Below are 115,343 nucleotides of genomic sequence, written 5' to 3'. Positions count from 1 at the left end.
TGTTGATGGCATTCCGATTCCTGAAGATAAAATAGAAGTAGTTTTTGTACCGTTATTGGCATTTGACGAAGATGGAAACCGGGTAGGTTATGGTAAAGGTTTTTATGATAAATTTTTGTCTAAGTGTAACCCGGGAACTATAAAAATCGGATTATCTTTCTTTACGGCCGAAGAAAAAATTATGGGGATTTTTTCTACAGATATTAACTTGGATTATTGTGTAACTCCATCAAAATTTTATACATTTAGCTTAGAATAAATAGTTTTTATTTAGCAAACTGTTAAACTGTAATAAGATTTAAATTTTTACTCAAAATGCCCCAAAACCCCAAAAGTGTTTGCATCATAGATGATGATAGCATGTACGTAAATTTAGTGAGTAAAGTTATTGAGTTAAAGAAATTATCAGAGAAGATAATTGTTTTTAATAACGGTAAAGAAGCTCTGGATTATTTTGTTAAATCAGCACAAAAGGAGGAAGATAAAACTGTACCGCAGGTTATATTTCTGGATTTAAATATGCCTGTTATGGATGGTTGGCAGTTTCTTCAAGAGTTTGAAAGAATTAAAGATAATCTAAGTAAGAAAATTGACGTGTATGTAGTTAGTTCTTCGATAGATATCAGAGATATCAACAGAGCCAAATCTATAGCGTTGGTATCTGACTACTTAACGAAGCCGATTCAAATCGATGATTTTAAAAAGATACTAGTCTAAATATTATGCTTCCTTTTTTGGAAAAGCTCTTTTATTAAAGATCAATAGTAAGAAAACCCCAATACTAATTGCAGAGTCGGCAATATTAAATACAGGATCAAAGAACGAAAAATGTTTACCTCCCCAGAAAGGAATCCACTCCGGTAAAATATCATCATAAAAAGTAAACTGGATCATATCGACAACCTTACCATAAAAAATGCTTTCATAGCCACCACCTTCAGGTAGAAACTGAGCTATTTGTGTAGTAGTACTTTCATTAAATAATATTCCATACAATATAGAATCGATAATATTACCGAATGCACCGGCAAAAATTAGCGCAATACAAAACGTAAGGATTTTTGAACTGTTTTTTTTGACAGAGTCATACAACCAATATCCAATTCCGGTAATGGCAACCAATCTAAATAATGTTAAGATTAGTTTACCGTAATTTCCTGGAAGTTCAAATCCCCAGGCCATTCCTTTATTTTCTACAAATACGATTCTAAACCAACTAAAAACAGGAACTTCTTCGTGTAACGTGAAATTAGTTTTGATATATATTTTGGAAATCTGATCTATTAGTAAAACTACTGTGATAACTAAAATAGACTTCTTTAGGGACATAAATTTCTCTTATTTCATACAATGACGGACAAAAATAGTGTTTTATTTTGTTTTGAAGACACTAATGTTCCCACTTATAGATTTTAAAGCTATTAGATGTTGACCATAGATTTTCTCTTCATAAAGAACTCCAGATTTTGCGGTGGCGTTGATAACTGCATTTTTAGTATAAACGGTGATATCCCCATCTAAGGTGTTTACGGTAGCATTACCTATGAAATTTTCGAATAGACAATCTCCCGAATTTAATTCAACAAATAATGACTTGATCTCACCGTCAAATTTTAATGATGCAATTTTTGATTGTACAGTAACGTTGAGATGACGCGGCACATAAATTTTAACCTTTACTGCAATTACCTTGTGAGCACTGAGTTTATCATTGTGGTTTATAGAAAAAGGTTGAATATCATCTGTTATCTTAATCACATTTTCTTTTCGTTTTGCGTTAATTAATATATCATTTTGATACTCTCCTTCGGAAAGTGCACTTATTATAATTTTATTTTCTGACGTATTTTTGATCTCAATCTGAAAAGTATTATCAAGCAGAATAAATACTTCCGAAAGATCAGATGCATCAATACTTTTATCAAAAGTGGATTGAGCTGATACAGAAATGCATAGGATGCAACAGATATAAATAAAAAAAAGCTCCCTCATGTTTTCTAAGGTAGCTTTTTTCTAATTATTTATGTAAGTGTATGTAGGATATTTTGATCAATTCATACAGCTACTGTTTTCTCAAAAAGATATCCCCACTAATTGTTTTGAGATACAAATTACTTTTCACGTTGCCAAAAGTACCGGTTACCTTACTACCAACCATTTGGTTTTTGCCACTGTCAAACTCCATCTCCTTGTCAGAATATATCAAACCGGTAAGAGTTTCTGCTAATAATTTGGATTGCGCAACATTGATATCTATATCCCCGCTAATTGTTTTTAGTGTTAGCGCTCCATCATATTTTTTAATATCAATATTTCCACTAATAATATCTATTTCTAGTTCTCCCTGATAGTTTTCTGACACTACGTTTCCTGATATACTCTTTATTCTCAAACTAACATTTTTAGGGATGAATAATGTGTAATTTGATTCCATATCTAAATTATTGCAAGGTCCCCAATTATTTTTTTTGTAAGATCCACGGTCTTTATTCCACTTTTTGAATAAGTCCCCATAACTGGATTCGATATCCAAAACAGATGAGGAGTTATTTATTTTTAGATCAAAATAGTCATCAAATTCTCCATCGTTTATACTTACTTCTGCCTTAAGATAGACGAAACTTTTGTCCCAGGTTTTGATGGTAATATCTTCTGCAAATTTGAATTCAATATTAATTCGATTTGCTGAGGTATTAATTTCTTTTTCGATTACTTTTTGTGCGTTTAGCTGAAAAACTATGAAGCAGCTTGCGATTAGATTTACTAAAATTTTCATGAGTTGATTGTTTTTGATTGATGAATGACCTTGTTCACCTGTTATTTATTTAGGATTTTGAATTAGAAAAACGATTCTCGATAAATTTTTTCTTCATTTTATTATGAAAAATCACTCCAATTGATGCTTTTCTTTAACATTTCACTCTAAATATACAACAGGTCTTTATTATTGTTTTCTAAGATATACATTGCCGGTTGCGGATTTTAGGCTAATTTCTACTCCACCGTCGTTAAGTTTCGTTTTTATAGTTTTTTTACCTCCAACTACTTTTAAACCATTTTCTGGAACTGGAAGTTTTAGATCAAAATCGGTAAAAATTTCTCCCATAGTCGCTTTCATCTCCAAGTCTGCATCCGTATTTGATGGAATACTCACATCAATAGCACCTGTTGCAGACATCAAAGAGATTGGAGAACTTTGACTTACTTTTGTGAAAAGTACATTAATCTCCCCAGTGGATGTTGTAGCAACAATAGGGCCGGTTACATTTTTTAATGTGATATGACCTACATTGGTGGTGGCTTCAATTTCTGAAGAGAATCCTTCGGCAAAAACTTTTCCAAGGTTGCTTCTTTCAATTTTGATACTGATACTTTTTGGAAGAAAAATTTCTAATGTTTTGGTATAAGCATTTTTTAAGTTTCTAATAGTTAGTGTTCCTCCTTCCTTTTGCACGTATACTCCAAATCCCGTATTGTCGCTTCCGCCTGCATACACAGCTTTTAGCCCTTTTGCTTTTTCCGGCATCTTACGATCTTCTCCGGTGATGAATAATTCATTTTTGTTGTGTGCTGTTAACTTCACCCCGGATTCTGAGCTAATGATAACATGCTTAATCCCTTGTAGGGATTGTGTATAATCTTCCTGTGCCTGTATATGCCCGATAGTTATCAAGAATATTATTGCTATTGCTATATTTTTCATCTGTTCTTTTTTACTATTTTTTGATTGAATTTTAAATTAAATTTGGTAGACCCATGATTACCTGGTCTTTTACATAATTAGGAGTCTCTTCATTCTGAAGTAATTTTTCCATAGAAGGAACTGCGCGTTTTTCCTGTATAGAAACTAATATTTGAATTAATTCAATTTGCATGCCCGGATCTTGTTCCATCTCCAGAGCATCTATTAATGATTTACGTACCATTTCTATCTTAGAAAACTTAGAAAGTGCTTCTGCTGCAGCTAGTCGCACATTGATTTGATCATCGTAAAACATTTTATTTATCAAAGCTTTTAGTATTTCGTTTCCTGGCTTTTCTAATTCCTCTGCATAGCTTACTGCTTGTAAACGTTTGCTGGCAGATTCATTTTCTATAAGAGAAATAGTAACTTCTTGTTTCAATTGCACCTTTTCTTTCTCTAGAACGGCCATTTCTCGAGAAAATGAGGCGGTATTTTGTTGTTTTCCGAAAAAGTATGCGGAAAAAACTAAAGCAATAGTTACTGCAATTTGTAATGCCCTTTTCCAATTCTTTTTAATTGGTTGATGTAAAGAAACCACTTTTGATGTATCGAAAATTTCTTTTTCCTTTTGAAGCATTTCTTCAAAATTTCTTTTCAAGCTTGCATCCGGTAATTCTCCCTGATATTGACCTATTCCATCAAAAACGAGCTGAAATTCTTGTAATGACTGTTGACAGCTATTACAGGTGGTAAGATGAGCTGTAATAACTTGATGCTCTTTCTGATCTAAATTTCCATCTAGATAGTCGATCAGGTGTCCTCTTACTTGGTTACAGTTCATAGTGTTATATGTTTTGTAGATAATAATCTTTTAGTTTGTGAATAGCCCGATGTACTTTGGTTTTTATGGCTCCCGTTGTTGATCCGGTTATTGCTGCGATTTCTGCGTATTTAATACCTTGATATCGATTCATAATGACTAATTCCCTATCCGAGTGATTTAATTTTTCTAATGCTTTATTTAATTGTTCATTGATTTCGTCTTTCTCTAAAAGATTATTATCTTCTAGTTCTATTTTATATTCAACTTCATTTAATCGTTGCTCTTTATTTTTCTGACGTTGGTAATGATCAGAAAATATATTTCGAGCAATGGTATAGATCCAAGATGAAAACTTTCCGTTTTTATAAGAGGTTCTATATTTAATAGCCTTATAAAAAACTTCTTGAGTAATATCTTGACTAACATTTCTATCTTGCGTCATTTTTAGCAAAAAATTAAATATTCTGATATGATATCTTTCAAAAAGGATACTCATCATATCTAAATCTCCATTAGATACCAGAATCATTAATTCTTCATCAGTTAAGTTTTTCAAGACGTCACTCTTTTTGGTTCGTTTCTATTAGTAATACCTTAGTTTTTTAAAAAGGTTACAGCTCTATTAAAATTATTTCTTTAAATTTTCTATTTCGTATAATGAAAGTATCAAAAGATCCTGCTTTTTAACAAGATCAGTTTAATTATTTAAAATAGAGTTTTACTAAAAAAAAAGTGCTTCCCAATCTGGAAAGCACTTTAAATCTACAATATTTTGTTGTATGTTAACTCTGCATATTCTTAGCTTCGATACTAAGGGTAGCATGTGGTACTAATTTTAATCGCTCTGGATTAATAAGTTTTCCTGTCACACGACAAATTCCGTATGTTTTATTTTCTATTCGTAATAATGCATTTTTTAGATCACGCACAAACTTCTCTTGTCTAATTGCTAATTGCGTATTAGCTTCTTTAGACATGGTTTCACTACCTTCTTCGAATGCTTTAAATGTTGGCGAGGTATCATCAGTACCATTATTACCATCATTTTTGTATGCACTCTGAAGTAATTCTAAATCTTTCTTAGCTTTTTCCATTTTTTCAACGATGATTTCCTTGAACATCGCTAAATCGGCATCGCTATACCTTACTTTTACATCTGCTGCCATACTCTTATTGTTTTTTAATTACCAATTGGGTTGCAATGTCGTCAAACGCAATTTCTGTACCATTTATTACATCTGTTGCAAATTCAATTGTTTCGGTTAAGGTTTCATTCTTGATGTATGCTTCATTAGTAGCAACGGCTTCTTGAATAGATTTGTTTTCCTTTATTACAATTTCTATGCGATCAGTTACCTCTAATCCACTATCCTTTCGGATATTTTGAATTCGGTTTACAAGCTCTCTTGCGATCCCTTCTTTTTTAAGCTCTGGGGTTATGGTTATATCCAGTGCTACTGTAAGTGGGCCTGAGTTTGCAACTAACCAACCTTCAATATCCTGAGAACTGATTTCTACATCATCGGTTCCTAAAGTAATAATTTTATTATTAATTTCTATGTCAAAACTTCCAGTTTGTTCAAGAATTTTGATTGTTTCTTGATCAAATGATTGTATCTTATTGGCTATCAGTTTCATGTCTTTTCCGAAACGAGGACCTAAATTTTTAAAGTTCGGCTTTATTTGCTTCACTAATATACCAGAGGCATCGTCAATCAGCTCTATTTCTTTAACATTTACCTCACTTTTGATAAGGGCTGCTACATCATTTATTTCGGCCTTTTCTGCGTCATTTAGCACCGGAATCATAATCCTTTGCAATGGTTGGCGTACTTTGATTTTTTCTTTCTGACGTAAAGAAAGTACCAGAGAACATACTGATTGTGCTTTCTGCATCTTATGTTCTAAAGTTTTATCCACAAATGCCCTATCATATTCAGGGAAATGTGCCAAATGCACACTTTCATGAGATTCTTTAGATGTGTTAGAGACAAGGTCTTTATATAAACGATCCATAAAGAACGGTGCTACCGGAGCTCCAAGTTTTGCAACAGTAAGCATACAAGTATACAAAGTTTGATAAGCAGAGATCTTGTCTTTTTGATAATCACCCTTCCAGTATCTCCTTCTGCTTAATCGAACAAACCAGTTACTTAAATTTTCCTGAACAAAATCAGAAATCGCTCTGGTTGCTTTTGTAGGTTCATATTCGTTATAATACTCGTCTACGTTTTTAATCAACGTATGCAATTCACTCAAAATCCATCGATCTATCTCTGGACGTTCTGCTAATGGAATATCAGCTTCAGCATAGCTGAAATTATCAATATTGGCATATAGTGTAAAGAACGAATAGGTGTTATATAGCGTGCCGAAAAACTTACGACGTACTTCTGCAATTCCTTCAGAATCAAATTTTAGATTATCCCAAGGATTTGCATTACTGATCATATACCATCTTGTCGCATCTGGACCATAAGTCTTTAGTGTGTCAAAAGGATCTACTGCATTTCCTAATCGTTTAGACATTTTCTGACCATTTTTGTCTAATACCAAACCATTAGAGACTACATTTTTATAGGCAACATCATCAAAAATCATGGTTCCTATGGCGTGTAACGTATAGAACCATCCACGTGTTTGATCTACACCTTCTGCGATAAAGTCTGCTTTTCTCTCACCAGATTCTACTTTTTCTTTATTCTCAAAAGGATAATGCCATTGCGCATACGGCATGGATCCGGAATCAAACCAAACATCAATCAGATCGCTTTCACGTTTCATCGGCTTTCCTGATGGAGAGACTAAGACAATCTTATCCACAACATTTTTATGAAGATCAATTTTATCATAGTTTTCCTCACTCATATCACCCACGACAAAATCCGCAAAAATATCCGCTTTCATAACTCCGGCTTCTACCGCTTTTTGCATTTGGATTTTTAGTTCTTCTACAGAACCAACTATCATTTCTTCTTTACCATCATCTGTCCGCCAGATTGGTAGTGGGATTCCCCAGAAACGAGATCTGGATAGGTTCCAGTCGTTGGCATTTGCTAACCAATTTCCAAAACGGCCTTCACCTGTTGCTTTTGGTTTCCAGTTGATGCCTAAGTTCAATTCGTGCATGCGATCTTTGAAATCGGTCACTTTTATGAACCAAGAATCTAATGGGTAATATAAAATAGGTTTGTCTGTACGCCAGCAGTTAGGATAACTATGTACATATTTCTCAACCTTAAAAGCTTTATTTTCTATTTTTAATTTGATAGCAATTTCTACATCAACAGATTTCTCTGGAGCTTCACCATCATTATAGTATTCATTTTTTACATATTTTTCACCAAACTCACCTACATGTTTTGTGAATTTACCTTGTAAGTCAACCAATGGAACAAGGTTGTCATTATCATCCTTTACCAATAAGGGTGGTACTTCTGGAGTAGCTTGCTTTGCTACAAAAGCATCGTCTGCACCAAAAGTAGGAGCAGTATGAACAATACCGGTTCCATCTTCTGTAGTTACAAAATCACCAGAAATTACTCTAAACGCATTTTCTGGATTGTTATACGGCTGAGCATAGTCTAGCAGTTGTTCATAACGGATTTCTACAAGATCAGCTCCTTTAAATTGTTTAATTGCTAAATGAGGAATTTTACTTACTATAGATTTAAGAAGATCAATTTGTTTCTTAATTAAACTGGGATGTGAATTTCCTTCAATTAAAGATTCAATTTTTAATATTTCCTCTTTTATGTTATTTTGATACTCTTCAAATGTATTTGATTCAATCAAATTATCGACCAAAAATGTATCCTGGATTGGAGTTAAATCTATAAATTTTCCGCCAAACTGTTTTCCAACCAGGTTTTTAGCCAGAATCACATTAATGGGTTCGAACGTATACTGATTGAAAGTTTTTACTAATACATACTCAATTTTTGGTCCCACGGTTAATGCTGTATTAGAAGGTAATGTCCATGGAGTAGTTGTCCAGGCTAAGAAATAAATATCACCTTCAATATCTGTTAAGAATGAAGGCAGTGTTTCTTTTTTAGCTTTAAATTGTGCAACTACAGTTGTATCCGTAACATCCTGATAGGTTCCGGGTTGATTCAATTCGTGAGAACTTAATCCGGTTCCTGCTTTTGGGGAATAAGGTTGTATGGTATATCCTTTATACAGTAATCCTTTCTTATAGATTTCTGAAAGTAACCACCATACGGTTTCCATATATTTGGATTTGTAGGTGATGTACGGATCTTCCATATCCACCCAATAGCCAATCTTTTCGGTAAGATCATTCCAGATATCGGTATAACGCATTACCGCTTTTTTACAAGCCTCATTGTACTCTTCTACCGTAATTTTTTTACCAATATCTTCTTTGGTGATCCCTAGTTCTTTCTCGACACCTAATTCTACAGGAAGTCCATGCGTATCCCAACCGGCTTTACGTTTAACCTGATATCCTTTTTGAGTTTTATATCGACAAAAAATATCTTTAATTGCACGAGCCATTACGTGGTGAATTCCCGGTAATCCATTTGCAGATGGTGGTCCTTCAAAAAAGACAAAAGGAGTCGCATCTTCTCGCTCAGAAATGCTCTTCTCGAAAATATTATTCTGTTGCCAGAATTCTAGTATATCATCTGCCACTTTTGGCAAGTCAAGTCCTTTATATTCAGGAAACTTCGTGCTCATTTGATCGTTCTTTCTATTAAGTGTGCGAAAATAAGGATTTTCTTTAAAATTGACGAGTGTAAATGATGCAAATCCTTGATGATTCTTGTGATAGAAAATTTTAACGTTTGAAGCCTCTTTTATGTGTAGCAGATTTTAGTAATTTTAACCTATGAATACTACTTTACATATTGCCTTAATTCAATCTCATTTGGCATGGGAAAATGCCATTCAAAACAGAGCGGTTTTCGAAGATAAAATCAAATCGATATCTACAAAAACCGATTTGATCATATTACCAGAAATGTTTACCACAGGATTCACCATGAATGCTGCAGAAGTTGCCGAAACTATGGACGGTGAAACTGTTAGTTGGCTAAGAAAGCTGGCTGAGCAGAAGGATTGTGCAATTGCAGGAAGTATTATTATAAGAGATGCAGACAGATATTTTAATCGATTTCTTTTTGTTAAACCGGATGGAAGTATACAGAAATATGATAAACATCAGTTGTTTACATTGGCGAAAGAAGAAGAAGTTTTTACAGCCGGAAATGAAGAGGTTATTATCCTTTACAAAGGCTGGAAAATCAAACCACAAATCTGTTATGATCTCAGGTTTCCGGTTTGGGCAAGAAACACATCTGGATATGATTTGTTAATTTATGTAGCTAGTTGGCCAAAACCACGAGTGAATGCTTGGGATATCTTATTAAGAGCTAGAGCTATAGAAAATATGACCTATTGCGTTGGCGTAAATCGAATAGGTCTGGATGGAAAAGGGTATGAATATAATGGTCACTCTGCTGTCTACGATATACTTGGAAATTCTGTTTTAGAAGAAAAACCAATCGAAAGAGAAGGAATCTTTTATGCAACTTTAGATAAATCTCTTGTTGAAGACACTCGTAAAAAGTTACCTTTTCTCGCGGATGCAGATCGTTTTAAGATTATTCCAAAATAAAGGTCTGTTTTAATTCCCAATTTGCTCTCACTTCTATAGCTTCAGGATAGTAGACCACTTTTTCTGGTTGAATTCCTTTAAGGAAATTACCAGTATCCCATTTTCCATTTTTATTAGTATCGAAAATTACTCGAATATTATACTTTCCGGGATCCAAATTGTCAAAAACTGTTGCTTCTTCTTTTCTAACTATTTTTTCTGCTATAAATTTTCCCTGTTCATCAGTAGCTTGTACCAAAAGAGGATATTCTTTAACATTTTGAATGGTAAAAAATATAGTACCATAATCTGCTAATTTTTTGGTTCTAAAATTGATGTTGATGGTATCGTTTACATTACCAATAAAATCAGTAATTGCTTCTGGTAAAAATTGTAATTTATATGCATTAGATTCTGTCCTTTCGAAAGTAAATACTGCTTCGTTTTGGATTTTGTCCAGCTTTACTGAAAAAGGCACTACAACTGTATCTTTATCAGTTAATGAAATTAAATTTTCATCTATAGATTCCAAGGGTGTATTTGAGAAAATTGTAAAATCTTTATCAAAACCTAAACTTCCTTTTACGTTGTTACTAAGCTTTATAGAATCTTTGTACTGGTCTTTATATCTTGCGACCAGTGTATCTCTAAAATTTTTCGAGTTTGTTACTTCAAAAATTAGCGAATCAGCTTCAAAAAAGGGTTTGAACCAATAGTGTAGCGTATCTTTTGTTTTATCCCGAAAAATTCTAGTATCTACTTTTACAGGAGTTTTACTAAGTAAATTCACCTTCATAGAATCAGCTTCACCTTCGTATCCAAAAACAAATGAGTTTTTGGACACTTGTTTTGGTTTTAATGCCTTGAAATCTAATACTTCTTTGAACAAAGTGACGTTAAAAACTTTTGCTGTATCTGCAGGAAGCGTTATGATTTCTTCTAGAAAACCAATTTTATCTTGCTTTGGTTGATAGGTGTAGTTGGAAGCTGCATCTTTTAAAGCGATTAGTTTATATTTTCCTTCTTTGAGGTTATCTAAATCAAAAGTAATACTGTCTAAAGTGCTGGTGACATATCTGGGGACTTCTTCAAAGACCAAAGAATCCGAATATTTTTCATCAACCTGATATAATGCAACATTAATAAAAGGATCTGCTTTTTTCTCTAATGCATCGCTAACCACACCTCGTATTCTTAATGAATCCAAAGAGTCTCCTGTAGAGAAAACATACCTAAAAAACGGATTGGGATTTCCTTCATTATTATCCACTACACTCTGGCCAAAATTAATACTGTATGTAGTGTTTTCTAATAAAGTATCCAAGAACTTCACCTTTATATATTTACTTGCACCACCTAAAGGTGTTATTTCTGGCTTTGGATCCATTGGAGGAGAAATTATTATTTGTTTCTGCGGATCTTTTAATTTGACATACTCATTAAAATAAATTTTGATTTCCTTTTTGTCAAAGTTTGTTGAAAAATTAGGAGGTGTTGCCTTCACAAATTTTGGAGGGATTTCATCTTTTTCACCACCTGTAATGGTACCTTTTTTGGCACAATTCACTACAATGAATAGAGAAAAAACACTTAGTAATAGCGTATAAGATCTTTTATACATAGCTCCGTTACAATTTTTAAAGACACAAAGAAACGACTATTTATAACAAACAAAAAATCTATGCTGTTATGGCCATGGTTGCGATACTTATTTTGATACCGGGAATTCCTTTAAGAACTTCGATACAAGCTTCGAGTGTAGCACCTGTGGTGACAATATCATCAACGATTAAAATATGTTTGTTCATTAATAAGGACTCATTTTGCGCACCAAATGTTTCAGAAGTGTTTATCCAGCGAGTTAAACGACTATTTTTTGATTGTTTTTGATTGTAGGAATTTTTTTTCAAAACAAAATCAATGTATTTTGCTTGAAGTCTTTCAGCAATTTCTTTCCCAAATTTCTCAACCTGATTGTATCCTCTTTCTCTTAATCTTCTGGGGTGAAGAGGCACCGGTATTATAACATCAATATTTTGATAATCAGTTATTTGACTAAGCTCATGTCCAAGCCAGATCCCTAGCTCTTTTCCTATTTCTTCTCTCCCTCTGTACTTAAGATTATGTATTAAATTCTGTACTAATCCACCTTTCTCAAAGACCAATAAAGAGGTGGCATTTTCTATTTTGGCACGCCCATAAAATACTTTTTCGATCTTTTTAGCGTTTACCTTATGAAAATTACCTAATGGGAGCTTGTGTCTACAAGAAGTACACAGGATCCTTTCGTTTTTATATAGAGGGTTGTCACAAGCAGCACAATATATAGGATAAAATAAATAAGCTAAGTCGCTTAACATATTAGGTCAATTAACATTAATTATTATATTTAACTAAATTTACTATTTAACGTAACCATCAAAAATTAGAAATTTATTATGACAACTCAAAACAATAACTTGACCCTTAAGATACTAATTGGTGTTCTGGGAGCTCTTTTATTAATTCTGGGGATCTTCACGTATAAGTTTTACAACGAAGAAAAGAGAGAAAAAGCAATTTTGCAACAAGAAAAGGATTTAATTGAAAGTGAATTAGGAGAATTAATAACAAAATATGATAATGCTATCGCTCTAAATGAAGTAATGGATGATCATTTGTTAAAAGAAAAGCAGCGTGTAGTTGTTTTATTAGATAGTTTAAAAGACTATGACGCTAATGTAGCCTTAATTGCTCGATATAGAAGAGAAGTAAGCAAACTAAAAAAAGAACGTGAAAGATTATTTAAACTAGCAGACAGTTTAACTACAGCAAACGCTCAATTAGCTACTGATCTAGATAGTACTTCGACTGCTTTATCAGAAAGAATTGTATTCTCTGATTCTCTAGCGAATCAGAATAGTAAGTTGGCAGAAATAGTAGAAAGAGGATCTGCTCTACAAGCATCGGGTATCAAAGCAGAAGGTGTAAGAGTACGTAATAGTGGTAAAATTTCTACCACTTCAAGATCTAGTAGAGCAGAGAAAGTAAGAGTTTGTTTTACACTTTCTCCAAATAAATTAACCGAAAAAGGAGACAAAGACCTTTATGTACAAGTTATCAATCCTGAAAATAATCTTATCGGAGATAAACTGGCTGTAAACTTTGATGATGCGGTACTAACCTACAGTGGTAAAAACAAAGTATTCTATGAAAATGATGCATTAGATGTTTGTGTATTGGTAGACGCAGAAGATGGAGAACTTACTAAAGGTAATTATATAGTTAATTTATTCTCTGGACCTAGAATGATTTCTAATACGCAGTTTGAATTGAAATAAAAAGAGTTTTTAAACATATACTAAAAACCACCATATTGTCTTTAAATATGGTGGTTTTTTATGTTTTTGTCAGAAATTTCGCTGTCAGGACATTAATTAAATAAATTCGTTTTCAATTCTTGTAAATTCAACTATTTTTGCGCCATGGCAAATCAAGAAGATAAATTTAAGAAGGTAATTGCCCACGCCAAAGAGTATGGGTATATATTTGGTTCTAGTGAAATCTATGATGGATTGAGTGCTGTATATGATTACGGACAAAATGGAGCCGAACTTAAAAAGAACATCAGAGAGTATTGGTGGAAGAGTATGGTGTATATGCATCAAAATATTGTGGGGCTGGATGCTGCAATTTTTATGCACCCAACTACCTGGAAAGCATCAGGCCACGTAGACGCTTTTAATGATCCATTGATTGACAATAAAGATTCTAAGAAACGATATAGAGCGGATGTTTTAGTTGAGGATTTCAGAGAAAAAATTAATCAGAAAATCGAAAAGGATATTACCAAAGCTAAAAAACGTTTTGGAGATGCTTTTAATGAAGATGAATTTCGAAGCACTAATCCAAATGTCGTTCGTCGTCAAAAAGAAATTGACAGAATTACTGCTGAACTCACTAGAGTTCAGGAAGAGAATGATCTTGCAGGCTTTAAACAATTGATAGAAGATCTTGGAATAGGTTGTCCTGAGAGCGGATCTAAAAATTGGACAGATGTAAGACAGTTTAATCTTATGTTTGGAACAAAACTAGGAGCTTCTGCAGAGTCTGCAACAGATTTGTTTTTAAGACCAGAAACAGCACAAGGGATATTTGTGAATTTCCTAAATGTTCAGAAAACCGGAAGAATGAAAATTCCTTTTGGTATTGCACAAACCGGTAAAGCCTTTAGAAACGAAATTGTAGCCAGACAGTTTATTTTCAGAATGCGCGAGTTTGAACAAATGGAAATGCAATTTTTTGTACGTCCGGGAGAAGAAATGAAATGGTACGAATACTGGAAAGAAACAAGATTAAATTGGCATTTATCATTAGGGTTAGGAAGGGAAAATTATCGTTTCCACAATCATGATAAATTAGCACATTATGCTAATGCTGCTGCGGATATAGAATTTAATTTTCCGTTTGGATTTAAAGAACTAGAAGGAATTCATTCCAGAACGGATTTTGATCTTAAAGCTCATGAAGAATATTCAGGTAAAAAACTACAATTTTTTGATCCTGAATTAAAAGAAAGTTATGTTCCTTACGTTGTAGAAACTTCTGTGGGATTGGATAGAATGTTTTTAGCGGTATTCTCTACTGCATTACAAGATGAAGAATTAGAAGATGGATCTAGTAGAGTAGTTTTAAAATTGCCCGCAGTAGTTGCACCAGTTAAGGCAGCCATCTTACCGCTGGTTAAAAAAGATGGTCTACCTGAGGTTGCAGAAAAAATTGTAGAGGATCTAAAGTGGACATTTAATGTAGCTTATGATGAGAAGGATGCTATTGGGCGTCGCTACAGAAGACAAGATGCAGCAGGAACTCCAATATGTATAACGGTAGATCACGATACATTAAATGATGAAACAGTGACAATAAGAGATAGAGATACTATGGAGCAGAAACGTGTTTCAATTTCAGAATTGAAAACTATTATATCGGATAAGGTAGATGCAGAAAATTGGCTGAAATAATACTCCCAATTCAATAAGTATAAAAAGAGGTCTAAAAATTCAATTTTTAGACCTCTTTTGGTTACGATATATAAGAATTATCTAACTACGAATCTTTTAATCTTGAACCTGTTTTCTTTATCTTTAATACGCACAAGATATATCCCTGAAGAAGCATAAGACATATCTAGATCATACAAATAACCTATATTATTAATTTTGTTTAGTCTATAACTTAATAATTGTTGACCACTTAGATTAAAAATATCCATTTCTAATTGGTCAGTAATGGTATCCGATTCAAATCTTATTTCGAATTGATTATTCTCTTTGTAAATAATCTCTAAATCATTACTTGGATCAAGATTTTCATTTACACCGAGTACAATATCTTCTACCTCACAGAATTCAATATCCCAATTTAGTAATTGTCCACCATCTTCATCAGCACCGTCATTAATAGTTAGCGTCCAGGTACCCAAAGAAGATAGTCCGTTAAAATCTGCCAGATTTCCTTCTGGTTGAAAAGTTCCTGTAAATGGTCCTGTTCCTTCGGTAATTGGATTGGTAGCTTGATCATCAAAAATTGTATTGGTATAGTTGTCACTATTTCCACCATTAACACTTGTTAATTCAACTAAGGTTACATTATCAGGAGCAGTTAATGTAATAGTAAGATCATCATTCCAGGTGTGTTCTATATTTAGAGATACATTAAGGTCTGAAATTATAAGATCGTCTGTAATTTCTATATTAGAAGTTACTGTAGGTGTACCAACGTCGCTTATAGTTACCGGAGTTGTATTGCTGACTGTATTACAAGTAAAATTTTCTACGGTAGCGGTGAAGTTATTATAACTTGTATTTTCATCATTAGGTAACATCGTAGAAGTTACTATTTCGTATCTACCGGATTCAGATAAATCTACAGTCTGTGTAAATGTATAATCTAATGTACTGTTTGTTGCAAGTGGTCCTACCACTGTTTCAGTAACTGCAGTCCCTCCGTTAACACTATAAGATACTTCAAAATTGGATTGTTCTTGTGTGCCAAAGTTTTCAATTGTAATTGCTACCGTTTCTACTCCTAAACCTTCATTGGACATAGGTGATGTTAATGCAACTACTCCTATGTCGTTTTGGGCTAAGTGATTAACGGTAATAGAGGTTCCATCATTTGTGTCCAATTCATCATTGATTAGATTAGTGGTCGCATTAATGAGATAGGTTTGCCCGGATACTGATAAGTCGGCGTTTTGAGTAAAAGTATACGTAGCGGTTTTTGTTGACTCAATAGTAGCGGTAAACGTTTCGGTAACAATGGTGCCGCCATTGATTTGATAGCTTATATCAAAATTAGAAACCGGAGCACTTCCAAAATTAAAAATCTCTACTGTAATTTCTTCCATATTAGTAAAAGTCCCTTCTTCTGGAATGTCAATTGATATTACTCCAACATCATTTGTGAAACTAGGAGCTATTTGAAAAACACCAGCCACGTTTGCTCTATTACCTGCAGCATTTACATATTCATTGACAAACCAAAATTTTTCTCCATTAGATGGATCTATATCAATTTTACTATAATCCCCATATCTTTCAGAACCTGGTATATTTCCACTTCCTGCGGCAATTAATGTTTCATCTATAGACATGGTTCCTAGAGGATCGTCTGCATATCTACCAGTATAAAAAGAGCTTACAAAAGTATCTGTAGTACCTCCCATTCCGGTATAGCCCATTCCTATATTTCCATTATCATCCATGATTAAACTTGCATTCCAGGCGTGTTTTCCATCTTTAGCAGTATAAGTACCCTCCTGATAAATAGTCCAAGGCTGACCATCACCTGATTGACGTAATTCGAACCATCTGATTCCGGCTATTTCTCCATCTCCCCCATCAGTGTCTACTACAAAATTGAAAACAGCTGAATTGTGTGTTGGGAATTTTCGGAATTGAGCTTGGTTCATAATAGTTGCTTGTAAAGCATCGATGTCCTGACCACCTGGTTGTGTTAGATTAGCAAAATTACCTCCATCAAATACTCCAATGAAAGGAGTAGTGGTTAATTCTGTTGGTTGTGAAATTGTAGAGCTAGCAGGTGTTGTAAAATCTACATTAACCGTCCAAATCTTTATATGATCTTCATTGATTCCTTCAAAAGCATCATCCTGCATATATACAATAGGAGCATTACCCGTAGCAGGTAAGTTGTTGTTTGAAATATTAAAAGCTTGAGGGCTAAAAAAACCTCCTGAAGTACCTCCCGGGAATGGGGGAGTAGAGATTCCAGGTAAAGGAAAACCGATAATTTGCGCACTGGCTGCTCCTGCTAACATAGCGTCTCTTTCTAAAGCAAAAACTACGTTTGAAGTATCTGCAGAACCTGAATCTACATTTGCTGTCATATAATATCCATCGGACCACACCGATACCTTTTGATAATCATCAATATCCGCAAATGAATATACAGACCAGGCATCATTTATAGGATCTGGTCCTTGCGATACGGCAACTTCTACTGCTCCTGTAAAAAATAGTATAGACATTACCCATCGGTCAGCAGCGTTATCATAGGATACGGTAAGGTCACAGCAAACATTAGCAGCCGTAAAAATGTTATTAGAAGATAGGTCACCTGTTAAAGCATTTCCACTTTTGTCAAAAATGCGATAACCTGTATTAAAAACGGCAATTACGTGGTTTGGTCCAACAGCAATTGATGGATCTGTAGGCTGACCACTTTGTTCAGTAGTATCAAAAACGATCTCAGGACCTGTTCCTGGAATACGTTTATTATTAGATTCTTGAACTTTGGATAGAACATCATCTCCTTTAGATCCTTTTCCAATAATAATTTTTCCTTTGGTACGTCGATTGTCTTTTGAATATCTTCCGTCTCTTATTTCACCATCAATTTTTTCGGCAGGAATAAGCGTAGATTTTGTGGCGAATGGAGATACTATTCTCATCGAGGTAGATTTCGAATAAAAGTTAGGCTTCACCCCTTGTTTTTCTTGGGCAAAAATACTAATGCTAATAAAAAATAGCAATTGAAGTACGAAAAGTGAGTTTTTAAACATAATTATTTCTTTGTATGATTTTACTGTTATCATAGTATAAACAGCTTACTTAAGTTTAGCCCTAAATAATTACTGTTTTTTTGCGTTTTAATAACTTATTTAATGAATACGTTAAAAGATTCTACAAATGATCATATGGTAATTAGGGATTGTTTGGTATTCTTCTAGATATGGTAGTAGGTCGAATTTTAATGTATTAGTTGTATTTTATGATAAAAATTGAGATATTACTCAATTCTAATCCAGACTAAGCTATGAGAAGGATCTTTTTCCTTTCTTTTTTATTTTTGTGCGCTATTGGTTTTTCTCAGGAAAAGAAAACCTCTTTTGCTACTATGATTACTTCTTCTACTTATATGAAGGAAGTAGAGCCTTTGATTGGTAAAAAATTAATTCCAGAAGAACCGAGAGAAGGAGAAGTAAATCCAAAGAGAACTAGCGCCAATAAAATTGTTCCAAACAAAGGACTACCAAAAGGGCAGGATGCCTTACTGCGTAAACAAAAAAACGCCGTTAATAGCCGAATCAGCAGAGCTCCTTCGTTAGTTTTTGAAACGAATTCTAGTACAGTTGCACCTACAGATCCAACGGGAGCCATTGGCCCTAATCATTATATTAGCGCAAAAAACTCCGCATTTTCCATACACGATAGAAACGGAAATGTTTTAGTGCCATCTACTTCATTAACCAATATTTTTCCTGGAGAATCATTAGGAGATCCGATCGTTTTTTATGATAATTTTGCCGATAGGTTTGTGATAACACAATTTAGTGACACACCTAATGGTTTTTTAGTGGCGGTCTCAAGAGGGTCAGACCCTGTAAATGATGGTTGGTTTACCTACCGTTTTAATACAGGTAGCTTTCCGGACTACACTAAATTTTCAATTTGGTCTGACGGATATTATGTGACTGCTAATAAGGATCAGGGACAACAAAACACAAGTGAAGTGGTGTATGTTATTGATCGAGAACAAATGTTAGCAGGTGTTGACACTGCTCAAATGGTAGGATTTCCGTTACCAGGGGCTAGGATAGGTGGGTTTTATAGCCCCGCTTCATTTAATGCAACGGGAAGCACGCTTCCTCCAAAAGGAGATGCTAGGATTATTTATTTTCAGGATGATGATTGGGAAGGAGTTAGTCAGGATGCGCTAAAGTTATGGAGAATTAGTGTCGACTGGATCAATCCTGAACTATCTACAATCACTGAATCTGAAGAGCTTACAGTAAGTAATGGAAATATCACTCCTTTTGATTCTACGTTTGATGGAGGCTCATTTGCTAATCTTCCACAACCAGGAACAGATGGACAGGATATTGATGTCTTACAAGGAGCTGTAATGTTTGCCACAAATTACAGAAGATTTTGTAACTATAATTCTGTAGTGTTAAACTTTGCAGTGGATATTGATACACGACAAGATTCAGACGATGTATCTGCCATTAGGTGGTATGAGCTTCGTCAAAATGGGGATAACCAGCCGTGGTCAGTATATCAAGAAGGGACTTATACATCCCCAGGAGGTAAGAGTGCCTGGTGCGGTAGTATGGCCATGGATATTTTTGGAAATATTGGAATGGGGTATACTACCATGGGTACCATAAGTGATGGAGCGAATCAGGATTCTTTTGCTTCCATAAGATATACCGGTCGGCTAGCAAATGATCCTTTGGGGACTATGACTTTTTCAGAGCAGACAATTGCAATAGGAACCGATGTGGATCGAACAACCAGGAACCGTTATGGAGATTATGCCCAGATAACTATAGACCCAAATGATGATCAAACATTTTGGCACATAGCAGAATATTTTGAAAGCTCAGGAAACAATGCAAGGAATGTTGTTGGAGTATTTAAAATTGCAGAGAATGTGGCAAGTGATGTAGGTGTTATAAGTATTGATGCACCAGAGGATGCTACCTTTACCACTTCTGAAGAAATTACTGTTACTATCAAAAATTTTGGGTCAACAACTCAGAGCAATATTCCTGTTAGCTATGCTATTAACGGAGGCACTGCTATTGATGAAATTTTTACGGGATCCATTGCTGCTGGCCAAACAGCCTCTTTTACATTTAATACTACTGCCGATCTAACAGGTGGGATGGTTTCATTGATTGAAGCAGAAACTAATCTATCTGGTGATGTTACACCAGAAAATGATTGTGCTTCTAAAAAAGTCGTTAACCTGCTACCAAATGATGTAGGAGTCATAAGCTTGGTTTCTCCAATCTCTGGAGGCGGTCTTACTGCTACAGAGTCTATAACTATAACGATTAGAAATTATGGTGGAGCCCCACAATCCAATATTCCGGTTTTTTATACGCTGGATGGAAGTACTCCAGTGAATGAAACCTTTACGGGAACTATAGCAGTTGGAGAGTCAGCTCAATATACCTTTGTGACAACAGCAGATTTATCAGTGTTTGCTAGCTATACGTTTCAGATAGGAACTGTCCTAACTACAGATGAGGATACTAATAATGATGTTATTACTAGAGTAATTGAACACAGACTATGTTCGCCAACCTCGGATTGCCAGAGATTCGGAGATGGTTTATCATCTTTTGTGTTGTCAAATGTTTCAAACCGAAACATTGAATGTGGAGATGGGTATGCTGATTTTACCAATATGGTAATTAACCTTGATAGATCTATAGGGGTATATGCACTAACCGTTCAGGCAGGTTTTGCAGAAGGTGATGCTGAGCGACTATCCTTATGGATAGACTATGATGATGATACAATTTATGAAGATGAAGAGTTGATTATTGACAATCAAGTAATTTCAGAAGAAAATGTAGATCAAACTTTTCTTTTTTCATTAGGAGATGAAGTTCCTCTAGGTACTCATTTGCTTAGAGTAAGAGCAGGAGATACCAATACGAATAATGGAGCAGATCTAAACGAGCCCTGCGGATCTATGCAGTTTGGTACAACACACGATTATACGGTAGAAATTGGTGAGAATACAAATCCAAATGCTGATCTAACAGTGATTAGTCAGGGAAATAAACAGTTTTTGATTACGATGAGCGATACCAATGCAGATGATATTCTCAGATTAAGCGTTTTCACCATTACTGGACAAACTATCGTATCTAATCTAGTGGAAAAAGATGCGAACAGCCGATTTACCTATCTGTTAGATATGTCTTACGTAAGTTCCGGAATTTATTTTGTAAGATTAGGAGGCAACAAGACGGGTAAATCTGTAAAGTTTTCTGTAAATTAATCAGTGCGTTTACTGATTTCTTGTATAGAAATAGGTCTTGCTTCACTACATCTATTTTGCATTCTCAAATTGCTGTATTTTACCCAGACTTTTTCCGGCATCTCATGTTTAAAAAAGTCTTGAATATTAATAGGATCTAGTTTGTCCTCATATTTTTCTACAGAAAGTATATAAGGGCAACCTTCTGACTTGCTGGTGGATAATGTTCCTTTAATAAATCCTTTTTCTTTCATGTTTATGATGTCTTCGGTGGTAGAGAGATCTTTACCTTCGGTTGTGTCTTTTCCTTTTGTAGTGATACAAGCTTGAAACGAAATAAATAAGACAAGTACGGTAAATTTTATAGAGTTTTTCATTTTAGTGTACATAGGAATTAAGAGATTTGATTATAAAGATCAGAAAAAATATTAAAAATATGCTCTAAGTTGGATACTTCCGGTATGAATCGTATTGGCAGTTTCACTTTTTCTACCTAAATATGATACATTGAGATCAAGATACTTGGTCAATTTTTTTTGCCCCAAAAGAGACCATGTATAATTATCACCTGGTTGTAATCCATTCAATAATTGATAACCTACAGGCGAGAAAGCATTTCCTGTAAAATCGTTGTTAAAATAATTAAATTCACCAGTTATAGATACTTGTTGTTTGTTGGCATATGCAAAAGAAACTCCTAACTTTTGTTGAGCAAGTCTTTCTTCTCCTGAAAGGTTTTCCTGATCATTAAGGAGATAAAAAATACTGAATTGCGTCTGTGGTGAAAGCAAATACGATAATTTTGGTTCAATTTTATAACCGTCCAGCTGATAATTTCTATTACTAAAATTTTCAGAAATACTTTCGGTTGCGATAAGTTCGTTTTTTAGATCAAAAAGCCAGGTTTTAGCCATTTTATGTACAAATGTGAGTTGATGACTATTGATAATACTCTCTTGCAGTCCTGTGACTTGTAGATTTGTGTTTTTGGTAGAAAGAAAGGTATAAGAAGTCGTATAGCGCTGTTTACCTCGATTAAAAAACAAGGTGTTTCTAAAACTTAGATTTAGTGCCAACTCATTTTCATCTTTTTTGAATGGATTAAGATCAAAAGAATTATCATCACGTAGATTTTTTCTGTCTACTATGTAAGAAGTTTGGTTATAAAAATGTGACAGTAATTTTTTGGTTTTGCTTTTAGAACCCGACCAAGAAATAGGGTTTAATGTAATGATTTGGCTTAATCTGTTTTGATGAGTTTTAACAAATAATTGATTTGGTAATAATACTCTCAAGTATATAGCTTCATCTGTAAATTGAGCAATTTCAAACTCTTCTAATTCTTGGATACCGTTATTGTTATAATCATTCCAAGTGTAGGTTCCCTGTCCGGGATCAACTTGTACATATGTAAATTCTTGCTGAGGTAATGTTCCACTATTTGTTTCAAAAACTGTATTCCAATTAATTTTGCCGGCAAAAAACTTTTGATTGTACAACAGTCTAGAGTTTAATGATTGTTCATCTTCACGATTTTGCTCTTCGTTATTTAGTTTACGATAGTTCACAAATAATGATAGTTGCGTATTCGTAGTGTTGAGTAGATTGGATTTTAAAAAATACGTATTGGAAGTACTCACTTTATCCAAAAGATTATTCCGTACACTATCATTAACACGATGTCTGTATCCGATTTCGGCATAAATTTTTGTACTGTCTCCTACTCCGCTATAGATTTCGTAAGATTTAAATCGTTGTGTGTTATTGGTAAACGTTTGGTCACTGAGATTGATTTCTTTATTTTCTTCTGTTGAAATTTTAGTGCCAATCCAGTTTTTAGGGAAACTATACGTGAGAATACTATACATTCTGAAAAACCGCGCATCTAATGCTGCATTTTTACTATTCAATAAACTCGAATACAAAGAAACTCCCAGTTTATTAAATCTTAGCTCTGTGCTAAAAAAATGTCGATTACCATTATAATTTTCAGAAAAGTTGAGGTGTTGAAAAGAATATCTGGTAAGTCCCTTTTCAGGATGAAGAAGTTCTAGACCCGATGTATAAAACTGTTGATCTCCCAATGGATTGTTCAAGTTCCAGTCTCTATTGAATTCTACATTATAAATTCTTTCGATACTCCTAAATTCTTTCTGAATATAATCTCCATTGGCAAATGCATTCATCGTCCAACTACTATCTCTAGAAAATATACGCTGTTTTAACTGAAGTCTTCCTGCTACTCCATCATTGTTGTTATCATCGAGATCAGAAAAAAGATTTAGGTCATTTTTACTGCCGGAAATTTCGAAATCAACTAATGTTTTTTCATTAGGGGTATAAGAACCCTGTACCACGGCTGTTTGCAATTTGGTGGGTGCCACTAACTGAATCACAGGCGCATAATTTCCTTGCGGAATACCGTTAACGGGAGCTACATATTCAAAAATTCGATTTATTGTAGTGACATCGCCAACGATGTAATCACCCTGGTTATCACCTACTAATGTAAAACGAACATTAAATAATTCATCTTCCGGATTATTAGAAAACACAAATACTTCCTGGCCATCAATGATAGCTCTTCGGTACAAAATTTTATTTTCACTAAAAATATCGGGGACCGCTGATGGAGAAATCATTTGGCTCATATCATCACCGGCATTGGAGAGAATTTCTTTTTGTGTATCGCTTAAGTTTTGTTGTAACGGTTGGTTTTTTGCATCATTTTCTGAGTATACAAAGGCACCGATCTTTAGCTTATCGCTTGTATGTTCACCTCCCCCATAAACGATAATTCTAGAATAATTACGTTCTGTTGTTTGATATTCTATAGAGATCCTCATATCTGAAGTTATCGGATAGGTAGGATTAAAACGCACTTCTCCAGCGTTGTAATCTATAATGTAATCTTTATTTTCACCTCTTTCCAGCAGTAAACCATTGACATAAACCCGTTCGCTACCTGAAACGATGAGAATAAACAATTCTCCATTAGGACCGGTTAGTTTATAAGGACCTTGATTTCCTTCTTGTCCTGTAAACTGGCTTCTCGTAAAAACACCTCTTACCAATGCTCCCGAAGCAAACAATCCGGTTTTTGATTCAGGATGATTTAGAGTTCCGTTGATAGAGATTCCCTGTACATTTTTGGTAAACCTACTAAAATAGCTTGTGTTATTTTGTAATTGAACATCACCAGCCCTCACATTCCAGTTTTTACTATACAATTCGATAAAAACCTGATCAAATTCATCTAAGTTCTGTGAATACCCACTTTGCTGCACAGGTAAATTGGCATCTTGGATGGAGGCTCGCAAGGAAATGTTATCACTTATTTTTCCTGAAATCTGCAGATCCAGTTCAGAATTTAAGACTGAATTTTGGTTACTACCTACAGTGACTCCTCTGGATATACTTCCGTTGGTCGTAAGTCCGTCAAAAGGTTTGAATTCTTTTTTGTTATTTGCTTCAGAAAGACTATACAATTTCTGTAGATCACCACTTTCTTGTACGATAATAGATGGATCAAATTCAAAATACTTTTTGGTTAAAAAATCAGGGTAGCGATAATATTGTATGGTTATAGAATCATTTTCTGATTCTATTTGCGGGGATAGCATCATCAATGCATTTTCAAAATTAACTTTGTATAAACTGCTATCTATAACAACTCCTTGTTTTGAAATTACTTTAAAATCATAAGAATTGATGCTTACCGAATCTATCTGGATGGTATCAGTCACTCGCATTTTTTTACTTCTAAAGTTGATAGAAGTATCCTGCCCCAAAAGTGTTTGGGTACTCAATAATAGTAAAAAACCTAAAACCCTAAAAATGCGCATCGATACAAAACTAAAGTTTTTCACGTATTGTGGTATGGTAAGCCCTTTAAATTACTTTGATTTGTGCAACAACTCTTGATTGGAAAGGTTTTTATAGTAAAACAAACGCTAAAAGTAGCATTAAGTTTTATAGAGGGAAAAAAATAATGATTTTTTGAAGGAAATAGGATACTTAGTTTTTATGGAGCTAAAAGCGACCAATCATTTAAAAATTAAAGGAAAAATATGACTGATTATATTAATAAAAAAAGTTGGTGGCGTAAGAACCGAGGATGGATTTTAGGATTTTTTACGCTTACTAGCGGGTTTGTGATGACCGTTTTGATACTATTAGGCAAACCCATTGGTGACTTTACCAGAGCTATGTTCGATCCATCAGTGTACAATAATGCCTTTGATACAGTAAACAACGATGAGCGCGTAATCGATTTATTAGGAGAATTAAAACCTATAACTGTCTTTGAAGTTTTAGAAGGCGAAGTTAAATATGATGAAGATGGAAAAGCTATAATCACAGTTGGAATTAGAGGATCGATACAAAAAGGGAAAATGGATATTGTGGCTACTAAACATAACAATAGCTGGCAATACGAAGTCATTAGAATCCGAACTAAAAAGCCAAAGAAAATTATAGAGGTTTTAGATAGTAAATAGCAATGCTTTTTTTGCCATTGCAGACTGTCACACTGAGCTTGTCGAAGTGTAGGCTGGAATCCATATTTGTTCAGGTATCATTACCATAAAAAGTAATTTTAAAATATCTTAGCAACTGCTTTTTAAAAAATACTATGAAAATAATATCATATAACGTAAACGGAATACGGGCAGCACTCAAAAAAGGATTTATTGAATGGTTACAACAAGCAGATCCCGATGTGATCTGTTTACAGGAAACCAAAGCCCAGAAAGAACAGTTAGAGCTGGATATTTTTGCAGAAGCTGGATATGCGTATAATTACTGGTATAGTGCTCAGAAAAAAGGATATAGTGGTGTAGCAATTTTGTCTAAAACAGAACCTCAGCATATCGAATACGGAACAGGAATTGATTATATGGATCATGAAGGTCGTAATCTAAGAGCCGATTTTAATGGAGTTTCTGTGATGAGCTTATACCTGCCCAGTGGTACTAATTTGGATCGATTAGAACATAAATTACAGTATATGGCAGATTTCCAGGAGTACGTAAATGACCTGAAGAAATCGTATCCTAATTTGGTCATTCTGGGAGATTATAATATATGTCATCAGGCAATTGACATTCACGATCCTGTACGTAATAAAAATGTATCCGGATTTTTACCCGTCGAGCGAGAATGGATAGGTAATTTTATTGATAGCGGATTTATAGATTCTTTTAGACATTTTAATTCAGAGCCTCATAATTATTCTTGGTGGAGTTATAGAGCCAATGCCAGAGCCAATAATAAGGGATGGCGTTTGGATTATGGTATGGTAGCGCAACCACTACAAGATAAATTAGAAAGAGCCGTTATTTTATCAGAGGCAAAACATAGTGATCATTGCCCGATTATGGTAGAATTAAATATGTAGAAAAAATTGAAAAAATTTGTTAATTAGAGTAGTGTGAGAAACGAAACGGTGTTCTTTTATATTGAAAAACTATTCTCGATACATGTTATCTTCATTTCATTACGATAAAAACTCGAATTGACATTTTGCTTAATTGGTTAAAAATTAAAAATTATGATAAAAAGAATTTTGATAATATTATGCATGGGCATATTTGCTACATCCTGTGTTTCCTCGAAAGTCCATAAAGAACTAGAGGGGAAATATGCGAAATTAAAACGTGATAATCGTAAACTTCAGGATCAATTTAGAGCGTTGCAAAAGACTAGTGAAGCAGATAAGTTGGCTATGGATCAGCTAAATGATGCGTATGAAAACACCCGAGCAGAAAGAGATGAGTTGCGTACCAAATACGATGCATTATCTGCAAACTATGAAAACCTGAAAAATTCATACGACGCTTTAGGAAAAAACAGTGCAGCAGCGCTTAATGCTAATAACAAAAGAAACAGGGAGCTATTATCGCAGTTAGAAGAAAAAGAAAGAACCTTGGCGGCAGAACGAAATCGTCTGGATAAACTACAGAGAGATTTAGCATCACGTTCTAAAAGAGTGGATGAACTAGAAGGTTTAATTGCTGCAAAAGATGCTAAAATGCAAGCTTTAAAAACGGCTATTTCTAAAGCCTTAAGAAATTTTGAAGGTAAAGGACTCACCGTAGAAGAAAGAAACGGTAAGGTGTATATTTCTATGGAGAATAAGTTGTTATTTGATTCCGGGAGCTGGGCAGTAGGAACGCAGGGAAGACAAGCTGTAAAGCAGTTAGCTTCAGTATTAGGAGAAAACCCGGATATTGCCGTGTTGATAGAAGGACATACGGATAATGTACCCTATACAGGCAATGGACAGTTAAAAGGAAACTGGGATTTATCAACCAAAAGAGCTACAGCCATCGTAAATCTGTTGTTAGAGAATGATCAGATCGATGCACAAAATTTAACAGCTGCCGGTAGAGGAGAATACTCACCCGTGGCATCCAATGAAACATCAGAAGGTAAAGCAAAAAACAGAAGGATAGAAGTAATTTTAACCCCAAAGTTGGACGAAATTACAAAGTTATTGAATGATATATAATAGTTGATTATAGCTCGAAAAAAAGCGGTCAATTGACCGCTTTTTTTATTTAAGTTTATTCTAGGAGGGTTAATACCCCGAGGCTTGCCTCGCCAGTAAAACGTAAACAAGTTTGAAAACGAGAAACCCTTTGAATGCTCCGTGAGCTCGCTCTGGAGATTTTTATTAATTACTAAATAATTCAGATAAAATACTGTCTACTTCTTTACCATTATTAGCTTTCAGCTGTTCCTTTAAAATTAGAAGCTTACTTCTAAAGCTATCAATTACATCACTAGCTGTTTCTTTAGTCAATTGAATTTGTTTTCCAGAACTGGTCAATAAAGTGTATTTGTAAAATTCTTTAGCTTTAGAATTATCTTTTTTTGTTTCTAAGGAAATAGTACCAGACTTTAATACAAAAGAAATTATATTATCTTGAGCGGTTACTTTATCTGTTATTTCCGAAATGTCAGAAGCGAGAGCATATAACTCTTTTTGTTCTTCATATAGTTGAGACCAATCAGTATCCTTGCCATTTGGTACCTGTGCGGTTGCGGTTAATCCCGCGCCTACCATAAATAAAAGTAGAAATAGTTTTTTCATAATATTTGGGTGTTATAAAAATTTAGTATCAAAACTACGTATTTGATTTCACGTATTCCTTAACGGAATAAATATTAATTTAGTATTAAAGTTATCTTAAAAACTGGTTTAAAATAACCATTTTAATCTGAAGTTTCCAAAAAGTATGCCACGAATTTAGTTAACAAAAATAAAATCCTTAATTATGCATATAGTAAAACCTGTAAAAATCAGGGAGACAGATAACAAAAGAAGAGTATCAGACGTTTATAATACCCAAATCAATATAAAAAATGAAACAAATGAAGCGGTTGCCGATTTTTATAATGCTACTAATATCTGTAGTTAAAGGAGTGAGTCAGGAAAGTGAAGAAGAGTACTACGAGGAAGAAGAAATACAAGATGAAGGAGAAGTACAAGAAGAAGAAAGTCAAAGCAACTACTTTGATTACTATCAGTATTTTGAGTTTACCAATGATGAGTATGCTAACCTGTTGGATAAAGTGAATGATATGGATCCGGATCAGGAAGCTATGCTAAATACATTTGTCGTTGAGGTCCAGCAAGATAGAGTTCTTAAACGACGTTTGTTTAATGAAATGGTTACAAAACCTAAGAAAAAGAGTCGTTATAAAGGGAAGGACAGCCCAGGTTTTGTTTGCATTATAAAAGGACTTATAGAACATAAATCGGTGTATGATGCGATCATTAAAGATGGCCGATCTGAGAGTCAAGCCAGAAACGCCGCAACACTTTCAGAAAGAATCACCCGCAGAAAATGTGGCATTATCAAAAAGGCAAATAAAGAAGAAGAACAATAAGATATTATTTTAGATCAGATTCTTTAGAAAGTTGATAGGTCGTCATACTGAGCTTTTCGAAGCATATCAAAAACGAGCGTATTTGTCGGTAAGTAGGCAATAAATTTTTGCTTGAATATACAGAACACTATAATTATCTAAAAAACATCTATCTTTGTACTGTACAAAAGTACTTGTTCTTTGTAAAAACCATACTCCATAGTTTTTGAATTAATGTTTAATTTTTAAAAACTATGATTATGAATTGGAAAATTCAAAAGCTATTGAATGGTGAGACAATTGTCTCCAAAGAACCCGGTAATTCTATGTTGCCTATTTTAAAATCAAAACAACCTGTAGTTCTGAAACCCATAAATTGGGAAGATTGCCAGGCAGGAGATATTGTTTTTTGCAAAGTAAAAGGAAACTGTTTTACGCATTTGGTCAAAGGAAAAAATGCAAAACGAGGATTGCTGATCGGTAATAATCGAGGTCGTATCAATGGATGGACCAAAAATGTGTATGGCAAAGTAATCGAGATATTACCGATGTCATAAGAGTAGCGCGATAAGCGCTTTTTTTATGTTTTGATTTTGGTAAAAGAAAAGTTATCATCAAGTAACCTGTACAAAAGTAAGTTTGCAATATTACAGAATCATAGAAATGACTAAATCTCCTGTTTGATTAATAATGACTTCACGTAACCGAGGAAAAGAAACAAGTGATGATCGTTTGTTTGGTGATCATAAGATGCAAGAAAATCTGAAAGAAGCTGCCAAGGATATGCATTACTTACTTAGCAAAGGATTTGCAGAAAAATCATCATTACAATTAGTCGGAAACAGATATAGATTGAATGCCAGACAACAAAGAGCATTGCAGGGTATGAGCGCAAGTGATCGACAAATACAACTTCGGTTAGAGAAAAGTGTGTTTTCTGAAAACTTGAAAGGTAAGACTGTGGCAATTGATGGATTTAATCTTTTGATCATTTTAGAAAGCGCGATGTCTGGAGCTTATATATTTCAGGGATTGGATGGATATTATCGGGATGTTTCGGGAGTACACGGCTCCTACAAAAGAGCACAAAAAACAGAAGAAGCTTTGCTACTAGTAGGTAAAATTCTTCAAAAACTAGAGGTGCATAGCGTAGATTGGTTTTTTGATGCACCGGTATCAAATAGCGGAAGATTAAAGACAATACTTCGTGAATTGGCTGAGCAGTATCAATTTCCTTGGAATATATATTTAGAAAACAACCCTGATGTAATATTGGCAGATTCTAAAGATATCGTAGTAAGCTCGGATGCTTGGATATTGGACAGAGCCGGACAAAATTTCAATATGGTCTCATATTTTATAAAAGAGCATCTTTTAAAATCAACTATTGTAACCGCAAAATAATGAAAGTTACTATTTCCCTCATTCAAGATCTTGTTTCCCTCATTATCATTTTGGTGGCAGATAGAACTGCTATACTTTTATATCGATCTAAAATATAATAAGGTTGGATGAGTGAGGAATTAATTTTTAGGTTGGTTAGTTGTGAGACGGATGTAGTAATGGGGTAACTGCATCCGTTTTTTAGGGATACGGATTGACAGTTGAGATGTTGAAAACAACGAATTTAAAATAAATAGTTGAACCTGTCTATCTGACGGTTGGGGAGCAGGCTAATTTCAATTTTTCAGAGGGATTTTGTGTTTAATAACTCGAAGCTTGTCTGACGGATGTAGGGCGGTTTGTTTTGAAGCTTTTAAATGATATTTGACGAGATTACCCATGTATTTTACTTAGATAAAACGTTTTCTTTTTGTATTTCACGAATTAATTTTTGATACGAGTTACGATTGACAACAATTCTGTTTTCTTGTATTTCCATTAGTGGATTGTATCGTTGTAATACTTTTTTAACTATTTCTTCGGTAATATTAGTTTTAGAAGCTATTCTCTTTATAGCAAATTCCTTCTTCTCTGTAGTTAATTGTTTGTAGTATGTATTTAGCATAACTTCTTTTCAAGAATTTAATATGAAGTCAAATATACACTAAAGATATAAAATTATATATAAAATTGAGCATTACATATAAAATAGTAAACAAAATTTCACTTTTAATTAGATTCAAGTTACTAGTCTAATCAATATCTAAAAAAAAGAGCTTCTACCCTTAGAAGCTCTTTTTCCGGTTAAAAAAGTAAAGGGTTCGGGGAAAACAAACCCTTATAATGAGGTTTATGAATACACCTCTTTTTGGTTGGTGAACTATTCGGTAAACTATTTAGTCTTATGTTCATCACCTAAAACGATTTTGATGTTTTATGCGTATTAAGAGTATAGAAAGAATTGTTCCATAAAGACAACAATTCATAAAGTACTGATATTTAGTTTCTTAAAAATAAAATGACATCTTTTACTTTTCTTTAATATGTAGATTTAGCACCAATACTGTGGATTAGTTTCTCACTCTTAAAAGTCAGAAGGCTGAAATCTAAGTAAAAACTACCTTCTCATTTATTATGATAATTTTTAGATATACTAAGTAAGAGAGTTTTTACTTTTGAAATTTCATGTGTTTAAATACATAACTACGCAAATCATGAAGTATACGACATTACCAGGCACCGATATAAAAGTTAGTAAAATGTGTTTAGGGTCAATGACCTGGGGGCAACAGAATACAGAAGCAGAAGGCCACGAACAAATCGAATATGCGATTGACCAGGGTGTTAATTTTATAGATACAGCAGAGTTGTATTCGGTGCCTGCAAAAAAAGAAACACAGGGCAGCACCGAACGAATTATAGGGAGCTGGTTAAAAAAATCAGGAAAGAGGGATGAAGTCGTAATTGCATCAAAGATTGTGGGTCCTGCAGAATTTTCCAGTCATATAAGAAAAGGAGAATTTAGTAAATCAGAGATTGCCGATGCGATTCATAAAAGTTTAGAAAGACTACAAACAGATTATATAGACCTTTACCAATTACATTGGCCCGAAAGGCAAACTAACTATTTTGGTAAATTAGGATATACTCACGATGAAAATGATGAATGGCAGGATAATTTTGCTGAAGTCTTAGATAATTTACAAGGGTTTGTAAAAGAAGGTAAGATTAGGCACGTTGGCGTTTCTAACGAAACTGCTTACGGGTTGATGCGTTATACTGAAGAAGCTAGAAAAGGAGCGCCTAAAATGATAACAGTCCAAAATCCCTACAATTTGTTGAACCGAAAAGATGAAGTGGGGCTAGTAGAGGTATTACATCGTGAAAATATAGGCCATTTACCCTACTCTCCCTTAGGATTTGGAATGCTTACAGGTAAATATTTGGAGGAAATTCCTAAAAATTCTAGAGTTGATCTTTTTCCGAATTATAATCGGTATATGAATGAAAATAGTTATAAAGCTACAAGACTATATAACGAGATTGCAAAAAAGCATGCTATGAGTTTAACGCAGTTGTCATTGGCCTTTGTTAATCATCAACCGTTTGTAACTAGCAATATTATTGGAGCAACGAGTATTGAGCAGCTCACAGAAAATATAAATAGTATCCAAGTGAATTTATCTGATGAAATTATAGATGAAATCAATGAAGTTCATTCGCAGATTCCTAATCCGGCACCTTAGAAATTATCCAAATAAATACTCAACTACGTCTTCAATTTTGGCAACAAGCTGAATGTTGATATTCGTGTTTTGTTTAGAAATTTTATTGTATTTAGATACAAAAATAGTTGAGAAACCAAGTTTTTCGGCTTCCTGAATTCTTTGTTCAACTTTATTGATAGGTCTTATTTCACCGGCAAGTCCAACTTCTGCAGCAAAACAATAATCTTTGGCAATTGGTATATCCTCATTAGAAGATAAAATAGCAGCTACTACTGCAAGATCAATCGCCGGATCGTCTACAGAAATTCCCCCCGTAATGTTTAGAAATACGTCTTTAGCTCCTAGTCTAAAACCTGCACGTTTTTCTAACACGGCCAGGATCATATTTAAACGTTTTAGATTGTATCCGGTGGCGCTTCGTTGTGGGGTTCCATAGACAGCTGTACTTACTAATGCTTGTATTTCGATCATTAGTGGTCGCATACCCTCTACGGTTGCTGCAATTGCTGTACCGCTTAACTCTTCCTCTTTTTTGGAAATAAGAATTTCACTAGGATTACTAACTTCTCTCAATCCACTGCCTAACATTTCATAAATCCCTAACTCCGAGGTAGATCCAAAACGGTTTTTTAGTGCTCGTAAAATCCTGTACACGTGATTACGGTCTCCTTCGAATTGAAGCACAGTATCTACCATATGCTCGAGAATTTTGGGACCAGCAATGTTTCCATCCTTAGTAATGTGTCCAATAAGTATGACAGGAGTAGCCGTTTCTTTAGCAAATTTTATAAGTTCTGTAGTGCATTCCCTAATTTGAGAAATACTTCCGGCACTACTTTCTATGTAGTCACTGTGTAGGGTTTGAATAGAATCAATAATCACAATATCCGGTTCTGTAGCTTCTATTTGCCTAAAAATATTCTGAGTTTTTGTTTCGGTAAGGATTAGACAATTATCAGTTTTGGATTGGATACGTTCTGCACGCATTTTAATTTGTTTCTGACTTTCTTCTCCAGAAACATATAATGTTTTATAAGGTAGTTGTAAGCTAATCTGTAATAACAATGTACTTTTTCCTATACCGGGTTCTCCTCCTAATAAGGTAAGAGATCCTGGAACAAGCCCTCCGCCTAGAACCCGATTTAGTTCAGCATTATCCGTATTATATCTTGCTTCTTGACTGGTATCAATTTCAGAGATTTTTAGAGGTTTAGCTACTCTATTGGCTTTAGAACCTGAACCGGCTTCTTTCCAATCATTTTTTGAAGCTTTTTGGACTACTTCTTCAGCAATTGTATTCCATTCTTTACAAGAAGTACATTGCCCTTGCCACTTCGCATATTGAGCACCACAGTTCTGACAGAAAAAAACAGTTTTGGTTTTGGCCATAGCTTATTGATTGAGTGTAAAAATACTATTTATTTATGTTGATTGTATAGAAGTATAAAAACAAAAAGACCCCTTTTTGGAGTCTTTTTAAAATTTATTATTTCTTGAGTATTCGGAAATTAAAAACCGAAATCTTCTTTTATTTTATTGACTTTTTCTAACATATAATCTTTAGTTAGAAAAGCTACCTCATTTAAAAGGAATCCATTCTCATAAGCTCTCATTGCTTTCTTAGGTTCTCCTAATTGCTCATATCCTAAACCAAGATAATAGTATCCAAGCATGGTTTCAGGATGTTCTTTAATTGCAAGTTTACCAAGGGGTTCTAGTTCTTCCCATAATTCTTTCTTTTCAATTGCAGTAGATATCGCGATAAAATCATTTATTCGTATTTGTCTTTTAAATCCATATAATTTTTCGGTAGTATCATAAATGTCTACAAGATGATCATATAAAGATGTTTCAAGGGTAAGAATATCTTCCTTATATGTTTTTTTACTAATCGGGCGATACATTTCAAAGATAGTCTCCAGCGCCTTTGGAATTGCTCTACCTACAAGAGTGTAATGTGAAGATTCATCAAAGTTATCAAAGTAGTAATTCACCTCGGGATTTTCGATTGTAGAAAAAAGCTCATCGGCTTTGATCAAATCATTCTTTATATTTTCGGCATCATTAGTTGCAGTAGCAAGATAGTACCACATATCTGATTTAGCGCTACTAAGTACGTTAAAAATACGTTCGTGCATTGGCGGGGCAAACTCTGGACTCAGATTAATATAAGCTTGAAATAGAGGATTTTCTTTAAATAAAAAATAGTTGATAAAGTTAGAAGTATAGTCGTGTCCAACGATCATTTTTAATTGAGCAGTTCTGTAGGTTTCATCGATATAAGGTAATAATTCTTGCCCGATAAATTCAAAAAACTCTGCACCCTTACCTTCGGGTAAATAGCTTGCTAAATCATATCGACAATCATCTTCTCTGGTTTTTCTTTGTAAAATACCTACTACAATAGATTCGGGCATGTCTTCCCAATACGAGAAATAGTCTACATTACCAGCTACGGGCTCAAATAAATGGTCGCCATCCAATACAATAATAACAGGATAGGTTTTATCTTCATTTTTTTCATAATTACGTGGCAACTGGATTTTTAAGTCTCTGTTTTGGTCTAATTTAATAGATCTAAAGGTTTCATACTTTACCTGTCCATAAGAGATAGAGGTAATTATAGAAATAAGAATCAAAAATATACTTTTCTTCATAAGTAGTGAGATTAAGGTTAAGCAAGTGGCAATATATAAATTATTTTAAAGGTTTAAAATTTAATATCTCATCAATAAAACGATCAATACATTGTTTATAAGGGCTTTATTATGTTTTATTTTCTCTGTTCAAAATGGGTAGGAATAGAAATGATAACGCTCCAACAATAATATTTATTGCTGTTTGTGAACCCCATAGAATCCAACCAAAAGCTTCGCCATCACTTTTATTATAGCCAAAAAACACAAATACAGCACCTACAACAATTGGAAACGGTAAAATACCAATACCCCCATTGGTAGTAGACATTGAAAATGAACCTACGACAAATGCTACAAGAATAACTCCTAAAGAAGCGTCGCTAAGATTAGGAACGGCAAATTTTATAACATTAAACATAGATACGTATAAAAACCATATCAAAAGCGTATGAAAAAGAAAAGCCGATTTTTGTTTCATGGTAAAGATACTTTTCATCCCTTCTAGCAAACCCATACCGAAATTTCTAATTTTAACAATCCATTTATTAGAAGATTTTTGAAGGATTTTTAAGCCTAAAAAACCGATAAGTATGAGGAAAAGAATGATCGCCAAAGTCACTAGAGGATTGATGTTTTTTTCTTCCAAGAAATTCAATAGATATTCGGTTTGCAGAATTCCTGCAGCAGAGGTTACCAAGATCAGCATGATAAGATCCGTTATTCTTTCGGAGACAATAGTCCCAAAAGCTTTCTCGAAAGGAATTTTTTCGTAAGTAGTTATTGTAAAACCTCTTAGAATTTCACCGGATCTAGGAACTCCTAGATTGGCCAAGTAACCTGCCATAACGGCCATAAAGCTATTATAAAATTTAGGATCAAAACCAAGCGGTTTTACTAAAAATTTCCAACGATATGCTCTTGAAAGATGAGATAATATACCTAGCAATAGTGAGATAGTTACCCAAAAGGGATCAGCATTTTTGATGTTTCGCAATAATTCTTGTCTGTATTCTGGAGTAGCAGAACTAAGAAAGTACCATATTAAAAAAACTCCCAATAAGAATGGGAGTATGATTTTTAAAAATTTAAGAATTTTAGGATTCACCCTTTTACTTTAGTAAATTATTTTCTTCGTTTGGAAATAATAGTGCTGGTTTAAACTTTTTAGCAGCTTCGATATCCATCATTGCATAGGTAATCAGGATCAATACATCTCCTTTAGCTACCTTTCTGGCGGCGGCTCCGTTTAGTGTAATCTCTCCGCTATTCCTAGGTCCGGGAATCGCATAAGTTTCAAGACGTTCACCGTTATTGTTGTTAACGATCTGGACTTTTTCTCCTTCAATAATATTAGCAGCATCCATTAGATCTTCGTCTATGGTAATACTTCCTATATAATTAAGGTCGGCGCCAGTTACTTTAACGCGATGAATTTTTGATTTTACAACGTGTACAAACATGTTACAAATTTAGTTATTTTTAATTTAGGGCAATGTTATCTATAAGTCTAACTTCTCCTGCAAAAACGGCAATAAAAGCTCGATACTTTGTGTTCTTTCTTTTTCTCTTAATCGACTTCAGATCTGAGATCTTAGCAATCTCAAAATATTCTAAAGCTAAGGTGTCATTATTTTTAAATTGTTCTGAAACCCAATTCGTTAAATCTATAACACTTTTTGTGCCAAAATCCTTTTTAACCTGCTGAAGCGTTTTGTAAATCAGAGGAGATTCCTGAAGTTGTTTATTATTGAGTCTCTTGTTGCGTGAGCTTAATGCTAATCCGGTTTCTTCTCTATAAATAGGACAACCGATAATTTCTACTGACATATTTTCAATTTCTACAAGTTTTTTGACAATCTGTAGTTGTTGAAAGTCTTTTTCTCCAAAATACGCTCTATTAGGTGAAACTATTGTAAATAAATGTTTTAATACAGTACCTACACCATCAAAATGCCCTGGACGAAACTTGCCTTCCATTTCGTATTCTAATCCATTGAAGTTATAATCTGAAGAACTCATTTTTGATCCGTAGACCTCCTTTGGTTCTGGCGCAAAAACAATAATATCATCAGATAAGGTAGATAGCAGTGCCACATCGGAATCCAAAGTTCGAGGATATTTGATCAAATCGTCCGCATTATTAAATTGAGTAGGGTTTACAAAGATACTTACTACTACCTCTTGATTTTCGTCAATTGCTTTTTGTACCAAAGCTAAATGTCCTTGGTGTAAAGCTCCCATTGTAGGAACAAAACCAATGCTTTTATTTTGTTTATGTAAGTCTGCAACATTCTTTTCAATGTCCAGTCTTTTCTCGTATACCCGCATTTATCTAAAAGTTAAAGGCGTGCAAAAATAAGATATTACTGGCAGACTACATAAATTTTCGTAATTTTGCAAAAATTTATTCCCAAGGAGACGAGAAAAGTAGACTATATGAAAGACAAGAGGATATTGTACGTATCATCAGAAGTAATACCTTACCTACCAGAGACAGAGATTTCATCGATGTCTTTTGAAGCACCTAGAATGGTAAACAGTAAAGGCGGGCAAATTAGAATTTTTATGCCAAGATATGGGAACATTAATGAACGTAGACATCAATTGCACGAAGTGATTCGTCTTTCAGGAATGAACCTAGTTATCAATGATCTTGATATGCCACTGATTATTAAAGTTGCTTCTATTCCTAAGGAGAGAATGCAGGTGTATTTTATTGATAACGAAGATTATTTTAAGCGTAAAGCTACTTTGACAGATGAAGAGGGGAATTTATTTCCGGATAATGATGAAAGAGCAATCTTTTTTGCAAAAGGAGTTATCGAAACAGTTAAGAAATTAAATTGGTCACCAGATGTGATTCACGTGCACGGATGGCTGGCTTCTATGTTACCATTATATCTTAGAAACTATTATGCGAATGAACCATTATTTACGAATAGCAAAATTGTGACATCCGTATATGATCACGGGTATGAAGGAACATTGGATAAAAATATGCTGGAGAAGGTGAAATTTGACGGGATTAAAGAGGAAAAAATTGCAGATCTGGCAAAACCAACTTATAATAATGTGATGAAAGTTGCAATCGATAATTCTGATGCAATAATTATAGGATCAGAAGAGATTCCAGAAGAGCTTTCGAAACATTTAAAAACAATCGACCAACCTGTACTAGAATATAAAAAACCAGATGAATTTGCAGATGCCTACGAAGCCTTCTATCAGACAGAGGTATTGGTGTAGCAAAAGAAACTATTATGAATTTGACAAATGTTTTGACCAAAATGGCGGCTATAGTAGTTGCTGTTTTTACTGTGGTATCTTGTGATGATGATTTTAATTCTGTAGGAAGTGAAGTAATTGGAGATGTAAACTTTGAGGATAATGAATATAGCGCTGTTCCTATAGCATATAGCAAGAAATTTTCAAGAGTACAGACCAGTGGTTTGCCTAATAATTTAATAGGAGTTTATAATGATCCGGTCTATGGTCAGTCTACGTATAATGTTTTAGCTCAAGTGCTGCCTGCTCGATTTAATCCTACCTTTGGTAATAACGCAGTTCTGGATAGTGTAGTAATAAGTTTACCGTATTTTAGTGAACTGACAGAGACAAACATCGATGAAGATGGGGTTGTTACTAATACTTTTCAGTTAGATTCAATCTATGGTTCTGGAGACATTAATTTATCAATCTATCAATCCAATTATTTCTTAAGAGATTTTGATGTAGATCAGGGAGCAGAAGAGCGACAAATATACTATTCTAACGATATTGCAGATAATTTTGGAGGTTCTATTGAAGGAACTTCAATAGCAACTTTGAACGGTTTTAAGCCTTCTAACGAAGAGATTATATTAACCACACCCGATGGAACTGATGCAGATGATGAAAGAGATTCTCAATCTGTAAATCCAAGGTTGAGAATAGCTTTTCTTTCTACTCTAGCAGCTACAGCTGCACAAGGAAATACAGATCCGCCGACACCAAGAGAGGCTAATCAGCCAATTATTGATTATTTTACCTCTCTGTTTTTAGAAAAAGAAGGAAGTGTAGAATTGAGCAATGCTAATAATTTTCATAATTATTTCAGAGGAATTTATTTCAAAGCAACACCAAATACAGGAGACGGATCTTTGGTGTTTTTTGATATAACAAGTGCTAATATTACGTTGCATTATTCTTTTGATACTGATGAAATAGATACTGAAGATGTAGATGATGATGGAGAGACAGACGATTTCATCCGAGGTACCGGTGATCTTGCACTAAATTTTTCAAATAATATTGTCAACGGGATTGACTTTGATTTTTCGAACGCAACGTTGAATAATGGTAGTAATATTTCTGATATTTTAGATAATCAGGATGAAATCAATGGTGAAGATAATTTGTTTCTGAAAGGAGGAGAAGGATCTTATGCGGTTATTGATTTATTTAATGAATACGTTCAAGTCGATGATAATGGTGATTTCATATTAGATGAAAATGAAAATCCGATCATTATCGAAAATCCGACCGAAGAAGAAAAGATCAAGACAGAATTGGATTTTCTTAAAAGTAGAGATTGGTTGATTAATGAGGCTAGTATGAAAATATATATAAATCAAAGCGAAATGATTTCTGGAGATACAGAACCAGAAAGGATATATGTTTTTAATTTGGATACTGGAGGAGTTTTAATAGACTATCAAGCTGATATAACGGCTAACGCAGCCAATCCCTTTATTTCTGTTACAGAACATTTAGGCCCCATAACCAGAGATAGCGACGAAAGAGGAGAGTTTTATAAGATTAAATTGACAAGACATCTCATTGACGTGTTAAATGAAGATACAGACAATGTAAAATTAGGAGTATCTGTTTCTCAAAACGTCAATATTACCGATATTGCTCAAGGATTTACCCCCACAAATACCGAAGATGAAATTATCCCCTTTTCATCTATTATATCCCATGAAGGAACTATTCTTTATGGAAATGGAGCCAACGTTCCAGAAGGAAAGCGTTTAAAAATGGATATTTTTTATACAGAATCAAAAAGTAATTAACTGACAAACAATCAAACCATGTGTGGAATAGTAGGGTATATAGGTCATAGGGAGGCTTATCCAATTGTATTAAAAGGACTAAAACGACTGGAGTATCGAGGATATGATTCAGCGGGAATTGCATTATACGACGGTCAGGATATTAAGCTATCAAAAACCAAGGGTAAAGTAGCAGATCTTGAAGAAAGATTGGTAAAAGAAATCTCAACAGCTGGAAATGTGGGCATCGGGCATACCCGATGGGCTACGCACGGAGTACCGAATGATGTGAATTCCCATCCGCATTATTCTAATTCCGGGAATTTGGTCATTATCCACAACGGAATTATTGAGAATTATGAATCACTTAGAAAAGAATTAACAAATCGAGGATATACATTTACATCAGAGACGGATACCGAAGTTTTGGTAAATCTAATTGAGGACGTAAAGACTAAAGAAAATGTAAAACTTGGGAAAGCCGTTCAAATAGCACTAAATCAAACCGTAGGAGCTTACGCTATAGCTGTTTTTGATAAGCAGAAACCAGATGAAATTGTTGTAGCAAGATTAGGAAGCCCATTAGCAATAGGTGTTGGAGAAGATGAGTTTTTTATTGCTTCAGACGCCTCACCTTTTATTGAGTTTACTAATAATGCCATATATCTGGAAGATGGTGAAATGGCGATTGTTCGTAGGAAAAAGGAAATCAAAGTAAGAAAAATAAAGGACGATAGTTTAGTTGATCCCTACCTTCAAGAATTACAGATTAATCTGGAGCAAATTGAAAAAGGTGGATATGACCATTTCATGCTTAAGGAGATCTATGAACAGCCCAGTGCTATAAGCGATACCTATAGAGGTAGAATGAGAGTAGCCGAAGGAATTATTAAAATGGCAGGTATTGATGATAACCTGGCAAAATTATTAAATGCCAAACGTATTATAATAATTGCCTGTGGCACATCTTGGCACGCAGGACTTGTTGCAGAATATATTTTTGAAGAGTTGGTAAGGATTCCCGTAGAAGTAGAGTATGCCTCAGAATTTAGATATAGAAACCCGGTAATTCATCAAGATGATGTAGTTATTGCTATTTCTCAAAGTGGCGAAACAGCAGATACCATGGCTGCAATTAAATTAGCTAAGGAGCGAGGAGCATTTGTTTTTGGAGTGTGCAATGTTGTTGGGTCTTCAATCTCAAGAGAAACTCATGCAGGTGCATACACGCACGCGGGACCAGAAATAGGAGTAGCTTCTACAAAGGCATTTACCACTCAAATTACGGTACTTTCTTTAATAGCCTTAAAATTGGCTGAAAGAAAAGGTACAATTCCCAATAGTGATTTTCATTATTACCTACAGGAACTAGAACGCATTCCAGAGAAAGTGAAAGTAGCTTTAGAATCTAACGAACAGGTAAAACTAATCGCTGAAACTTATAAAGATGCTAAGAACTTTTTATATCTGGGAAGAGGTTATAATTTTCCTGTAGCTTTAGAAGGGGCGTTAAAACTAAAAGAAATTTCTTATATCCATGCAGAAGGATATCCTGCAGCAGAGATGAAGCACGGTCCGATAGCTTTAATTGATGAGCAAATGCCTGTAGTAGTTATTGCTACCAAAAAAGGACACTATGATAAAGTGGTAAGTAACATTCAGGAAATTAAATCTAGAAAAGGTAAAATAATTGGAATTGTTACTGCAGGCGATGAAACTGTTAAATCACTTGCCGATCACGTAATTGAGATACCTGAAACCATCGAATTTCTAACACCGTTATTGACTACGATCCCTTTACAATTATTGTCTTACCATATTGCGGTAATGTTGGAGAAAAATGTGGATCAGCCGCGTAATCTTGCAAAATCGGTTACTGTAGAGTAAATAATAATTTATCATTAAAAATATGTTTAAAATGCAAAAAATGTGCGATTTGTCGCACATTTTTTGCATTTAGTCGATAAAAACAAGTAAAAAGTTGTTGTTTATAAAGTTTTTTTGCTAGTTTCGCGCCCTGAAAGTGGGAAAAACCATTTTTGGAATAAATTTAAGTTACCCCAAGAAAACTTAAAACTTTAAAAATTACCTATTTATGAAAAATATTACTTTTATAGTAGCACTTTTGTTATGTGTTATTAGTAATGCTCAAACGACAATTAATGGTGTGGTGATTGATGATTTTAATCAACCAATCCCTGGTGCCAATATCTCTTTGAAAGGCGAAGCAATAGGAACAGTTACTGATTTTGATGGTCTCTTTTCTCTAACGGTTTCCAAAAAACCTCCTTTTACAATTACTGCAAGCAGTATCGGATACGAATCAGGTTCTTTTGAGGTAACCTCAGAAGATCAAGAAGTAGTGATTGTATTGACCGAAGGGAATGTGTTAGATTTGATTGTAATATCTGCATCACGAGCTCCAGAACGTTTATTTGAATCACCGGTTAGTATCGAAAGATTTGGGATTAAAGAAATAAAAAATACACCTTCTGTAGATTTTTATGACGGATTAGAAAACCTTAAAGCGGTGGATGTTAATACAAACAGTTTAACTTTTAAATCTATCAATACCAGAGGGTTTGCGACTTTTACGAATACTCGTTTTGTCCAGTTGATCGATGGAATGGATAATACTTCGCCATCCTTAAACTTTGCTTTGGGTAACCTTATCGGTATGAATGAGCTAGATGTAGAGAATGTCGAATTACTTCCGGGTGCATCATCTGCATTATATGGGGCGAACGCATTTAATGGTATATTATTTATGACTAGTAAGAACCCGTTTGATAAACAAGGGCTTAGCGCTTATGCTAAAACAGGGATTACTTCTCAGGAGGCCGCTGGAAATAATGGATATTATGATGTTGGCGCAAGAGCTGCTTACAAGTTTACAGATTGGTTTGCGGCAAAAGTGAACTTTTCTTATTTGACAGGAACTGATTGGTTTGCAACTAGTATTGATAATGTTGAAAATCCTGGTTTAAGTAGAGAGCAAGATGCTGCTTATAATGGACTGAACGTATATGGGGACGAGGTACGAGCGTTTTTGCCAGGAGGAGCTGGTTTTGTAACTAGAACAGGATATAACGAAACAGACCTTACTGACTATAACACAGAGAGCATTAAATTTGATGGAGCTTTACATTTTAAACCATTTAACAACGATTTTGAGATTATTTATGCTGGAAAATTGGGTAAAGGACAAACCATTTTTCAGGATTCAAACAGGTTCTCTTTAAATGATTTCTTCTTCCAACAACATAAACTGGAAGTAAAAAATAATAATTTCTTCGTAAGAGGGTATATTTCTGCAGAAGACGCTGGAGATACATACGATCTTCGTTTTACAGGAATTAACATTAACAGAAGATGGAAAAGTGATCAGGATTGGTTTAATGAATATGCATTTGCTTTTGCCAATGCTACTGGAACTGATCAGCAAAGGCATCAAGCAGCTAGAGTAGTTGCAGACACAGGTAGATTGGAACCAGGAACAACCGGATTTCAAAATGCGTTTAACGAGGTAACTAATAATCCGGATTTCCAAACAGGATCTAGATTTATTTCAAAAACAGAATTAAGGCATGCGGATGCTAATTATAACTTTGGGCACCTGCTCAATGATTTAGCAGATGTACAGGTTGGTGGATCGTTTAGAGAATATTCATTAAATTCCGAAGGAACGTTTTATACTGATTTTGATGGTGCTATCAACTATTCTGAGTTTGGTATTTATTCACAGGTACAAAAAAAGCTATTAGATGATCGATTAAAACTAACCGGATCCGTTCGTTACGATAAATCTCAATTGTTTGATGGTAATTTCTCACCAAGATTTTCTGTAGGATATACTTTAGGAAAAAATAGAAATCGTAATCTGCGTGCTTCTATACAAACAGGTTTTAGAAACCCAACGACTCAAAATTTATATTTAGGTCTTGATATTGGTGAAGGAGCTATTGTAGGTTCTGCACCAGATAACTTAGATCGTTATTCAAGAGTGGTGAATGGGTCTACTGTTACTGCTACTGTTACAGGTCGGGCTGCTTATGAAAATTCATATACTGCAGAATCAGTAGAGGCTTTTGTTAGATCAGGAGGCGCGGATCCATTGGTGGTTGCAAATCCAGATATCGTGCAACCGGAGAAAGTAACTGCAATTGAGATTGGATATCGAGCAGATTTTGGTAAGCTGTTGTTAGATCTTAGTGGTTATTATAATATGTATCAGGATTTTATATCGACAATTGATGTGGCAAGTCCGCTAGAAGGTACAGCAGGAACTCCAGAAGGACAGGCATCAATAGCTGCTGGTAATTTTGCAGGTTTTCAGGCGACTACAAACTCCGAGGCAGATATCAATTCTTATGGAGCTGTTTTAGGTATCAGTGCAAAAGTATTTGGCGATTTTGACATTAATGCAAGTTATACATACACAAAGCAGGATTTTGACCAAAGTGAAGATCCTGGATTTAGAACAAACTTTAATACTCCAGAACACAAAGCCAAAGCTAGTTTCGGACACGATAATTTATTTAAGAATTTTGGATTCAACACTGCAGTGAGATGGAGTGGAGAGTATGTATGGGAATCTGCTTTTGCGGTTGGTGAAGTTCCTTCTTTTACTGTTTTTGACGCTCAGTTGAATTATAGAATTCCTGCTCTAAAAACCACCCTCAAAATTGGTGGTTCTAACATTGGAGGCAGTGAATATTTCACAGCAGTAGGAACAGCTCCTATTGGTTCACTATATTACTTTGGATTAACTATAAATAATTTCTAAATAAAGAAATGCATCATAAGCTTTTAGAAGAGCTTTGGTTTTTAGATTTTATCCCCGTTTAGTTTTCTAAACGGGGATTTTTTTGTAGGAAACAACTAGAGTGATTGTTAAATTTGTAGGATTTTTATGGGATAACCATACCTTTTTTGTGTTTAAAGTTGTTTTTTATCGTGTTTTTTGTACTTTAGACGATGTAATTAAATCTAAGCTTGTTCTGTAAGAACGTTTAGTAATTTATTTTAGTGTCCCAAACACTTGAACTTAAACCTAAAAATATATGAAAAAAACATTACTATCACTATGCACCTTACTCTGGTGTTTTTGTGCTCTGGCTCAGACAACAATCTCAGGAAGAGTAACAGATGAAGCAGGAGAACCCATACCTTTAGCCAATGTAAAACTAAGAGGAGAAAGAGTTGGAGCGGTTGCTGATTTTGACGGAGAATTTGTCTTGACAACGTCAGAAACACTCCCTGTTACACTTATTATTAGCAGTATTGGATATAAAACGATTTCATTAGACGTTACTTCTAATACCGAAGAGATCTCCGTTGTTTTAAAAGAAGGTACTGAACTAGATGTGGTTGTAATTTCTGCCTCTAGAGCGCCTGAGAGAATTTTTGAATCGCCGGTTAGAGTAGAATTTTATGGATCCAGAGAGATAAAAAACACTCCATCGATTGATTTTTATAGCGGATTAGAAAACCTCAAAGGTGTAGACGTAAATACCAATAGTTTGACATATAAATCTGTAAACACTAGAGGGTATGGATCATTTTCTAATACGCGATTTGTTCAGTTGGTAGATGGAATGGACAATAGTTCACCATCCTTAAATTTCTCCTTAGGGAATTTAGTAGGAGTATCAGAGCTTGATGTTAACAGTGTAGAATTGTTACCTGGAGCTTCATCTGCACTATATGGGGCAAATGCATTCAACGGTATTTTATTTATTAATAGTAAAAATCCATTTGACAATCAAGGAATAAGTTCTTATGTCAGAGGAGGGATCACATCACAAGAAGCAGCAGGAGATAACTCATTCTATGATATTGGGATTCGAATGGCAAAGGCCTTTTCCGAAAAATTTGCAGCAAAGGTTAATTTTTCATTCTTCAAAGGAACGGACTGGTTTGCTGTTAATAATACAAATATAAATGACCCTTCACTTGATCGATTATCAGATCCTAATTATGATGGTGTAAATGTTTATGGAGATGAAATAAATTTAAATATTCCAGGTATCGGTTTTGTGAGTAGAACTGGATATGAGGAAAGGGATTTGGTAGATTATAATGCAGAAAGTCTAAAATTCAGTGGCGCTTTGCATTACAGACCATTTGCAGATGATTTTGAAATTATTTATAACGGTAGAATTGGAAGAGGAACTACAATTTTTCAAAATGCAAATAGGTTTTATTCTCCAGACTTTTTTCTACAACAGCATAAATTAGAAGTTAAAAACAATAACTTTTTTGTAAGGGGTTATTTAACCGCTGGAAACGCAGGAGACACCTATGATACTAGAATAGCAGCATTTAATATTAATAATAGATGGAAAGATAATTTCACTTGGTTCAGTGAATATGCAGGTACATATTTTGCTGCGGTGAATGGAGGGTTTACTCCTGATCAGGCACATCAAGCTGCAAGAAATCAAGCCGATACAGGCAGATTGGAACCAGGAACTCCAGAGTTTCAGCAAGCCTTTAACTCCGTGATTTCTGATCCTGATTTTTCTACAGGTGCAAAATTTCAGGATGAAACTCAGCTTAGACACTTAGACGCAAACTATAATCTTAGCAATTTAACCGGGAATTTTGCAGATATACAATTAGGAGGATCTTTTAGAGAGTATCGATTAAGGTCATTTGGTACAGTATTCACAGATGCAGATGGGCCAATCACTTATTCCGAGTTAGGCGCTTATGCACAATTACAAAAGAAAATTTTTGACGAAAGGCTAAAAATAACAGGATCTGTTCGATATGATAAGTCGCAGTTATTTGACGGTAATTTTTCTCCCAGATTAGCATTAGGATATACAGTGGGCAGCAATAGAAATCATAATATAAGAGCTTCATTCCAAAGTGGTTTTAGAAACCCAACTACACAAAACCTTCATATGGGATTAGATGTGGTAAGAGCAATTACAATTGGTTCTGCTGAAGAAAATTTGGATAGAGAACAAAGAGATTTTGAATTAAGCCCTAATGGTTCCCTTATCACTGGAGATAATTCTGTAACGATTACAGGAAGAGATGCAATTGAAAATTCTTATACATTAGCTTCTGCGTTTGCTTTTTCTCAGACTTCTGATCCATCACAATTAGTTCAATCAGATGTAGAACTGGTAAAGCCTGAAAAAGTTACTAGTCTGGAAATAGGATATAGAGGAGATTACAACAAAATATCATTAGAGGTAAGTGGTTATTATAATATGTATAAAGATTTTATTACTAGTAATAATGTTTTAGTTCCTTTTTATGGAGAAGTTGGTTCTGTAGAGTCTTTTCAAGCTATCGCAAATGGTGACTTTAAGATATATAACATTGCAACAAATTCTAGTGTAGATGTGAATTCTTATGGAGCTGTTATTGGACTGGACGGTAAAGTATTTGGTAATTATAATTTTGGACTTAATTATACCTTTGCTAAAGAGGATGCAGGCGATACTGATGAAAATGAATTCATATCAGAATTTAATACACCAGAGCATAAAGTGAAATTTAGTTTTGGAAATCGTAATCTTTTTCAAAATTTTGGTTTTAATACTAGTGTTAGGTGGAGTGATAGTTTTGTTTGGAATGATGCTTTTGGTTCTTCTGAGATTCCTTCGTTTACAGTGGTCGATGCTCAGATAAATTATAGAATACCTAAGCTTAAATCAGTGCTTAAAGTAGGAGCAACAAATATTGGAGGCGATGAATATTATAATGCTTTGGGTACTGGTTTTATAGGATCTCAATATTATATTAGTTTGTCTATAAACAATTTGTAACCTAAATAAATTAGAAAAATAAAAAATGATAGAAAACCTGTTTGAAATTTTTCAAACAGGTTTTTAGTTTCTTGATGTTTCGGTTCAATCAATCTTTTATAATAATCTGATTTTATCACACATTACTAATTATCATTATAATTAAATAATTTATCAGTAGAGAGCAAGTATGTTTAACAAAAACACATCATTTTAACTTTTTTTTAGAGAATTAACAAAAAAGCGTATATTGTTCTTCATAACATAAAAAACTAATTTAGGATATGAGGACAATTACTTTAGTATTGATGCTCCTTCTGGGCGTTGTTACTACTGCGCAAACAACAATTAGCGGGAAAGTGGTTGATGACAACAATCAACCAATACCTGGAGCAAACATTGCGCTACAAGGGGCTTCGGTAGGAACAGTTACCGATTTTGATGGATTATTTACTTTATCTTTGGAGGAAACACCTCCATTTACTATTATCGTGAGTAGTGTAGGCTTTGAGTCTGCTTCGGTGAATATTACATCTAGCACCAGCGATTTAACTATTACTTTAAAAGAAGGAACAGAGCTGGATGAGGTTGTGATCTCTGCTTCTAGAACCCCGGAACGAGTATTTGAATCTCCTGTAAGTGTGGAACGATTTGGGGTTAAAGAAATAAAAACTACACCTGCTGCAGATTTTTATGATGGTCTGGAAAGTTTAAAAGGGGTAGACATTAATGCCAATAGTTTAACCTTTAAATCGGTTAACACCAGAGGATTTGCTACGTTTGCTAATACAAGGTTTGTTCAGCTTGTGGATGGAATGGATAATGCTGCTCCTGCCTTGAATTTTGTTCTAGGTAATTTACTTGGTATGACAGAATTAGATGTAAATAGTATCGAGTTACTTCCTGGGGCATCTTCTGCCTTATATGGAGCAAATGCTTTTAACGGAATATTATTTATGACCAGTAAAAATCCTTTCGATCATCAAGGGATAAGTGCTTATGTTAAGGGTGGTATTACTTCTCAAGATGCTGCGGGGGATAATGAATACTATGATTATGGAATCAGAATTGCTCATGCGTTCTCAGATAAGTTTGCGGGAAAGGTCAATTTCTCATATTTAAGAGGGACAGATTGGTTTGCGACCAATGAAATAAGTGTTTCCGATGACATAATAACGGGTACAAGATTAGATCCTAATTATGATGGACTCAATGTTTATGGAGATGAGGTGAGCACTAATATTAGAGGAGTAGGTGTATCGTTAGTTAATTTAGGAATATTACCAGCAGGAGCGGAGAATTTATTGCCTAATGAGGAGGTGAGTAGAACTGGATATCTAGAAAGTGACCTAAACAATTATGATGCAGAAAGTATTAAATTTGATGCAGCGCTTCATTATCGACCGTTTGCAGATGATTTAGAAATTATATACTTGGGAAAAATCGGTAAAGGAACTACTATTTATCAGGGAGCAAACCGATACTCAATCCGTAATTTCTTCTTACAACAACATAAGCTAGAAATTAAAAGTAACAATTTTTTTATTAGAGGTTATCTAACTGATGAAGATGCAGGAGATTCTTATGATTCTAGATTTACAGGAATAAATATAAACAGGTTATGGAAGGATGATAGAACCTGGTTTGGAGAATATGCCGGAGCTTTTGTGCAGGCAACATTGGCGGGTCAATTGCCAGAACAAGCTCACTTGATTGCAAGACAGACAGCAGATACTGGTAGATTGATTCCAGGGACTCCGGGATTTGCCAATGCATTTCAACAAGTAACAAATGATCCGGATTTAGCTACAGGATCTAGATTCCAAGACGCTACTCAACTTAGACATGCTGACGTAAATTATAATTTTAGTCATATAACTAGTGATTTTGCTGATATACAAATAGGAGGATCTTTTAGAGAATATAAATTAAACTCCTCAGGAACTATTTTTACGGATTTTGATGGTCCAATTCGCTATTCGGAATATGGAGTATATACTCAGTTACAAAAGAAGTTAATTGACGATAGACTAAAATTAACAGGTTCTGTTCGTTATGATAAATCTGAATTATTTGATGGAAATTTTTCTCCAAGACTATCTTTAGGATATACGGTTGGTACTAATAGAAATCACAATGTTCGTTTATCTGCACAAACTGGTTTTAGAAACCCTACTACACAGGATTTATTTATCGGATTAAATGTTGGACGAGCTATTCTTGTGGGTTCTGCTGAGGCAAATTTAGATAGAGATGTAAGAATATTTGATGACGTAAGTGGTGGAGGTCAAGTTATTCTTGGTTCCGATTCAGTTACAATTGTTGGAAGAGATGCTTATGAAAATTCTTTTTCTGCAACATCCGTTGCAAATGGTAATCCTACGGTTTCAAATGTTGCTCCAGTTCAACCGGAAAAGGTAACAGCTTTTGAATTGGGATATCGTGGTAAAATTGATAAAATTGTCGTTGATGTGAGTGGTTACTATAACTTATATAATGATTTTATTTCTGAAGAAACAGTTCTTGTACCTTACTATGGTCAAGTAAGTGAAGTTCCTAATGGTGATTTAACTGCTTTAGCAGCACTTTCTAATGGTGATTTCAAACCTTATCAAGCATATACAAATTCTGATGTAGATATCAAATCATTTGGAGCAACTGTAGGAGCTACAACAAAGGTATTAGGTAATTTTGACTTAGAGGTTAATTATACCTTTTCTAAGCAAGATTTTGATAAGAACGAAGATCCGGATTTTAGAACCAGTTTCAACACTCCAGAGCATAAAGTAAAAGCTTCTTTTGGACATACTAATCTGTTTAAAAACTTCGGATTTAATACAAGCTGGAGATGGAGCGATGCTTATTTCTGGGAAGCTTCATTTGGAGATGGAAACGTGCCTTCATTTAATGTTGTTAACGCCCAAATTAACTATACGATTCCTAAATTGAAAGCTAATTTAAAAGCTGGAGCTACGAATATCTTAGGTGATGAGTACTTTACCGCATTCGGAACAGGATTTATAGGGTCCCAATATTATATAGGAATATCTATAAACAACTTATAATCAATACAAAATACTTTAAGAAATATAAATATGAATATTCAATATAAATGGCTATTAATCTTATTGGTTTTTGGATTTATAGCTTGTGAATCAGATGATGATTCTACAACAGAAGAAGAAGTGGTTATCACTTCTGGAACTGCCGATTTTTCAAACTATGTGGCTTTAGGAAATTCCTTAACTGCTGGATTTACAGATGGGGCGCTTTTCATTGCTGGACAAGAAAATTCTATGCCTAATATTCTATCACAACAGTTTGCTTTGGCTGCTGGTGGTTCATTTTCTCAACCTCTAATGGGTGATAATATAGGGGGAGCCCTCTTAGGAGGGAACCAAATACTTTCTCCGAGACTTTTCTTTAATGGGGCTGGTCCGGCAGTTCTACCGGCAACTCCAACCACAGAAATTTCTTCAGGATTATCTGGCGCCTTCAACAATATGGGAGTTCCTGGTGCAAAAAGTTTTCATTTACTAGCTAATGGATATGGAAATATTGCAGGATTATCTGTAAACCCACCTCAAGCAAACCCATATTTTGTAAGAATGGCAAGTAGTCCTAATGCTTCAGTTTTAGAAGATGCTATGGCGCAAACCCCTACATTTTTCTCTCTTTGGATAGGCAATAATGATGTGTTGGGATATGCTTTATCAGGTGGTGATGGTACCGATCCTATTACAGATACTGGTTTATTCACACAAGCATACAATGGGTTGGTAGCTACACTAACCTCTGGAGGGGCAAAAGGAGTAGCATTTAACATACCTGATGTTACATCCATTCCTCATTTTACCACTGTGCCACACAATCCAGTTCCACTAGATGCGGGGACTGCGGCCTTTTTAAATAGTGCTAGTGCCTATGGTGCATATAACGGCGGTCTAGATGCAACATTGGCATTTTTAACTGCTAATCAAGCGACTTTAGGAGCTCTTTTCCCGGCTACACCAGACATGACTTCGCTAGAATTGGCAACTGCTGAAATAGCTAGAAGGAAAATAACGTTTAGTGAAGGAGAAGGAAATGCAGTGGTAATTTTAGACGAAGACTTAACAGATCTAACAGTCATAAATGCAGCTCTCGTAAACATTAGACAGGCCACAGCAGATGACTTATTAGTATTGCCTTCTGCAAGTTTTATTGGTACAGAGGCTGTTCCTGGAAACCCACAAACAGTAAACGGCGTAGCTATTCCTTTAGCTGATAAATGGGTATTAACTCCTGAAGAGCAGCAAGAAATTGCAACTGCAACAGAGGCATTTAATAATGTTATATCTTCTGCTGTACAACAGGCGGGTCTTGCATTTGTTGATGCAAATGCACTTTTGGATCAAATATCAGATACAGGTATCCAGTTTGATGAGTTTTTGCTAAAGGATGACTTGGTATTTGGTGGAGCATTTTCTTTAGATGGGGTACATCCAACAGCAAGAGGTTATGCATTTTTAGCAAACCAGGCCATTTTAGAAATTAATGCAACATATGGTTCAAATTTACCAGCTGTTAACGCAGCACCATATCCAACCTTTTACGGAGCAACATTACAATAACTAGAAAGAATAAAATATGTGCCCACTTGGTTTGAAAGCTAAGTGGGTTTTTTATGCAACAGGTTTAAGAGTTCCTGTTATATATTTTCTTTCAATGAGCTGAAAATAAATAGAAGCTATAAAAGATACTATCAAATATCCGATTACAAAATAGGTAAGTCCGGATAAAACATGGTTGATTCCAAACCAGCCTTCGCTCTGAATTATAAAATAAATTCCTAACCCAAGTTTGATAATTTCTGAGTAAATCGAAATGATATGTCGATCCATTAAAGAAGTATACGCAAATATAGAAATCATCAAAAAAATAGAATAATTAATAATTTGAATAAAAGGAAGTTTGCCAACACTTACCAGTAAGTAATACATCAGCGCGATGGTAATAACTAGTTGTGTCCACGACCATATTTTTAATAGCAACGAACTTTCAGTTCTATATTTTTCGCGGTTGTAGGGATCTAATGTAATTGCAACTGGATATTTCGTCTTTACGTCTTCTGGTCTCCATCCTGTTGGCATAAACCATATTCTGATTTTATCCCAAAAGTTTTTTGTTCTTACCGAATCTTTTAAAATGCCCCAGACGTGCATAAAGTTAATAAAGAAGGGATTCCATGTTTGCACGGGTTTTTTTACACCATAAACCGGAGGTCGATCCGGTAGTTCTTCTTGAAAAGTTCCAAATAATTTATCCCAAAAAATAAATATTTCGGAATAGTTTTTATCGAGGTATTCATCGTTGATTGCGTGATGAACTCTATGGTGTGATGGCGTTACAATAACATATTCAAGAACTCCCATTTTATCAATTAGCCTTGTATGATACCAGAATTGAGCAAAAAAGTGGATTGGTGCAACAAATGCAACAATTTCTGCGGGAATTCCCAGTAATGCTAAAGGAATGTAAAGAAAGAAATAAATGGATACAATTGCAGAAACGTTTTGTCGTAATGCACAAGCAAGATTAAATTCTTCGCTGCTATGGTGTATAATGTGTCTGTTCCAAAATACATTAACAGTATGATTAAATCGATGAGACCAATAACCAGCAAAGTCTAATCCTATGAAGGTTAGTAAATAAATTAATAAAGTAGAGTTAACCTCTATAAGAGCAATGTGATCAACCATCCATTCATAACTTAAGATGATTATGGTTAATCCCATTAAGCTTTTTAATGTATTGGTAATTCCAGAGCTAATACTTGAGATTGTGTCCATCGCCTGGTTAACCGGTATTTTTTTCCATACGCTTATCAAATACTCTAAAAGAATAAGCAAAATAAATCCCGGAATAGCATAGCTTAAAGCGACAGCATATGTTTCCATAGGTGCTTTTTTAAATAAAAATAGTAATGGTTTTGTAGGGAAAGTACGATTTAATGATTTTAAAATCAAATAAAAGCACACTAAAATCAATACTTTTTGCTTGGTGATTGCACCTCAGATTTACGCATTTAAAAAACAAAATAAAAGACAGTATTTTTTTCATTTTAAAAGCCTATATTTGCAGCCTGAAAAAAGGTCGTATTCGGTATAGCTGAAAAAGGGGTCTTTTTAAATAGTTAAATACTAAACATTAAATAGTTATATAATGTCTCAAGTTACGGGTAAAGTATCACAAATTGTAGGTCCGGTTATAGATGTAGCATTTGCTGCCGGTACTGAATTACCAAAAATTTACGATTCGTTAGAAATTAATAAAGCAGACGGTACCAAGTTGGTGTTAGAGATTCAATCTCACATTGGTGAAGATACTGTTCGTACCATCGCGATGGATTCCAGTGATGGGTTAAGCAGAGGAATGGAAGCTGTTTCTACAGGTTCAGCGATTCAGATGCCGATCGGTGGAGACGTATATGGACGTCTATTTAATGTAATTGGTGACGCAATTGATGGTCTTGGAAACCTTCCTAAATCAGGAGATAACGGTCTTCCTATTCACCGTCAGGCACCTAAATTTGAGGATTTATCAACTTCTACAGAAGTTTTATTTACTGGTATTAAAGTAATTGATCTTATTGAGCCATATGCAAAAGGAGGTAAAATTGGATTATTTGGTGGTGCTGGTGTAGGTAAAACAGTATTGATTCAGGAGTTGATCAACAATATTGCAAAAGGTCACGGTGGTCTTTCCGTATTCGCAGGAGTAGGAGAAAGAACTCGTGAAGGAAATGATTTACTTCGTGAGATGTTAGAGTCAGGAATTATCAAATATGGTGATGATTTTATGCATTCTATGGAAGAAGGAGGATGGGATCTTTCTAAAGTTGATAAAGAAGTAATGAAAGAATCTAAAGCTACTTTCGTATTCGGACAGATGAATGAGCCACCAGGAGCACGTGCAAGGGTTGCACTTTCTGGTCTTACGATTGCAGAATATTTCCGTGATGGTGCTGGAGATGGACAAGGAAAAGATGTACTTTTCTTCGTTGATAACATTTTCCGTTTTACCCAGGCAGGTTCTGAGGTATCGGCACTTCTAGGTCGTATGCCATCTGCGGTAGGATATCAACCTACGTTAGCAACAGAGATGGGTGTGATGCAGGAGCGTATTACTTCTACTAAGAAAGGATCTATTACATCAGTGCAGGCGGTTTATGTACCAGCAGATGATTTAACGGATCCAGCACCGGCAACAACCTTCGCACACTTGGATGCAACAACAGTATTATCTCGTAAAATTGCTGAGCTTGGTATTTATCCAGCGGTAGATCCACTAGATTCTACATCAAGAATTCTTACAGCTGATATCTTAGGAGATGATCACTATAACTGTGCTCAGCGAGTAAAAGAGTTATTACAGCGTTATAAGGAATTACAAGATATTATTGCAATACTTGGTATGGAAGAATTATCTGAAGATGATAAACTTGCAGTAGGACGTGCACGTCGTGTGCAGCGTTTCCTATCTCAGCCATTCCATGTTGCAGAGCAATTTACTGGTATTCCAGGGGTTTTAGTAGATATCAAAGAGACTATCAAAGGATTTAATATGATTATGGACGGTGAATTAGATCACTTACCAGAAGCAGCATTTAACCTTAAAGGTACCATTGAAGAAGCTATTGAAGCCGGAGAGAAAATGTTAGCTGAAGCATAAATAGTACTGAGAAGTTAGAAACAAGTAGTGAGATTAATTTGTACCTCATTATTATCTAAATACTAACTGCTCAATACTCAATACTTATAAAAATATGTATTTAGAAATAGTAACTCCAGAAGCAATTTTATTTAGTGGTGAAGTAACTTCTGTTGCTGTGCCCGGAGTAAATGGAGAGTTCCAGATGTTAGATAATCACGCACCTATCGTTTCTTTACTTGGTAAAGGAAATGTAAAGGTGTACGGTGATATGAATTTAGAAGAAGAAGTTGCTGAAAAATTCACGAAAGAGAATGGTGTAACATTACTTCCGATAAGTTCTGGAACAATTGAAATGAAAGATAATAAGGTGATTGTTTTAGCAGATTAATTCAATTGCTTATCACAAAAAAATCCCAAATTCTAATCAAGGAATTTGGGATTTTTTTTTGAAGAAACAAATAAAAGTCCAGCTGATATAAATTGCAATTAGGAACTTTGAAGTTTCTTAGAATGTTACATAACTTTACGGATTTAACTCCTTTTGCGTAGGGTTCATTAGGTTAAAATTGAACAAAAACTTCCTTTTTATATAAAATTATGTTAAACCATTATTAATAGATAAAACGTTTTATACATTTCGGTATAGACATAGCTCAACGTAATGATTAAGAACATAATTGTCCTATTTTTTTTCAGTTTTACAACATTGATTTTTGCTCAGAAACGATCTTTGGCTCATAAGGATTATGATCTCTGGAAAAATATTACAGACACCAAGATATCTCGCACCGGAAAACTGATAGTTTCTGTTATTGAAACCAGTACAAAAAGAGGAGATGGGTATATAGAAATTTATAATACCTCAAATAATAAAAAATTTAGTTTTTTTAATGGGTTCGACTCTTCGATCACAAATGACGAAAGTTTTGTGATTTTCAAGCGAAGACCCAAATATGAAAAGGTCAGAAAAGAGAGAAAGAAAAAAATAAAGAAAGAAAAACAGTCAAAAGATGATTTATTTATCTATGATGTAAAGAATAATAGAATATTTGATTCTATTATAAGAGTAAGTTCTTATAAAATTCCTGAAGCATCGGATGGTTGGTTAGTGATCGAGAAGTTTAAGAATAAGAAAACGCAAGAAAATGATAAAGAAAAGGACACTTTAAAAACAAAAGATACCGTCAAAACTAAATTAGGAAAGGCCTTTCAACAGAAATATGCACTCGTGTATGACCTGAGAACTGGAACAAAAGACACCATTTTTCAAATCAAGAATTTTGTTTTGTCTGAAAAAGGGGATAGATTTTATTATACTAAGAAAAACCAAAAGAAGAAAGAAAAAGATGTAGGAGTCTTTGAATATGATATAGTTTCCGGATCTAAGGTTGTCATTGATACCACAAAATATTTATATGATAAGTTATCCGTAGACAAAAAGGGGCTACAGTTTTGCTATATAGCGGCAAAAGATTCTACTCACGTGGATTCATTACAATTTGAGCTATTCTATTTTAAAGATAAAAAGCTTAAGACTCTGGTAGATACCAATGATAAAAACTTAAGGGAAAGTTGGGAATTGAGTCGTGGTGACAACCCTTTTTTTTCTGAAAGCGGCAATAGACTTTATTTTTATTCCAAGCCGAAAGCGACATACGAAAGAGATACTACATTGTTAGAAGATGAGATCCCGCAGGTAGATGTATGGAATTGGAAGGACAAAATGATTCAACCTGAGCAAAATTCTAAGTACGAAGAATCAAAAGATAAAGGGTATATTTCTTATTACAATACAGAAGATGAATCTGTAGTTCATCTGCAGGATGATCAACTCGATGAACTCATTTTTGATAAAAATAAAGAACAAAAATTGATAATAGGTGCATCAGGAAATCCTTATGAGATCAAACGTTCTTGGTATTTTCCTTGGACAAGAGATTATTATGTAATAGACACATACTCAGGTCAAAAACAATTAGCACTTACCAATGTGGCGTTAGATCCTATTTTATCTCCCGATGGTAGATATGCTGTGTATTATGATATATTCCAGAAGAACTGGTTTTCTCTGGAGCTAGCGAGTTTAAAAAAAACCAATCTTACCGGAAAACTAAAAGTCGCTTTTTATGATGAAGATGATGATCATCCTATGTTACCCTATCCATATGGTTTTGGAGGATTTGATAAGGATGGTAATACCTTACTTTTTGATAAGTTTGATATTTGGAAAGTGTCTCTTTCAGGAGAAATGAGACCTATTAATATTACGGCAAGCGGAAGAAAAAAAAATATAGAATATAGAACTCAAATGCTGGATGCAGAAAATCAGAACAACGCATCCTATAATAAAGATGAATTATTGATCTCAGGTTTTGATAAGATTAGTAAGGCTTCAGGATTATATGTATTAGAAAACAATAAATTAGTAGAAAAAATCAAACCGACTAAGTTTTATATAAATCGATATCAAAAAGCAAAAGAAGGAGAGCTTTTTACATTTCGAAAGCAAAACTTTAATACTTTTGAAGATTTACATTTTACAGATAACGGATTTGAAGCATCAACGCAAATTACGGATGTGAATCCTCAAAAAGAGGATTTTAAATGGGGATCTGCAGAACTTTTTAGCTGGAAAGCTTATGATGGTAAAAAACTGGAAGGCATTATTTATAAGCCAGAAGATTTTGATCCATCAAAAAAGTATCCTTTGATTACCTATTTCTATGAAAAAAGATCTGATAGTTACAGAAACTTTTATACTCCAAGACCTAGCGCATCTATTGTTAACCCTTCTTTCCTGGTAAGTAATGGTTATATTATGTTTGTACCGGATATTGTTTATGAGGACGGGAAACCGGGTCCCAGTGCATATAACTGTATTGTCTCAGGAGTTGAGGCGCTGGAAAAACTAGGATATATAGATAGCCAAAATATGGGTATCCAAGGTCAGAGCTGGGGAGGTTATCAGGTAGCTTATCTGGTAACGGTAACTAATAAGTTTAAAGCAGCTATGGCCGGAGCTCCGGTTAGTAATATGACCTCGGCGTATGGTGGGATTCGATGGAAATCTGGACTGAGCAGAGCATTTCAATATGAGAGAACTCAAAGTAGAATCGGAAAAAATTTATGGGAAGGTTTTGATTTGTATATTGAAAACTCTCCGTTATTTGGAATTCCAAAAATAGAAACTCCGTTACTAATGATGCATAATGATAATGACGGCGCAGTTCCTTATTATCAAGGAATAGAAATGTTTATGGGTATGAGAAGATTGCAAAAACCAGCGTGGCTTTTGGTATATAATGATGAAGCTCATAATCTTAAAAAAGAAAAAAATCGACAGGATTTATCTATAAGGATGATGCAGTTCTTTGATCATTATTTAAAAGGAGAACCAGCACCAAAATGGATGACAAAAGGAGTGAATAGAGTAGATAAAGGAAAATATTTAGGTTATGATTTAGAAGAAACCCCTTCTGAAACATCAAAAATTATTCCCAGTTCCAACTAATCAAGTGCCACTCAATACCATCACTCTCATATGTTATTAAATTTTTAAAACCGATGGCTTTATGAGCTTTTAAAGAGCGCAAATTATTGGAAGCTACTTCTGTAATTAAGAGATCGTATTTTTCTTTTAATTCACTTTTCATTTTCTGGTAAAGACCCCGAAACACTCCTTGACCACGATACGCTTTATCGATACAAATTTGACCCATTACCAAATAAGTATCTTCTCTATTCAACTGTTGTGATATTTTCTGAAACATTGGTTTGAGTATTTCAATTTCACCAGCAAATTCTTTTGTCATACATAATGTATAGCCAACAACCTGATCATTGTCTTTTGCAATGATATGAGATTGTTGGTTATTCATGTTTTTCAGAACATCAAAATTGTGTCGCACAGTTACAAAACCTTCTGTTTCTTTTTCGGATACAGAAATAGATTCAGATAAATTCTTTTTCTGAAGTGCTAAAATTTCAAGTAATTCCTCGTTTCTGGAAACAGTTGTGTAGTGAGTCATTGTATCTCTTTTGATAAAAATAATATTTTGTAACTATTTTATAGTGGATGCATTTCACCGAGTTCATTGATTATATAAAATATATTCTCTTGTTTTAAAAGACCATATACTAATCCTTTTTTTATGGATTTGGGATGTTTCAGATCGATAGCAATTACTTTATTGTTATACATTTGTTGTATCGATTTAACAGGAGTATGTCCAACGACAATATGGTCACTATCATAGTAAGTGGTTATGTAATCAAGCTCTGACTGTGGTAAATCGTCAGTAAAATATCCTCTGTACCAAAGTGGACCCGCATTTGCAGAAAACACTCCTTTTGCACGATTATTTTTAGCTATTTCTTTATTTGAAGCACCATAATAGGTGCGACTTAAATCATTTATTTCCTGTAGAGAGAAATTCTCATCAGCCAAGCGTTTACTCAAACCTCCGTGCACATAAACCGTATTTCCTATTTTTTCTACTGAATTTTTTGTGCGTAACCATCTGCCTAATTCTGTGTTTTCTCCATATAACATTTTTGTCGTCATATCAAGTGATAACGCAAGATCCTTATATTTGGTTTTAACATATCGATTGTCTCCACTTAAATTCATCATTTCATGATTTCCGATAATAAAATGAACCATTCCGCCGTTTTCTTTGGCCTGTCGCTCTAAGTCATAGAGTAGCCATAGGGATTGTGTAACATTTTTACCTCGATCAAAAAAGTCACCAACCAGCACCAGATGGCCTTTTCCAAAAATCCATTCATAATGTGTGTTCATAACACCGCTACCTACGAGAAACTTTTTTAGTGCGTAGAAATTACCTTCAATATCAGAAATAGCTGCTAGTTTTTCCGGTTCTGTATAGCTGGTTTTAGGAATGTCCAGAGTCTCTTGTAATTGAACTGTAAATTGCTCTTTGTCGTTATTATCAACGGTAACCTTGATAGATTGTTTTTTGTTTGGTATGTATCGTTTCTTTATTTCAAACAGGCTATTATTCTCTTCAACGGTAATGCTTTGTATACTATCATTTTTATAGAAAACATAAGGGCCGTCAACACTTAATTTTATTTTGTATTCAAGGTTTAAAACTGCAAAAATTTCCTTCGAGTTTTGTTCTTTGGCAAAATCCAGAATCGTGTGCTCATCGTCCAGTTTTAAATGAACGTCACCACCTAATTCTATAAGTTTTCTAAGACCTTCGGCATTTTCGTACTTAATGGCATAGGTCAAAGCATTTGCTCTGCTTTTATTCTGAAGATTTACTTTGGCTCCTTTAGAAATCAAAAACGGAATTAGATCGTTTCTGGAATATTTTGCAGCATACATCAAAGGAGATTTTCTTCCTTTATTAAACTCATTGATATCAGCTCCTTGATCCAAAAGATACTCAATAAGCTTTTGATCGGCATTCACTTTTATGGCATATGCTAATAACGGATAACCATGGTAGTTTTTGTTTATCTCGTTTCCTGCAGATAAGAATTTCTGTACAGATTTGATATCGCTATTAGCAATTGCTTCTTGTATGAGAGAAGGTTTATGAGAGCAGGATATTTGTATGATAATTACTAAAATGTATAGTGCTTTTTTCATCGGTTTAATTTTTAAAATATGACAAAGGAATTATTTGTCAAGCCTTTTAATAAGCTCAACAGAATTAGGATTAGAAACTTTTAAGTAGTAATAGTATCCTAATTATCGAAATGATTGAGGATTGTCAATTATTGAATCGAAACAAGATAGTCAATTAGCTCTTGCTGTTCATACTTTTTTGCATAATCCATAGCAGTATGACCTCTTTTGTTTTTTGCGTTGACTTTTGCTCCATTTTCTATAAGTTTTTTAGCAAAATCGATCTTTCCATACTTAGTGGCATACATTAATGGAGATTTACCTGTACAATTAGTTTCAGTATTTACACCTTTATCCAATAATAATTGAAAACAACCAGTACTGTTTGTTTTGATCGCTAAAGAAAGTAAACAATAAGAGGTATCAGATCTTTGGAAACAACTGTCGATAGTATCCAGGTTGATCATTTTTTCTAATTTAACAACATTGTCATTTTTGATAGTGGTATATAATTCTTTTGTAAGTTCTTGAGAGAACATTGATGCGCTAAATAATAAACTTAGTAATAAGATAATTGATTTCATTTGATTGATTTTATAGTGATTGTTTAAAATAATTATGATTGATACTCTAAAATATCAGAGGGTTGACATTCTAAAGCTTCGCAAATTGCTTCTAACGTAGAGAATCGAATGGCTTTAGCTTTTCCTGATTTTAGGATGGAGAGGTTAGCAGTAGTGATGCCTATTTTTTCGGCCAAATCTTTACTTTTCATCTTGCGTTTAGCTAGCATTACATCAAGGTTTACGATTATTGGCATAATTTATATAGTTAATTCGTTTTCTTCTTGTAATGTAAATCCCATCTTAAATATGGTTGCAATAAACCCAGCAAATATGGCGAGGCCTATGTGTAATAATCCAGAAATAATATCCTCAAGATCAATTTTGTATTGAATTAAAAATCCAACTATGATATATAACCCCGGTAAAATAAAATTCAAAATAGTAAACCATCTCAAATACTTAATAGCTATTTCCGTAAAGAGTTTTTCACCACTAAATGTTTTGAAGATCAGCGATAGCAGAAAGAAAAAAACAGAATAAAAAATAAAGAAGCATATAATTGCCATAAAAGTAGAGGCATCATAATCTCCTTTTAAAATTGAATCGGTAAAGGGAATTTCAATTTGAAATTCGTTTTCATTAATTATAATGAAATTATTGGTAAGCAAAGAAATGACAATAAATAGCAGAAAAACTATATATCCATATGTTGCAATACGAGTACAATAAAATAATACTGATGACACCGATTTTTTTCCAAACATTTTTAGTTTCATAGTTATACAGTTAATTCATTTTCAAATTGAATTTCAACACCTCTTTTAAAAATGAATACGATTACAAATACGATTCCGGCCATAAAGAGAAATTCAGCGCTTCCCCAATCTAGTCTAAATTCAGCGCCTTTTTTTAATAGCCATTTACTATAATTATGAGCAAGGTAGGCTAATAGGCCTGTGTATAATGAAATGTAGCCAATAGAAGAAATTAATTTTGAAATTGTATTGGTAAAAGGTTTGTCAAAATTGATTTTTGAAAAAATCTTAATGACCAGATAAAATAGATAAGCTTTCATCCCAGCGATAGCAATGAGAAATGATAGAATTGAAGCATAGTAGTTTACAGAAAAGTCATAAAGACTCGATAAATCCAAACCTAAATATAGATTTTGCGTAGCTTCTTTATTGATAAAAAGACTGATAATACCAGAAAAAAGAATAGCTCCTAACTTGATACATAAACCAAGAAATATAATCCAGGACACGATTTTCATTAGATTTAAAACTTGTTTTGTTTCCATATTATTATTGTTTTACGATAACAAATATATAAAAATTATTGAAAAACAATAATTTTTTATTTAAAAAAGATATTAATTTGTTGTTTTACAACTGTGATAACTGTTTAGAAGAGCATCATAATAGTATCATTTTATTGTATTTTTACAGTATGAATGGTTTTCCAAAAAAACTTCAAAAAAAACTTGAGAATAGAAAAGAGAATAATGCATTACGGAAACTTCCGGAGCAAAATGATTTGATAGATTTTGCCACAAATGATTATATAGGTTTTTCTGGTTCCAAGGTAATTTTTGATAATGCGCATAAGACATTAGAAGAAAAAGGAATGTACCAAAACGGTGCTACGGGATCTCGTTTACTTTCGGGAAATCACGAGTTATATTCTAATACAGAAGAGATATTAGCAAATTTTCATAACGTAGAGTCGGCATTGATATTTAATTCTGGATACGATGCTAATGTTGGTTTTTTTTCATCAGTACCACAAAGAGGAGATATTATCTTTTATGATGAGCTTATTCATGCTTCTATACGAGATGGAATTACAATAAGCAAAGCCAAATCATATAAGTTTGCTCATAATGACATAGAGGATCTAAAAAAAAGGCTTCTACAAGCTCTGCCCGACAATGAAAGTCACTCTGAGCTTATCGAAGTGTATATAGTCACCGAGTCAGTGTTTTCTATGGATGGAGATATTCCTGATCTAAAAGCTTTCGCTAAATTATGTAAAGAAAATAACTATCATTTTATAGTAGATGAAGCACACGCAACAGGAGTTTTTGGCAATCAAGGTGTAGGTCTCATACAGGAATTAGAATTAGAAGACGATGTGTTTGCACGGATACACACATTCGGAAAAGCATTAGGTTGTCACGGAGCTTTAATTCTGGGATCTAACCAACTTAAAAGTTACCTGGTTAATTTTGCCAGAAGCTTTATCTATACTACGGGATTACCGCCACATTCTTTGGCTACTATAGAAGTTGCGTATAAAGAACTAGAAACAACTTTAGAAATTGAAAAGCTTCACAAGAATATTCGTTTTTTTAACCAGAAGATAGCTAGTACACACCTAAAACCTCTCTTCATCCAGAGCGATTCTGCAATTCATTGCTGTATTATTTCCAGAAATGAAAAGGTAAAAAAAATTGCGTTACAAATACAGGAGAAAGGTTTTGATGTAAAACCCATTCTTTCGCCTACAGTTCCTGAGGGTAAAGAACGATTGCGTTTCTGTTTACATTCGTATAATACAAAAGAAGAGATAGCAGAAGTTTTGGAGTTGTTAGCTACCTTTGTTCAAAATTAAAGAGAGACACAATTATTTCTGATAGGGCTATGGCAAATTCGAAAAAAATATTTATCACAGGAATCGGAACGGATGTAGGTAAAACAGTAGCTTCGGCAATTGTAGTTGAGGCGTTACAAGCTGATTATTTTAAACCCGTTCAGGCTGGAGATTTATCTTATTCTGATACGCATAAAGTAAAGGAATTAGTGAGTAATACTAATTCCAAATTTCATCCCAACAGTTATGCACTAGAAACACCAATGAGTCCTCACGCGGCTGCAGAAATTGATGGAATTACCATTGATATTGATACTATTAAGATTCCAAAAACTAAAAATGATATTGTTGTTGAAGGAGCAGGAGGATTATTAGTCCCTCTAAATGAGGAAGATACTATTTTAGAACTTATAGACGCGGATTGTAAAGTGATTGTAGTTTCTAGGCATTATTTAGGAAGTATTAATCACACATTGATGACAGTAAAGTTGTTACAAGAGAAAGGATTTGATCCTGTAATTATTTTTAGTGGAGATGAGCATCCAACTACCGAAAGCATTATCAAAAAAATGACAGGATCCAAAGTAATTGGTAGAATCGATAATGAACCTTATTTCGATACTATGGTAGTAAAAGAATATGCAGAATTGTTCAGAGATAGATTAGAGGAATTATGAGTCTAAAAGAAAGAGATAAAAAACATATTTGGCACCCACTTACACAACATAAAATTCATCCGGATTCTTTACCAATTGTAAAAGCAGAAGGAGCTTTATTATTCGATGATGAGGGAAAAGAATATATAGACGGAATCGCTTCTTGGTACACTGCAATGTACGGGCATTGTAATCCATATATTATAGAAAAGGTGAATGAGCAAATGCGTAAGCTGGATCAGATTGTTTTTGCTGGTTTTACGCATGAACCAGCGATTCGTCTTTCTGAAGAATTGATCAAAATATTACCGGATAATCAAGAAAAAATATTCTTCTCTGATAATGGCTCTACAGCAAATGAGGTTGGAATTAAAATGGCATTGCAATACCATTTTAATAAAGGCGAAAAAAGAAATACGATTATTGCTTTTAATGATGGTTTCCATGGAGATACTTTTGGAGCCATGTCTGCATCAGGGTTATCAGTGTATAACGGTCCTTTCGAAGATTTTTTTATTGATGTACAAAGAATCCCTACACCAAATAAGGATAATTTTGATGAGGTTATGAAACAGCTTCAGAAGATTATTAATTCATACAATGTAGCTGCTTTTATCTACGAACCACTTGTTCAGGGAGCTAATGCAATGCATATGTTCGAAGCAGAATTTCTTAATGAAATCCTTCAGATTTGTGCTGCTAACAACATCATTACCATTGCCGATGAGGTAATGACGGGTTTTGGTAAGACCGGAACAAACTTTGCTTCAGAATATGTAGTGACTAAACCGGATATTATCTCTATGTCCAAAGCATTAACAGCTGGTTTTGTACCAATGGCCGTAACAAGCTGCACACAAGAAATCTATGATGCTTTTCTGGATGATTCTGTTGGTAAAGCCTTTTTTCACGCTCACACCTATTCTGCAAATCCGATAGCCTGTTCTGTGGCAATTGCCGGAATTGAACTTCTAGGCTCAGAAGAAATACAGAAAAATATTCAAACGATTATTAAATCTCATCAGGATTTTGATACTAAAATCAAAAATCATCCTAAAGTAAAAACCACCCGTCAGCAAGGAGTAATTTATGCTTTAGATTTAGATATTGAAATGGATCGTTATGGAAAGAAAAGATATGAAATCTTCGATCACTTCATGCAAAACGGAGTTTGTCTTCGTCCATTAGGGAAAACAATTTATATACTACCACCTTATGTTATTACCAAAAATCAGTTAGATAAAATTTATAATACTATTATAGAATTACTGGAGGTTGTTTAAGGAATGTTTCAGTTTTTGTTTTGACCTTCTCCCCATAATAAATCAACAGTTTCATTATTTTCTTTCAGTATAACATAAAGCTCAGAATAGGTCCAGGTGTCATTTTGTTTAGTACCTAAAATATATATTCTGGCTTCTCCATCAGGACCTTTAATCGGGATAGAAATATCCACAGAACCCTCGTCATTTTCAAATTTTAAGCTACCGCTCATAAGTCCATTGGTTTCTATAGGCTCACCTAACATTTGGACAACATATTCATCTTGTTGTGCTTTAGTGAGTCCATCTTGATACGGCGCGGAGTTTGTAAAGGCTTTAGAAACACCAAATATAACCGATCCTAAGAAGACAAAAAATATGATAATTAAAGTAAGGCAACCTCCTACCGGCACTACCCAAGGCCAATTTCTGCTAAACCAACTTTTTTGACGCGTATGTTCTTCCATTATAATTTATATTAATTTAGGTTGTTTCTATTTTACATGTCTGTAAGCGATCATCTTTGTTACAATTTAGGTGTTTATAATTTAAACAAAAAAAATAGTAATCAGTTGAACAAAGGTCAACAAACCCCTACATTTGCTGAAAAATTAAGTGTTGCAAAACCCTGTATCCATAACCGGAATTTCATCTATTTCTCCTCTTGGAATTTCTTCTGAAGAGATTTGGAGTTTATATAAAGAATCATCCCATAAAATCACTTTTGAAGATTTTACGGGCAGTCCGACTCCTATTGCGAAACTAAATTTGGAGGCTAAACGAGAAATTGAAAAGCTCAAAGAAGAGAATTCGCAGTATGTATCTTTGGACGACTCTGTCTTATTTGCACTGTTTGCTGCAAGAAACGCAATAAAAGAGGCAAACTGGGAAGATGATTTTAATTTTGGGATTAATGTTGGGTCTTCAAGAGGAGCAACTGGTCTATTTGAACAATATCACAAAGAGTTTTTGCAAACCAATCAATCTTCCACCTTAAGTTCTCCAACCACTACTTTGGGAAATATATCCTCTTGGATTGCGCAGGATCTAAGATCAAAAGGTCCGGATATTAGTCATTCTATTACGTGTTCTACCGCATTACACGCTGTGCTTAACGGTATAGCCTGGCTTCAATCTGGTCTAAGTGATAAGTTTTTGGTGGGCGGAAGCGAAGCTCCATTGACTCCATTTACGATCGCCCAGATGAAAGCTTTAAAAATTTATGCTTTAGGAAAAGTTTCGCCTTATCCTTGTCAGGCGATGAACATGAATAAAACCAGAAACTCTATGTTTCTGGGAGAAGGAGCAGGTGTCGCTTGTCTAGAAAATGGAATCAAACAAAATGCATTAGCACTTATCACAGGAATTGGTTACGCTACTGAGTCATTAACACATAATATATCTATATCTACAGATGCCATTTGTTTTCAGAGATCCATGAAAATGGCTATAGGAAATTATAATACCAACGAAATTGATGCTATCGTCTTGCACGCTCCTGGAACGATTAAAGGAGATAGGGCAGAATATACTGCAATTCAAAAAGTTTTTGGAGACAATACTCCGGCAATGACTACAAATAAGTGGAAAATTGGACACACTTTTGGAGCCAGTGGGATTCTGAGTATGGAACTAGCAATACTTATGATGAAACATCAGGAATTTATTCCTGTTCCTTTTATTGAACATATCAAAACACCTAAAAAACTAAATAAGATCTTGGTAAATGCTGTGGGGTTTGGAGGGAATGCTGTTAGTGTTTTATTGGAATCACCATCAACCCTTAATCCAAATAGAAAGTAGATTGTTATTAAAACTATCGAATTTGATAAAGCTAATTTGTGTTTTTTGATTTTAAACGATTACTTTTGAAAATTCACATACCATTAATTTATGAGCGTTATTAGACACGATTGGACATCTCAGGAAATACTTGATATCTATAATAAACCATTAATGGAGTTGCTATATCAAGCGGCAACAGTTCATAGAGAATATCACGATCCCAACACAGTACAGGTTTCAACCTTATTATCTATTAAGACAGGAGGATGTCCTGAAGATTGTGGATACTGTCCGCAAGCTGCAAGATACCATACCGATATAGAAGGGAATGATTTGATGAGTGTACAGCAAGTAAAGGCACAAGCACTGCGTGCTAAAGCTTCTGGGAGCTCCAGAGTATGTATGGGAGCCGCCTGGCGTAATGTAAAAGACGGTCCTGAGTTTGATAATGTATTGGAAATGGTAAGAACGATCAATAAATTGGAAATGGAAGTGTGTTGTACGCTAGGTATGATTACCGAGAATCAGGCACAGCGACTGGCAGAAGCCGGATTATATGCTTACAATCATAATTTAGATACTTCAGAAGAGTATTACAAGGAAGTCATTTCTACCAGAGGATATGAAGATCGTCTACAAACTATTGATAATGTACGTAAAACAAATGTAACAGTTTGTAGTGGAGGTATCATCGGAATGGGAGAAAAGCCTGAAGATCGTGCTGGTATGTTGGTAGCTTTGGCAAAATTAAATCCACAACCAGAATCTGTGCCTATTAATGCATTGGTAGCTGTAGATGGAACTCCTATGGAAGATCAGAAACCTGTAGAGATTTGGGATATGATCAGGATGGTTGCCACAACAAGGATTGTGATGCCGCAGACGCAGGTAAGACTGTCGGCGGGAAGAACAGAAATGACTAGAGAAGGACAGGCAATGTGTTTTTTCGCAGGAGCGAATTCAATTTTTGCAGGAGACAAATTGTTAACTACTCCTAATCCAGATGTAAACGAGGATATGGAAATGTTTAAAACGCTTGGGCTGAATCCGCAAAAGCCATTTGTCAAAAAAGCGCAACCAGAAACTGTAGAAGCAGAGAACTCAAAGTTTGAAGCCAAAGGAGAAAAGCCGAAATGGTCCAGACCGGATCACGTCATTGAAAAAAATGAACTTGCAAAACAAAAAAGTAAAGAAGCTTTACTAAATAAGTAGTTTTAGAATTATTTTATAGTTTGTGGGATTACATTTAGAACAAATACCGAGAGTAAAAACGATAACTAAAGAAGAGTTTTTGAAGAATTACTTTATTCCTCAAAAACCTGTTGTTATTGAACAATTAATCGAAGATTGGCCGGCTTATACGAAATGGAATTTGGATTACATCAATGAAGTAGCCGGCGATAAGCAAGTTCCATTATTTGATGATCGGCCTATAAATTCTAAATTTAAATTTAACGAGCCCCATACAAGCATGAAAATGAGTGAGTATGTGGATTTGTTGAAGCAGAAACCCACCAATTATAGAATTTTCTTATATAATTTATTAAAAGAAGTACCAGCACTTCAGGAAGATTTTAAGTATCCAAAAATCGGATTAAAGTTTCTTAAGAAAATGCCTTTCTTGTTTTTTGGAGGTGGAGGTTCTAAAGTGTTCATGCATTATGATATAGATCTAGCGAACATATTTCATTTTCATTTTCACGGAGAAAAGCAATGCATTCTTTTCCCTCCTTCTGAGACAAAATATCTATATAAGGTTCCTTACGCACTGATCGCCCATCAACAAATAGATTTCTCCAATCCCGATTTAGAAAAGTGGCCTGCATTAAAAAAAGCAAAGGGTTATGTAACTCATCTTACACATGGAGAGACATTATATATGCCCGAAGGATATTGGCATCATATGACGTATGTAACTCCTGGATTTTCTATGAGTATTCGATCTGTCCCTAAAAAATTTGGCCATTTTATGCAAGCGACATATAATGTTTTCATTATGAGGCATTTTGATAATTTCATGCGCAAGCGAAAGGGTCAAAAATGGATGGAATATAAAAATGATCTGGCGATAAAGAGAACTAATAAAAAAAGTTGATTGTTATTAGTAAGTTATTGGAGATAAAAGGTATTTAAGAATGAATTAATTCATAAGCCTTCTCAAAAATCAATTGGTTTTCCCAGCCTCGATATAATAGATAATCAATTAGTTTTTTTCTTTTCTGCATAAATAATAATATAGAATGTCAGTTTAAATTTTATTAATTAGATAAATATAAAAATATCGAATGCCTATTATATAATTCTCAAGTGTAGTACCTGGAAAGTTTTGGTTATCTGATTTTAAGCCTAGTTGACTTCAGTTTAACTATTTTTTTGATTTAGATATGGCATCTGCCATTACCAATGCATTATAGGCGTTAACCACGCGACCAGATTTAGATAACGACGAGAACGGTACCATTTTTTTTGAATCATCTACGGTGATCTCTACATCTATATTATATAAGGTGCCTGATTTCATTAAAATATTTTTAACCTCTGTTGCTGATAGATTTGGATAATAGGATCGTATCAATCCGGCTACTCCAGAAACGATTCCGGCTGCTAATGAGGTTCCGCTGTCTAGTTTATATTCATTATTTGGCAGTGTTGTATAAATCTTATGACCAGGAGCAAAGAGATCTACATCGGTTTTACCATAATTGGAAAAATATGGTAATAAGCCAGAATTCAATTGATTACCGATCGCTCCTATAAGCATAAAAGTATCAGAGAATTCTTTTCCATTATCATCATTGTCATTGGGATAATAATGATTCTCTTTTTCTAAATCTAATGAGCCGTTTCCAGCAGATGATACTATTAGAACGTCATGCTCGGCTGCATAACGAAGGGCATCATAAACCCATTCTTTATGTAACGAAAAGTTTTTTCCGAAACTCATGTTAATCACTTTAGCCCCATTATCCACTGCATATCGAATCCCTAAAGCGATGTCTTTATCATGTTCATCTCCTAGTGGTGAAATACAGACTGGCATGATTTTATTATAATTAGAAATACCATCTATTCCTAAATTGTTATCTCTAGTTGCTGCAATTAACCCTGCAACTCTTGTACTATGTGTTAATTGGTCAATATCTGAGAATACATTATTATTACCATACTCTATATCTCTCAAATTAGATGGATCATCTCTTAAAATTCTTCTTTCGTCGTACTCTATATTAAGATGTTTTTTTATTCTTCTTTTCCTGTTTTTTAAAATATCTTGTAAAGAAGATTCTGTAAATTCGTGTCTTACAAAGAAAGACATACTTTCTACATAAGGTTTTAAACCGTTTCCAGTAGTATCTATGTTTTTCAATGTTTCTAATGTAAATTTACCCTCAGGTACATAAGCGCTTAATTTTATTTTGGATTCATTATATTTATTAATAGAATTCTCTGCAGTAATTAATTTACGCTTAGCTTGTTCTTGTTCTTTTTCGTAGAGTGACATTGCTCTATGAAATTCTACATATTCCTTTGAAAAAGTATCAATAGAATCCTTGTTAAATTTCTTTCTATTTGCTTTTATATACCTAACATAGGCATAATGTGCACTAACCATATTTTCACCTTCCTTATTTCCAAGAAAATTCCATCCTTGGGTATCATCTACATAACCATTGCCGTCGTCATCTACATTATTATTCGGGATTTCTAAAGTATTTTGCCAAATTTGTGATTTTAGATCCTCGTGATTGATATCAATACGACTATCTAATAGTGCAATAATTACATCATTACCTGATTTATCTGAAAGCAAATCCCTATACGCTTTATCCAGACTTATACCTGGTATGGTATCTTCTATAACATCCTTATGCTGCCATTTTCTAGCCGTACTTTCTAAAAGTGTATTTCTTCTGTCTTTCGTAACAACAACGTTATCAAAAAAAAGATGTCCATTAGTATGTTTAGCGCAATTGCTGAAAAGTAATATTACAGTAAATAAATAAAAAGACCTATGATTCATAGTATAATAAAGGTTAATTAAAAAGGATTATCTTTATAATAATCCTTTTTAATTTTATCTTTTAGTTTAAGCCAAATGATGTATTCCAATTAGTTGGTCGTCAGGATCTCCTCCACCTTTATGCCAGCAATCAGGATCCAGACGATCATTAGAATATGGAGGGTCAGGAAGTATTGTTTCTCCATCATCTCCTCCACCACCTCTGATATAGCTCATTTTTTCTAGTTTGGCAATTTTTAATTTGTTTAGTGTTAATTTTTTACGACTTTCTTTTTTCATCTTATTTAAGTTTTTATGCGTGATGGTTACAAATGTAAAAGAATACTTTGGTAAAAAGTTAGTTGTAATATAAGTAACGGTCTATATTCATAAATACACAGTTTTTTTAAAAAGTAAATATTTAATAATCAACAATTTAGATTTAATTTCTTTTTTCAAGCTGTTTAATAAAACTTGAAGGTTTAATCTCTGTTTTCTTATAAAATGCCTTCGAAAATGATTCTGGATTATTAAATCCTACCTCTTCGGAAATAGCTTTTATCGAATACTTTCTAAACATTTTTTCTGTTTTTAACCGATCAATAGTATATTCTAACCTAAGATCATTAATATAACTACCAAAACTTTTTTCTTTATAGAAATTAACCATTTTAGATAGATAATTGGTATTGGTTTGGAGTTGTTTTGCCAAACTGTTTAGAGAGATTGAATTATCCAAATAGCCTTTATTAATTTCGAATTGTTTTAGACCTTCCATAATATGATCCTGAATATCTTTGGAGATAGAGAGTTGATCATTTTCTGAAGTATCCAGTTTCGGTGGTATATTTTGCGATTGTATATATTTATTAAATTTATCCCGAATAGTCTTTTGTTTCTTATAGTTTGCATAGAATATAATGCCAAAAACAACTAATACTATTAAAAGACTAATCGCCCAGTATTTGTTTTTGCTTTTTAATTTATTGATAATACTGTCTCTTTCCTTAATCAATTTTGGTGTATCATACTCCTTATTTAATTTTCTACTTAGATATTCATAATTACTTTTTAAAAGACTATCTATTTGTAACAACTTTTCGATATACACCAATTGCTGTTTTTGATTCCCTTTTTCGCGATAATTGTTGATCAATATTTCGTAGCCAATACGTAACTCTGGATGCAAATCATTTATTTCCTGATATATAGTATCTACTTTTTTTAGATAGATTTCTGATTGATTTGTATCATCTAATTGATTGTATATTTTTCCCAAGAAATGATAGCCCATTGCTTCATTGGATTTATCTGGTATTTCTCTTATATAAGGAAGTGATCTTTGTATATAATCTAAAGCTTTGTTGTAATTATTTTTATCATATTGATTAGCTCCTTCATTTAAAAGAAAATAATTATACCACTGTTCTGATTCTTTAGATAATGCTATTTTTAATCCTTTTTCATTGTAAAAAGATGCAGAATCTAATTCTTTCAGATGTCTAAATGTATCTGCTATGGCATAGACTGAACCTAAATAATTCTTGTGATTATCAGAAACCGTTAAGTAATCATTAGAACATTGTTTAAAAATAGCTAATGCTTCATTATAATATCCCAGTCTTGTCTTAATTAATCCTATTTTAAAATTGTTTTCTATAATCAGGTTTTTATCATCTGTTTTATCTATGTAGGAGTTTGCTTTAATACAGTTATCCAAAGCTTTTTTAAAATCACGTTTATCATAATAATATTGGGATTTCATAAGATATGTTCGTAATGTAAATCCTTTTAAATTTCCTGACTTAGTATACTCGATAATACTATCAAAATATTGAATTCTGACTTCATCTGTATTTAAATACGCCAAATAATGAAACCCCTTCACTATATTCTCTAGCTTATCTTCTTTTTTTGCTTTAGTAAGGTAACAAGAAGCATAAAAGGCAGCTATATCTATATTTTTTTTCTCTTCAACAATAGATGAGGCTAACTCTTTATATGTTTTATTTTGTAACGAATCCGGAATTACAAATGCTTTAGTTTGTTGACTAAATAATGACAAACAACAAAAACAGCCACTTATCAGAAGTAACTTCTTCATTAAAGAACACTTGGAAATCAATAGCTTATAAAGAGTTCTATTTATAGGGGTGGTCATATCTATTTTATCTACAACTAGTTAATGTAGGTTTATAGCTAATTGTTACCCATATCAGGGGTATATCGGGCTCGTCAAATATAATCAATTTGGTTTAAGTTATCATTAAGATATATAATTTTACAAATTATTGATTTTTAAATACTTAAAAAGAAACACCGTACACAATATTCATAAATAACAGGTAGACCATTTATGAATCTCGAGTTACTGTCCTTGCACTACTCCTCTTTCTCGCTCTATATTTGAATTGATCAAAAAAAGTTACGTAACAAGAGGCCGATACCGAAAAGCCTTTTAAACAGAGTAGGTAAAATTATAAAGTTTTATATAAATGAAAAATTCAATTTTAATCACATTAGCAATGGTATTATTCGCAGGAACAGTAACTGCAAATACGATGAATACCGAGAATACATATATTGTTTCAGACAACGATATCATACTAAGCATCGATTTAGGTGATATCACTAATGCTACTGCAGAAGAACTAACTGCCAGAATCAATGATTTTATTAATGAGAACCTAGCTGATTTAGATGATGAACTAACTTGTAAAGTTACGGCTACAGGGACTATTGGAGTAGGGATTGCAAGTATAGAGATTTCTGTAGAAGTAAGTGGACCTTGTTCTGAAATCAGAAATGGTGGACAAGAAATTGCAAACCAGATCTTACAAGAGATCAAAGATGCACTTAAATAAAAGCTCTGTATAAACAGGAGGTCTTTATAAAGACCTCCTGTTTACCCTTCATAATGATTCTATAATATTAAACCTGCATACTATGTATAAATATATAATATCACTAGTTTTTATCTGTCTCGTTTGTAGTGTTAAGTCCCAAACGAATTATCAGTTTCAGATCACCTATGAAATGTCTCTTAACTTTAATAATTATGATCGGTACAAATGCAATTTGTTCTTTGATAAAGAAAAATCGTTTTTTAGCTATAGCTCCATCAATTCACAAGATTACGATATAGAACAGGATCAAGATGATGATCAAAGTTATACTTTTAAGGTTAGCGATACATCACGTTATTTTATAAAAACTAATAAAGTATCAAAATCTATCGTTCAGCTAGAAAAAGGGTTTGGTGAAGATGATTTCTACATTGTAGAAGAAGGTTTGCCTAAAATTTCTTGGAACATCACTTCAGAAACCAAAGACATTGATTCCTACGGGTGTATTAAAGCAACTGCACAATATAGAGGCAGAGACTATATTGTTTGGTTCACGACCGATTTTCCTGGGTATTTTGGCCCTTGGAAACTTCACGGGCTACCAGGTATCATTCTAGAAGCTCACGATCTGACTCAAGAGGTACAGATTTATGCTACTAAAATTACGAAAAACAATCTCCCGGTGAACGATACTGTAGATCAGGACTATTTAAAAATTAATAGACAAGATTATCAAATCCGATTAAATAGTTTTATAGATGACTTGGGTAAAAGAATGGCTACCAAATTTGGTCGAGGGTATAGAGTACAAGTAAAAACACCAATAGTTAAGCATATCGAGATCTATGAAGATTAAATCCCTATTTCTGTTCTTTTTCTTCTGTCATTTTTATACTACTGCACAGTATAGCGTTAAGGGATCAATAAAAGATGCCGTAGATTTTTCGCCATTGATTAATATAAATGTGATCTTACAGGATACTATCTCATCTGCTCTCATCGCTTTTTCGTATACGGACAACAACGGAAATTTTGCATTAGAAACGGAACAATCAGGATTTTATCATCTTCAATTTTCTGCTCTTGGATATAAACAAAAAATAATTCCTATTACTATAGGGGAAGGAGCTTATCCCATACTAGATATTATAATGATGCCAGAGCCCTTAACATTGGGAGAGGTTGTAATAAAAACAGAACGAGCCATAATACAAAAAAAAGATACGGTGATTTTTAATGTGGCTTCTTTTATTAAAGGAAATGAACAAGTGGTAGAAGATGTCCTGAAAAATATACCGGGAATAAACATTGACTCAGAAGGAACCATCAAAGTAGGCTCCAGAGAAGTGGAAAAGGTAATGATCGAAGGTGATGATTTTTTTGAAAAAGGATACAAAATATTAACTAAAAATATGCCGGCAAACCCAATAGAGAAAGTGGAACTCCTGCAACACTACTCACACAACCGGCTTCTCAAAGACATAGAAGAAAGCGATAAAGTAGCGCTGAATCTTAAACTTAATGAGGAAGCCAAAAGAAAATGGTTTGGTAATACTGCTTTAGGATATGGATTGGCTTCAGAAAATCGGTATGAGGTACAATCAAATATTATGAATTTTGGTCAAAAGGATAAATATTATTTTTTAGGAAACTTAAATAATACTGGTTATGATGTAACTCAAGATCTTCAATACTTAATTGACCCTTCTTCCCAAAATGAATCTTCTAATATTGGAGATCATCAAAAAATTAGCCCTTTTTTTAGTTTTACAGGGGATATCCTTAATTTCAAAAAAGAGCGAACAAGTTTTAACAATGATGAGTTATTATCTATCAATACTATTTTCAATCCTACAAAAAAACTGAAAATAAAAACAATAGGGTTCCTAAATTGGTCAACTATTGATTTTTTTAGAAATAGTTCAGAAACTTTTAGTGCGAATGCCACTAATTTTACCAATACCGAAGATTTTGTTTTACAAAGTGATAAAAAACTGGGTTTTGTGAAAACTCATATAACCTATGATATCACTAAAAATAAAACACTACAATATATCTCTAGATATTCTGACAAGGATCAGTCCGACACCTCTAATTTAGACTTTAATCAAAATACAACACTCCAACACCTACAGAGTGATCGACAGTTATTGGATCAAAAAGTTATTTTTTCCAATAAATTTGGCAAAAAAGATATTCTATTGTTGACTTCCAGATATATTGACGAAAAATTATCACAGGAGTATGCTGTGGATAAATTCATATTTTCTGAGTTATTTGCCAGCAGTGATAACATTGATAATATAACTCAAACGATTAAATCTAAAATGCAATTTGCTGGAATAGAAGCACATCTGTTACAACGTAAGCGAAATAATAATTTGCTAGAAGTAAAATTAGGAAATAAATATAGAAAAGATCAACTTAAAAGTGCGTTGCAACTACAAGAACAAACTTTCGTGCGATTAACTCCCGAAGAATATCAAAATGATATGGTTTATCATACTAACAATCTATATCTTGGTGCAAAGTATCGTGCAGAAATTGGGGACATCGGTTTGATGGGGAAACTAAATGTACATCAGTTATTTAACCATATAGAGACTACTTTGCTAACCAAAAAACAATCTCCATTTTTTATCAATCCATCCATAAGTTTTGATTGGCAGATTAATAAAAATAACAAAATCACGTCTTTATATGCATACAATAGGACTAATGCAGATATCATTCAGGTATATGATCGGTTCTTGCTCACCGGATTTAGAACATTTTCCAGGGGTACTGGAGAGTTTAACCAATTAGATGCTTCGATCTTTAGTTTTAACTATAACCTAGGAAGTTGGGGAGATCGTTTTTTTGCAAATACTTTTATTCTCTACACTAAAAACCACGATTTTTTTTCTACCAATACATTAATCACTCAAAACTTTAATCAATCAGAAAAAGTTTTAATAAAAAACAGAGAGCAACTTACTATCAACAGTAATATAGATCGATATTTCCGACCGATTTCTTCTAATCTAAAATTAAATTTAGGATATTCTGGATCTAACTATAAAAACATTATTAATGATTCTGATCTTAGAGAAGTTACCTCCAGAAGTTATACCTATGGATTAGAATTGCGTTCTGGATTCAAAGGTTTTTTTAATTATCATGTAGGCTCTAAGTGGACAACAAATAGTATTCAAGTCCAAACTACCAATTCATTTACTGACAACCTTAGTTTTATAGATCTGTCTTTTGTATTTAATGATCGTATAGACATAGAACTTAGGGGAGAGCGTTACTTCTTTGGTAACCTGGATACTAATAATAATGTATATAATTTTCTAGATTTTGATGCTCGTTATAGTATAAAGAAAAATACCTTAATGCTTTCCCTGCACGGTAAAAATTTACTAAACACCAAAAACTTCACTAATTTTTCATTAAGTGATACTGGAAGCCTTACCACCCAATATCGCTTACTACCCAGATATATTCTATTACAATTAGAGTTTAGGTTTTAGCTCTATTATATTGATTTATATAATTCAGAATATCAATTTCCATTTTTTCATTGGGAATAACTACGATATTACGGACGTCATTATGTAGTATTATATAAATATTGAGATATTACACTTGTAATTAGCTTAACGTCTACTTTTTATTTTGATCTGATTAAAATATTTAAGTAACAAGAGGTCGAAATCGAAAAGTCTTGTGACAGAGAAGCTTTACATTATATTAATATTTACAAAATGAAAGAAATACAAAACTTGAAGACATAAAATTAGATCAATTAAATCTTGTAAAAGATACATCCTCATCCCCAAAACCACGTTAAAGACTTTTTCAATTTACCAATTTATTTTAATACTTTATTTGTGTTTTCTTAAATAACAGAAATTACCTAAAAAAGGAACGGAAGTTATTAAATCTATATATTTTATCTTCATTTAGATTTAGCGAAACTTCTACAATCTGCTTTTTTGTTAGAATTTTCCGAAAATTCAGCAAATATCAAATAAAGAACTATAAAATCGATCTTTCGTTCAATAATTTATAGAAGTCTTTTAAAGATATTATTAGTTTTTTACTTTAAAGTACTAACGGTTTCGATCTAATTTTCTCTGTCTAAAAAAATACTTAACCATCTCCAAGAATATAGGTGCTATATCGGAAAAACTATTTCCAATATATTGTCTTCACCTCGTTATGATTAAATAATGTATACGTTGGTTATGTTATGAGTTTCTAAAATAAACTCCATTATAAACTATAAACGATAAATTTCTTATCGGTGTAGTTCAGTTTTTTATAAATAAATGGGCGATTTGACTTTTTCTACTTTAATCAAAGAATTATTTCAAATTTTTACAGAAAACTAAACTAAAAACTAAACATTTTTATGTAGTAAATGTATCATTTCACTCTTTTCATATAATATAGACAATCGCTAACATCGTTTTAAACCCATAAACTCGTTGTTTTTTTAAAAATCTAAAAATCAAAGTGTTAATAAAAATCAAAACACACAATATTCATAAATAACAACCCTATTATTTATGAATATCGAGTTACTGCCCTTGCTTTGACCTCTTTTCTCAATCTATATTTGACTCGATCAAAACAGTTGCGTAACTCAAGGCCGAAACCGAAAAGCCTTTTTTAAATAGAGTAGGTACAAATCATATTAATTTTCATAAAGATGAAAAAAATAGAAAAATTCGAAGACTTAAGATTAGATGCATTGAACCTTGTAAAAGGTGCAGGAGACACATTAACTAACTCTAAAGAAACAAGAGAATCTACCTTTGATTCAGATAGTGCTTGTGGTGGATCTTGTGAGCAAGACGCTAATGGTGGCGGAGGTTTAAGTGATCAAATATCTGCTGTAGGTTTCGAATAGTAGAGGTATAGGTAGTTGAAAAGAGTCCTTTTCAACTACCTACTTTTTGCCTAATTCATTATATCACATTTAAATCATTTAATAAAAATAACTACTATGGTATTAATTGTAAGTCAAAAAGCTGATCTAAGTACTTGTGAGGTCATGGACTGGGTAAGACACTTTAATCATCAATGTATTCGAATTAATGTAGACGAAGATTCATTAAAATCATTACACTTTGATATTCAGGACTTGGAAAATATGGTCCTATATTTTGAGGGCGAGACTATAAAACTTGAAGATGTTAAGGGATATTGGTATCGTAGAGGTGGAATTCCTAAATATTATCAGAAAAATGATACTCTCCCAGAATTTTTTAATACTTCCCAAATAAAATCAAAAGTGTATCAACATTTAAAATCTGAAGATCATAGTCTTAATGTATTCTTACACTACGTTTTTGAAAATGGAGAAAATAAGGTGCTTGGTAATAAAAAGACGGCTGATATTTGTAAACTAGTTCAATTGGATAAAGCGGTCAAGGCTGGGCTTAAAGTTCCTAAATCCATCGTAACTAGTGAAAAGAAATATCTAAAAAAATTTAAGGAAGCACAGGGGGAAATAATTACAAAAGGAGTACAAGAAGTTATTCTTACTCAAGACGATGATAATAGATATTTTGGTTATACAGAAGGTGTTTCCGATCAGGTCATTGATACTTTACCGAATCATTTTTTTCCGTCATTCTTTCAGGAAAAAATAGAAAAGCAATATGAGCTTAGAGTGTTTTATCTAAATGGTGTTTGCTACTCTATGGCAATTTTTTCACAGAATGATCAACAAACCGAAACAGATTTCAGGAAATATAATCGTGATAAAGAGAATAGAAGAATTCCTTATCAACTCCCAGATGATATAACGGAAAAAGTGCATACGTTAATGCAGTCTTTAAAGTTACATACAGGTTCTCTTGATTTGATTTATTCTGTGGATAATGAATATGTATATCTAGAAGTAAATCCAGTGGGACAATTTGGTATGGTCTCGGATCCTTGTAACTATCAATTAGAAAAGAAAATTGCAGAATACTTAATTAGTTAAACTATGAATGATAATGATAATATATACGAACAAGAGTTTCAGATTATAGAAGAACAGTATCTATCTAAACTCCCAGTCATGTACAATTACCTGTACAAGATGGAACTTAACTTGGATCCAAACAAGAAGGAGGCCATTAGTGTGGATTTTTATAAGACTTCATATTACTCTCCACATAAGAACCTAAAAAAACCAATCTCTAAAATTGTCAATTTTGACCAGCTGTACAATGAATAAGAAATATTTTAAATTATTTGCCAATTGTAAATTGGTAGAAGGGTATAAAAGATCGGTCATTGTGGATACACAACGTAATGAGATTTTTCATGTTTCAAATAGCTTAATCCCTATTCTTACAAGTTTGAATGATAGCCCTATAGCCGATGTAAAGATAACATACGAATCAGATGATATACAGGAATATTTAGATTTTCTTATTGCAAATGAATTAGGGTTCTATACTGATACTCCTAACTTATTCACTGATATTGATACTAAGTGGGATTCTCCTGATCAGATTACCAATGCTATTATTGATTATAACAAGAGTTCAAATTATGATTTTAAGCACGTATTCAATACGCTGGATACAGTACATTGTACAACAATACAAATACGGTTTTTTGATAGTATATCTTGGACATTCCTGCTGGATATATTAGATCTAATAAAAGGAAAACGTATCAGCAGCGTAGAGTTATTGTTGAAATATAATCCCGAAATTAGTTTTGAAGACTATAGATATTTAGTTCAGAATTATCTTCGGATTAAAGGTATGGTAATTCATGGTTCACCAAAAGATGTTGTAACAAGATTAGCTACGGCAAGAAATAAAGAAAAGTTTGTGTATACCGATCAGGCAATTACTGATCAGACTCATTGCGGAATAATCTCGACATCGCTATTTGCTCCTACTTTACTACATCATAACGAATCATTATATTTTAATTCTTGTTTACATCGTAAAATAGGTGTTGATGTCAATGGAAATATCAAAAATTGTCCAACATTAGAAGATAGTTATGGAAATATAAAAGAAGTATCCAGTCTTAAAGAAATTGTAGAGCTAGCAAGTTTTCAAGAATTATGGGGTATTACTAAAAATCAGATAGATGAATGTAAGGTGTGCGAGTATCGTACAGTGTGTTCTGATTGTAGGGCACATATGAGCAAAGATGAAATTAAAACAGCAAAACCTAAAAAATGTAATTATAATCCTTATGAAGCAAAATGGTTTTAACATATTCTATTTATTGCTCCTTGTAAATGTATTTTTCACAATGAGTGCGCAGGATAGATCGGCAAACGAAATCACGATACATTCTAAGATTCTTAAAGAATTTAGAAAAATTAAGGTTTTTGATCCTAACAAGGATATCAAAAAACCTATTGTAGTGGTTTTAGATGCACAGGAGGATATTTTCTATGAACTGATCAAATCTAATCTTGTATATGGCAATTCATTTGATGATGAATTACCCCAATCATTATTGGTAGGTATCATTACAGAAAATAGGAGAAAAGACTATACCAATGAATCCTTCAGGAGATTTATATTGAAGGAATTGATCCCATATCTAGCAACTAATTATAATACTGCTGGCTATAAGGTAATGGTTTCGTTTTCTTTATCAGGATCGTTTCATCTACAGTCTTTAAGAGATCCGGCCTTTAATTTTGATGGTAATATCATTTTTAGTCCTGCAGTTTCTGATCAACTGATTAATTCATATACGGATCAAGATCTACCGATTCATATAATTAATAAACATATCTATATAAGTAGTGGTACTATTGGACAAAATGATACCTATATCAGCAAACAATTACTAAAACTAAAAGAACATCTTGGAGATCTTACATATTTTAATATTGACATTATTAAGGGGATTAATCATAATAAAACTCCAAATTTCACTATAGCAAACGGTTTATACCGTGTTTTTTACCCTTGGATAAAAAGTGATATGTTACAGATGCAATCACAGCAAATCCTAAAAACACTTACATACAAGAATAAGTTAATTTCTGAAATCTATGGAGAGGAGAAAAAAATACAACCTGAAGAATATAATTTCATTGCAGAGCTATCCTTAAAAAACAATAATGCTTTAGAAGCATTGGCAATCGTAAAGAAAGGATTGCTACAAGGAGAAGAGCATAAATTATTATTTACAAAGACTAAAGCTCATTATGATTTACAGCAAATCGATTTGGCTATTATTAGCTGTAAAGAGGCTCAAGATATGTTACCTAAATCAGATATAGAATTTGAGTACTTAAGTAAAATATATCGCTCTTATCTCTATTTTTTAGAAAGTAAAAAGGCTTGTAATAATGGTAATATTGATCTTTTTTATAAAAAAAGAAGACAGGCAATAGCAAAGATAGAAGAGTTAAAAAACCAATTACAGTCATTATTGGATCTATATCACACAGAATGTCAGTCTAGATAGCTATTGATAACTGATTTTAGATATAATTAATAAACTATATCCATTTATGTAAAATTGGTAGTAGTCCTAACACCCATAGGTTTCATACAAATCTATACATCAAATTTATTACTAACAGCACCATACAAATCATTAGGATAACTAATGGTTGAGGTATCTAATCATTATTTATTATACGATGGCTTTTCCTTTTTATAAACAAGCAGATTCCAAAGATTGTGGTCCTACTTGTCTTAAGATTATTTCTAAACATTATGGCAAAACTATCAATCTATCATATATACGACAATTATCAGAAACACAACGAGACGGTAGTAGTTTAATGGGACTAAGTGGTGCAGCAGAAACAATAGGTTATAGGTCTCTAGGTATTAAAGCACCGTTAGAAAAGCTTATAGATGCTCCACTACCCTGTTTGTTACACTGGAACGAAAATCATTTTGTGGTACTGTATAAAATAAAAACAGATAATAAATTTTATATATCGGATCCAGCACATGGGTTATTGACATATACCAAGAATGAATTTCTTAAACGCTGGTCAGGTGCAGATGCAATAGACAATACCTCAGAAGGTATTGCTATGCTATTAGAACCAACACCGCAATTCTATGATCAAGAATATAGTGCAAAAGACCAAAAATTAGGGTTTAGTTTTCTTTCTAAATATCTTTTTAAGTATAATAGCCTCATTGTACAGTTGATCATAGGTCTTGTTGCAGGCAGTTTGTTACAATTAGTATTTCCATTTCTTACGCAAAGTGTTGTAGATGTAGGGATCCAGAACAGAGATGTTAATTTTATATACCTCATCCTAATTTCCCAACTTTTTTTATATCTAGGTAGTACTGCGATAGGAGTTATCCGTAGTTGGATATTATTACATCTGAGCACACGTATTAATATTTCTCTGATTTCTGATTTTTTTATGAAATTGATGAGTCTACCCATCGCATTTTTTGATACGCGAATGACTGGAGACATTTTACAGCGGATCAATGATCATAAAAGGATAGAACAAATTCTTACTACATCCTCCTTAAATGTTTTATTTTCTCTTTTTAATCTTCTTATTTTCGGAATTATACTAGCATATTATAGTCTTCAGATTTTTTCAATATTCTTTAGTGGTAGTATACTATATTTTCTCTGGATTGTCATCTTCTTAAAAAAACGAGCAGATCTTGATTACAAAAAATTCTCACAAGTAAGTCAGGAACAAAGTAAGGTAATAGAACTTATTAATGGAATGCAGGAAATTAAACTCCACAACGCAGAAAAGAAAAAACGTTGGGGATGGGAATTTTTACAGGCGAGGTTATTTAAGTTATCGATAGAAGGTTTAGCCCTGGAACAATATCAAAGAGTGGGTTCTAATTTTATTAATGAATTTAAAAATATTCTAATCACTGTTTTTTCTGCCAAATTAGTTATTGATGGGGAAATCACTTTAGGGATGATGTTAGCTATCACATATATTGTAGGGCAATTAAATTCTCCTATTGCACAGCTCATTGATTTTATAAGAGAATTGCAGGATGCCAGGATATCTCTGGATCGTCTTGGAGAAATACATACTAAAGAAAATGAAGAATCGGATCTACAACAAAAGGTCTATGAGATCTCTGAAAATGTGGATTTCTCTTTGCGGGATGTATCTTTCAGATATACTGGGTCAGAAGCCCCTGTTTTAGAAAATCTTAACCTTACTATTCCTGCAAATAAAGTTACCGCAATAGTTGGGGTAAGTGGTAGTGGTAAAACTACTCTAATGAAACTATTATTAAAATTCTATGAACCAAATAATGGTATGATTAAGATTGGAAGCACTGACTTAAAAAGTGTGTCTCAACGATATTGGAGATCTAATTGTGGAGCAGTAATGCAGGAAGGCTATATCTTTAATGATACTATCGCTAACAACATAGGGGTCGGTGAAGATTATATCGATAAAAAGAAACTAATCCATGCAGTAGATGTTGCCAATATTAAAGAATTTATAGAATCCCTACCATTATCCTACAATACCAAGATAGGTTCTGAAGGAGCCGGACTTAGCACAGGTCAGAAACAACGTTTGCTCATTGCTAGAGCGGTATATAAAAACCCTAAATTTTTATTTTTTGATGAAGCTACCAGTGCTCTAGATGCCAATAATGAAAAAGTGATTATGGAAAAATTAGATTGCTTTTTTCAAAACAGAACGGTCGTAGTAGTAGCTCATCGATTGAGTACTGTAAAAAATGCGCATCAGATTGTTGTTTTAGACCAAGGTAGAGTAGTAGAAATAGGAAATCACCAGAAACTCATTGAGCAAAAAGGGAATTATTACAATCTAGTCAAAAACCAATTAGAATTAGGAAAATAATATGGAGCAACAAATAGAACAAATACAGTTAAGAAGCGAAGAAGTACAAGAAGTATTATCACAAGTTCCTAATTGGATGGTGCGTTGGGGGAGTTTATTGTTTTTAATTTTAATTATGATGCTTCTCTTCCTATCATACTTTATAAAGTATCCCGATATAATTGTCTCAGAAAGTATTATTACCACAGAGATTCCTCCAGAAAAAGTACACGCCAAGATTAATGAAAAAATAGAAGTTATATTGGTAAATGACGGGCAATATGTAAAAGATCAGACTCCGTTAGCTATATTGGAAAACAGTGCCAATTACAAAGATGTATTATTCTTAAAGTCTATAATTGATACTATTAAACTTAACAACACATTTTTTGATTTTCCGTTTAGAGATCTTCCAATGTTATTTTTGGGCGATGTTGCTGAAAATTTTGCCTTGTTTGAAAATAGTTATTCTGCCTATGCCTTACATAAAAAATTACAACCTTTTTCTAATGAGGCGATGGCTAATCAATTATCATTATCAGAACAAAAACGAAGATTAGAGAGCACTTTATCCCAAAAGAGAATTAGCTATAAAGAATTAGTGTTGCAAAGGAAAAATTTAGAGCGTCAGCAAATTTTATTCAATAAAGGAGTAATTTCTGAACAGGAATATGAAAATGAAAAATTAGAGATATTACAGGCAGAAAGGAATTATGCTAATATGGATATTACCATATCTCAAATCCGCGAAACCATTAGCACAATGAATAAAACCTATAAAGGAACACAAATTGATAAGACCAAAGAAGATGTTAAGCTTTTTAAAAATGTGATTCAATCATTTAATCAACTTAAAAAATCTATAAAAAACTGGGAATTGCAATACGTGTTAAAATCAAATTCTTCAGGGATAGTTGCATTTATGAATTATTGGAGTTCTCATCAAAGTGTGTCAGCAGACGAAGTAATATTTACTATTATCCCTTCGCAAAATAATGGATATATTGGTAAGTTGGAAGCTCCATCTCAGAACTCTGGTAAAATCAAGATTGGACAAAAAGTACATTTTAAACTAGATAATTATCCTAGTGCTGAATTTGGTATATTAGAAGGTACAATAAAAAAAATATCTGCGTTACCTAATAAAGAAGGATTATATCTAATCGATGTTACATTACCCAATAAATTGATTACGAGTTATAAAAAAGAAATTGACTTTAAACAGGAGATGACAAGCGCTGCAGAGATTGTCACGGAAGATTTAAGACTTATCGAACGCTTTTTCTATCAACTGAGAAAAATAATGGATTCACGTGGAGAAGATCAAAATAGTTGATTTTTTGAATAGTGTACTTCTAGAATTATTCAATGCAGACTTTTTTTTGAGGAATAAGGTAGTCAAATTGATAAAACTATAGAAGTGTTGAACGCTACTGATTATTACATGAGAGTTATTCTGATAAATCTCTAGCCTTCTCAAAAACCAATTGGTTTTCCCAGCCTCGATATAATAGATAATCAATTAGTTTTTTTCTTTTTTTTTGAACATCTTTTTCGATAATAGCGTCAAACTTTTTTTCTGCCAGTTCGTGAAATGTTTTTAAATATTCATCTTCAGAGATTTCTTTTAGAGCGGTCTTAATACAATATTCGGATATTTGTCGAAATTTTAATTCTCTCATGATCCGTTGTTTACCCCATTTCTTAATTTTGAATTTACCACGGGCAAAGCTTTTAGCAAAACGCTCTTCATTAAGAAAGTTATGTTCCAAAAGATGTAGTATTATCTTTTCTTTTGCCTCAGGAATTAGTCTCATGGTGTTCAACTTATTACTAATATCCTTATGGCAACGTTCCTGATAGGCACAATAATGCTCCATTTTTTTTATAGCCTCGGTAACAGTTATGGATTGTGGTGTTTTTTGATACATAAACGCAAATATAACAAACAAAAAAACCCAACCTACATCCGTAAGCTGGGTTTCATTATTATTGTATCATTTCTCCATTCTTATCGTGGAAATGATATTCTAAATACGTGTAAGCGTCTCTAGGTATTATTTTAACCCATCTTTTGTGGTCTATAAACCATTTGGATCGGGTGGATGGAAATCCTTTAGTTAAAAAAGCTGCAATAAAAGGATGTGCGCTAAGCGTTAACTTTTTATGATCTTTTTTAATTAATTTTTCTAAATCGACCTTTATTTTATCTACTAAAACTATCGGCGCCTCAATTTCGCCATTTCCTCCGTTCGGGTTTTCCTCACGGGTTTTGATATTCATTTCTGGTCGTACACGCTGTCGCGTGATCTGAATCAAGCCAAACTTACTTGGCGGTAAAATTTTGTGCTTCGCCCTGTCGTCTTTCATCTCTTCACGTAAGTGATTGAAAAGTGTTCTGCGGTTATCAGCATTATTCATATCGATAAAATCGACAACAATAATACCTCCCATATCCCTAAGACGTAGTTGGCGAGCTACTTCGGTTGCACTAATTAGGTTGACTTCTAGTGCAGTGTCTTCTTGATTTTTGGCTTTGTTAGATCGGTTTCCACTGTTTACATCAATGACGTGCATTGCTTCAGTGTGTTCGATGACAAGATAGGCTCCCTTACTCATGGATACCGTTTTACCAAAACTTGTTTTGATTTGTCGTTCAATACCATATTTCTCAAATATGGGTACGTTTGACGTGTGTAATTTTACGATAGATTCTTTTTTTGGTGCAATTTCTTGCAGATAATCTTTGATTTGGTTGTAGAGATCTTGTTCATCTACAACGATAGAAGTGAAACTGTCATTGAAAACGTCTCTTAATATAGAGGACGCCCTATTCATTTCACCTAAAATTTTTGATGGATGTTGAGCTTTGTATAATTTTTTACACATAGACTCCCAGCGACCCACCAGATTTTGCAAATCTCTATCTAGTTCTGCTACTTTTTTGCCTTCTGCTACAGTACGAACAATAATTCCAAAACCTTTTGGCTTGATACTTTTTACCAGCCTTTTCAGACGTTCTTTTTCTTCTGATGATTCTATTTTCTGTGAAATAGACACTCTGTTAGAAAAAGGCACCAATACAATATATCTACCGGCGATCGAAAGTTCAGAACTTATTCGAGGACCTTTTGTAGAAATAGGTTCTTTTACTATTTGTACTAATAGCGATTGATTTGATTTTAACACATCTGTAATAACTCCGTGTTTATCAATATCGTTCTCAAAAGGAAAATCCTTAAGAGAGTAATCTTTTAACTTACCTGTGCTTACACGTTTGATGAACTTTAGTAAAGAAGATACTTGAGGACCTAGGTCGTGATAATGCAGGAATGCATCTTTCTCGTAGCCTACATTGACAAATGCAGCGTTAAGACCCGGGACAGCTTTGCGGATTTTGGCAATAAAAATATCACCCACTGCAAAATTGCTGTCGTCTTCTTCCTTATGTAATTCAACTAGTTTTCCATCTTTTAATAAGGCAAAATCAGTAGAGGAGCCAGATCTAATGATCAATTCTTTGTTCACTCTAATTAGATTTTTATCCACCTCGTATATTCGAGACAGATGGATTAAACAATTTTATTCACAGGAATTTTAATAATTCCGTTGAAACAAAGTCTTATAAAGGTAGAGATATAAGAAACTCTATTTCGATTTCAAAGAACATTCTTAAATAGAAAAAGTAGTTAGAAACTACTTTTTCTTGTGGCGATTAGCTCTTCTTCTCTTTTTACGCTTGTGCGTAGCTACCTTGTGTCTTTTACGTTTTTTACCACTTGGCATAGTGCGATCTATTTATTGATTATTAATTACTTAACTTCTACGTTAGTTTTTACACCTTCCACAAATACTTTTGCCGGCTTAAAAGCTGGTATGTTGTGTGCAGGTATTTTGATTGTAGTATTTTTAGAAATGTTTCGACCTGTTTTTTCAGCTCTTGTTTTGATGATAAAGCTACCAAAACCTCTTAGGTATACGTTATCTCCGCTCTCTAAAGAACTTTTTACTTCTTCCATAAAGGTTTCAACAGTTGCCTGAACATCTCCTTTTTCAATTCCTAGTTTTTCTGAAATTTTTGCTACAATATCTGCTTTAGTCATTATATTACCTATTTAGGGGTTTTTAAATTTTCAAGGGGGCAAATATAGCAATTTAAAATCCAAAATATCAATACTTAAGATGAAATTATCATGTTTTAAAGGTTTAATTTTACAAAACTTAAGATTTTCTTATGATTTTTTCTAAAAAACTCATTACGTGGTACTTACAAAACAAAAGATCCATGCCGTGGCGAGAAACGACCGATCCATACCGCATTTGGTTAAGTGAAATTATACTTCAGCAGACCAGAGTTGCGCAAGGATTACCTTATTATTTATCATTTATTGATCAGTATCCGACCGTTTTTGATTTAGCAAATGCAAAAGAAGAGGAAGTATTAAAATTATGGCAGGGATTGGGGTATTATTCCAGAGCCAGAAATCTACACGCCACAGCAAAGTATATTGCAAATGAGCTCAATGGAATTTTTCCTTCTACTTATAAGGATCTATTACAACTTAAAGGAGTTGGTGATTATACGGCTAGCGCTATAGCTTCCATCTGTTATAATGAAGTAGTGCCTGTAGTGGATGGTAATGTATACCGCGTTTTGTCCAGGTACTTTAATGTGGATACTCCTATTAATAGTACACAAGGAATCAAAGAGTTTAAAAAACTTGCCTGGGAGATGATTGATCCAGAACAACCTGCCACGTTTAACCAAGCGATTATGGAATTCGGCGCGTTGCAATGCAAACCGCAGAATCCATATTGTATCGTGTGTCCACTCAATGATAGTTGTGAGGCTTTAAAAAAAGGTACTGTTGCTTCTTTACCTGTAAAACTTAAAAAGTTAAAAGTAAAAAAACGATATTTCAACTACTTAATCTTTTCTGTAAATGACCAAAAAACTGTTCTCAATCAAAGAACTGGAAAAGGGATCTGGCAGAATTTATATGAGTTTCCTCTTATAGAAAGTGAAAATGAAGTTGACCTACCTTATATAGAGAATCATGAGATTTTTAAACGTTTATTAAACCACGTAAACTATGAACTCACTTTGCACGAAGAAGATTTTAAAATTCATAAATTATCACATCAGCATTTATATACTCGATTTTATATAGTGAAAACGGAAGAAATTCCTACGATTAATATTGAATCAAATTTTGTAGAAATTGAGAAAATCAGGGATTATCCGGTTCCTATTTTATTAGGTAATTTTATAGAAAGCTTTTTTTAGGTATGATGTTTTTTATTACATTTACTTATAAATAATAAAGAGTATGTCTGGAACGTTGAATAAAGTAATGCTTATAGGCCATACGGGTGATGAAGTGAAAATGCATTATTTTGAAGGTGGAAATTGTATCGGCAGATTTCCGCTGGCAACTAATGATTCTTATGTTAATAAAACCACCGGAGAAAGAGTAACCACAACGGAATGGCACAATATTGTAGTGCGTAATAAAGCAGCCGAAATTTGTGAAAAATACTTAAAAAAAGGAGATAAAGTGTATATTGAAGGTCGTCTTAAGACTAGAAAATGGCAAGACGAGCAAGGAAAAGATCGATATAGCACAGAGATTCAGTGTACTGATTTTACCTTTTTGACTCCAAAGTCTGAAGGTCATCAAGCCGAAATCGTTGCAGATAAGCAACCAATGGTAGATAAACCAACGGTTGATAATTCTCAGTCTGTTTCGCCTGCGCCTACAGAAATGGAAGAAGATGATCTTCCGTTTTAATATGTTTAACTAAACTGCTATAATTTGGACCCTGATCCTGAACCGTTATTGATTTTATTAGTTGCTTTTGAACCTTGGCAAGCAGTCAATTTATTTGTCCTTATTTTTTTATTGGTTTGTTCTGCCCTAATTTCCGGTAGCGAAGTTTCTTTGTTTTCACTTACATCTTCTGATCTTAAAGCGGAAGGAGAAACGCTAACCATAAACCAAAAGATCATTTCTAAATTATTGAGCAGGCCTAAAAAATTGTTGGCTACAATCTTAGTGGCGAATAATTTTATCAATATTGCCATTGTCTTGCTTTTTGATTCATTAGGAGAGATTTATTTTAAAGGGCTAGATGATATAGTGATTCCAGGTCTAGAATGGTTAAGCATAAGATTCTTAACAGAGGTGGGCTTGGTAGCGTTTCTTATTTTACTCTTTGGAGAAATATTACCAAAGATCTATGCCAGTCGTAACAAAGTCAAGTTTGCTAATTTTATGGCGAGGCCATTAAGTGTTTTGGATTGGATTATATCACCTATCAGTTTACCGATGCGAGGTATAACGATACGTATCCATAATAAACTAGGGAAACAAAAATCCAATATTAGTGTAGATCAACTATCGCAGGCTTTAGAATTAACTTCTGATCAGGACACGACTTCTGAAGAAAAAAAGATACTGGAAGGAATCGTCTCCTTTGGAAATACAGATACGAAGCAGGTGATGAAACCAAGAATTGATATTTTTGCACTTAATCGAGACCTTAAGTATACCGAGGTAATTCCGGAAATTATAGAGAATGGATACTCTCGTATCCCTGTATTTGAAGATAGTATTGACAAGGTAATAGGAATTTTATATGTAAAAGATTTATTGCCGTATATTAATCATAAAGATTTTAACTGGGTGGAACTGGTTCGAGAGCCCTATTTTGTTCCTGAAAACAAAAAATTAGATGATTTATTGAATGATTTTAAAGATAAAAAGAATCATTTGGCAATTGTGGTAGATGAATACGGAGGTACCAGTGGTCTGATTTCATTAGAAGATATTATAGAAGAAATTGTTGGTGATATTAGTGACGAGTTTGACGATGAAGATTTAGTGTTTTCTAAATTAGATGATAATAATTATGTCTTTGAAGGAAGAACCTCGCTAAAAGATTTTTATAAAGTACTGAAACTTGAAGATAACACCGGTTTCGAAAATAAGAAAGGAGATGCCGAGACCATTGCGGGATTACTCTTAGAGATCTCCGGTAGTTTTCCTAAAAGAGGAGATATTATTACGTTAGAACAATATGCTTTCACGATAGAATCGCTGGATAATAAGCGTATAAAAAGAGTAAAATTGACTATTAATGCAGAGTAAACTAAGGAGTATTTTTTTAGGACTAATTATTTTAAGTCTGCTGTTTTCTTGCGGGGGCGAAACGTTGCCTAAACCTAAAGGAATGCTCAGGCTCGCTTATTCTGCGCCAAAGTATGAGCAGGCTTTATTAGATTGTTCCTATACTTTTGAAAAGAATAAGATGGCTAATTTTGAAAGAGCCAAAAACAACAAAAAATGCTGGTATAATATTGAATATCCAAAACTGCGTGCAACCATTTACATATCTTATTATGATGTAAATGATAATCTTGATTCTCTATTAAGAGATGCACAAAACCTTACCCAAGAACATTTTATAAAAGCTGATGCTATACAGCCAAAGGACTTTATGTACCCGGAGAAAAAAGTATATGGTAGAATATATGAAGTTACCGGAAATGCTGCCTCGTCTTGTCAATTCTACGTAACAGATAGTATTCATCATTTTGTATCTGGTTCTGTTTATTTTAAGGTGAAACCAAACTACGATTCGATCCTTCCTGCTGCAAAATATTTGAGAAATGATGTTATACATTTTATGGAAACCGTGAAGTGGAAAGAATAACGCTAAACGTTCGTTAATTTTTCATTACAGAGCAGTACAACTTCCATAATTTTAGTGATTTTTGCACCTTATTAAAAAAACCAATGCAAGACACCAAACTAAAATGGGTTTATTTATCCATACTGTCACTTGTTTGGGGTAGTTCATTCATTTTGATTAAAAAATCATTAATAGGACTTACACCAATGCAACTAGGTGCACTAAGAACATTGTTTGCAGCCGCTTTCTTATTTCTAATAGGTTTTAGGAGTATGTGGACTATCAAGAAAGAGGAGTGGAAATGGATTATTATTTCTGGCTTTTTAGGAACATTTATCCCGGCATTTTTGTTTGCATTTGCAGAAACCGAGATTGATAGTGGGATTGCTTCAGTACTTAATTCTACGACTCCTTTGGTAACCCTGATTTTGGGAGTATTGCTGTTTTCAATTCGTTTTAATCGTAATCAATTGCTAGGAGTTATTGTTGGATTAATTGGATGTTTAGCCTTGATTTGGGAAGGTGCTTCAGTCAATCCTAATCAAAATTATTGGTATGCTTCTTTAGTGCTTTGTGCTTCCGTGTGTTATGCGACGAATGTAAATATTATAAAACGATACATGCAACAAATTTCTCCTATGGCAATTGCCAATGGTAACTTTATTGTTTTAGTCATTCCTTCGCTTATCGTTCTGTATCATTCTGATTTTTTTGACCATAATGTCCTGACAAATCCAGAGATGCATACTAGTCTTATCTATATTTCGATTCTTGCAGTTGTAGGAACAGGAATTGCTAAAGTATTGTTTAATAAATTAGTACAGATAAGTAGCCCTGTTTTTGCTACTTCAGTTACTTATACGATTCCGATAGTCGCTTTGATTTGGGGATTGCTGGATGGAGAAGAATTTTCTTTTTACCAAGTGTTAGCAGCGGGTGTGATTATTCTGGGCGTGTATATTGCAAATCGAAAAAAATAAAGGTCCGTTCGTTAGAACAGACCTTTTATTATACATTTCTTTAAAAGAATTTTATTTAAAATCCTCTTCAGTTATTCCTTCATTAATTTTAATTTCGGAAACATTAAAATCAAATTTTTGTGGTCCCGCTGATATCGACATTGTATGAGGGAATTTAATTCCGTTCACCTCTTTGTAATTGCTATATTCTATTGTAGAAGGTATTTTTTGACCTCCTTGTTCCTGGATAACAATATCTTTTACTTTAAGACCGGTTTCAGTGTCAAAGAAAGAAGTTCTTTTCTCACTCATTTTAACTTTATAAGCTTTCCCTCCCTCATAAGGTTCCATACCTTCAAGAGTTGCTGCGTTGTTGGTAAGTTCTGGGAATGGATATATTTCTTTTTTTGCATCCGCAATCTGCTCTTCGGTATACGCGATTTTCTGACCTTGTACCATTGCATATCCGTTGGATCCATCAAACACATTTTTATTTACAGAATTTCCGGCAAATAAGATATCAGTGAGGGTTTGGTTTTTTGAAGTTACTTTTACAATCATTTGTAATGTAGCACCACCCATAGATGCTTCAGCTGTAGTAAATGTAGATTGTATAGCTTCCAGCTTATCTTTTCCACCTATGGCCTTAAAATAATTATCCATAACGGATTGAGCCGTTACTCCTTCAGGTGTAGCAGCATTATAATCGGGCTTTTCTGTTTTGTTTCCGTACTTGTCAAAATATAGAATTGGAATTTTCTTTCCTTCAAAACTTATTTTTTCAAGATTTTCGATAACATCACTTCCTTTTCCTACTAATACAATTCTGGCGTTATCCAAATCAAAGTATTTATTCGCTACTCTTTTAATATCAGCTTTGCTTACTGCATTAATTTTAGCAATAAAAGTTTTGTAAAAATCTTTAGGGAGATTTTGTGTTTTAATATCAATACTTCTGGATGCAATAGTTCTGTCATTTTCTGATGCTAGAATGAAATCTCCTAAGAATTTTGCTTTTGCATTTTCAAGAACTTCATCATCAACATCTTCAGTTCTAATTCTTTTGATTTCTTTCAGTGTTTCTACCACAGCACTATCTGTAACAGCATTTCTTACTTTTGCTGTGGCTCTAAATGCTGTCTTGAAATATTTGTTCCTAGGTAGTGTAGATCTACCTCCATATGTATATCCATGTTCTTCTCGAAGGTTCATATTAATGTAGCTGCCAAAAGATCCTCCTAAAATATAATTTGCAACCAAGGCAGCGTGATGATCTTCATCTGCCATTTTTAGATTTGAGATACCCATAACAGCCATTTCTGTTTGTACGGCATTTGGCATATCGACAAAATTGATCTGTCTATATTGTGCGTCTTTTACGTCTGGAATTGCGAATGAAGGAGCTTTGCCGGCCTTCCAAGAGGCAAAATGTTTTTCTACTAAAGCTTTGGCTTTTTCTGCTGTGATATCTCCACTAATTACCATATAAGCATTTGCAGGAACAAAATTATTTCTGTAGTAAGATTCTACATCAGTAAGGGTAATATTATTTACCGTTTTTTCTGTAATGTATTCTCCTGCAGGATGATTTTTGCCATAGGCAAGAACACTTCTTACTCTGTCTGCAACTGCTTCTGCACTATTTTCTCCTGATTTAATACCTTCAACCAATTTTTTCTTCTCTAAATCTAATTCTTCTTGCGTGAACTTTGGATGTAATGCTGCATCTGCAAAAAGTTCTATAATACGGTCAGAATATTTAGATAGTGATTGTGCAAAACCTCCGGATACTCCTACATTTAGGATTGCTCCCAGAAAATCAACTTCCTCATTAAAGTCGTCTTTACTAATGTTTTTGGTTCCTTTTCCCATTATTTGGGATACTACCCCTTCTATTCCGGCTTTATCACCTTCGGCATTTGGTGGGTTATCCAGAGATAGACTCACGGTAATTCTGGGTAGTTTATTATTTTCTACCACGAGTACAGTTAGGCCATTACCCATTTTAAAAGTGTAGGGTTCTCCTAAATTGATCGCGGGCGTAGGCCCTGATTTTGGCATTTTAGATCGATCTATTTGTGCCTGGGCACTGATAGCAATCAATAAAAATGCTATAATAAAGATTATATTTTTTTTCATTTTGATATTCATTTATATTATTTGCTTGACTCAGGTAAATAGTCAAGGTTAAGTCTTTGATTTTTGTTCAGATATTTTTTTGCAACATTCTGGATGTCTTCTCTGGTAATGGATCTGTAGATTTCAATTTCTTTGTTGATAAGACTGGTGTCGTCGTATAACATATTGTATCTAGCAAGAGAATTGGCAATACCTTCTATACTTGAATTTGAATTTACAAACTGATTTTCAAACTGATTTTGAAGTTTTTTAAACTCTCTTTCGGTAATCAATTCGTTTTGAAGTTTTTCAATTTCAGCATCCATTTCTGCCTGAAGTTTGTCTAAACCAACATTTCCTAGTGGAAGCGCACCCATGATATACGTTCCATAATCTTCCTGAGCATCGGTAAATGCAATTACTTGTAATGCCATTTTTTTATCTTCTACCATATTCTTCTGCATTCTGGAACTATTTCCTCCAGTTAGGATAGCAGAAATATAATTTAGGACATACGCATCTTTTTCTGTTTGTTTAGGAGTTCTGTACACCAAAACTTTTGCAGGGATCTGGATGTTGGCATCTGTTTCGGTCGCTTTAATTTCTGTAGTAATCGGATCCTCTTGGATCACCTTTCTTATTGTTTTTTCTCCATTATTTTTAATGGGTCCAAAATAATCCGAAATCATTTTTTTGGTATCCTCAATGTTGATATCACCTGCTACAACCAAAGTAGCGTTGTTTGGGTTGTAGTACTTTTGATTGAATGCGATGAACTCATCAAGTTTTGCAGCATCAAGATCTTCCATACTTCCTATAACAGATTGTCCATATGGATGTTTTTTAAAGATATATTTGTTAATACCTGTTCTGTAAATAATTTTCCCATAAGGAGCATTGTCAATACGTTGCCTTTTTTCTTCTTTTACAACTTCATTCTGAGTATCGACACCGATTTTATTAATCACAGGGTGTAACATACGTTCTGATTCCATCCATAATGCCAATTCAAGATTATTAGAAGGTAAGGTTTCATAATAATAGGTTCTGTCCTGAGTTGTGTTTGCATTATTTCTACCGCCATTTGCAGAAACAATATCAAACCATTTTCCTCTTTCGATATTTTTTGTTCCTTCGAATAAGAGATGTTCAAAAAAGTGAGCAAAACCTGTTCTTCCCGGTTCTTCGTCTTTTGCCCCTACGTGATACATTACTCCAACAGTAACCACAGGAGCTTTGTTTTCTTGATGTAGAATTACGTGCAGACCATTATCCAGGTCGTATTCTGTAAATTCTACTTCTTGTGCACTAGTAGAAATTATCATGAATAGTCCACAAGCGATTGTGTAAAGTTTATTTTTCATTAGTAATAATTTTATTTATCAGATTTGTGTGCAAAGATCGTGTTTTGTTACGATTTTAGCTAGAAAGAATTGAGATGTCTTAAGTTGCTTAATCTTAATAAATTAACAGTTCTTTAAGCCAAAAAGCCGTCAATAATCCATAAATTCCTTGTGAATACAAAACAGATCAAACTATGAAAAAGTCAACAATTCCCGTAAAATACGGTATTTTAATCGCAGCTGGACTGATTGCGTATTTTTTACTTTTATCACTAATCGGTGTACAAACGAATCCTATTTTTAGTCTGGGCAATGGAATCATAGTAGCCTTTGGGTTATATAAAGCCATGAAAGACTATAAGTTTGAAAAAGGTAGTGCTTTTGAGTATCAAAAGGGTTTTATGGCTGGACTGTTCACCGGATTTAACGCTACTCTTATTTTTACGGTTTTCTTTGCTGTTTACGTTACGAATATCAATACTAGTTTTCTTCCGGAAATGCTTGCTAACTGGAGTTCACATTATCACGTAGGTGTTGGTATTGTAGTGTTTGTTGCAGCAATAATGGGCTTTGCAACAACCTTTGTACTCACCTTATCTTTTATGCAATTATTTAAAGACAGCTGGAATACAAAAAAAAATCATAATTCACACACCATAAAAGCGTAAATTATTTGTTGTTTAATTAATTAGGAGTATATTTGCACCCGCTTATTTTAGAATAAGCAATGTTCTTTAGATATAAAAATTAATTAAACGTTACGCTATGTACGCAATTGTAGAGATAGCAGGGCAGCAATTTAAAGTTGCGAAAGACCAAAAAGTTTTTGTTCATCGTTTAGCAGGAGAAGAAGGAGATCAAGTATCTTTTGATAAAGTTCTACTTACTGCAGACGGAGATAAAGTTACTTTAGGCGCCCCGGCTATAGATGGAGCTCAGGTAGGAGCAAAAATCACAAGACACCTAAAAGGTGATAAAGTTATCGTTTTCAAGAAAAAGAGACGTAAAGGATACCGAGTTAAAAACGGTCATCGTCAATCTCTTACTGAAATCGTAATCGAAAGTATTGTAGCCTCTGGAGCTAAAAAAGCTGCTCCTAAAAAAGAGACTAAGAAAGAAGCGCCAAAAGCTGAAAAGAAAGTAGAAGCTAAAGCTGCTCCTAGAAAGGAGACTAAGAAAGCAGAAGCACCAAAGAAAGCAGCTCCTAAGAAAACAGCAAAGGCTGATGATCTTAAGAAGATTGAAGGTATTGGGCCTAAAATTGCATCTACGTTAGTAGAAGCTGGGATCAGTACATATGCTGAGTTAGCAAAGACAGACGCTTCTAAAATTGCAGAAATCATTGCAGACGTGCGTGGAAATCACGTTACAGACACTTGGCCTGCACAGGCAAAACTTGCTGCAGAAGGTAAGTGGGACGAATTAAAGAAATGGCAAGACGAATTAGATGGAGGTAAAGCTTAATTGCTCATCTAATTTGAAGTTTAACAGATAAAACCTTAAGAAAATGGCTCATAAAAAAGGAGTTGGTAGTTCTAAGAATGGTAGAGAATCAGAATCGAAACGTCTAGGTGTTAAGATTTTTGGTGGACAAGCTGCTATCGCTGGTAACATCATTGTAAGACAAAGAGGTACAGCGCATAAACCAGGTGAGAATGTTTACGCCGGTAAAGATCACACACTACACGCTAGAATAGACGGAGTAGTTAAGTTCACGAAGAAAAAAGATAATAAATCTTATGTTTCAGTAGTTCCTTTTGAAGCATAAGGATATTTTCCTTTGTAATAAATATGAGACCCTTTTCAGATGATACATTTGAAAAGGGTTTTTTTGTAAATGTTTTTAAAGGAGCAATGAGCAGGGATCTTTCTTGAGACTCGTGTATATCGAAATTGCTATATGTTTTTGTAAGACATTTAATAGGTTAAATATTATTACAATTGTAGCACTCCAATTTTCCATGCTTATCTAATAGAGAACCCTTTTAATTATCATATATTGAAATATTATTGGCTATATTTTCTTCAGTGAAATAAAACAATATGATTTCATCCTATATTTAATAACTGTCATTGATTGTGCGATGTTCCCTAATGTTAAGAAAGAATTATAAGTTTTAGGATACTACCAAGATGATAATATAGCAATAAACTTTCGATACCTAGATCTTCGCATAAAAAAGGAATTTCTTTCTTCATAAGAAAAGTCTTTACTTCTCAATTCACAAATTACTGCAAATTGTTTTTAGATATTTCTGACAATACGATCACTGCCTTGTCCAGAAATGATAGAAGTTGTAAAACAGAACATCATAAATAATTTTATAATGGAATAGATGAAGAAAATTGTATAAACTTATGATCCTTAACTATCAATACTAAATAAAAGTGTGAAAATTTCAGAGATCCGTTTTTATGTTTTGCTCTTTTTGTATCCTAATAAGTTTAGGAGATATTGGACAAGAAATTACAAAATAGGATTGTCTGGAAGTCATTATTGTAACAGAGGCAATAATTGTAGAAACGTAGAGAGAATTAAAGAAGAGGAACAATCCCTATCAAAAGAAAGCAAATCACGATTAAAGAGTTAGAAGGAATATCGGATTTGTTAAATAATATGAATGCTGCGAATTGCGAGTTTGTGGATCGCCAGTCGATTGTATTCCAAAAAATGATCCTGTGTGGATAAGTTACATTTTTAGAAAGAGGAAATTGGTCAAAAAACAAACCCTTACTAAAAATTTAGCAAGGGTTCTATTTATGTCCTAAAAGCGAAGCGGTCTAAAATTCTAGAAGCATCGCGTTCTATTTTAGTATCTGTAGTGTTCAGGTTTAAAAGGTCCTTCTACCGTTACACCGATATATTCTGCTTGATCAGTACGAAGTTCTGTTAATTCAACTCCGATCTTAGCTAAGTGTAATTTTGCTACTTTCTCATCTAAATGTTTTGGTAGCATATATACCTCATTTTTGTATTTGTCGCTGTTTTTCCAAAGTTCGATTTGTGCCAACGTCTGGTTTGTAAAAGAATTACTCATTACAAAACTTGGATGACCAGTTGCACATCCTAAATTTACTAAACGACCTTCGGCAAGAATGATGATATCATTTCCGTTTATGTTGTATTTATCTACCTGAGGTTTGATCGTATCTTTTGTATGTCCGTGGTTTTTGTTTAACCAAGCCATATCGATTTCATTATCAAAATGCCCGATGTTACAAACAATCGCTTTGTCTTTTAAAGCTTCAAAATGATGTCCTTGTACAATATCCTTATTTCCTGTAGTTGTGATAACGATGTCACTATTTCCAATAACGGTTTCTAATTTCTTTACTTCAAAACCATCCATAGCAGCTTGTAACGCACAAATAGGATCAATTTCAGTTACTGTTACGATGCTACCAGCACCTTTAAAAGAAGCCGCAGTACCTTTACCAACATCACCATAGCCACAAACAGTTACTCGTTTTCCAGCTAACATAATATCTGTTGCACGACGAATGGCATCTACAGCACTTTCTTTACATCCGTATTTATTGTCAAATTTAGATTTAGTAACAGAATCGTTTACATTAATGGCAGGCATTGGTAAGGTTCCATTTTTTACTCTTTCGTATAGACGGTGAACACCTGTTGTAGTTTCTTCTGATAAACCTTTGATTCCTTCAGCAAGTTCTGGGTAACGATCTAAAACCATATTAGTTAAATCTCCACCATCATCAAGTATCATATTTAAAGGTTTGCGATCCTCTCCAAAGAATAAAGTTTGTTCAATACACCAATCAAATTCTTCTTCATTCATCCCTTTCCAAGCATATACTGGTATTCCAGCTTCAGCAATTGCAGCTGCGGCTTGATCTTGTGTAGAGAAGATATTGCAAGAACTCCAGGTAACCTCTGCACCAAGAGCCTGTAAAGTTTCAATTAATACTGCGGTCTGAATGGTCATGTGAAGACAACCTGCTATTCGAGCTCCTTTTAGGGGTTGTTCATCCTTATACTCTTCTCTTAAGGACATTAAACCTGGCATTTCAGCTTCAGCTAGTTCAATTTCTTTTCTTCCCCATGCAGCTAATGAAATGTCTTTCACTTTGTAAGGAACATAAGGTACTGTTTTGGTACTCATAGTATCTGTTTTATGTTTATGAAGTGCAATAATGCTAGTATTTCGCACTAAATTATTCTAAATTCGTTTCCTGAAAATCAAGATACCAATTCCTGATTTTCAGTTTGCAAAGGTACATAATAACTTTAAGAATTCGTATGCCTCTTTACAAAAGTATAACAGTAGATCAAAGTACTAATATATTGATTTGGAAGATAGAAGAGTCTTTTGAGGAGCTGTCTGATGGAATTGAACTAACAGATCATTGTCAAAAAAGAGTAGACAATATGAAATCAGATTTGCATAAGAGAGGATTTATGAGTGTGCGACATTTATTGGCAATTTTTGGGTATACTGATCATGATTTATACTATGATGATTTTGGGAAACCACATCTAAAAGACGGAAAGCAAGTCTCAATAACACATTCTTATGAGTACGCTGGGGTTGTTATTAGTGATAAGCTTGTTGGAATTGATATAGAAAAGCAACGTGATAAAATTCTTAGGATTGCCCACAAATTTGTAGCGTCAGAGCAAAAATTTGTAGACCAACATCAAGAAGAAAAGGTACGCGTGCTTACTGTTATTTGGGGAGCAAAGGAGTCATTGTACAAATTGTACGGTACGGCAGGGTTGAGTTTTGAACAACATATCCATATTATGCCATTTGATCTCAATATGCCCTTCACTGCCGGAAGCATTCATCATCAAGAAAAAGTGAGTCATTATGATATCACATTTTTAGAATTTGAAGGTTTTACCTGTGTTTATGCTTTGCCATATCTCTAATATTTAGTATTCTATTAATTTTTTACCAATGCAAGTATCAATTGAATTAACACTTACACCACTTCAAAATGATTTCGAACAACATATCATTCGATTCATAAAGAATTTGAGAGCTTCTGAATTTACCGTCTTAGAAAATCCTCTAAGTACTCAGGTATATGGAGAATACGATAAGCTGATGCCATTTCTAACTGATGAAATTAAAATGGCTTTTGGAGATATGGAGCATGTTTTGGTATATATGAAAATGGTAAAAAGTAACCGAAGCGATTATGAACCAAATTTTTGAATTTTTCTTTGGGCAATATGCGGAATATTCTACCTTGGATATTTCTCTAGAAGTCATTGCGGTTATCTTTGGTGTGGCAAGTGTTTTTTTTGCTTGGTTTAATAAAATTTGGGTGTATCCAACAGGTCTGGTAAGTACATCGATCTACGTGTATTTACTTCTAAAATGGTCCTTGTTAGGAGATATGATGATCAATGCATATTATTTTATAATGAGTATACATGGCTGGTATGTATGGACCAGAAAGGTTGATGATACGCATACAACTCCTATTTCCAGAACCAATACGAAGGAAAAAATGACTGAAATAGTCATTTTTGTGTCTACATTGGTGTTTGTCTATTTTGTTTATAAAACGTTTGATAAGTGGAATGATTGGACAGCTTATGTAGATACATTGACTACAGCTATATTTTTTGTAGGTATGTGGTTGATGGCTAAAAGAAAAATTGAAAATTGGATCTTTTGGATAATAGGAGACATTATTTCTGTTCCCTTATACTTTTATAAAGGGTTTACCTTTTCTAGTTTTCAATATTTAATTTTTACAATTTTAGCAATACAAGGGTATTTAGCATGGAAGAAAAGCTTAGACAAGATGCTTGTGACTGCATAAAAATAGTGCTGTTTGGACCAGAATCAACTGGTAAAACTACGTTGTCTAAACAATTGGCGCAATACTATGATGCTTCTTGGGTACCTGAATACATGAGAGAATATCTCCAGAAAAAATGGGATACTATTAAGGAAGTGTGTAGTTATGAAGATTTACTGCCAATTGCTGAAGGACAAATGAAATTAGAAAATGAGATAAGCAATCAGGAGAATAACATAGTTTTTTGCGACACGAATTTACTGGAACTCGTAGTATATTCTGAAGCTTATTATCAAGGCTCTGTTCCTGAAACGATACGTAGATTTTCATTAGAAAACACATATGATTTGTATCTTTTGACTTATATTGACACACCTTGGGTTCCAGATGACTTGAGGGATAAACCAAATCAGAGAGAAGAAATGTTTGTGCGTTTCAAAGAATCTTTGGAAAAAAATAAGTGTAATTATAGTATTTTAAGAGGTGATAAGACATCTCGTTTCGAAAAAGCAAAAGAAATCATTGATCAACTAATAAAACAACGAAAGTGAATATTACTGATAAAGATATTAAACTCATAACATCTAAAGGTTTAACAGTTGAAAAAGTACTAGCTCAAATTGAGACTTTTAAAAATGAAATTCCCTTCGTAGCCTTAAGAAGTGCAGCTACGTTAAATAATGGAGTATTAAAATTCTCTGAGCATTATCAAACCGAGTTAACCAAGTTATATGAGTCAAGATCTTCTGACCTAGAAACCATTAAGTTTGTACCAGCTTCTGGAGCTGCTACAAGAATGTTCAAGGAATTGTTCAAGTTTTTGGATAATTATGAGTACGAAAAAGAAAGCCTTAACTCTTATACCAATCACGAAAAAGCAACCGCTATACGTCTTTTTTTAATAGGCTTAGAAAAATTTCCTTTTTATCATATTGTAATGCAAAGGATAAAAAGCGCTTATCCTAACTTTGAATCTTTATCAGAAGGAAGACAACTTTATATTTTTATAGAAATGATGTTAAAGGAAAAAGGTTTGAATTTTGGAGCTTATCCAAAAGGATTATTACCTTTTCATAAATACGCAAATAGTATATCAACTTCTTTTGAAGAACATTTGTTTGAAGCCGCTGGTTATAATAAAAATGCTAATAGAGATTCCAAATTACATTTTACGATTTCTAAGGAACATCTGGACGCGTTCAAAGATGAATTTGAAAGGATAAAGAAAAAAGTAGAAGCAGAAACAGATACCAATTTTATAATTACATATTCGTTTCAAAAATCAGAAACAGATACGATTGCAGTTGATAAAAATAATGAACCGTTTAGAACAGAGGATGGTTCCATATTGTTTAGGCCTGGTGGTCACGGGGCCTTGATTGAAAATCTAAATGATCTTGATGCAGATATTATTTACATCAAAAACATTGATAATGTTGTAGTTCGAAAATATCAAGATGAAGTTTCTGGATATAAAAAAGTGCTGGCAGGTAAGTTGATAGAAATTCAGGATGAAGTTTTTAGAATACTTAATTCGATCGATCAAAAAGTGCCTGCAGAAGCAGAGCTTAAGGATATCAAGAAGTTTTTGGTACAACAACTTAATGTAAGATTACCTTTAGATTTTGATAAATTCTCAGAAAAATATAAGCTTCAGTTTCTAAAAGAGTCATTAAACAGACCAATTAGAGTATGCGGAATGGTAATTAATGAAGGAGAACCTGGTGGTGGACCTTTTTGGATTAAGAAGGAAAACGGAAGATTAGTACTACAAATTATAGAGGCACCACAGATTAATATAAAAGATACCAGACAACGGGAAATTTTAAAAAGTGCTACTCATTTTAATCCGGTGGATTTAGTTTGTGGTGTTCGGGACTACAAAGGCAATAAGTTTAATTTACTTGATTATGTTGATCCCGAAGCAGGTTTTATAACCACAAAATCTTTAAATGGCCAAATGTTGAAAGCGTTAGAACTGCCGGGATTATGGAATGGCGCAATGGCAAATTGGATCAGTGTTTTTGTAGAGGTACCATTGACAACATTTAATCCAGTAAAAACAGTTAATGATTTGTTGAAGTCTGCACATCAGGTAAAATTATTTTCGTGAACACTTCAATAATATTAAAAGAGTTAAAGTTCAAAGGGATTCGAAGTTCGGGTGCTGGAGGTCAGCACGTCAATAAAGTATCTTCTAAGGTAGAATTGAGTTTTAATATAATGAACTCTGAAGGAGTTACTGATGATGAAAAATTACGAATTACTAATAAGTTAGCTTCAAGAATTACCAAATCAGGAGATTTAATTCTGCAATGTGGTGATACCAGAAGTCAACATAGAAATAAAGAATTGGTGATCAATCGATTTTTTGATATTTTGAAAGCTAGTTTGTATATTCCAAAATCAAGAAAAACTTCTAAACGTTCCAGAGCTTCCATTAAAAAAAGACTAGAAAACAAAAAAAGACTGTCTTTGAAAAAAGCTAATCGAAAAAATCCACTACTATAGCCGTTTCCTCTTATAAAAATGTGTAAAATTTCTACACTTTTATGTGGATTCTACAAATTTCTACGATTTTTTAGATTTTGATATAATACATAAAACACTGTAAAACAGTTATTTATGTTTTTTTTTGATGATTTTATTTTTTGGAACAATTATTCCTATCTACATAAGTGTAAAGCAAGTATTTACAATTATAATCAAATGAAAAATTTACAAATGATCATCGCTATAGTAGTTAGTATTATATCAGCACAAGGAGTGGTAGCACAAGACGAGTTAGCTGAGAATGACGGATGGGAATTCATGGATTATGAATATGAGTTGCAAGAGTATACTGAAATAGAAGTTGTGGAGCTACCTATGACTGTACAGGATGCTGCTGCAAAAGATTTTGAGAACTTACGTATTTACAAAGCATATATTTCAAAGGATAATACTTATAAAATTATTCTAAAAGGTAAAGATAACTACACAAAAGTTGTATTTGCAAGCGCTAATGGCGAATGGATAAAGCCAGACGACAAATCTTAAATCTAGGGGTAGAAAAGGATATCGTTTTGCAACCAAAAGACGATATAAAGTTGTTTAGTGCTAAAAAGAGACCCAATCCCAAGGGTCTCTTTTTTATTTTTTACGTTTCTTTGATGTTAGAGAAGAATTAAATGTTTTTAATGTTTAATTTTATGTAATACATTTAGAATTTAATGATATCAATATGTCAAAATTACTGATAGTTGAAGATGATGTAGCCTTTTGTACAATGCTCAAAACTTTTTTGCAAAAAAAAGGATATGTGGTGTCTACTTCATTCTCTGGCAATGAAGCTGTTTTACAAATTCAGGAACAGGCGTTTGATATTGTACTTACCGATGTAAGATTACCTGACCGAGATGGTATTACATTATTAGATGATATCAGAGCAAAAAACCCTAAAACTCAAGTTATCATTATGACGGGTTACGCAGAGATCAACATGGCGGTTAGTGCGATCAAACAAGGGGCATTTGATTATGTGTCTAAGCCATTTAACCCGGATAAAATACTTCAAATTATCGAAAATGCTCTTAATGCCGACACTCCAGAAACAAAATCTGCTGAACGTCGAGAAGAGAAAGGAGAAGATGAAGTAATTATTTCTACAAATAGTTCGTTTGTTAAAGGAATAAGTGATGCTTCAAAAAAATTGAATGAATATGTTGCACTGGTTGCACCTACTCGAATGTCGGTTTTGGTTATTGGAGATAGCGGTACTGGAAAAGAATATGTGGCAAGCAGTATTCATAAAGCGAGTAAAAGGGCCGATAAACCCTTTGTACCTGTGGATTGTGGAGCAATTCCTAAAGAAATTGCATCAAGTGAATTTTTTGGACATATAAAGGGATCCTTTACCGGAGCAGTAAATGATAAGATTGGTCATTTTGAAGCTGCAAACGGTGGAACTCTCTTTTTAGATGAGATAGGAAATCTTAGTTATGAGTTGCAGGTTCAGTTGCTTAGGGCACTTCAAGAGCGAAAAATCAAACCTGTAGGTAGCAATAAGGAAATAGAAGTTGATATAAGAGTAATTGCAGCTACGAATGAAGACTTGAGTAATGCTGTAAAAGAAGGAGAATTTAGAGAGGATTTATATCATAGATTAAATGAGTTTTCTATCAAAGTTCCTCCATTAAAAGACAGAATTGAAGACCTAATGTTGTTTGCTAATTATTTTCTAGAGGAGTCAAATAACGAGCTGGATAAACATGTTGTTGGTTTTGCAGATGAAGTGTTAGAGGCGTTTAAGAAATATGATTGGCCCGGTAATCTGAGGGAATTAAAAAATATTGTAAAAAGATCAGTATTACTTTCTCAAAAGGATATGATCACCTTAGATGTATTACCAAATGATGTTGCCTATGCCTCGCATCATGCTAAACAAACCTACGGACTATTTAAGAATCAAAATGAGCAGGAACTAATTTTGGATGCTTTAGAAAAAGCCAATGGTAATAAAGCCAAGGCTGCACGTATGTTGGATATAGATAGAAAAACACTCTATAACAAACTAAAACAATACGATATAAGTCTTTAATGTTTGACTTTTAATTCATCAATTAAATCTTCTATTTTACGTATTGCTTCTTCGGTAAGCGAAAGTATTTCATCTATATCCAATTCATAATTATCCTGGTGTTCTAGCGTATCTAAAATAGGTACAATTTCTTTAGCCTTTAATTGTTTAAACATCGGTAACATTTTATGGGCCAATTTTTTAATTTGTTCAACCTTTTGTTCACCTACAGCAAGTTTTAGCTCTTTGACGTGGTTAATTGTACTATTGCAAAAGGTCTCTAAAATGGCATAAAGCGATTCGGAATCTCCTTGCGCAAAAAGCATCAAATCACTTAAAGAATAATTTGCATTTTCTTCTTGTTCAGGTTTCGAATTTTCATAATCAAGATCTACCGTATCAATTTTTAAGACATTTGCGATCAATTCGATTAAGGCTTGTGGCGCATATGGTTTACGAAGGCTTCCAGAGAAACCAGCTTCTTCATATTCTGACAACGTGGTATCTGTTCTCCCGGATAAAGCAATAATTGGCAAATTCTTGTATTCAGGTTGGCTTTTGATAGTTTTTAGAAGTTCAAAACCATCCATTTTTGGCATTTGGATATCTGTAAGAATAAGATCGTATTGATTTTTCTTGAAAAGTTCTAATGCATCTAAACCATTTTCACAGATGTCATAAGATAAACCAATTAAAGATACTACTTCACTGGTTAAATCTAATTGGCTAAGATCATCATCTACAATAAGGACCCTTTTATTATTAAAATGTTGAATTTTTATGGGTTCGCTTTCTTCCTCATAAATTTGAGTTTTAGCCAGCTTAATAGGAATACAAAAGGTAAAATTACTACCCTTTTCGGGTTCACTTTCCAGTTTGATCCTACCGTTAAGGAGTTCGATTATTTTTTTAGTAATAGCCAATCCTAAACCAAAACCACCATATTTTTTTTCGGTGTCATCATCTCCTTGAGAGAATTCTTCAAATATGTGTTTTTGTTGCTCTTTGGATATTCCAATACCTGTGTCGATAACAGAAATAACAAGTTCTTTTTCGGCAAGTCCATTTTGCGTGATTTTACTTTCAATAGATATCGATCCGGCATCTGTGAATTTATAAGCGTTATTAAGTAAATTGGTGAGTATCTGCTTTAATCTAAATGGATCTCCCAAGTATTGCTTGTTGAGCTCATTATCTGAATTTATGGTAATTTCTAAGTTCTTATTATCATTTACAGGAATAATACTACTAATCGTGTTTTCAATTAGTTTCTTAGGAGAAAAAGGTAATTCTTCGATAACCATTCTACCTGCTTCTAATTTGGATAAATCCAAAAGATCATTTACTAAATGAAGAATATAGTCTGATGATTTTTTGAGATGATCTAAGTAATGCTTTTGTTTGTTATTTAAACCGGTTTTTTCTAACAAATCAGAGTATCCTATCACTGTGTTCAATGGAGAACGAAGATCGTGTGTAACTGTATTTATTAGTGACTCTCTTGTCTTCAAAAGGGATTCTTTGTAGATTTTTTCTGCTTCTAATTCATTTCTGTATTTCTGACTTTTTGATACGTCCTTAGTAATTAAAAACAGAAATAATATGGCTATAAGCAAACTAATAGCGGTGATGATAATAATGAAATTAGCGGTTTTATCTAGGATCTTATTAGATCGCTCCATTTTTGCTACGTATTCCTTTCTTTCACTATCTTCTATAGCAGCCATAAGATCACGTAGTTGTCTGGTAATTATCTGATCGTTTTTTAATAATTTGTTTTCTCGGGCAGTAATTTGCCGTTCGTATCTTCTTTCCTTTTCTTCTACCTCAATAAGTACCCTATAAAAGTGATTAGCAACAGAATCTAAGGTTTGACTGGTTAAACGTTCTTCGTTATCTTTTTTTGACCAATTCAGTAAATTTTTTATTAGTCTTTTTGTAGCTGGATTATAATCTTTAATTCGCTTATCTAAGTCAAGATAATTACCGTATTCTTTGCTTGATTTTTTGAGCTGATCTATTACATTTTCTTTTAATCCTTTTTGTTTTCGTTGCTCATATATGGCGATAAGTTTTTCAAAGTTTCTGTTTTTACTATCGATAAGCGCTTTGATGCTGTCTACTTTGTTGGATTGAACTTTATCAAAAGACATTTTCCCAACTTGGTCAATAGTAGTAATGATAGAATCAATCTTTGTTTTGTACGCTTCAAATTTTTCGGTATCCGAAGTTTGAATGATATTTCTAGTCAAACTTTCGGCTTCATATAAACCAGTAATAGCTTCTCCAACCAACACCAGTTTTTCATTATTATCATTTTTAATTTTAGTAATTTCTGAGTAATTACCAAACTGTCTGTAAATGACCCAAAAAGCAATAATTGCGAGCAAAATTGCTAGTGTGTAACCTGCAATTATTTTTAGCGTAATGGAACGTTTAGTGTTTTTCATACTATATTAACTTCAAAAAAACAGAAGCATTGTTTTTTACTCTAATAAAGTTACGATAAATCAATTAAACGTAGTATTTTTGCGGCAAAATCTCAAAGGGGTGCCGAATCCTGAAAGTAATTTTTCAAGAAGAAGCTGAGATCATACCCGACGAACCTGGGCAGGTAATGCTGCCAAGGGACAACCAAAAACGAATGGATTTTTTAAGATCCGTTAGTTTTATAGGGAAAATGAATAGTATTGTATAGTTAGTACAATTTTTAATCAATTTAATTTTTAACCTTAGAATAATTACCCCTTTTATTCGTAATTACTTTACGAATGAAAAACGTATTATTTTATCTTGCCATTTTATTCTTGAGCTTTCAAGTAATTGCTCAGGAAAAGCAAAAGGATTCCATAAGTGCCGGAATCGAAAAATTAGACGAAGTTTTAGTAAAATCTGTGCGAGTAGATGCTGATTCTCCAATTACGCACTCTAACGTGTCAAAAGAGGAATTAGCAACCCGAAATCTGGGTCAGGACATTCCGGTTTTATTGAATTATTTACCGGGGGTTGTTACCACTACTGATGCAGGAGCCGGAGTAGGATACACTTATATCCGGGTTCGTGGTAGTGATGCTTCCAGAGTGAATGTGACCTTAAACGGAATCCCATTTAACGATGCAGAAAGTCAGGGTACATTCTGGGTAAACCTACCGGATTTTGCTTCCTCGATAGAAAATTTACAACTTCAGAGAGGAGTAGGAACCTCTACCAATGGTTCTGGGGCGTTTGGAGCGAGTCTGAATTTATTGACTGATGCCGTTTCTGAAAAGGCAAATGGTGAAATTTCTAACTCATTTGGATCTTTCGGTACAAGAAGACATAACCTAAAATTTAGTACAGGATTATTGAATGATCATATTGAAATCGCGGGTCGTTTATCTGCAATTGCTTCCGATGGGTATATCGACAGAGCATCCTCTGATCTAAAGTCTTATTTCTTACAAGGTTCATATGTAGATGATAATACTTTGATTAAGGCAGTGACCTTTGGGGGGCATGAAATCACCTATCAATCTTGGTTCGGTATAGATCAGGAAACCTTAGAAACAGATCGTACATTTAATCCTGCAGGCCAATATACGGATGAGGATGGAAATACTCGTTTTTATGATAATGAAGTAGATAATTATAAGCAGGATCATTATCAGTTACACTGGAACCAAAAATATAATAATCACTGGTCTACAAATCTAGGACTTAATTATACCTATGGAAGAGGCTTTTTTGAACAGTATAAAGAAGATGAAGATTTTGCGGATTATGATTTTACACCGATCGTTTTAGGTGGAGAAACCATCAATACTACAGATTTAATTCGCCGTAGGTGGTTAGATAATGATTTTTATGTTATTAACGCTACGGCAAATTATAGAAACAGTAATCTGGATATTGATTTTGGTGCTTTTTATAGTTTCTATAATGGGGATCATTTCGGAGAGGTAATTTGGGCACAAAATGCTGGAGGATCTGAAATAAGAGATCATTATTATTTCGGTAACGGAAAGAAAAATGAATTCACTATTTTCGGAAAAACCACTTACAGAGTGAATGATAAATGGAGTGCCTTTATTGATTTACAAGGTCGTTTTGTTGGATATGAGACTTCTGGATTAACCTCAGATAGAGTTCCTCTGGAAGTTGATGAGAACTATGATTTTTTTAACCCAAAATTAGGCGCAACCTACCAAATCAATAATTCTAATCAGTTATATGCGTCCTACGCACGAGCAAATAGAGAGCCAAGAAGAAGTGATTTCGAAAACGGTATCAATACTGCAGAAAAGCTGAATGATATAGAATTAGGTTGGAGATTTAATAAAAAGAGAACTATTATAAACGCCAACCTGTACTATATGTGGTATAAAGATCAATTAGTACTTACCGGGGCATTAGATGATGTTGGAGCACCCATAAGAGCAACTAGCGGAGAAAGTTATCGTCTTGGTATTGAAATTGACGCCGATATCACTATTGGAGATAAGTTTATTGTTAAACCTAATATTGCTATTAGTACCAATAGAAACAAGGATTTTGTAACATCCAGAGACGGTAGTTTAGTGAATTTAGGAAATACAAACATCTCTTACTCACCAAATGTGGTAGCAGGAAATATGTTTATCTATCAGCCAGTTAAAAATCTTCAACTTGGATTTCTTTCTAAATTTGTTGGAGAGCAATATATGGGTAATATAGATAGTGAAACGTCTAAACTGGATAGCTTTTTTATCAATGATCTAAATGTTGTTTATGAAATTAAAAACATTCCTGTTTTTAAATCTATGGTATTAACGGGGTTAGTGAATAATATTTTTGATGCAGAATATGTGTCAAATGGTTATTTCTTCACTTTTGACGATGATTTTTCTAATCCGGGAACCGTAACGACTGTAGAGGGAGCTGGGTTTTATCCACAGGCTGGAATTAACTTCCTGGTTGGAGCAACATTAAAATTTTAATCCTAAAACCCAGAAAATTTTTATTGCTTAGTATAGTTTTCTGGGTTTTAGTATTTTTATAAAATAAACTTTAGGGGTGTCTCCGTAAGAAGGAGTCTGAGAAATACCCTTTGAACCTGATGCAGTTAATACTGACGAAGGGAAAAGTTAATATCATTTCTCATGTAAGACGTAAGAATTTGATTTTTCTTCTCAAATAGGTTTTACCTAAAGTTTATGGATTTTAAATTTTAAAAATGACCATAAACGTTAATAATCAAGAGCAAATTGTTTCAGAAAATAGTTCAATAATATCGCTGTTAGAACAGTTAGGTGTTTCTAAAGAGGGAATTGCTATTGCTATTAATAATGAAATCATTACCAAAAGTAGGTGGAGCCAAACCCTTATTCAAGTACAAGATAATATTACCATAATACAAGCTACTCAAGGAGGATAAATGAAACAGAAACTAGACCGCTACTAAGAGCTAAACAGACATATTTATGAAGAAAAAAGATACAGCACCACAAGAAGGGAAAATTACCACAACTCCGTTTCCTAATTCCAAAAAAATCTATGTGAACGGAAATATCCATCCAAAGATTAAAGTGGCTATGCGAGAAATAGAGTTAAGCGATACCGTAGATTCGATGACTCGTAAGAAAACGCCCAATGAATCAGTAGTAGTATATGATACCAGTGGTCCATATACTGATCCGAGCAAAGAAATTAATGTGCTCGAAGGGATTGAGCGTATTAGAGAGCAATGGATTTTGGATCGTGGTGATGTAGAAGAATTGGATAATTTTTCTTCAGAATATTGTAATCAACGTCTAAATGATGCAAGTTTAGATCATCTTAGGTTTAACCATTTAAGAAAGCCTAAGAGAGCAAAAGCAGGAAAGAATGTTTCCCAAATGTATTATGCGAAGCAAGGAATCATAACTCCCGAAATGGAATATGTTGCTATTCGAGAAAATCAAAAAATTGAAGAAGCTACCAGAATAGCTAATCAACATCCCGGTCAGGATTTTGGAGCAAGTATCCCAAAAAAAATTACCGCAGAGTTTGTAAGGGAAGAAGTAGCCAGAGGAAGAGCAGTAATTCCGTCTAACATAAATCACCCGGAAGCAGAACCTATGATTTTAGGGAGGAACTTTTTGGTAAAAATCAATGCGAATATTGGTAATTCTGCTACAACTTCTAGTATAGAAGAAGAAGTAGAAAAAGCAGTTTGGGCATGTCGTTGGGGAGCAGATAATATTATGGACCTTTCTACAGGACAGAATATTCACGAAACGCGAGAATGGATTGTTCGTAATTCTCCAGTGCCAATTGGTACAGTGCCAATTTATCAAGCTTTGGAAAAGGTAAATGGAAAAGCAGAAGACCTTACCTGGGAAATTTTTAGAGATACTTTGATTGAGCAGGCAGAACAAGGAGTAGATTATTTTACGATACATGCAGGTGTTCGCTTAGCATATGTCCCAATGACAGCAAAAAGAGTTACAGGGATTGTTTCTCGCGGAGGTTCAATTATGGCAAAATGGTGTTTAGCACATCATAAAGAAAGTTTCCTCTATACACACTTCGAAGAAATCTGTGAGATTATGAAATCTTACGATGTGGCATTTTCGTTGGGAGATGGTTTACGTCCAGGGAGTATAGCTGATGCTAATGACGAAGCACAATTTGCGGAATTGGAAACGCTAGGTGAATTGACCAAGATAGCCTGGAAACACGATGTGCAGACTTTTATAGAAGGACCAGGACATGTACCGATGCATATGATCAAAGTTAATATGGATAAGCAATTAGAAGCTTGTGGA

Annotated in this window: 95 protein-coding genes and 1 riboswitch (2 of these 96 running past the window's edge); of the genes, 57 read left to right on the top strand and 38 right to left on the bottom strand. The window is 33.7% G+C overall.

Annotation, left to right across the window (positions count from 1 at the left end; genetic code table 11):
• Together ACE94K_RS02810 and ACE94K_RS02805 are read left to right on the top strand one after the other, a co-directional pair.
• Positions 1-259, top strand: partial view of a 5-formyltetrahydrofolate cyclo-ligase gene (locus tag ACE94K_RS02810; protein WP_378179635.1) — the final stretch only. Its footprint begins 323 nt before the window's first position; only the last 259 of its 582 coding nucleotides appear in the window; its start codon lies beyond the left edge, outside the window; the stop codon is at positions 257-259.
• 56 nt (positions 260-315) lie between these two features.
• The gene (locus ACE94K_RS02805; RefSeq protein ID WP_378179632.1) at positions 316-717 is read left to right on the top strand and encodes a two-component system response regulator; all 402 of its coding nucleotides are present in this window, start codon (positions 316-318) and stop codon (positions 715-717) included.
• A 3-nt stretch (positions 718-720) separates the two neighbouring features.
• Here the strand turns inward: ACE94K_RS02805 and ACE94K_RS02800 are convergent, their stop codons facing one another.
• From ACE94K_RS02800 to ileS, 8 genes are all read right to left on the bottom strand, one after another.
• Positions 721-1,329 (bottom strand): lipoprotein signal peptidase, encoded by a 609-nt coding sequence (locus ACE94K_RS02800; protein WP_378179629.1) that lies wholly within the window; start codon positions 1,327-1,329, stop codon positions 721-723.
• Positions 1,330-1,371: 42 nt separating this feature from the next.
• Positions 1,372-1,992, bottom strand: a complete 621-nt coding sequence (locus ACE94K_RS02795; RefSeq protein ID WP_378179626.1) for a hypothetical protein — start codon at positions 1,990-1,992, stop codon at positions 1,372-1,374.
• Between the two features lie 70 nt (positions 1,993-2,062).
• Positions 2,063-2,776 (bottom strand): DUF4097 family beta strand repeat-containing protein, encoded by a 714-nt coding sequence (locus ACE94K_RS02790; RefSeq protein ID WP_378179623.1) that lies wholly within the window; start codon positions 2,774-2,776, stop codon positions 2,063-2,065.
• A gap of 168 nt (positions 2,777-2,944) precedes the next feature.
• The gene (locus tag ACE94K_RS02785) at positions 2,945-3,703 is read right to left on the bottom strand and encodes a DUF4097 family beta strand repeat-containing protein (protein WP_378179620.1); all 759 of its coding nucleotides are present in this window, start codon (positions 3,701-3,703) and stop codon (positions 2,945-2,947) included.
• Positions 3,704-3,734: 31 nt separating this feature from the next.
• On the bottom strand, positions 3,735-4,526 hold the full coding sequence (locus ACE94K_RS02780) for a zf-HC2 domain-containing protein (RefSeq protein ID WP_378179617.1): 792 nt from the start codon (positions 4,524-4,526) through the stop codon (positions 3,735-3,737).
• 4 nt (positions 4,527-4,530) lie between these two features.
• The gene (locus ACE94K_RS02775; RefSeq protein ID WP_378179614.1) at positions 4,531-5,064 is read right to left on the bottom strand and encodes an RNA polymerase sigma factor; all 534 of its coding nucleotides are present in this window, start codon (positions 5,062-5,064) and stop codon (positions 4,531-4,533) included.
• A gap of 226 nt (positions 5,065-5,290) precedes the next feature.
• Positions 5,291-5,674, bottom strand: coding sequence for a TraR/DksA family transcriptional regulator (locus ACE94K_RS02770; RefSeq protein ID WP_378179611.1), 384 nt, complete (start codon positions 5,672-5,674; stop codon positions 5,291-5,293).
• Positions 5,675-5,678: 4 nt separating this feature from the next.
• Positions 5,679-9,212, bottom strand: coding sequence for an isoleucine--tRNA ligase (ileS, locus tag ACE94K_RS02765; protein WP_378179608.1), 3,534 nt, complete (start codon positions 9,210-9,212; stop codon positions 5,679-5,681).
• Between the two features lie 151 nt (positions 9,213-9,363).
• Between ileS and ACE94K_RS02760 the strand changes: the two genes are divergently transcribed.
• A complete protein-coding gene (locus ACE94K_RS02760; RefSeq protein WP_378179605.1) occupies positions 9,364-10,152 on the top strand; it encodes an amidohydrolase in 789 nt (262 codons plus the stop codon).
• Here ACE94K_RS02760 and ACE94K_RS02755 read toward each other — a convergent pair.
• The gene (locus tag ACE94K_RS02755; protein ID WP_378179602.1) at positions 10,139-11,752 is read right to left on the bottom strand and encodes an Ig-like domain-containing protein; all 1,614 of its coding nucleotides are present in this window, start codon (positions 11,750-11,752) and stop codon (positions 10,139-10,141) included. The genes ACE94K_RS02760 and ACE94K_RS02755 overlap by 14 nt on opposite strands.
• Before the next feature lie 58 nt (positions 11,753-11,810).
• The gene (locus ACE94K_RS02750; RefSeq protein ID WP_378179599.1) at positions 11,811-12,491 is read right to left on the bottom strand and encodes a ComF family protein; all 681 of its coding nucleotides are present in this window, start codon (positions 12,489-12,491) and stop codon (positions 11,811-11,813) included.
• Between the two features lie 78 nt (positions 12,492-12,569).
• On the opposite strand from ACE94K_RS02750, the gene ACE94K_RS02745 reads away from it, so the two are divergent.
• On the top strand, positions 12,570-13,451 hold the full coding sequence (locus ACE94K_RS02745; protein ID WP_378179596.1) for a hypothetical protein: 882 nt from the start codon (positions 12,570-12,572) through the stop codon (positions 13,449-13,451).
• Between the two features lie 144 nt (positions 13,452-13,595).
• Entirely contained in the window at positions 13,596-15,131 is a 1,536-nt protein-coding gene (locus ACE94K_RS02740) for a glycine--tRNA ligase (protein ID WP_378179593.1), read from the top strand.
• A 77-nt stretch (positions 15,132-15,208) separates the two neighbouring features.
• On the opposite strand, the gene ACE94K_RS02735 is transcribed toward ACE94K_RS02740, so the two are convergent.
• Positions 15,209-18,085, bottom strand: a complete 2,877-nt coding sequence (locus tag ACE94K_RS02735) for a proprotein convertase P-domain-containing protein (protein WP_378179590.1) — start codon at positions 18,083-18,085, stop codon at positions 15,209-15,211.
• Positions 18,086-18,450: 365 nt separating this feature from the next.
• Here ACE94K_RS02735 and ACE94K_RS02730 point away from each other — a divergent pair, with 365 nt between their 5' ends.
• Positions 18,451-21,435 (top strand): GEVED domain-containing protein, encoded by a 2,985-nt coding sequence (locus ACE94K_RS02730; protein WP_378179587.1) that lies wholly within the window; start codon positions 18,451-18,453, stop codon positions 21,433-21,435.
• Here ACE94K_RS02730 and ACE94K_RS02725 read toward each other — a convergent pair.
• Together ACE94K_RS02725 and ACE94K_RS02720 are read right to left on the bottom strand one after the other, a co-directional pair.
• The gene (locus ACE94K_RS02725) at positions 21,432-21,791 is read right to left on the bottom strand and encodes a hypothetical protein (protein ID WP_378179584.1); all 360 of its coding nucleotides are present in this window, start codon (positions 21,789-21,791) and stop codon (positions 21,432-21,434) included. The genes ACE94K_RS02730 and ACE94K_RS02725 overlap by 4 nt on opposite strands.
• Before the next feature lie 51 nt (positions 21,792-21,842).
• Complete coding sequence (locus tag ACE94K_RS02720; protein WP_378184202.1) at positions 21,843-25,259, bottom strand: hypothetical protein; 3,417 nt, start codon at positions 25,257-25,259, stop codon at positions 21,843-21,845.
• Positions 25,260-25,484: 225 nt separating this feature from the next.
• Here ACE94K_RS02720 and ACE94K_RS02715 point away from each other — a divergent pair, with 225 nt between their 5' ends.
• The 3 genes from ACE94K_RS02715 to ACE94K_RS02705 all read left to right on the top strand — a co-directional run bounded on the left by ACE94K_RS02715 (position 25,485) and on the right by ACE94K_RS02705 (position 27,925).
• Positions 25,485-25,913 carry a cytochrome c oxidase assembly factor Coa1 family protein gene (locus ACE94K_RS02715; RefSeq protein ID WP_378179581.1) on the top strand — a complete coding sequence of 143 codons (429 nt, stop codon included), beginning with the start codon at positions 25,485-25,487 and terminating at the stop codon, positions 25,911-25,913.
• Between the two features lie 134 nt (positions 25,914-26,047).
• Positions 26,048-26,812 (top strand): exodeoxyribonuclease III, encoded by a 765-nt coding sequence (locus ACE94K_RS02710; RefSeq protein ID WP_378179578.1) that lies wholly within the window; start codon positions 26,048-26,050, stop codon positions 26,810-26,812.
• Positions 26,813-26,965: 153 nt separating this feature from the next.
• Positions 26,966-27,925: an OmpA family protein gene (locus ACE94K_RS02705; RefSeq protein WP_378179575.1), complete on the top strand. Its 960-nt coding sequence runs from the start codon at positions 26,966-26,968 to the stop codon at positions 27,923-27,925.
• A gap of 165 nt (positions 27,926-28,090) precedes the next feature.
• On the opposite strand, the gene ACE94K_RS02700 is transcribed toward ACE94K_RS02705, so the two are convergent.
• Complete coding sequence (locus ACE94K_RS02700) at positions 28,091-28,510, bottom strand: hypothetical protein (protein WP_378179572.1); 420 nt, start codon at positions 28,508-28,510, stop codon at positions 28,091-28,093.
• Between the two features lie 272 nt (positions 28,511-28,782).
• On the opposite strand from ACE94K_RS02700, the gene ACE94K_RS02695 reads away from it, so the two are divergent.
• The 3 genes from ACE94K_RS02695 to ACE94K_RS02685 all read left to right on the top strand — a co-directional run bounded on the left by ACE94K_RS02695 (position 28,783) and on the right by ACE94K_RS02685 (position 30,693).
• Complete coding sequence (locus ACE94K_RS02695; protein ID WP_378179569.1) at positions 28,783-29,310, top strand: hypothetical protein; 528 nt, start codon at positions 28,783-28,785, stop codon at positions 29,308-29,310.
• Between the two features lie 239 nt (positions 29,311-29,549).
• Positions 29,550-29,846 (top strand): hypothetical protein, encoded by a 297-nt coding sequence (locus ACE94K_RS02690; RefSeq protein WP_378179566.1) that lies wholly within the window; start codon positions 29,550-29,552, stop codon positions 29,844-29,846.
• Between the two features lie 133 nt (positions 29,847-29,979).
• Positions 29,980-30,693 (top strand): DUF434 domain-containing protein, encoded by a 714-nt coding sequence (locus ACE94K_RS02685; protein WP_378179563.1) that lies wholly within the window; start codon positions 29,980-29,982, stop codon positions 30,691-30,693.
• Between the two features lie 385 nt (positions 30,694-31,078).
• Here ACE94K_RS02685 and ACE94K_RS02680 read toward each other — a convergent pair whose 3' ends face one another.
• Positions 31,079-31,297 (bottom strand): hypothetical protein, encoded by a 219-nt coding sequence (locus tag ACE94K_RS02680; protein ID WP_378179560.1) that lies wholly within the window; start codon positions 31,295-31,297, stop codon positions 31,079-31,081.
• A gap of 589 nt (positions 31,298-31,886) precedes the next feature.
• On the opposite strand from ACE94K_RS02680, the gene ACE94K_RS02675 reads away from it, so the two are divergent.
• Positions 31,887-32,918: an aldo/keto reductase gene (locus ACE94K_RS02675; RefSeq protein WP_378179557.1), complete on the top strand. Its 1,032-nt coding sequence runs from the start codon at positions 31,887-31,889 to the stop codon at positions 32,916-32,918.
• Positions 32,919-32,921: 3 nt separating this feature from the next.
• On the opposite strand, the gene radA is transcribed toward ACE94K_RS02675, so the two are convergent.
• The 5 genes from radA to panC all read right to left on the bottom strand — a co-directional run bounded on the left by radA (position 32,922) and on the right by panC (position 37,867).
• On the bottom strand, positions 32,922-34,289 hold the full coding sequence (radA, locus tag ACE94K_RS02670) for a DNA repair protein RadA (RefSeq protein WP_378179554.1): 1,368 nt from the start codon (positions 34,287-34,289) through the stop codon (positions 32,922-32,924).
• Between the two features lie 119 nt (positions 34,290-34,408).
• Positions 34,409-35,557 carry an alpha/beta hydrolase gene (locus ACE94K_RS02665; protein WP_378179551.1) on the bottom strand — a complete coding sequence of 383 codons (1,149 nt, stop codon included), beginning with the start codon at positions 35,555-35,557 and terminating at the stop codon, positions 34,409-34,411.
• 109 nt (positions 35,558-35,666) lie between these two features.
• The gene (locus tag ACE94K_RS02660) at positions 35,667-36,644 is read right to left on the bottom strand and encodes a YbhN family protein (RefSeq protein ID WP_378179550.1); all 978 of its coding nucleotides are present in this window, start codon (positions 36,642-36,644) and stop codon (positions 35,667-35,669) included.
• A gap of 4 nt (positions 36,645-36,648) precedes the next feature.
• Positions 36,649-36,999, bottom strand: coding sequence for an aspartate 1-decarboxylase (panD, locus tag ACE94K_RS02655; protein WP_378179547.1), 351 nt, complete (start codon positions 36,997-36,999; stop codon positions 36,649-36,651).
• Positions 37,000-37,018: 19 nt separating this feature from the next.
• Complete coding sequence (gene panC / locus ACE94K_RS02650; protein ID WP_378179545.1) at positions 37,019-37,867, bottom strand: pantoate--beta-alanine ligase; 849 nt, start codon at positions 37,865-37,867, stop codon at positions 37,019-37,021.
• 108 nt (positions 37,868-37,975) lie between these two features.
• Here panC and ACE94K_RS02645 point away from each other — a divergent pair, with 108 nt between their 5' ends.
• From ACE94K_RS02645 to ACE94K_RS02615, 7 genes are all read left to right on the top strand, one after another.
• Positions 37,976-38,785, top strand: a complete 810-nt coding sequence (locus ACE94K_RS02645) for a glycogen/starch synthase (protein WP_378184200.1) — start codon at positions 37,976-37,978, stop codon at positions 38,783-38,785.
• A 14-nt stretch (positions 38,786-38,799) separates the two neighbouring features.
• Complete coding sequence (locus ACE94K_RS02640; RefSeq protein ID WP_378179543.1) at positions 38,800-40,593, top strand: DUF4270 domain-containing protein; 1,794 nt, start codon at positions 38,800-38,802, stop codon at positions 40,591-40,593.
• A gap of 18 nt (positions 40,594-40,611) precedes the next feature.
• On the top strand, positions 40,612-42,459 hold the full coding sequence (glmS, locus tag ACE94K_RS02635; RefSeq protein ID WP_378179541.1) for a glutamine--fructose-6-phosphate transaminase (isomerizing): 1,848 nt from the start codon (positions 40,612-40,614) through the stop codon (positions 42,457-42,459).
• Positions 42,460-42,667: 208 nt separating this feature from the next.
• Positions 42,668-45,358: a TonB-dependent receptor gene (locus ACE94K_RS02630; RefSeq protein ID WP_378179539.1), complete on the top strand. Its 2,691-nt coding sequence runs from the start codon at positions 42,668-42,670 to the stop codon at positions 45,356-45,358.
• A 277-nt stretch (positions 45,359-45,635) separates the two neighbouring features.
• Positions 45,636-48,359, top strand: coding sequence for a TonB-dependent receptor domain-containing protein (locus ACE94K_RS02625; protein ID WP_378179537.1), 2,724 nt, complete (start codon positions 45,636-45,638; stop codon positions 48,357-48,359).
• Positions 48,360-48,622: 263 nt separating this feature from the next.
• Complete coding sequence (locus ACE94K_RS02620) at positions 48,623-51,403, top strand: TonB-dependent receptor (protein ID WP_378179535.1); 2,781 nt, start codon at positions 48,623-48,625, stop codon at positions 51,401-51,403.
• 30 nt (positions 51,404-51,433) lie between these two features.
• Entirely contained in the window at positions 51,434-52,951 is a 1,518-nt protein-coding gene (locus ACE94K_RS02615) for a G-D-S-L family lipolytic protein (RefSeq protein ID WP_378179533.1), read from the top strand.
• A 51-nt stretch (positions 52,952-53,002) separates the two neighbouring features.
• Here ACE94K_RS02615 and ACE94K_RS02610 read toward each other — a convergent pair whose 3' ends face one another.
• The gene (locus ACE94K_RS02610; RefSeq protein ID WP_378179531.1) at positions 53,003-54,277 is read right to left on the bottom strand and encodes a sterol desaturase family protein; all 1,275 of its coding nucleotides are present in this window, start codon (positions 54,275-54,277) and stop codon (positions 53,003-53,005) included.
• A 265-nt stretch (positions 54,278-54,542) separates the two neighbouring features.
• Between ACE94K_RS02610 and atpD the strand changes: the two genes are divergently transcribed.
• The 3 genes from atpD to ACE94K_RS02595 all read left to right on the top strand — a co-directional run bounded on the left by atpD (position 54,543) and on the right by ACE94K_RS02595 (position 59,544).
• Positions 54,543-56,051 (top strand): F0F1 ATP synthase subunit beta, encoded by a 1,509-nt coding sequence (gene atpD, locus ACE94K_RS02605; RefSeq protein WP_378179529.1) that lies wholly within the window; start codon positions 54,543-54,545, stop codon positions 56,049-56,051.
• A 94-nt stretch (positions 56,052-56,145) separates the two neighbouring features.
• A complete protein-coding gene (locus ACE94K_RS02600) occupies positions 56,146-56,421 on the top strand; it encodes a F0F1 ATP synthase subunit epsilon (RefSeq protein WP_378179527.1) in 276 nt (91 codons plus the stop codon).
• Between the two features lie 273 nt (positions 56,422-56,694).
• Entirely contained in the window at positions 56,695-59,544 is a 2,850-nt protein-coding gene (locus ACE94K_RS02595; RefSeq protein ID WP_378179525.1) for an alpha/beta hydrolase family protein, read from the top strand.
• Here ACE94K_RS02595 and ACE94K_RS02590 read toward each other — a convergent pair.
• The 6 genes from ACE94K_RS02590 to ACE94K_RS02565 form a co-directional block, all read right to left on the bottom strand.
• A complete protein-coding gene (locus ACE94K_RS02590) occupies positions 59,525-60,061 on the bottom strand; it encodes a GNAT family N-acetyltransferase (protein WP_378179523.1) in 537 nt (178 codons plus the stop codon). The genes ACE94K_RS02595 and ACE94K_RS02590 overlap by 20 nt on opposite strands.
• Before the next feature lie 38 nt (positions 60,062-60,099).
• Positions 60,100-61,653, bottom strand: a complete 1,554-nt coding sequence (locus tag ACE94K_RS02585; RefSeq protein ID WP_378179521.1) for an ankyrin repeat domain-containing protein — start codon at positions 61,651-61,653, stop codon at positions 60,100-60,102.
• A 128-nt stretch (positions 61,654-61,781) separates the two neighbouring features.
• Positions 61,782-62,216, bottom strand: a complete 435-nt coding sequence (locus tag ACE94K_RS02580) for an ankyrin repeat domain-containing protein (protein WP_378179519.1) — start codon at positions 62,214-62,216, stop codon at positions 61,782-61,784.
• 32 nt (positions 62,217-62,248) lie between these two features.
• Positions 62,249-62,452, bottom strand: a complete 204-nt coding sequence (locus tag ACE94K_RS02575; RefSeq protein WP_378179517.1) for a helix-turn-helix domain-containing protein — start codon at positions 62,450-62,452, stop codon at positions 62,249-62,251.
• A 3-nt stretch (positions 62,453-62,455) separates the two neighbouring features.
• Positions 62,456-62,974: a hypothetical protein gene (locus ACE94K_RS02570; protein ID WP_378179515.1), complete on the bottom strand. Its 519-nt coding sequence runs from the start codon at positions 62,972-62,974 to the stop codon at positions 62,456-62,458.
• Positions 62,975-62,976: 2 nt separating this feature from the next.
• The gene (locus ACE94K_RS02565; RefSeq protein WP_378179513.1) at positions 62,977-63,498 is read right to left on the bottom strand and encodes a DUF2975 domain-containing protein; all 522 of its coding nucleotides are present in this window, start codon (positions 63,496-63,498) and stop codon (positions 62,977-62,979) included.
• Positions 63,499-63,647: 149 nt separating this feature from the next.
• Between ACE94K_RS02565 and ACE94K_RS02560 the strand changes: the two genes are divergently transcribed.
• Genes ACE94K_RS02560 through bioA form a run of 3 tightly spaced genes read left to right on the top strand, consistent with a single transcriptional unit; the run spans position 63,648 to position 66,729 of the window.
• A complete protein-coding gene (locus ACE94K_RS02560; RefSeq protein WP_378184198.1) occupies positions 63,648-64,811 on the top strand; it encodes an aminotransferase class I/II-fold pyridoxal phosphate-dependent enzyme in 1,164 nt (387 codons plus the stop codon).
• Between the two features lie 29 nt (positions 64,812-64,840).
• A complete protein-coding gene (bioD, locus tag ACE94K_RS02555) occupies positions 64,841-65,467 on the top strand; it encodes a dethiobiotin synthase (RefSeq protein WP_378179511.1) in 627 nt (208 codons plus the stop codon).
• The gene (bioA, locus tag ACE94K_RS02550) at positions 65,464-66,729 is read left to right on the top strand and encodes an adenosylmethionine--8-amino-7-oxononanoate transaminase (protein WP_378179509.1); all 1,266 of its coding nucleotides are present in this window, start codon (positions 65,464-65,466) and stop codon (positions 66,727-66,729) included. Before bioD ends, bioA begins: the two co-directional genes overlap by 4 nt.
• Before the next feature lie 8 nt (positions 66,730-66,737).
• Here bioA and ACE94K_RS02545 read toward each other — a convergent pair whose 3' ends face one another.
• Positions 66,738-67,175, bottom strand: coding sequence for a cytochrome c oxidase assembly factor Coa1 family protein (locus ACE94K_RS02545; protein WP_378179507.1), 438 nt, complete (start codon positions 67,173-67,175; stop codon positions 66,738-66,740).
• Between the two features lie 151 nt (positions 67,176-67,326).
• Here ACE94K_RS02545 and ACE94K_RS02540 point away from each other — a divergent pair, with 151 nt between their 5' ends.
• The 3 genes from ACE94K_RS02540 (at position 67,327) to ACE94K_RS02530 (ending at position 70,588) form a co-directional block, all read left to right on the top strand.
• The gene (locus ACE94K_RS02540; protein ID WP_378179505.1) at positions 67,327-68,511 is read left to right on the top strand and encodes a beta-ketoacyl synthase N-terminal-like domain-containing protein; all 1,185 of its coding nucleotides are present in this window, start codon (positions 67,327-67,329) and stop codon (positions 68,509-68,511) included.
• A 90-nt stretch (positions 68,512-68,601) separates the two neighbouring features.
• Positions 68,602-69,705, top strand: coding sequence for a biotin synthase BioB (gene bioB, locus ACE94K_RS02535; protein ID WP_378179503.1), 1,104 nt, complete (start codon positions 68,602-68,604; stop codon positions 69,703-69,705).
• 22 nt (positions 69,706-69,727) lie between these two features.
• A complete protein-coding gene (locus tag ACE94K_RS02530; RefSeq protein WP_378179501.1) occupies positions 69,728-70,588 on the top strand; it encodes a cupin-like domain-containing protein in 861 nt (286 codons plus the stop codon).
• Positions 70,589-70,858: 270 nt separating this feature from the next.
• Here ACE94K_RS02530 and ACE94K_RS02525 read toward each other — a convergent pair whose 3' ends face one another.
• The 3 genes from ACE94K_RS02525 to ACE94K_RS02515 all read right to left on the bottom strand — a co-directional run bounded on the left by ACE94K_RS02525 (position 70,859) and on the right by ACE94K_RS02515 (position 74,597).
• Complete coding sequence (locus ACE94K_RS02525; protein ID WP_378179499.1) at positions 70,859-72,514, bottom strand: S8 family peptidase; 1,656 nt, start codon at positions 72,512-72,514, stop codon at positions 70,859-70,861.
• Between the two features lie 66 nt (positions 72,515-72,580).
• The gene (locus tag ACE94K_RS02520) at positions 72,581-72,793 is read right to left on the bottom strand and encodes a hypothetical protein (RefSeq protein WP_378179497.1); all 213 of its coding nucleotides are present in this window, start codon (positions 72,791-72,793) and stop codon (positions 72,581-72,583) included.
• A 142-nt stretch (positions 72,794-72,935) separates the two neighbouring features.
• A complete protein-coding gene (locus ACE94K_RS02515) occupies positions 72,936-74,597 on the bottom strand; it encodes a helix-turn-helix domain-containing protein (protein ID WP_378179495.1) in 1,662 nt (553 codons plus the stop codon).
• Between the two features lie 391 nt (positions 74,598-74,988).
• Here ACE94K_RS02515 and ACE94K_RS02510 point away from each other — a divergent pair, with 391 nt between their 5' ends.
• From ACE94K_RS02510 to ACE94K_RS02470, 9 genes are all read left to right on the top strand, one after another.
• A complete protein-coding gene (locus tag ACE94K_RS02510; protein ID WP_378179493.1) occupies positions 74,989-75,357 on the top strand; it encodes a hypothetical protein in 369 nt (122 codons plus the stop codon).
• 82 nt (positions 75,358-75,439) lie between these two features.
• Entirely contained in the window at positions 75,440-76,195 is a 756-nt protein-coding gene (locus ACE94K_RS02505) for a GLPGLI family protein (protein WP_378179491.1), read from the top strand.
• Positions 76,185-78,854: a carboxypeptidase-like regulatory domain-containing protein gene (locus ACE94K_RS02500; RefSeq protein WP_378179489.1), complete on the top strand. Its 2,670-nt coding sequence runs from the start codon at positions 76,185-76,187 to the stop codon at positions 78,852-78,854. Before ACE94K_RS02505 ends, ACE94K_RS02500 begins: the two co-directional genes overlap by 11 nt.
• A 1,184-nt stretch (positions 78,855-80,038) precedes the next feature.
• Positions 80,039-80,239, top strand: coding sequence for a hypothetical protein (locus ACE94K_RS02495; protein WP_378179487.1), 201 nt, complete (start codon positions 80,039-80,041; stop codon positions 80,237-80,239).
• A gap of 96 nt (positions 80,240-80,335) precedes the next feature.
• A complete protein-coding gene (gene gwsG, locus ACE94K_RS02490) occupies positions 80,336-81,322 on the top strand; it encodes a grasp-with-spasm system ATP-grasp peptide maturase (RefSeq protein WP_378179485.1) in 987 nt (328 codons plus the stop codon).
• Between the two features lie 229 nt (positions 81,323-81,551).
• Positions 81,552-82,562, top strand: coding sequence for a grasp-with-spasm system SPASM domain peptide maturase (gwsS, locus tag ACE94K_RS02485; RefSeq protein ID WP_378179483.1), 1,011 nt, complete (start codon positions 81,552-81,554; stop codon positions 82,560-82,562).
• A 40-nt stretch (positions 82,563-82,602) separates the two neighbouring features.
• The gene (locus ACE94K_RS02480; protein ID WP_378179481.1) at positions 82,603-83,778 is read left to right on the top strand and encodes an alpha/beta hydrolase-fold protein; all 1,176 of its coding nucleotides are present in this window, start codon (positions 82,603-82,605) and stop codon (positions 83,776-83,778) included.
• A 178-nt stretch (positions 83,779-83,956) separates the two neighbouring features.
• Positions 83,957-86,146, top strand: coding sequence for a peptidase domain-containing ABC transporter (locus tag ACE94K_RS02475; protein ID WP_378179479.1), 2,190 nt, complete (start codon positions 83,957-83,959; stop codon positions 86,144-86,146).
• 1 nt (position 86,147) lies between these two features.
• A complete protein-coding gene (locus ACE94K_RS02470) occupies positions 86,148-87,461 on the top strand; it encodes an HlyD family secretion protein (RefSeq protein WP_378179477.1) in 1,314 nt (437 codons plus the stop codon).
• A gap of 115 nt (positions 87,462-87,576) precedes the next feature.
• Here the strand turns inward: ACE94K_RS02470 and ACE94K_RS02465 are convergent, their stop codons facing one another.
• The 3 genes from ACE94K_RS02465 to ACE94K_RS02455 all read right to left on the bottom strand — a co-directional run bounded on the left by ACE94K_RS02465 (position 87,577) and on the right by ACE94K_RS02455 (position 90,228).
• Positions 87,577-88,056: a regulatory protein RecX gene (locus ACE94K_RS02465; protein WP_378179475.1), complete on the bottom strand. Its 480-nt coding sequence runs from the start codon at positions 88,054-88,056 to the stop codon at positions 87,577-87,579.
• Positions 88,057-88,114: 58 nt separating this feature from the next.
• A complete protein-coding gene (locus tag ACE94K_RS02460; protein WP_378179473.1) occupies positions 88,115-89,653 on the bottom strand; it encodes an Rne/Rng family ribonuclease in 1,539 nt (512 codons plus the stop codon).
• Positions 89,654-89,937: 284 nt separating this feature from the next.
• On the bottom strand, positions 89,938-90,228 hold the full coding sequence (locus ACE94K_RS02455) for an HU family DNA-binding protein (protein WP_024768281.1): 291 nt from the start codon (positions 90,226-90,228) through the stop codon (positions 89,938-89,940).
• A gap of 131 nt (positions 90,229-90,359) precedes the next feature.
• Between ACE94K_RS02455 and mutY the strand changes: the two genes are divergently transcribed.
• The 5 genes from mutY to ACE94K_RS02430 all read left to right on the top strand — a co-directional run bounded on the left by mutY (position 90,360) and on the right by ACE94K_RS02430 (position 94,800).
• On the top strand, positions 90,360-91,412 hold the full coding sequence (gene mutY / locus ACE94K_RS02450) for an A/G-specific adenine glycosylase (RefSeq protein ID WP_378179468.1): 1,053 nt from the start codon (positions 90,360-90,362) through the stop codon (positions 91,410-91,412).
• 43 nt (positions 91,413-91,455) lie between these two features.
• A complete protein-coding gene (locus ACE94K_RS02445; protein ID WP_378179465.1) occupies positions 91,456-91,917 on the top strand; it encodes a single-stranded DNA-binding protein in 462 nt (153 codons plus the stop codon).
• Positions 91,918-91,941: 24 nt separating this feature from the next.
• Positions 91,942-93,276 (top strand): gliding motility-associated protein GldE, encoded by a 1,335-nt coding sequence (locus ACE94K_RS02440; protein WP_378179463.1) that lies wholly within the window; start codon positions 91,942-91,944, stop codon positions 93,274-93,276.
• Positions 93,266-93,841: a gliding motility lipoprotein GldD gene (gene gldD / locus ACE94K_RS02435; RefSeq protein ID WP_378179460.1), complete on the top strand. Its 576-nt coding sequence runs from the start codon at positions 93,266-93,268 to the stop codon at positions 93,839-93,841. The genes ACE94K_RS02440 and gldD overlap by 11 nt, the downstream gene beginning before the upstream one ends.
• 83 nt (positions 93,842-93,924) lie before the next feature.
• Complete coding sequence (locus ACE94K_RS02430; protein ID WP_378179457.1) at positions 93,925-94,800, top strand: DMT family transporter; 876 nt, start codon at positions 93,925-93,927, stop codon at positions 94,798-94,800.
• 51 nt (positions 94,801-94,851) lie between these two features.
• Here the strand turns inward: ACE94K_RS02430 and ACE94K_RS02425 are convergent, their stop codons facing one another.
• Both ACE94K_RS02425 and ACE94K_RS02420 read right to left on the bottom strand, forming a co-directional pair.
• Complete coding sequence (locus ACE94K_RS02425; protein WP_378179454.1) at positions 94,852-96,918, bottom strand: M16 family metallopeptidase; 2,067 nt, start codon at positions 96,916-96,918, stop codon at positions 94,852-94,854.
• A gap of 17 nt (positions 96,919-96,935) precedes the next feature.
• Entirely contained in the window at positions 96,936-98,261 is a 1,326-nt protein-coding gene (locus ACE94K_RS02420; protein WP_378179452.1) for a M16 family metallopeptidase, read from the bottom strand.
• 173 nt (positions 98,262-98,434) lie between these two features.
• On the opposite strand from ACE94K_RS02420, the gene ACE94K_RS02415 reads away from it, so the two are divergent.
• The 3 genes from ACE94K_RS02415 to rpmA all read left to right on the top strand — a co-directional run bounded on the left by ACE94K_RS02415 (position 98,435) and on the right by rpmA (position 100,008).
• Positions 98,435-98,908 (top strand): DUF4199 domain-containing protein, encoded by a 474-nt coding sequence (locus ACE94K_RS02415; RefSeq protein ID WP_378179449.1) that lies wholly within the window; start codon positions 98,435-98,437, stop codon positions 98,906-98,908.
• 97 nt (positions 98,909-99,005) lie between these two features.
• On the top strand, positions 99,006-99,704 hold the full coding sequence (rplU, locus tag ACE94K_RS02410; RefSeq protein WP_378179446.1) for a 50S ribosomal protein L21: 699 nt from the start codon (positions 99,006-99,008) through the stop codon (positions 99,702-99,704).
• A 43-nt stretch (positions 99,705-99,747) separates the two neighbouring features.
• Complete coding sequence (gene rpmA, locus ACE94K_RS02405; protein WP_378179443.1) at positions 99,748-100,008, top strand: 50S ribosomal protein L27; 261 nt, start codon at positions 99,748-99,750, stop codon at positions 100,006-100,008.
• Between the two features lie 1,042 nt (positions 100,009-101,050).
• Here the strand turns inward: rpmA and ahcY are convergent.
• Entirely contained in the window at positions 101,051-102,367 is a 1,317-nt protein-coding gene (gene ahcY / locus ACE94K_RS02400) for an adenosylhomocysteinase (protein WP_378179440.1), read from the bottom strand.
• A gap of 137 nt (positions 102,368-102,504) precedes the next feature.
• Between ahcY and ACE94K_RS02395 the strand changes: the two genes are divergently transcribed.
• The 8 genes from ACE94K_RS02395 (at position 102,505) to ACE94K_RS02360 (ending at position 108,600) form a co-directional block, all read left to right on the top strand.
• Positions 102,505-103,137 carry a 4'-phosphopantetheinyl transferase family protein gene (locus ACE94K_RS02395; protein WP_378179438.1) on the top strand — a complete coding sequence of 211 codons (633 nt, stop codon included), beginning with the start codon at positions 102,505-102,507 and terminating at the stop codon, positions 103,135-103,137.
• Between the two features lie 28 nt (positions 103,138-103,165).
• Positions 103,166-103,426, top strand: coding sequence for a hypothetical protein (locus ACE94K_RS02390; RefSeq protein ID WP_378179436.1), 261 nt, complete (start codon positions 103,166-103,168; stop codon positions 103,424-103,426).
• Positions 103,410-104,042 carry a nicotinamide riboside transporter PnuC gene (pnuC, locus tag ACE94K_RS02385; protein ID WP_378179433.1) on the top strand — a complete coding sequence of 211 codons (633 nt, stop codon included), beginning with the start codon at positions 103,410-103,412 and terminating at the stop codon, positions 104,040-104,042. The genes ACE94K_RS02390 and pnuC overlap by 17 nt, the downstream gene beginning before the upstream one ends.
• Positions 104,003-104,572: an AAA family ATPase gene (locus tag ACE94K_RS02380; protein WP_378179430.1), complete on the top strand. Its 570-nt coding sequence runs from the start codon at positions 104,003-104,005 to the stop codon at positions 104,570-104,572. The genes pnuC and ACE94K_RS02380 overlap by 40 nt, the downstream gene beginning before the upstream one ends.
• Positions 104,569-106,134, top strand: a complete 1,566-nt coding sequence (locus ACE94K_RS02375) for a DUF4301 family protein (protein ID WP_378179428.1) — start codon at positions 104,569-104,571, stop codon at positions 106,132-106,134. The genes ACE94K_RS02380 and ACE94K_RS02375 overlap by 4 nt, the downstream gene beginning before the upstream one ends.
• Positions 106,131-106,532: an alternative ribosome rescue aminoacyl-tRNA hydrolase ArfB gene (arfB, locus tag ACE94K_RS02370; protein ID WP_378179425.1), complete on the top strand. Its 402-nt coding sequence runs from the start codon at positions 106,131-106,133 to the stop codon at positions 106,530-106,532. The genes ACE94K_RS02375 and arfB overlap by 4 nt, the downstream gene beginning before the upstream one ends.
• Before the next feature lie 198 nt (positions 106,533-106,730).
• Positions 106,731-107,060: a hypothetical protein gene (locus ACE94K_RS02365; protein ID WP_378179423.1), complete on the top strand. Its 330-nt coding sequence runs from the start codon at positions 106,731-106,733 to the stop codon at positions 107,058-107,060.
• Positions 107,061-107,244: 184 nt separating this feature from the next.
• A complete protein-coding gene (locus tag ACE94K_RS02360) occupies positions 107,245-108,600 on the top strand; it encodes a sigma-54-dependent transcriptional regulator (RefSeq protein WP_378179420.1) in 1,356 nt (451 codons plus the stop codon).
• Here ACE94K_RS02360 and ACE94K_RS02355 read toward each other — a convergent pair.
• The gene (locus ACE94K_RS02355) at positions 108,597-111,029 is read right to left on the bottom strand and encodes an ATP-binding protein (protein ID WP_378179417.1); all 2,433 of its coding nucleotides are present in this window, start codon (positions 111,027-111,029) and stop codon (positions 108,597-108,599) included. The genes ACE94K_RS02360 and ACE94K_RS02355 overlap by 4 nt on opposite strands.
• 321 nt (positions 111,030-111,350) lie before the next feature.
• On the opposite strand from ACE94K_RS02355, the gene ACE94K_RS02350 reads away from it, so the two are divergent.
• The 3 genes from ACE94K_RS02350 to thiC all read left to right on the top strand — a co-directional run.
• Positions 111,351-113,534 carry a TonB-dependent receptor gene (locus ACE94K_RS02350; protein WP_378179414.1) on the top strand — a complete coding sequence of 728 codons (2,184 nt, stop codon included), beginning with the start codon at positions 111,351-111,353 and terminating at the stop codon, positions 113,532-113,534.
• Between the two features lie 62 nt (positions 113,535-113,596).
• Positions 113,597-113,694, top strand: a riboswitch (TPP riboswitch).
• Between the two features lie 76 nt (positions 113,695-113,770).
• Positions 113,771-113,971: a sulfur carrier protein ThiS gene (gene thiS, locus ACE94K_RS02345; protein WP_378179411.1), complete on the top strand. Its 201-nt coding sequence runs from the start codon at positions 113,771-113,773 to the stop codon at positions 113,969-113,971.
• Between the two features lie 46 nt (positions 113,972-114,017).
• Positions 114,018-115,343 carry the 5' portion of a phosphomethylpyrimidine synthase ThiC gene (gene thiC / locus ACE94K_RS02340; protein WP_378179408.1) on the top strand. Its footprint extends 534 nt past the window's final position, so only the first 1,326 of its 1,860 coding nucleotides appear in the window; its start codon is at positions 114,018-114,020; its stop codon lies off the right edge, out of view.

The organism is Aquimarina besae, from assembly GCF_042434905.1.
Lineage (GTDB): Bacteria > Bacteroidota > Bacteroidia > Flavobacteriales > Flavobacteriaceae > Aquimarina.
Note: the sequence above shows the minus strand (reverse complement) of the source record. Positions and strands in the feature narration are given on the sequence as shown.

What these genes read in the sequence shown, in the direction of transcription:
- ACE94K_RS02805 (WP_378179632.1), top strand. Translation starts at nt 316, where the DNA reads ATGCCCCAAAACCCCAAAAGTGTTTGCATCATAGATGATGATAGCATG.
- ACE94K_RS02800 (WP_378179629.1), bottom strand. Translation starts at nt 1,329, where the DNA reads ATGTCCCTAAAGAAGTCTATTTTAGTTATCACAGTAGTTTTACTAATA.
- ACE94K_RS02795 (WP_378179626.1), bottom strand. Translation starts at nt 1,992, where the DNA reads ATGAGGGAGCTTTTTTTTATTTATATCTGTTGCATCCTATGCATTTCT.
- ACE94K_RS02790 (WP_378179623.1), bottom strand. Translation starts at nt 2,776, where the DNA reads ATGAAAATTTTAGTAAATCTAATCGCAAGCTGCTTCATAGTTTTTCAG.
- ACE94K_RS02785 (WP_378179620.1), bottom strand. Translation starts at nt 3,703, where the DNA reads ATGAAAAATATAGCAATAGCAATAATATTCTTGATAACTATCGGGCAT.
- ACE94K_RS02780 (WP_378179617.1), bottom strand. Translation starts at nt 4,526, where the DNA reads ATGAACTGTAACCAAGTAAGAGGACACCTGATCGACTATCTAGATGGA.
- ACE94K_RS02770 (WP_378179611.1), bottom strand. Translation starts at nt 5,674, where the DNA reads ATGGCAGCAGATGTAAAAGTAAGGTATAGCGATGCCGATTTAGCGATG.
- ileS (WP_378179608.1), bottom strand. Translation starts at nt 9,212, where the DNA reads ATGAGCACGAAGTTTCCTGAATATAAAGGACTTGACTTGCCAAAAGTG.
- ACE94K_RS02760 (WP_378179605.1), top strand. Translation starts at nt 9,364, where the DNA reads ATGAATACTACTTTACATATTGCCTTAATTCAATCTCATTTGGCATGG.
- ACE94K_RS02755 (WP_378179602.1), bottom strand. Translation starts at nt 11,752, where the DNA reads ATGTATAAAAGATCTTATACGCTATTACTAAGTGTTTTTTCTCTATTC.
- ACE94K_RS02750 (WP_378179599.1), bottom strand. Translation starts at nt 12,491, where the DNA reads ATGTTAAGCGACTTAGCTTATTTATTTTATCCTATATATTGTGCTGCT.
- ACE94K_RS02745 (WP_378179596.1), top strand. Translation starts at nt 12,570, where the DNA reads ATGACAACTCAAAACAATAACTTGACCCTTAAGATACTAATTGGTGTT.
- ACE94K_RS02740 (WP_378179593.1), top strand. Translation starts at nt 13,596, where the DNA reads ATGGCAAATCAAGAAGATAAATTTAAGAAGGTAATTGCCCACGCCAAA.
- ACE94K_RS02735 (WP_378179590.1), bottom strand. Translation starts at nt 18,085, where the DNA reads ATGAGAATAGTATCTCCATTCGCCACAAAATCTACGCTTATTCCTGCC.
- ACE94K_RS02730 (WP_378179587.1), top strand. Translation starts at nt 18,451, where the DNA reads ATGAGAAGGATCTTTTTCCTTTCTTTTTTATTTTTGTGCGCTATTGGT.
- ACE94K_RS02725 (WP_378179584.1), bottom strand. Translation starts at nt 21,791, where the DNA reads ATGAAAAACTCTATAAAATTTACCGTACTTGTCTTATTTATTTCGTTT.
- ACE94K_RS02720 (WP_378184202.1), bottom strand. Translation starts at nt 25,259, where the DNA reads ATGCGCATTTTTAGGGTTTTAGGTTTTTTACTATTATTGAGTACCCAA.
- ACE94K_RS02715 (WP_378179581.1), top strand. Translation starts at nt 25,485, where the DNA reads ATGACTGATTATATTAATAAAAAAAGTTGGTGGCGTAAGAACCGAGGA.
- ACE94K_RS02710 (WP_378179578.1), top strand. Translation starts at nt 26,048, where the DNA reads ATGAAAATAATATCATATAACGTAAACGGAATACGGGCAGCACTCAAA.
- ACE94K_RS02705 (WP_378179575.1), top strand. Translation starts at nt 26,966, where the DNA reads ATGATAAAAAGAATTTTGATAATATTATGCATGGGCATATTTGCTACA.
- ACE94K_RS02700 (WP_378179572.1), bottom strand. Translation starts at nt 28,510, where the DNA reads ATGAAAAAACTATTTCTACTTTTATTTATGGTAGGCGCGGGATTAACC.
- ACE94K_RS02695 (WP_378179569.1), top strand. Translation starts at nt 28,783, where the DNA reads ATGAAACAAATGAAGCGGTTGCCGATTTTTATAATGCTACTAATATCT.
- ACE94K_RS02690 (WP_378179566.1), top strand. Translation starts at nt 29,550, where the DNA reads ATGAATTGGAAAATTCAAAAGCTATTGAATGGTGAGACAATTGTCTCC.
- ACE94K_RS02685 (WP_378179563.1), top strand. Translation starts at nt 29,980, where the DNA reads ATGACTTCACGTAACCGAGGAAAAGAAACAAGTGATGATCGTTTGTTT.
- ACE94K_RS02680 (WP_378179560.1), bottom strand. Translation starts at nt 31,297, where the DNA reads ATGCTAAATACATACTACAAACAATTAACTACAGAGAAGAAGGAATTT.
- ACE94K_RS02675 (WP_378179557.1), top strand. Translation starts at nt 31,887, where the DNA reads ATGAAGTATACGACATTACCAGGCACCGATATAAAAGTTAGTAAAATG.
- radA (WP_378179554.1), bottom strand. Translation starts at nt 34,289, where the DNA reads ATGGCCAAAACCAAAACTGTTTTTTTCTGTCAGAACTGTGGTGCTCAA.
- ACE94K_RS02665 (WP_378179551.1), bottom strand. Translation starts at nt 35,557, where the DNA reads ATGAAGAAAAGTATATTTTTGATTCTTATTTCTATAATTACCTCTATC.
- panD (WP_378179547.1), bottom strand. Translation starts at nt 36,999, where the DNA reads ATGTTTGTACACGTTGTAAAATCAAAAATTCATCGCGTTAAAGTAACT.
- panC (WP_378179545.1), bottom strand. Translation starts at nt 37,867, where the DNA reads ATGCGGGTATACGAGAAAAGACTGGACATTGAAAAGAATGTTGCAGAC.
- ACE94K_RS02645 (WP_378184200.1), top strand. Translation starts at nt 37,976, where the DNA reads ATGAAAGACAAGAGGATATTGTACGTATCATCAGAAGTAATACCTTAC.
- ACE94K_RS02640 (WP_378179543.1), top strand. Translation starts at nt 38,800, where the DNA reads ATGAATTTGACAAATGTTTTGACCAAAATGGCGGCTATAGTAGTTGCT.
- glmS (WP_378179541.1), top strand. Translation starts at nt 40,612, where the DNA reads ATGTGTGGAATAGTAGGGTATATAGGTCATAGGGAGGCTTATCCAATT.
- ACE94K_RS02630 (WP_378179539.1), top strand. Translation starts at nt 42,668, where the DNA reads ATGAAAAATATTACTTTTATAGTAGCACTTTTGTTATGTGTTATTAGT.
- ACE94K_RS02625 (WP_378179537.1), top strand. Translation starts at nt 45,636, where the DNA reads ATGAAAAAAACATTACTATCACTATGCACCTTACTCTGGTGTTTTTGT.
- ACE94K_RS02620 (WP_378179535.1), top strand. Translation starts at nt 48,623, where the DNA reads ATGAGGACAATTACTTTAGTATTGATGCTCCTTCTGGGCGTTGTTACT.
- ACE94K_RS02615 (WP_378179533.1), top strand. Translation starts at nt 51,434, where the DNA reads ATGAATATTCAATATAAATGGCTATTAATCTTATTGGTTTTTGGATTT.
- ACE94K_RS02610 (WP_378179531.1), bottom strand. Translation starts at nt 54,277, where the DNA reads ATGGAAACATATGCTGTCGCTTTAAGCTATGCTATTCCGGGATTTATT.
- atpD (WP_378179529.1), top strand. Translation starts at nt 54,543, where the DNA reads ATGTCTCAAGTTACGGGTAAAGTATCACAAATTGTAGGTCCGGTTATA.
- ACE94K_RS02600 (WP_378179527.1), top strand. Translation starts at nt 56,146, where the DNA reads ATGTATTTAGAAATAGTAACTCCAGAAGCAATTTTATTTAGTGGTGAA.
- ACE94K_RS02595 (WP_378179525.1), top strand. Translation starts at nt 56,695, where the DNA reads ATGATTAAGAACATAATTGTCCTATTTTTTTTCAGTTTTACAACATTG.
- ACE94K_RS02590 (WP_378179523.1), bottom strand. Translation starts at nt 60,061, where the DNA reads ATGACTCACTACACAACTGTTTCCAGAAACGAGGAATTACTTGAAATT.
- ACE94K_RS02585 (WP_378179521.1), bottom strand. Translation starts at nt 61,653, where the DNA reads ATGAAAAAAGCACTATACATTTTAGTAATTATCATACAAATATCCTGC.
- ACE94K_RS02580 (WP_378179519.1), bottom strand. Translation starts at nt 62,216, where the DNA reads ATGAAATCAATTATCTTATTACTAAGTTTATTATTTAGCGCATCAATG.
- ACE94K_RS02575 (WP_378179517.1), bottom strand. Translation starts at nt 62,452, where the DNA reads ATGCCAATAATCGTAAACCTTGATGTAATGCTAGCTAAACGCAAGATG.
- ACE94K_RS02570 (WP_378179515.1), bottom strand. Translation starts at nt 62,974, where the DNA reads ATGAAACTAAAAATGTTTGGAAAAAAATCGGTGTCATCAGTATTATTT.
- ACE94K_RS02565 (WP_378179513.1), bottom strand. Translation starts at nt 63,498, where the DNA reads ATGGAAACAAAACAAGTTTTAAATCTAATGAAAATCGTGTCCTGGATT.
- ACE94K_RS02560 (WP_378184198.1), top strand. Translation starts at nt 63,648, where the DNA reads ATGAATGGTTTTCCAAAAAAACTTCAAAAAAAACTTGAGAATAGAAAA.
- bioD (WP_378179511.1), top strand. Translation starts at nt 64,841, where the DNA reads ATGGCAAATTCGAAAAAAATATTTATCACAGGAATCGGAACGGATGTA.
- bioA (WP_378179509.1), top strand. Translation starts at nt 65,464, where the DNA reads ATGAGTCTAAAAGAAAGAGATAAAAAACATATTTGGCACCCACTTACA.
- ACE94K_RS02545 (WP_378179507.1), bottom strand. Translation starts at nt 67,175, where the DNA reads ATGGAAGAACATACGCGTCAAAAAAGTTGGTTTAGCAGAAATTGGCCT.
- bioB (WP_378179503.1), top strand. Translation starts at nt 68,602, where the DNA reads ATGAGCGTTATTAGACACGATTGGACATCTCAGGAAATACTTGATATC.
- ACE94K_RS02525 (WP_378179499.1), bottom strand. Translation starts at nt 72,514, where the DNA reads ATGAATCATAGGTCTTTTTATTTATTTACTGTAATATTACTTTTCAGC.
- ACE94K_RS02520 (WP_378179497.1), bottom strand. Translation starts at nt 72,793, where the DNA reads ATGAAAAAAGAAAGTCGTAAAAAATTAACACTAAACAAATTAAAAATT.
- ACE94K_RS02515 (WP_378179495.1), bottom strand. Translation starts at nt 74,597, where the DNA reads ATGAAGAAGTTACTTCTGATAAGTGGCTGTTTTTGTTGTTTGTCATTA.
- ACE94K_RS02510 (WP_378179493.1), top strand. Translation starts at nt 74,989, where the DNA reads ATGAAAAATTCAATTTTAATCACATTAGCAATGGTATTATTCGCAGGA.
- ACE94K_RS02505 (WP_378179491.1), top strand. Translation starts at nt 75,440, where the DNA reads ATGTATAAATATATAATATCACTAGTTTTTATCTGTCTCGTTTGTAGT.
- ACE94K_RS02500 (WP_378179489.1), top strand. Translation starts at nt 76,185, where the DNA reads ATGAAGATTAAATCCCTATTTCTGTTCTTTTTCTTCTGTCATTTTTAT.
- ACE94K_RS02495 (WP_378179487.1), top strand. Translation starts at nt 80,039, where the DNA reads ATGAAAAAAATAGAAAAATTCGAAGACTTAAGATTAGATGCATTGAAC.
- gwsG (WP_378179485.1), top strand. Translation starts at nt 80,336, where the DNA reads ATGGTATTAATTGTAAGTCAAAAAGCTGATCTAAGTACTTGTGAGGTC.
- gwsS (WP_378179483.1), top strand. Translation starts at nt 81,552, where the DNA reads ATGAATAAGAAATATTTTAAATTATTTGCCAATTGTAAATTGGTAGAA.
- ACE94K_RS02480 (WP_378179481.1), top strand. Translation starts at nt 82,603, where the DNA reads ATGAGTGCGCAGGATAGATCGGCAAACGAAATCACGATACATTCTAAG.
- ACE94K_RS02475 (WP_378179479.1), top strand. Translation starts at nt 83,957, where the DNA reads ATGGCTTTTCCTTTTTATAAACAAGCAGATTCCAAAGATTGTGGTCCT.
- ACE94K_RS02470 (WP_378179477.1), top strand. Translation starts at nt 86,148, where the DNA reads ATGGAGCAACAAATAGAACAAATACAGTTAAGAAGCGAAGAAGTACAA.
- ACE94K_RS02465 (WP_378179475.1), bottom strand. Translation starts at nt 88,056, where the DNA reads ATGTATCAAAAAACACCACAATCCATAACTGTTACCGAGGCTATAAAA.
- ACE94K_RS02455 (WP_024768281.1), bottom strand. Translation starts at nt 90,228, where the DNA reads ATGACTAAAGCAGATATTGTAGCAAAAATTTCAGAAAAACTAGGAATT.
- mutY (WP_378179468.1), top strand. Translation starts at nt 90,360, where the DNA reads ATGATTTTTTCTAAAAAACTCATTACGTGGTACTTACAAAACAAAAGA.
- ACE94K_RS02445 (WP_378179465.1), top strand. Translation starts at nt 91,456, where the DNA reads ATGTCTGGAACGTTGAATAAAGTAATGCTTATAGGCCATACGGGTGAT.
- gldD (WP_378179460.1), top strand. Translation starts at nt 93,266, where the DNA reads ATGCAGAGTAAACTAAGGAGTATTTTTTTAGGACTAATTATTTTAAGT.
- ACE94K_RS02430 (WP_378179457.1), top strand. Translation starts at nt 93,925, where the DNA reads ATGCAAGACACCAAACTAAAATGGGTTTATTTATCCATACTGTCACTT.
- ACE94K_RS02425 (WP_378179454.1), bottom strand. Translation starts at nt 96,918, where the DNA reads ATGAAAAAAAATATAATCTTTATTATAGCATTTTTATTGATTGCTATC.
- ACE94K_RS02420 (WP_378179452.1), bottom strand. Translation starts at nt 98,261, where the DNA reads ATGAAAAATAAACTTTACACAATCGCTTGTGGACTATTCATGATAATT.
- ACE94K_RS02415 (WP_378179449.1), top strand. Translation starts at nt 98,435, where the DNA reads ATGAAAAAGTCAACAATTCCCGTAAAATACGGTATTTTAATCGCAGCT.
- rplU (WP_378179446.1), top strand. Translation starts at nt 99,006, where the DNA reads ATGTACGCAATTGTAGAGATAGCAGGGCAGCAATTTAAAGTTGCGAAA.
- rpmA (WP_378179443.1), top strand. Translation starts at nt 99,748, where the DNA reads ATGGCTCATAAAAAAGGAGTTGGTAGTTCTAAGAATGGTAGAGAATCA.
- ahcY (WP_378179440.1), bottom strand. Translation starts at nt 102,367, where the DNA reads ATGAGTACCAAAACAGTACCTTATGTTCCTTACAAAGTGAAAGACATT.
- ACE94K_RS02395 (WP_378179438.1), top strand. Translation starts at nt 102,505, where the DNA reads ATGCCTCTTTACAAAAGTATAACAGTAGATCAAAGTACTAATATATTG.
- ACE94K_RS02390 (WP_378179436.1), top strand. Translation starts at nt 103,166, where the DNA reads ATGCAAGTATCAATTGAATTAACACTTACACCACTTCAAAATGATTTC.
- pnuC (WP_378179433.1), top strand. Translation starts at nt 103,410, where the DNA reads ATGAACCAAATTTTTGAATTTTTCTTTGGGCAATATGCGGAATATTCT.
- ACE94K_RS02380 (WP_378179430.1), top strand. Translation starts at nt 104,003, where the DNA reads ATGGAAGAAAAGCTTAGACAAGATGCTTGTGACTGCATAAAAATAGTG.
- ACE94K_RS02365 (WP_378179423.1), top strand. Translation starts at nt 106,731, where the DNA reads ATGAAAAATTTACAAATGATCATCGCTATAGTAGTTAGTATTATATCA.
- ACE94K_RS02360 (WP_378179420.1), top strand. Translation starts at nt 107,245, where the DNA reads ATGTCAAAATTACTGATAGTTGAAGATGATGTAGCCTTTTGTACAATG.
- ACE94K_RS02355 (WP_378179417.1), bottom strand. Translation starts at nt 111,029, where the DNA reads ATGAAAAACACTAAACGTTCCATTACGCTAAAAATAATTGCAGGTTAC.
- ACE94K_RS02350 (WP_378179414.1), top strand. Translation starts at nt 111,351, where the DNA reads ATGAAAAACGTATTATTTTATCTTGCCATTTTATTCTTGAGCTTTCAA.
- thiS (WP_378179411.1), top strand. Translation starts at nt 113,771, where the DNA reads ATGACCATAAACGTTAATAATCAAGAGCAAATTGTTTCAGAAAATAGT.